98 protein-coding genes (1 of these 98 cut by a window edge) are annotated in these 115,343 nt (G+C 49.9%); 42 read left to right on the top strand and 56 right to left on the bottom strand.

Features of this window, described 5'->3' with window-relative positions:
• Positions 1-115 precede the first annotated feature (115 nt).
• Together lysS and LLG46_09950 are read left to right on the top strand one after the other, a co-directional pair.
• Positions 116-1,678 carry a lysine--tRNA ligase gene (gene lysS, locus LLG46_09955; protein MCE5323623.1) on the top strand — a complete coding sequence of 521 codons (1,563 nt, stop codon included), beginning with the start codon at positions 116-118 and terminating at the stop codon, positions 1,676-1,678.
• A gap of 29 nt (positions 1,679-1,707) precedes the next feature.
• Positions 1,708-2,490, top strand: coding sequence for a GNAT family N-acetyltransferase (locus tag LLG46_09950; GenBank protein ID MCE5323622.1), 783 nt, complete (start codon positions 1,708-1,710; stop codon positions 2,488-2,490).
• A 30-nt stretch (positions 2,491-2,520) separates the two neighbouring features.
• Here the strand turns inward: LLG46_09950 and LLG46_09945 are convergent, their stop codons facing one another.
• From LLG46_09945 to LLG46_09915, 7 genes are all read right to left on the bottom strand, one after another.
• Complete coding sequence (locus LLG46_09945) at positions 2,521-3,231, bottom strand: ABC transporter ATP-binding protein (GenBank protein MCE5323621.1); 711 nt, start codon at positions 3,229-3,231, stop codon at positions 2,521-2,523.
• Between the two features lie 51 nt (positions 3,232-3,282).
• Complete coding sequence (locus LLG46_09940) at positions 3,283-4,587, bottom strand: ABC transporter permease (GenBank protein MCE5323620.1); 1,305 nt, start codon at positions 4,585-4,587, stop codon at positions 3,283-3,285.
• 1 nt (position 4,588) lies between these two features.
• On the bottom strand, positions 4,589-5,998 hold the full coding sequence (locus LLG46_09935) for an efflux RND transporter periplasmic adaptor subunit (protein ID MCE5323619.1): 1,410 nt from the start codon (positions 5,996-5,998) through the stop codon (positions 4,589-4,591).
• On the bottom strand, positions 5,995-7,410 hold the full coding sequence (locus LLG46_09930; protein MCE5323618.1) for a TolC family protein: 1,416 nt from the start codon (positions 7,408-7,410) through the stop codon (positions 5,995-5,997). Before LLG46_09930 ends, LLG46_09935 begins: the two co-directional genes overlap by 4 nt.
• 256 nt (positions 7,411-7,666) lie before the next feature.
• On the bottom strand, positions 7,667-8,836 hold the full coding sequence (locus LLG46_09925; GenBank protein MCE5323617.1) for an MFS transporter: 1,170 nt from the start codon (positions 8,834-8,836) through the stop codon (positions 7,667-7,669).
• A 21-nt stretch (positions 8,837-8,857) separates the two neighbouring features.
• Entirely contained in the window at positions 8,858-11,986 is a 3,129-nt protein-coding gene (locus tag LLG46_09920) for a hypothetical protein (protein ID MCE5323616.1), read from the bottom strand.
• A 187-nt stretch (positions 11,987-12,173) separates the two neighbouring features.
• Positions 12,174-12,632, bottom strand: a complete 459-nt coding sequence (locus LLG46_09915) for a YbhB/YbcL family Raf kinase inhibitor-like protein (protein ID MCE5323615.1) — start codon at positions 12,630-12,632, stop codon at positions 12,174-12,176.
• A 225-nt stretch (positions 12,633-12,857) separates the two neighbouring features.
• Between LLG46_09915 and LLG46_09910 the strand changes: the two genes are divergently transcribed.
• On the top strand, positions 12,858-14,591 hold the full coding sequence (locus tag LLG46_09910; GenBank protein ID MCE5323614.1) for a lectin like domain-containing protein: 1,734 nt from the start codon (positions 12,858-12,860) through the stop codon (positions 14,589-14,591).
• A gap of 16 nt (positions 14,592-14,607) precedes the next feature.
• Here the strand turns inward: LLG46_09910 and LLG46_09905 are convergent, their stop codons facing one another.
• Genes LLG46_09905 through LLG46_09895 form a run of 3 tightly spaced genes read right to left on the bottom strand, consistent with a single transcriptional unit; the run spans position 14,608 to position 17,965 of the window.
• A complete protein-coding gene (locus tag LLG46_09905; protein ID MCE5323613.1) occupies positions 14,608-15,165 on the bottom strand; it encodes a GNAT family N-acetyltransferase in 558 nt (185 codons plus the stop codon).
• Between the two features lie 2 nt (positions 15,166-15,167).
• Positions 15,168-16,391 carry a hypothetical protein gene (locus LLG46_09900; GenBank protein ID MCE5323612.1) on the bottom strand — a complete coding sequence of 408 codons (1,224 nt, stop codon included), beginning with the start codon at positions 16,389-16,391 and terminating at the stop codon, positions 15,168-15,170.
• Positions 16,388-17,965, bottom strand: a complete 1,578-nt coding sequence (locus tag LLG46_09895; GenBank protein ID MCE5323611.1) for a hypothetical protein — start codon at positions 17,963-17,965, stop codon at positions 16,388-16,390. Before LLG46_09895 ends, LLG46_09900 begins: the two co-directional genes overlap by 4 nt.
• Before the next feature lie 143 nt (positions 17,966-18,108).
• Between LLG46_09895 and LLG46_09890 the strand changes: the two genes are divergently transcribed.
• Complete coding sequence (locus LLG46_09890) at positions 18,109-18,738, top strand: nitroreductase family protein (GenBank protein ID MCE5323610.1); 630 nt, start codon at positions 18,109-18,111, stop codon at positions 18,736-18,738.
• Between the two features lie 245 nt (positions 18,739-18,983).
• On the opposite strand, the gene LLG46_09885 is transcribed toward LLG46_09890, so the two are convergent.
• The 4 genes from LLG46_09885 to LLG46_09870 form a co-directional block, all read right to left on the bottom strand.
• Entirely contained in the window at positions 18,984-20,699 is a 1,716-nt protein-coding gene (locus tag LLG46_09885) for a hypothetical protein (GenBank protein ID MCE5323609.1), read from the bottom strand.
• Positions 20,700-20,780: 81 nt separating this feature from the next.
• Positions 20,781-21,293 carry a prepilin-type N-terminal cleavage/methylation domain-containing protein gene (locus tag LLG46_09880; protein MCE5323608.1) on the bottom strand — a complete coding sequence of 171 codons (513 nt, stop codon included), beginning with the start codon at positions 21,291-21,293 and terminating at the stop codon, positions 20,781-20,783.
• Positions 21,293-21,751, bottom strand: coding sequence for a hypothetical protein (locus LLG46_09875; protein ID MCE5323607.1), 459 nt, complete (start codon positions 21,749-21,751; stop codon positions 21,293-21,295). The genes LLG46_09880 and LLG46_09875 overlap by 1 nt, the downstream gene beginning before the upstream one ends.
• A gap of 184 nt (positions 21,752-21,935) precedes the next feature.
• Positions 21,936-22,661 carry a hypothetical protein gene (locus LLG46_09870; protein ID MCE5323606.1) on the bottom strand — a complete coding sequence of 242 codons (726 nt, stop codon included), beginning with the start codon at positions 22,659-22,661 and terminating at the stop codon, positions 21,936-21,938.
• A gap of 169 nt (positions 22,662-22,830) precedes the next feature.
• Between LLG46_09870 and guaB the strand changes: the two genes are divergently transcribed.
• The 4 genes from guaB to LLG46_09850 are packed head-to-tail and all read left to right on the top strand — an operon-like array spanning position 22,831 to position 28,225.
• Positions 22,831-24,351, top strand: coding sequence for an IMP dehydrogenase (guaB, locus tag LLG46_09865; protein MCE5323605.1), 1,521 nt, complete (start codon positions 22,831-22,833; stop codon positions 24,349-24,351).
• 18 nt (positions 24,352-24,369) lie between these two features.
• Entirely contained in the window at positions 24,370-25,356 is a 987-nt protein-coding gene (locus tag LLG46_09860; protein MCE5323604.1) for a glycoside hydrolase family 130 protein, read from the top strand.
• Between the two features lie 2 nt (positions 25,357-25,358).
• Positions 25,359-26,090, top strand: a complete 732-nt coding sequence (locus LLG46_09855; GenBank protein ID MCE5323603.1) for a 4Fe-4S binding protein — start codon at positions 25,359-25,361, stop codon at positions 26,088-26,090.
• Positions 26,087-28,225: a beta-galactosidase gene (locus LLG46_09850; protein MCE5323602.1), complete on the top strand. Its 2,139-nt coding sequence runs from the start codon at positions 26,087-26,089 to the stop codon at positions 28,223-28,225. Before LLG46_09855 ends, LLG46_09850 begins: the two co-directional genes overlap by 4 nt.
• Positions 28,226-28,233: 8 nt before the next feature.
• Here the strand turns inward: LLG46_09850 and LLG46_09845 are convergent, their stop codons facing one another.
• Positions 28,234-28,458 carry a hypothetical protein gene (locus tag LLG46_09845; protein ID MCE5323601.1) on the bottom strand — a complete coding sequence of 75 codons (225 nt, stop codon included), beginning with the start codon at positions 28,456-28,458 and terminating at the stop codon, positions 28,234-28,236.
• A gap of 30 nt (positions 28,459-28,488) precedes the next feature.
• On the bottom strand, positions 28,489-29,289 hold the full coding sequence (locus LLG46_09840; protein ID MCE5323600.1) for a M55 family metallopeptidase: 801 nt from the start codon (positions 29,287-29,289) through the stop codon (positions 28,489-28,491).
• A 130-nt stretch (positions 29,290-29,419) separates the two neighbouring features.
• Between LLG46_09840 and LLG46_09835 the strand changes: the two genes are divergently transcribed.
• The 3 genes from LLG46_09835 (at position 29,420) to hrcA (ending at position 33,564) form a co-directional block, all read left to right on the top strand.
• Positions 29,420-30,976, top strand: coding sequence for a hypothetical protein (locus tag LLG46_09835; protein MCE5323599.1), 1,557 nt, complete (start codon positions 29,420-29,422; stop codon positions 30,974-30,976).
• A gap of 124 nt (positions 30,977-31,100) precedes the next feature.
• Complete coding sequence (locus LLG46_09830; protein MCE5323598.1) at positions 31,101-32,357, top strand: sigma-70 family RNA polymerase sigma factor; 1,257 nt, start codon at positions 31,101-31,103, stop codon at positions 32,355-32,357.
• A 166-nt stretch (positions 32,358-32,523) separates the two neighbouring features.
• Positions 32,524-33,564, top strand: coding sequence for a heat-inducible transcriptional repressor HrcA (gene hrcA / locus LLG46_09825; GenBank protein MCE5323597.1), 1,041 nt, complete (start codon positions 32,524-32,526; stop codon positions 33,562-33,564).
• 3 nt (positions 33,565-33,567) lie between these two features.
• Here hrcA and LLG46_09820 read toward each other — a convergent pair whose 3' ends face one another.
• The 3 genes from LLG46_09820 to LLG46_09810 all read right to left on the bottom strand — a co-directional run bounded on the left by LLG46_09820 (position 33,568) and on the right by LLG46_09810 (position 35,683).
• Positions 33,568-34,356: a sugar phosphate isomerase/epimerase gene (locus tag LLG46_09820; protein MCE5323596.1), complete on the bottom strand. Its 789-nt coding sequence runs from the start codon at positions 34,354-34,356 to the stop codon at positions 33,568-33,570.
• Positions 34,334-35,056, bottom strand: a complete 723-nt coding sequence (locus tag LLG46_09815) for a nucleotidyltransferase family protein (GenBank protein MCE5323595.1) — start codon at positions 35,054-35,056, stop codon at positions 34,334-34,336. Before LLG46_09815 ends, LLG46_09820 begins: the two co-directional genes overlap by 23 nt.
• Before the next feature lie 261 nt (positions 35,057-35,317).
• On the bottom strand, positions 35,318-35,683 hold the full coding sequence (locus LLG46_09810; GenBank protein ID MCE5323594.1) for a septum formation initiator family protein: 366 nt from the start codon (positions 35,681-35,683) through the stop codon (positions 35,318-35,320).
• A 150-nt stretch (positions 35,684-35,833) separates the two neighbouring features.
• On the opposite strand from LLG46_09810, the gene LLG46_09805 reads away from it, so the two are divergent.
• From LLG46_09805 to LLG46_09785, 5 genes are all read left to right on the top strand, one after another.
• Complete coding sequence (locus LLG46_09805) at positions 35,834-36,202, top strand: CoA-binding protein (GenBank protein MCE5323593.1); 369 nt, start codon at positions 35,834-35,836, stop codon at positions 36,200-36,202.
• A gap of 349 nt (positions 36,203-36,551) precedes the next feature.
• Positions 36,552-37,208, top strand: coding sequence for a lamin tail domain-containing protein (locus tag LLG46_09800; protein MCE5323592.1), 657 nt, complete (start codon positions 36,552-36,554; stop codon positions 37,206-37,208).
• Between the two features lie 67 nt (positions 37,209-37,275).
• Positions 37,276-39,288 carry a hypothetical protein gene (locus LLG46_09795; GenBank protein ID MCE5323591.1) on the top strand — a complete coding sequence of 671 codons (2,013 nt, stop codon included), beginning with the start codon at positions 37,276-37,278 and terminating at the stop codon, positions 39,286-39,288.
• A gap of 27 nt (positions 39,289-39,315) precedes the next feature.
• On the top strand, positions 39,316-40,134 hold the full coding sequence (locus LLG46_09790; GenBank protein ID MCE5323590.1) for a prepilin-type N-terminal cleavage/methylation domain-containing protein: 819 nt from the start codon (positions 39,316-39,318) through the stop codon (positions 40,132-40,134).
• The gene (locus LLG46_09785) at positions 40,076-41,284 is read left to right on the top strand and encodes an esterase-like activity of phytase family protein (protein ID MCE5323589.1); all 1,209 of its coding nucleotides are present in this window, start codon (positions 40,076-40,078) and stop codon (positions 41,282-41,284) included. Before LLG46_09790 ends, LLG46_09785 begins: the two co-directional genes overlap by 59 nt.
• 60 nt (positions 41,285-41,344) lie before the next feature.
• On the opposite strand, the gene LLG46_09780 is transcribed toward LLG46_09785, so the two are convergent.
• Positions 41,345-42,283 carry a PD-(D/E)XK nuclease family protein gene (locus tag LLG46_09780; protein ID MCE5323588.1) on the bottom strand — a complete coding sequence of 313 codons (939 nt, stop codon included), beginning with the start codon at positions 42,281-42,283 and terminating at the stop codon, positions 41,345-41,347.
• 277 nt (positions 42,284-42,560) lie between these two features.
• Between LLG46_09780 and LLG46_09775 the strand changes: the two genes are divergently transcribed.
• On the top strand, positions 42,561-49,043 hold the full coding sequence (locus tag LLG46_09775; GenBank protein ID MCE5323587.1) for a dockerin type I domain-containing protein: 6,483 nt from the start codon (positions 42,561-42,563) through the stop codon (positions 49,041-49,043).
• 279 nt (positions 49,044-49,322) lie between these two features.
• Here the strand turns inward: LLG46_09775 and LLG46_09770 are convergent, their stop codons facing one another.
• Positions 49,323-49,673 (bottom strand): helix-turn-helix domain-containing protein, encoded by a 351-nt coding sequence (locus LLG46_09770; protein MCE5323586.1) that lies wholly within the window; start codon positions 49,671-49,673, stop codon positions 49,323-49,325.
• 335 nt (positions 49,674-50,008) lie between these two features.
• On the opposite strand from LLG46_09770, the gene LLG46_09765 reads away from it, so the two are divergent.
• Together LLG46_09765 and LLG46_09760 are read left to right on the top strand one after the other, a co-directional pair.
• On the top strand, positions 50,009-51,016 hold the full coding sequence (locus LLG46_09765) for a nucleoid-associated protein (GenBank protein MCE5323585.1): 1,008 nt from the start codon (positions 50,009-50,011) through the stop codon (positions 51,014-51,016).
• An 86-nt stretch (positions 51,017-51,102) separates the two neighbouring features.
• The gene (locus tag LLG46_09760; protein ID MCE5323584.1) at positions 51,103-51,657 is read left to right on the top strand and encodes a hypothetical protein; all 555 of its coding nucleotides are present in this window, start codon (positions 51,103-51,105) and stop codon (positions 51,655-51,657) included.
• Positions 51,658-51,682: 25 nt separating this feature from the next.
• On the opposite strand, the gene LLG46_09755 is transcribed toward LLG46_09760, so the two are convergent.
• Positions 51,683-52,357, bottom strand: coding sequence for a hypothetical protein (locus LLG46_09755; protein ID MCE5323583.1), 675 nt, complete (start codon positions 52,355-52,357; stop codon positions 51,683-51,685).
• Complete coding sequence (locus LLG46_09750) at positions 52,338-53,864, bottom strand: right-handed parallel beta-helix repeat-containing protein (protein ID MCE5323582.1); 1,527 nt, start codon at positions 53,862-53,864, stop codon at positions 52,338-52,340. Before LLG46_09750 ends, LLG46_09755 begins: the two co-directional genes overlap by 20 nt.
• Before the next feature lie 102 nt (positions 53,865-53,966).
• Here LLG46_09750 and LLG46_09745 point away from each other — a divergent pair, with 102 nt between their 5' ends.
• A complete protein-coding gene (locus tag LLG46_09745) occupies positions 53,967-54,275 on the top strand; it encodes a hypothetical protein (protein ID MCE5323581.1) in 309 nt (102 codons plus the stop codon).
• 139 nt (positions 54,276-54,414) lie between these two features.
• Here LLG46_09745 and LLG46_09740 read toward each other — a convergent pair whose 3' ends face one another.
• The 5 genes from LLG46_09740 to LLG46_09720 form a co-directional block, all read right to left on the bottom strand.
• The gene (locus tag LLG46_09740; protein MCE5323580.1) at positions 54,415-56,076 is read right to left on the bottom strand and encodes an HD domain-containing protein; all 1,662 of its coding nucleotides are present in this window, start codon (positions 56,074-56,076) and stop codon (positions 54,415-54,417) included.
• An 88-nt stretch (positions 56,077-56,164) separates the two neighbouring features.
• Positions 56,165-56,320, bottom strand: a complete 156-nt coding sequence (locus LLG46_09735; protein ID MCE5323579.1) for a hypothetical protein — start codon at positions 56,318-56,320, stop codon at positions 56,165-56,167.
• A 12-nt stretch (positions 56,321-56,332) separates the two neighbouring features.
• Positions 56,333-57,601 (bottom strand): HEAT repeat domain-containing protein, encoded by a 1,269-nt coding sequence (locus tag LLG46_09730; protein MCE5323578.1) that lies wholly within the window; start codon positions 57,599-57,601, stop codon positions 56,333-56,335.
• An 18-nt stretch (positions 57,602-57,619) separates the two neighbouring features.
• Positions 57,620-58,075, bottom strand: a complete 456-nt coding sequence (locus LLG46_09725) for a dTDP-4-dehydrorhamnose 3,5-epimerase family protein (GenBank protein MCE5323577.1) — start codon at positions 58,073-58,075, stop codon at positions 57,620-57,622.
• Positions 58,076-58,159: 84 nt separating this feature from the next.
• Entirely contained in the window at positions 58,160-59,224 is a 1,065-nt protein-coding gene (locus tag LLG46_09720) for a glucose-1-phosphate thymidylyltransferase (protein MCE5323576.1), read from the bottom strand.
• 337 nt (positions 59,225-59,561) lie between these two features.
• On the opposite strand from LLG46_09720, the gene dnaK reads away from it, so the two are divergent.
• The 6 genes from dnaK (at position 59,562) to LLG46_09690 (ending at position 64,098) form a co-directional block, all read left to right on the top strand.
• Positions 59,562-61,406 (top strand): molecular chaperone DnaK, encoded by a 1,845-nt coding sequence (gene dnaK / locus LLG46_09715; GenBank protein ID MCE5323575.1) that lies wholly within the window; start codon positions 59,562-59,564, stop codon positions 61,404-61,406.
• An 89-nt stretch (positions 61,407-61,495) separates the two neighbouring features.
• A complete protein-coding gene (locus LLG46_09710; protein ID MCE5323574.1) occupies positions 61,496-61,927 on the top strand; it encodes an Hsp20/alpha crystallin family protein in 432 nt (143 codons plus the stop codon).
• Between the two features lie 78 nt (positions 61,928-62,005).
• Positions 62,006-62,935 (top strand): DnaJ domain-containing protein, encoded by a 930-nt coding sequence (locus tag LLG46_09705; GenBank protein MCE5323573.1) that lies wholly within the window; start codon positions 62,006-62,008, stop codon positions 62,933-62,935.
• Positions 62,936-63,016: 81 nt separating this feature from the next.
• Positions 63,017-63,349, top strand: a complete 333-nt coding sequence (locus tag LLG46_09700) for a MerR family transcriptional regulator (protein MCE5323572.1) — start codon at positions 63,017-63,019, stop codon at positions 63,347-63,349.
• A gap of 115 nt (positions 63,350-63,464) precedes the next feature.
• A complete protein-coding gene (locus LLG46_09695) occupies positions 63,465-63,671 on the top strand; it encodes a cold shock domain-containing protein (GenBank protein MCE5323571.1) in 207 nt (68 codons plus the stop codon).
• 100 nt (positions 63,672-63,771) lie between these two features.
• The gene (locus LLG46_09690; protein MCE5323570.1) at positions 63,772-64,098 is read left to right on the top strand and encodes a DUF4405 domain-containing protein; all 327 of its coding nucleotides are present in this window, start codon (positions 63,772-63,774) and stop codon (positions 64,096-64,098) included.
• A 13-nt stretch (positions 64,099-64,111) separates the two neighbouring features.
• On the opposite strand, the gene LLG46_09685 is transcribed toward LLG46_09690, so the two are convergent.
• From LLG46_09685 to LLG46_09675, 3 genes are all read right to left on the bottom strand, one after another.
• Positions 64,112-64,738, bottom strand: coding sequence for a DUF47 family protein (locus LLG46_09685; protein MCE5323569.1), 627 nt, complete (start codon positions 64,736-64,738; stop codon positions 64,112-64,114).
• Positions 64,739-64,759: 21 nt separating this feature from the next.
• Complete coding sequence (locus LLG46_09680) at positions 64,760-65,791, bottom strand: inorganic phosphate transporter (GenBank protein MCE5323568.1); 1,032 nt, start codon at positions 65,789-65,791, stop codon at positions 64,760-64,762.
• A 111-nt stretch (positions 65,792-65,902) separates the two neighbouring features.
• The gene (locus tag LLG46_09675) at positions 65,903-66,982 is read right to left on the bottom strand and encodes a deoxyguanosinetriphosphate triphosphohydrolase (protein MCE5323567.1); all 1,080 of its coding nucleotides are present in this window, start codon (positions 66,980-66,982) and stop codon (positions 65,903-65,905) included.
• A gap of 430 nt (positions 66,983-67,412) precedes the next feature.
• Here LLG46_09675 and LLG46_09670 point away from each other — a divergent pair, with 430 nt between their 5' ends.
• Positions 67,413-68,492: a beta-lactamase family protein gene (locus LLG46_09670; GenBank protein MCE5323566.1), complete on the top strand. Its 1,080-nt coding sequence runs from the start codon at positions 67,413-67,415 to the stop codon at positions 68,490-68,492.
• Between the two features lie 122 nt (positions 68,493-68,614).
• Positions 68,615-69,358, top strand: coding sequence for a response regulator transcription factor (locus LLG46_09665; protein ID MCE5323565.1), 744 nt, complete (start codon positions 68,615-68,617; stop codon positions 69,356-69,358).
• A gap of 63 nt (positions 69,359-69,421) precedes the next feature.
• Here LLG46_09665 and LLG46_09660 read toward each other — a convergent pair whose 3' ends face one another.
• From LLG46_09660 to tgt, 6 genes are all read right to left on the bottom strand, one after another.
• A complete protein-coding gene (locus LLG46_09660; protein MCE5323564.1) occupies positions 69,422-70,102 on the bottom strand; it encodes a class II aldolase/adducin family protein in 681 nt (226 codons plus the stop codon).
• Between the two features lie 11 nt (positions 70,103-70,113).
• Positions 70,114-71,427 carry a bifunctional folylpolyglutamate synthase/dihydrofolate synthase gene (locus tag LLG46_09655; protein ID MCE5323563.1) on the bottom strand — a complete coding sequence of 438 codons (1,314 nt, stop codon included), beginning with the start codon at positions 71,425-71,427 and terminating at the stop codon, positions 70,114-70,116.
• 8 nt (positions 71,428-71,435) lie between these two features.
• Positions 71,436-72,527 (bottom strand): AAA family ATPase, encoded by a 1,092-nt coding sequence (locus tag LLG46_09650; protein ID MCE5323562.1) that lies wholly within the window; start codon positions 72,525-72,527, stop codon positions 71,436-71,438.
• Positions 72,528-72,651: 124 nt separating this feature from the next.
• A complete protein-coding gene (locus LLG46_09645) occupies positions 72,652-73,122 on the bottom strand; it encodes a GNAT family N-acetyltransferase (GenBank protein MCE5323561.1) in 471 nt (156 codons plus the stop codon).
• Between the two features lie 18 nt (positions 73,123-73,140).
• Positions 73,141-73,809, bottom strand: coding sequence for an HD domain-containing protein (locus tag LLG46_09640; protein ID MCE5323560.1), 669 nt, complete (start codon positions 73,807-73,809; stop codon positions 73,141-73,143).
• Positions 73,763-74,953: a tRNA guanosine(34) transglycosylase Tgt gene (tgt, locus tag LLG46_09635; protein ID MCE5323559.1), complete on the bottom strand. Its 1,191-nt coding sequence runs from the start codon at positions 74,951-74,953 to the stop codon at positions 73,763-73,765. Before tgt ends, LLG46_09640 begins: the two co-directional genes overlap by 47 nt.
• Positions 74,954-75,063: 110 nt before the next feature.
• On the opposite strand from tgt, the gene LLG46_09630 reads away from it, so the two are divergent.
• Positions 75,064-75,513, top strand: a complete 450-nt coding sequence (locus LLG46_09630) for a protease inhibitor I42 family protein (GenBank protein ID MCE5323558.1) — start codon at positions 75,064-75,066, stop codon at positions 75,511-75,513.
• A gap of 2 nt (positions 75,514-75,515) precedes the next feature.
• Here the strand turns inward: LLG46_09630 and LLG46_09625 are convergent, their stop codons facing one another.
• The 4 genes from LLG46_09625 to LLG46_09610 all read right to left on the bottom strand — a co-directional run bounded on the left by LLG46_09625 (position 75,516) and on the right by LLG46_09610 (position 83,455).
• A complete protein-coding gene (locus LLG46_09625) occupies positions 75,516-77,735 on the bottom strand; it encodes a family 78 glycoside hydrolase catalytic domain (GenBank protein ID MCE5323557.1) in 2,220 nt (739 codons plus the stop codon).
• Positions 77,736-77,747: 12 nt separating this feature from the next.
• Positions 77,748-80,876, bottom strand: coding sequence for a carbamoyl-phosphate synthase large subunit (gene carB / locus LLG46_09620; GenBank protein ID MCE5323556.1), 3,129 nt, complete (start codon positions 80,874-80,876; stop codon positions 77,748-77,750).
• Positions 80,877-81,020: 144 nt separating this feature from the next.
• Complete coding sequence (locus tag LLG46_09615) at positions 81,021-81,980, bottom strand: ABC transporter permease (protein ID MCE5323555.1); 960 nt, start codon at positions 81,978-81,980, stop codon at positions 81,021-81,023.
• Positions 81,977-83,455, bottom strand: coding sequence for a sugar ABC transporter ATP-binding protein (locus LLG46_09610; GenBank protein ID MCE5323554.1), 1,479 nt, complete (start codon positions 83,453-83,455; stop codon positions 81,977-81,979). The genes LLG46_09615 and LLG46_09610 overlap by 4 nt, the downstream gene beginning before the upstream one ends.
• 192 nt (positions 83,456-83,647) lie before the next feature.
• Between LLG46_09610 and LLG46_09605 the strand changes: the two genes are divergently transcribed.
• Genes LLG46_09605 through LLG46_09585 form a run of 5 tightly spaced genes read left to right on the top strand, consistent with a single transcriptional unit; the run spans position 83,648 to position 86,551 of the window.
• Positions 83,648-84,205 carry an HD domain-containing protein gene (locus LLG46_09605; protein ID MCE5323553.1) on the top strand — a complete coding sequence of 186 codons (558 nt, stop codon included), beginning with the start codon at positions 83,648-83,650 and terminating at the stop codon, positions 84,203-84,205.
• A gap of 15 nt (positions 84,206-84,220) precedes the next feature.
• Positions 84,221-84,979, top strand: a complete 759-nt coding sequence (locus LLG46_09600; GenBank protein ID MCE5323552.1) for a WecB/TagA/CpsF family glycosyltransferase — start codon at positions 84,221-84,223, stop codon at positions 84,977-84,979.
• A complete protein-coding gene (locus tag LLG46_09595; protein MCE5323551.1) occupies positions 84,976-85,281 on the top strand; it encodes a nucleotidyltransferase family protein in 306 nt (101 codons plus the stop codon). The genes LLG46_09600 and LLG46_09595 overlap by 4 nt, the downstream gene beginning before the upstream one ends.
• Positions 85,271-85,606 carry a DUF86 domain-containing protein gene (locus LLG46_09590; GenBank protein ID MCE5323550.1) on the top strand — a complete coding sequence of 112 codons (336 nt, stop codon included), beginning with the start codon at positions 85,271-85,273 and terminating at the stop codon, positions 85,604-85,606. Before LLG46_09595 ends, LLG46_09590 begins: the two co-directional genes overlap by 11 nt.
• Positions 85,607-85,624: 18 nt before the next feature.
• Entirely contained in the window at positions 85,625-86,551 is a 927-nt protein-coding gene (locus LLG46_09585; GenBank protein MCE5323549.1) for a PfkB family carbohydrate kinase, read from the top strand.
• A gap of 27 nt (positions 86,552-86,578) precedes the next feature.
• Here LLG46_09585 and LLG46_09580 read toward each other — a convergent pair whose 3' ends face one another.
• Entirely contained in the window at positions 86,579-87,616 is a 1,038-nt protein-coding gene (locus LLG46_09580) for a hypothetical protein (GenBank protein ID MCE5323548.1), read from the bottom strand.
• Between the two features lie 137 nt (positions 87,617-87,753).
• Between LLG46_09580 and LLG46_09575 the strand changes: the two genes are divergently transcribed.
• Positions 87,754-89,769, top strand: a complete 2,016-nt coding sequence (locus tag LLG46_09575) for a PDZ domain-containing protein (GenBank protein MCE5323547.1) — start codon at positions 87,754-87,756, stop codon at positions 89,767-89,769.
• Between the two features lie 27 nt (positions 89,770-89,796).
• Positions 89,797-90,753, top strand: a complete 957-nt coding sequence (locus tag LLG46_09570; GenBank protein MCE5323546.1) for a uroporphyrinogen decarboxylase family protein — start codon at positions 89,797-89,799, stop codon at positions 90,751-90,753.
• Positions 90,754-90,791: 38 nt separating this feature from the next.
• On the opposite strand, the gene LLG46_09565 is transcribed toward LLG46_09570, so the two are convergent.
• Entirely contained in the window at positions 90,792-91,721 is a 930-nt protein-coding gene (locus tag LLG46_09565) for a tetratricopeptide repeat protein (GenBank protein ID MCE5323545.1), read from the bottom strand.
• A 393-nt stretch (positions 91,722-92,114) separates the two neighbouring features.
• On the opposite strand from LLG46_09565, the gene LLG46_09560 reads away from it, so the two are divergent.
• Complete coding sequence (locus LLG46_09560; protein ID MCE5323544.1) at positions 92,115-93,785, top strand: DUF4091 domain-containing protein; 1,671 nt, start codon at positions 92,115-92,117, stop codon at positions 93,783-93,785.
• 137 nt (positions 93,786-93,922) lie between these two features.
• On the opposite strand, the gene LLG46_09555 is transcribed toward LLG46_09560, so the two are convergent.
• Complete coding sequence (locus LLG46_09555) at positions 93,923-95,110, bottom strand: hypothetical protein (GenBank protein ID MCE5323543.1); 1,188 nt, start codon at positions 95,108-95,110, stop codon at positions 93,923-93,925.
• Positions 95,111-95,641: 531 nt separating this feature from the next.
• Here LLG46_09555 and LLG46_09550 point away from each other — a divergent pair.
• A complete protein-coding gene (locus tag LLG46_09550) occupies positions 95,642-96,418 on the top strand; it encodes a DUF1638 domain-containing protein (protein ID MCE5323542.1) in 777 nt (258 codons plus the stop codon).
• 30 nt (positions 96,419-96,448) lie between these two features.
• Here the strand turns inward: LLG46_09550 and LLG46_09545 are convergent, their stop codons facing one another.
• Together LLG46_09545 and LLG46_09540 are read right to left on the bottom strand one after the other, a co-directional pair.
• Entirely contained in the window at positions 96,449-98,125 is a 1,677-nt protein-coding gene (locus LLG46_09545) for a sensor histidine kinase (protein ID MCE5323541.1), read from the bottom strand.
• Positions 98,126-98,128: 3 nt separating this feature from the next.
• Positions 98,129-98,809: a response regulator transcription factor gene (locus LLG46_09540; protein ID MCE5323540.1), complete on the bottom strand. Its 681-nt coding sequence runs from the start codon at positions 98,807-98,809 to the stop codon at positions 98,129-98,131.
• A 326-nt stretch (positions 98,810-99,135) separates the two neighbouring features.
• Here LLG46_09540 and LLG46_09535 point away from each other — a divergent pair, with 326 nt between their 5' ends.
• Positions 99,136-99,903, top strand: a complete 768-nt coding sequence (locus LLG46_09535; GenBank protein MCE5323539.1) for a prepilin-type N-terminal cleavage/methylation domain-containing protein — start codon at positions 99,136-99,138, stop codon at positions 99,901-99,903.
• On the opposite strand, the gene LLG46_09530 is transcribed toward LLG46_09535, so the two are convergent.
• Positions 99,889-100,185: a hypothetical protein gene (locus LLG46_09530; GenBank protein MCE5323538.1), complete on the bottom strand. Its 297-nt coding sequence runs from the start codon at positions 100,183-100,185 to the stop codon at positions 99,889-99,891. The two genes, LLG46_09535 and LLG46_09530, sit on opposite strands and share 15 nt — an antisense overlap.
• 154 nt (positions 100,186-100,339) lie before the next feature.
• Here LLG46_09530 and LLG46_09525 point away from each other — a divergent pair, with 154 nt between their 5' ends.
• Positions 100,340-100,702 (top strand): DUF5658 family protein, encoded by a 363-nt coding sequence (locus LLG46_09525; protein ID MCE5323537.1) that lies wholly within the window; start codon positions 100,340-100,342, stop codon positions 100,700-100,702.
• A 21-nt stretch (positions 100,703-100,723) separates the two neighbouring features.
• Here the strand turns inward: LLG46_09525 and LLG46_09520 are convergent, their stop codons facing one another.
• The 5 genes from LLG46_09520 to iorA all read right to left on the bottom strand — a co-directional run bounded on the left by LLG46_09520 (position 100,724) and on the right by iorA (position 107,530).
• Positions 100,724-101,719 carry an NAD-dependent epimerase/dehydratase family protein gene (locus tag LLG46_09520; protein MCE5323536.1) on the bottom strand — a complete coding sequence of 332 codons (996 nt, stop codon included), beginning with the start codon at positions 101,717-101,719 and terminating at the stop codon, positions 100,724-100,726.
• A 31-nt stretch (positions 101,720-101,750) separates the two neighbouring features.
• Positions 101,751-102,761, bottom strand: coding sequence for an adenosyl-hopene transferase HpnH (gene hpnH / locus LLG46_09515; protein MCE5323535.1), 1,011 nt, complete (start codon positions 102,759-102,761; stop codon positions 101,751-101,753).
• 107 nt (positions 102,762-102,868) lie between these two features.
• Positions 102,869-104,779, bottom strand: a complete 1,911-nt coding sequence (shc, locus tag LLG46_09510; GenBank protein MCE5323534.1) for a squalene--hopene cyclase — start codon at positions 104,777-104,779, stop codon at positions 102,869-102,871.
• Positions 104,780-105,161: 382 nt separating this feature from the next.
• Positions 105,162-105,749, bottom strand: a complete 588-nt coding sequence (locus LLG46_09505; GenBank protein ID MCE5323533.1) for an indolepyruvate oxidoreductase subunit beta — start codon at positions 105,747-105,749, stop codon at positions 105,162-105,164.
• Positions 105,749-107,530 (bottom strand): indolepyruvate ferredoxin oxidoreductase subunit alpha, encoded by a 1,782-nt coding sequence (gene iorA / locus LLG46_09500; protein ID MCE5323532.1) that lies wholly within the window; start codon positions 107,528-107,530, stop codon positions 105,749-105,751. Before iorA ends, LLG46_09505 begins: the two co-directional genes overlap by 1 nt.
• Positions 107,531-107,751: 221 nt before the next feature.
• Between iorA and LLG46_09495 the strand changes: the two genes are divergently transcribed.
• Complete coding sequence (locus tag LLG46_09495; protein MCE5323531.1) at positions 107,752-108,012, top strand: helix-turn-helix transcriptional regulator; 261 nt, start codon at positions 107,752-107,754, stop codon at positions 108,010-108,012.
• Between the two features lie 28 nt (positions 108,013-108,040).
• Here LLG46_09495 and LLG46_09490 read toward each other — a convergent pair whose 3' ends face one another.
• The 4 genes from LLG46_09490 to LLG46_09475 form a co-directional block, all read right to left on the bottom strand.
• A complete protein-coding gene (locus LLG46_09490; protein ID MCE5323530.1) occupies positions 108,041-111,544 on the bottom strand; it encodes an efflux RND transporter permease subunit in 3,504 nt (1,167 codons plus the stop codon).
• Positions 111,545-111,768: 224 nt separating this feature from the next.
• Positions 111,769-113,226, bottom strand: a complete 1,458-nt coding sequence (locus LLG46_09485) for an efflux RND transporter periplasmic adaptor subunit (GenBank protein ID MCE5323529.1) — start codon at positions 113,224-113,226, stop codon at positions 111,769-111,771.
• Between the two features lie 45 nt (positions 113,227-113,271).
• Entirely contained in the window at positions 113,272-114,675 is a 1,404-nt protein-coding gene (locus LLG46_09480; GenBank protein MCE5323528.1) for a TolC family protein, read from the bottom strand.
• A gap of 49 nt (positions 114,676-114,724) precedes the next feature.
• Positions 114,725-114,985: an AbrB/MazE/SpoVT family DNA-binding domain-containing protein gene (locus LLG46_09475; protein ID MCE5323527.1), complete on the bottom strand. Its 261-nt coding sequence runs from the start codon at positions 114,983-114,985 to the stop codon at positions 114,725-114,727.
• 223 nt (positions 114,986-115,208) lie between these two features.
• Here LLG46_09475 and LLG46_09470 point away from each other — a divergent pair, with 223 nt between their 5' ends.
• On the top strand, positions 115,209-115,343 hold the 5' portion of the coding sequence (locus LLG46_09470; protein ID MCE5323526.1) for an O-antigen ligase family protein. It continues 1,974 nt past the right edge of the window; only the first 135 of its 2,109 coding nucleotides appear in the window; it begins with the start codon at positions 115,209-115,211; its stop codon lies beyond the right edge, outside the window.

The raw sequence follows: 115,343 nt of genomic DNA, 5'->3' as shown, positions 1-115,343 counted from the left end.
CCGCTCTGGGCATTTTAGGAATCGTGGCATGAACACTCTCGCGACTGCTCCGCAGCGCTGTTGTGTTCGCCACGAAGGGAACGAAAATGCCCCGCATTTTCGAAGGAGACAGACATTGGAAGAACATTTGATTCCTGAAGACGAACTTATCAAGGCAAGGGTCGAAAAGCTGGAGAAGATGAAATCTCTGGGCAAGGACCCATTCGCTCAAGAAAAGTATGAACGCCGCGCGGCGATAAAATATATTGAGGGCAATGAAAAACGCTTTGAGCCTTACAGCGCTGATGTGATAGCTGTATATGAAGAGAATGAACCTAAAGAAGGTGAAGAGGCAAAGGCAAAAGTTGACGTATCTCTTGCCGGACGAGTTGTCTCTGTTCGGCTGATGGGCAAGGCTGCGTTCGTTCATATTCAGGATCGCAAAGGTAAGATACAGGTCTATCTCAAGAGGGACGATCTCGGAGATGACTACGAGATGGTAAAACTGCTTGACCTGGGAGACTTTATCGGCATAACAGGCTATATGTTCCGCACACGCACCGGTGAGATATCAGTTCACGCCGGGTCGATCACGGTGTTGGTGAAGTCTCTCAGGCCGATACCGTTCGGCAAGGAGAAGGGTGACCAGCACTGGTACGGCCTGCAGGATGTCGAGCAGAGATATCGCCAGAGACACGTCGATCTGGTAACCAACGGCGAGAGCCGAGACACATTTATCAAGCGCACTATGATCGTGCGAGCCATACGTGAGTTCTACGACAACCGCGGATACCTCGAAGTCGAGACGCCGGTGCTGCAGGCAGTGGCGGGCGGCGCGGCGGCCAGGCCGTTTCTGACCTATCACAACGCGCTTGAGCATGAGTTCCACTTGAGAATCTCTCTCGAACTCTATCTCAAGAGGCTGATTGTCGGCGGATTGGAAAAAGTATATGAGATAGGCCGGGTCTTCAGAAATGAAGGCCTTTCGACTCGTCATAACCCTGAGTTCACCCTTCTCGAAAGTTATGAGGCCTATGCGAACCTGGAAGACATGATGAGTCTTTTTGAGGAATTGTTCAACCATATCAGCAAGACACTTTACGATGGGCCTACTATTCCGTATCAGGGTAAGACAATAGATTTCACCGCTCCATGGACCAGAATGCCGATTCTTGAAGGCATAGAGAAGTACTCCGGTGTAAAACCTGATGCATTCGGCAGTCTTCCGAGTGCATTGGCCGCAATGGAGAAGCTGGGACTGCCGACCGAAGGCGAGCATGTGGTCGGCGGCATAATAGAAAAGATATTCGAGAGGTTTGTCGAGCCGAACCTGACACAGCCGACATTTGTGACCGACTTTCCTCTGGAGACCTCTCCACTGGCAAAAAAAGTGCCGGGCAACGAGAAGTTTGTACGCAGGTTTGACCTCTATATAGGCGGCAAGGAGATAGCTCAGGCAAACTCAGAGCTCAACGATCCCATAGATCAGAAAGAGCGGTTTGTGGGTCAGGCTGAAATGCATGCAGAGGGTGATGAAGAGGCGCAGCCTACGGATGATGACTTTGTCAGAGCAATGGAATACGGCATGCCTCCCAACGGCGGGCTGGGCTTTGGTATCGACCGGCTGGTAATGCTCTTTACCGATCAGGATGCTATTCGGGATGTCATTCTCTTCCCACAGATGAAGCCGGAAAAGTAGACAGGCTAGTATAGAAATGGACAAATCAAATGTGTGCAGTTCATTACTCCAATGTTTATGAAAAGTACCTATTCCGAAAAGACGACAACATTGTCACCCCGCGACAAACTATCGTTGCCCAGATGGAAACATTAGCTGCTGGAAATTTTCTTTCTGTAAGTCCACGGATAGTCATGGATTTGAAAGCATCTTGGAGAAGATGCATAATCAAGTATGATCCGCAACTTATGGGATTTATAAATAGTATCCCTAGCTTGCCATACTCTGCCCATAAATTGCTAGAACTTGGGATGCATATCTTATTGGAAGAATATTGCAGGCGAGAGTTCTCTGCTCAATCATACGAACTACTGGCAGATCAGAAATTCTACTGCACACCCCGTATCCTCAAGAAACAAGATCAAGAAGGCATATGCGAAGTAACTTCTGGTAACATCGATGAAATTTTGCATGAGCTGGTTCCTGGTATTGCCGATAAACCGGAGTATGTAACTGGCGGAGACATCTTAAGCGCAGGACCAGCGTTTGCATGGTATCAAAATGGCAAGCCAGTTGGTTTTGCGGGGACTCATTCTTCCTATATGAGTGAAAGAGTTGGTAACATAGGAATGGTCTTTGTTACAGAGCGCTATCGCGGTAACGGCGCTGCAAAACGCTTAGTTGCTGCTGTAGCTGATAGGTTGCTGAAAGCGGGACGTATGCCGGTGTATGGCTGCTCTGTTTATAACCCGGCGTCAATTAAAACAGCCTTAGGTGCTGGATTCAAGCTGGCTGGTTATACAATTCGACTTTTTATACCTCGAGGTGTGTAAATACCGATACTGTTGCCTCTGGTCTGTGACCTACTGCTTGCTCATTTCTCTTGTCTTTGCAATAAGCTGGTTTTCTACAATCTCATCCGACTCCAGCAGTCCGTCTCGAAATCGCAGTATTCTCTTGCAGTGCTGGGCTATGTCAGGCTCATGAGTCACGATGACGACGGTTTTTCCGGCATTGTTGAGGCTCTGGAATATAGCCATTATCTCCTCACCGGTAGTGGTGTCGAGGTTGCCTGTAGGCTCATCGCCGAACATCACGGGCGGGTCGTTCACCAGTGCGCGAGCAATGGCTACACGCTGCTGCTCACCACCAGAGAGCTGCATGGGAGTATGGTGAATGCGTCCGGCCAACCCTACGGAGTCGAGAGCCAGTCTGGCGTATTTTCTGTCTCTGGGCTCGGAAGAATACATCATCGGCAGCATTGTGTTCTTGAGCGCCGACATTTTTGGCAGAAGGTTAAAACTCTGGAAGACGAAACCAATCTTGCGGTTTCTGACATGCGCGCGCTGTGCGTCGCTGAGTTTGCTTGCATCTGTTCCGTCGAGCATATATGTGCCGGAGGTGGGTCTGTCCAGACATCCGATTATGTTCATGAGTGTCGATTTACCCGAACCGGACGGTCCCATGATCGCCACAAACTCTCCCGGCTCCACACCAAACGAGACGCCCCTGAGCGCAGGCACTTCCACGCTGCCTATTTTATATGTCTTTTTCAGGTTCTTAACTTCAATCAGAGGCATTTTACACCCCAAATAATAGATATCAAATCTAAAATGATAAATGAGTTAGCCGTATCTAAGGGCTTCAATCGGATCGACCATTGCAGCCCTGACTGCAGGGTATAGTCCGAAGACGACTCCGACAATGGCTGATACGCCAAATGAGACGACAATCGCTTGAGTAGAGACTATGGTGCGCCAGTCGGCATAAATTGAGATGGCGTGTGCTCCACCAATGCCAAGCGCAACACCTATCAGGCCGCCAAGACAAGTAATGACCAGCGCTTCGAGCATAAACTGCCGCACAATGTCCCATCTGGTCGCGCCTATGCATCGGCGAACCCCTATCTCACGCGTGCGCTGGCTGACAGTGGCGAGCATGATGTTCATGATGCCGATGCCGCCCACAAGCAGCGATATACCGGCGATCGCAGCCATTACAATGTTGAATATTCGCTGTGTCTGCTGACTTTGATGGAGCAGTTCGGCTGGAATGATGATCTCATAATCACGTATCCCGCAGTGCCCTCTGTTCATCACGGACCTGATAACCGATGCAGTCTGCACTGCCGCATCTTCTCCATCGAGCTGAACGATGATCTCGGAAATGGTGCTGTCGGAGAGGCTGTGTCGACTGTTCATCTTACCTATCATTGCTCTGAGAGTGGATATGTTGGCAGGCACCGCTTGTTGAGAAAACATCTGATAGTCGCTGAAAGATATAGTTATAGGAATATAGATGTCTGAGTTTAGATCGCGGAGAGCCGAAAATGCCTTGGCCGAACCGACCTCCTTTGCATCCATAAGCCCAACAACTCTAAAAATGCGGTTTTGTATTTTGACTGTTTTGCCTATGGGATCGTCAAAGCCAAAAAGCTCTCGCTTGGCTGCAGCTCCCAGAACACAGACCGGTGTGTTCTCTTTGATATCCTGATCCATTAAAAACCTTCCGCGCAGAAGTTTGGAGCGGGTCGCTTTATCATAGCCTGCAGTGGTGCCCACCACCTTCACAGGAACCGCCTCCTCACCGACCCTCACATCGGCAAATACTTCACGCAGGGGCACCACTCGCCGCGCATAATCACACACCTGCCTTATGCTGCCGACATCAGAATACTTTAGACCGAAAGGTGAGCGTTCCTCAGCTTTTTGCAGGAGTTCTCCGGCAATTGTGGCTCGCTTTACATGCACTACATCGATCCCCATCAGCTTGATCTGATCCAGTGCTTCCTGTTTGGCTCCCTCACCTATCGAGACCATAGCGATTACTGCCGCCACACCGAAAATCACGCCGAGCATGGTCAGCATCGAGCGCAGCTTGTGCGATAGAAGCTCGGTGAGACCGGTATGTATGGCATCGAAAATACCCATCTCAGTCCCCAGACCCTCCCGGAAGTGGAGCAGGTTTCTTTTTTTCTTTTTGTTTCTCTTTCTTTGCACCGGGACCTTTGGCGCCTGATTCCTGCTGGTCGAGAGGTTTGGTCGGATCACGTAGAGCAATGACCCGGCCCGCTTTCAGACCCTTAGTTATACAGATGAAGTTGTCGTTGTGCTTGCCGGTCTTGACACGTGTCATGACGTAACGTTTGCCATCTTTCACGAAGACATATGTCTTGCCGCTGCGCTCCACTACCGATTCAATGGGCACAAATATCGCTTTCTTTTGAGAGTCACAGATAAACTCTGCATCTGCGCTCATGCCAGGCTTTATCGTCTTGGGATCGTTCTCCTTGACGGTTATGACGACCTCGAAGTTCTTACGACCCGGTGTATCGCCTTCCCATACGTTGGACTCGACCGCCAGGCTGGATATTTCTTTTACCGTGCCGTGGAATACCTTATCGGGTATAGCTTCCAGCCTTATCAAGACAGGCAGACCAAGCCTGAGCTTTGGCGCATCAGATTCGCCGACTTGCAGCCTTACCTGCATACTCGACAGGTCAGGCAACTGGCAGACTATCTGCCGTGGACGCAGAGAATCGCCCTCTTTGAGCTTCCGACGACCATCGGCGGTCCAGTCTTTTGAGATTACCACCATACCCGCCGAGGGTGCAGTAATCACCGCTTTTTTAATCCGACCTTGCACTTCTTCCAGACTTGCCTTTGACATGTTTGCGGTAAACTCTTTGTTGCGCACATCCGCTTCTTTTTGCGTCTGCTTGTTTGCTACTTCTTTTCTCTTTAGTTCGAGAGTCATCTCGCCTTTCTTGACCGTCAAATCCTTGGAGCGAAGGTCCATCTCTGCCTGGTCAACCTGATCTCGGGCTATCAGCTTTTCTTCAGCCAAATGCACCTTTTTCTTTAACTGCTCATTGGCGCGTTCTCGCTCGCTCTTGTTGAAATCCAGATCAGCCTGCTGCTGCTCCACTTCCGTCTCGTTGGACTTGGCCAGTATCTCCATCTCGGACTTGACTCTCTTGACATCGGCCAGAGCGTTTTGATAATTCAACTCCTGAGTCTTGGCATCGCGCTCGATTTCGGATGTATCCAATTGAACAAGCTTGTCCCCAGGTGAGACCACTGTGCCTTCGGGGGCAAGATAGATGATCTTTCCATTCACTTCGTTGACAATCGGAACGGAATTCTCAGCTTCAAGAGTCCCAATTTCATGGAAGCTGATCGTGAAATCACCGGCTTTGACTTTTGCGGTGGGGACAAATGCCTCCGTCTTTTTCGGAACCATATACTGCCTGTAGAGCGGCACACCCCAATACTGCGCGGCAAAAATTATGGCCACCAGCATAAATGTTCTGCCTGTCCAAAGTTTTATCTGCTGTTTCATCTGCCCCCCATCCCCGTCAGGTCTTCGCCCATGGCGGCTTTCAGATTTACCGCCGCAAGGTATAGAGATACTTTCGCAGAAACAAGTGAGTTTTGGACGCCTGTGAGGTCTTCCTGAGCATTCAAGACCTCCTGGTTGTCCGTAAGACCCTCGTCTACTCGTATCTGAGCCATGCGCAGGTTGTCCTCAGCCACAGCGAGGTTCTGTCCATAAATGTCTACAGTCGTCTTTGCCTGCTGCAGGTCCCGATATGCGTCTCTGACTTGCTGGGCAATCTGTTCCATCTCAAAGACCCGCATTCTGCGAGTTGTCTGCAAGTTCGTCTCAGCCATTTTGTGTCTTTCGACCAGTGACCGCTTGTCCAAAGGCACTGAATACTCCAAACCAGCCACAAGATCACCGTTATTCCAAAGGGAGTGCGACAGCAGCCCCGTGTCATCAGATGACGAATAAAAGCTTGCAACAAGGTCCAGTCCCGGCTTCAGGTTGTCCTTAGCCATAGCCAGAGTGCGAGACAGATCGGAAAGCCTGGTGTCATACACATCAAGCTCCGCTCGATTTTTGAGCGCCTTTTCCATCGCAGTGGCCAGATCGGGCAGATCACCGAGCGAGTCCGGTTCCGGGATCGGCTCAGTAAGCTCCGGCTTTTTGCCGACACCGGAGCCTATTGCAACCATTAGCGAATCAAGAGATGCCTCGGCCTTTTGTTTTTGCACGTTAAGCTCGTTTCGAGTTTGCGCGACCCTTATCTCAGCCCGCGATGCCTCAACTTCAGCGACAAGCCCTTCGGCTGCACGCTTTGTAGCCCCATCAGCTACCGCCTTGGCAATCTCAAGCGCCTGTTCCCGCACTTTCACCTGCTCGCGCGCAAGCACTGCGCTGTAATATGCCTGCACAACAGACTGTACAGTCGACTGAGTGGTAAGGTATAATTCTTTCTCTTCTATGGAAGCGTTGCTGCGCGCTCCAAGCACCTCGTTGGATTTCGATGAGAGCAAGCCCTTGCCTTTTCCTAACGGATGCTGCAGGTAGAGCAAGACAGTACTTGTGTTGTCTCCGGAGGCCATTGGAGTCAGACTGAGAGAAGCTCGCGTACCTGACAAATTCACATAGTCGACATTGCCAAAAAGGTTGCTCGACCGGCTTTTGTAACCGGAGGAACGCTCAACAAAGGATGTGGTGCCCAAGTCGATACTTGTATTGATGTTGGCAATTTTAAGACTGGCAAGTGAGTTCGACCGCGAGTCTCTGGCACTCTGCAAACTTGCATTGCTTCGCAGAGCCATGGCAACGGCATCCGCCAATGAAAGCTTATCCGGAGTTTCGTCGCCAATAGCTGCAATGCACCCAAACAGGAAAATCAACGATAGCGCGGCAACTGCAAAACGCATATATGTGAAAAACCGAGTCATTTCGCTTCCTTTGTAGATATGAAACTACAGATTGGTAAAACCCAGCGATGCGGCACTTCCAAAATATAAGATGCTCGAAAACCGTAAATTGTTCAGCATGTCAGAATTTTTTATAGTAATACATCTCAGATTTGTGTGAGGTTGGTTATCCCATCTAGCCCTAGACGTTTTCCATGTGCCTGTAATTACCGTTTTTGTCACCTTGCCTACATGGCTCATGTGCTGTGGATGCGGTACTGGATAGTACAGTCAATCATCAGTCCAAACGTCTTCTGAGCCGGGAGAATAGAAGAGTATTGATAATCAGCGCCGCAAGACATATGCACAGCGCACAGCGCATACTGGAAGCATCGGCAACTCTGCCTACAAGCGGAGATGCTACAGCACTTCCCAGTGAGCCTGCGGCTGCCAAAATCCCTATCACACCGCCCGATTGCGCCGGATATGCCCCGCCTGCACAGCTCATGATTGTAGGCCATACCGGACCCATGCACAGCCCGAAGAGGAATATCATAGTCATCGACGAAGCAACAGTGTGCGTATTCAACAAAACAGCCTCACAAACGGATGCCAGAATAAGGCATACACCGATCAGCTTGATGTCTGAGATGCGCCTGGAAACCATTGTCGCCGAAGCTCTTCCTGCACCTATGCCAAACCAGAACACGGCAATAGAAGCCGCTGCTACCGGCGCTGCGGCGCGTATATCCGAGGTCAGATAAGCAGCCAGCCAGTTTGCGGTGCCTGCTTCGGCGCTCACATATAACAAAATTCCTATCCCCAGCCAGATTACGAGCGGGTCTTTAATCACGGCCCGCCAATCACCGCCCTCAGTCTCTGAGTTGACCGGCAAATCTCTATGAAAGGCCAGCGTCACAAGCGCTGTCATGCCGGCCAGAACGCAAATACCTGCCGCTCCCCAAAAAGCCGCTTGCCAGTCTATACCTGCTCGCAAAATGCGCGCGGTCACGGCTGGTCCGATAACTGCGCCGGCAGCAAACGCCACCTGGCCGAGGTTTGTCATGGCTCTGCGTTTCGCGCCCATATACAAATCAGCGACCAATGCAGTCCCCAGACCCTCTGTAAGCCCCGCTCCGATACCGGCAATAGATATAGCTACCAGCGCTATGTTGAAACTATCCGCACGGGCAAACATGACCATGCCGACGGCCATGCACACTCCGCCCAAAGCAATGGGAGGTATTTTACCGATTCGGTCTCCGTAATGCCCGCCTACTATGACCGCAGCCAGAAACGCCAGCATAAGCAGACGGAATATCCACCCGAGCTGGGTTACCGAGACTCCAAAAGACCGCTTGATTTCCATTATGGCCGCAGGCACGACTGTTACGATGACGGCACATGCAAATATGCTTGCGAACGCTGCCGCGGTCGCAAGCTGCTTATATCCTGTGTATTGCTTCAACTAAAACTCCCAAACTGCCTTTCAAAAGCTGATTATCTCAATCCCACCGAGCAGACCATATGGGAATAAATTTATCTGCTCCCGCAGAATTTTGTCGTCTTCAAATGCCTCCGGGCTGCACCATATATTGTCTTCACCAATCTGTTCATGTAACGGTCCCCATGCATTTTGCAGGCTGGAGACCACTTCTATATCCAGAAGATTCTTGCCCGACCGAACAAACGGTGTCAGATCGACCTCATATGGCCGCCAGAGTATTTTGTCTGCCTCCTTACCGTTCACATGGACTTTATAGAGAGTGCCCGACGGCCTGAGGAGCCGCACAAACACATGGCTGTCTCTTTCTGCAAAAAACTCTGCTTTGTAGATCATTCGACCCGTATAGAACGGGTAGCCTTGATCCGTCCAGGTTCCAACCTTGAGTTTAGACGGTTCAGCGACTATCTTACCTCGGCACGGATCGGCCATGGCGACGCCGAAGTCGCCGACAATATAAGCCGACTCGACTTCAGTCATAAAATCATAGTCGAGTGCAAAGTCCATCACATTCTCACCCTGCTTCACAAACTGGGTGATTTCGACTTTACCAAAGGCTCTGTCCCAGTGCCAGCTCTTGTTACCGATATCGACAGCCGCGCCGTTTACAGTGAGGCTGCCCTTCTCGATATCTTCTATCACCGCAAATGACTTGGACTTATCCAGATCGCTGGTGAATTTGTATCGCAGGACTATCTTGCCGCCTTTGCCGTCAAAGAGGTGCTTGCGGACGGCAACCCATGGCTGCCACTCCAGGGCAGGGGCAGTGCCAAAGTGGTTTGCAATACTCTTGCGAACCCGATACTCCAAATCCTCTGGTCCAAATGACTTGCCGCCATCGTATGAGACACTGATGCGGTCGAGCACCAGCACATTTTCTTCTGTGCGCTCAAAGTCGAACTCGCCGTCAAAGATCGTCATACTCACCGACTCGTCGTGCTCGTGCTCCTCATATTCATCATCTTCAATCTCGCACGGTTTGATATACCCTCCAAGTGTGAGCAGCAGAGAACCGCATGGCGGCAGAGATATTTCCGCCCGCAGATCATCCCCAAGCACCATCGGCTCGGCAGACTCGCATTCTCCCGTTAAGGCATCCCACTCGGCAAGGTGTTTGTCTGCAGCGTTCTTAAAGGTGATGATGTAGTTCCTGGCATCGTCACGACTGGAGTTTATGATGAAAACAATCTCTTGGTCGCCGTCAATCCGCCTGTGGATGTATGTATCGGGCACGAATCTGCCGTCCATATCCGTGATTGCAAATGAACATGGAGCTATCTCAGCTATCGTCTCCTGAATTTCGCGGACCGAGCATGGCAGCGACCATACATTGGGCATCCCGGCAAGCTCTTTCCACTGATCACTTGCTTCTTCGCAATCTAGTTCAGTCGGAAGTTTTCCAAGCATGACTATCCTGCCGCCGTTAGCACTAAACCGCTTGAGCAGATCAAATGTCTTGGGCCGCCATGTAGTTGACGGAGGCACAACCACAGTCTTATAGCTCATCTCGCCGATAACAAAATTATCGCCGGCAACGCTGCCCATATCTTCGATATAGCCCTCATCGCCCAGGTCGCAGTCCCGGCCAGTTACCAGAATCGCATCGAGGGCTTTACGCAAATGCATATCCAGATCATCTGCGACCTGCAGGTCTTCCGTCGGCAGATCAAGCGGCACCCTCTGAGTATTGGCTGAAGCGCATACGCGAGACTCCACACCAATCCTCCGTGCAGCCGTGGCACTGTCGACAGGGTGGAGCATTACGATATCGACTGCAGGTCTGCCCTGAGTTAGAGCATATGCGGTTCGCGTGAAGTAATCGTTGAGAGGATTGAGTTCATTCCAATATGTCTGCTGATAGTTCCACACAGGCGGAAAGTCGCGCTTGCGGCGTCCTTTTGCACAATACCAGGTCAGATGAGGCACAAAGAAATTGGCGCCGAGCGCAAGGTCAAAGTCACCGAGCCACTTGAAATCCTCAAATGTGTTTGTGTGTCGGCTCACACCGAATATCTCATCCAGAACACGTTTTCGCCCGAGCTGGCGCGCCGCTGAGGAGACCTGCTTGACCGTTAAAAGCATGCCCTCGCCAGTCTTAAAACCTTTGACCTGTCTGCAGAGGTGGTCTATGCCTGGCGCATGCTGATAGCGATAGTGACCCATGATCGAGCCCGCATTGTATCTTATCTGATCCTTTATAGTATCTTCGGGCACGTAATGGCCGGTGTGCTCTATGCCGTGCTCATCACACCAGTCGAATATCTGCTTTGAATAGGCCTCCAAGAACTGCCTGTTGATCGCCCGATACACAAGCAGCCTTATCTTTCTTGATTCTGCTCCGTCAAAAAACAGGAATGGCAGGTCAAGCTCGAAATTTCTACCCATCCACTTTTCGTAAAGCTCGGGAATGCCATCGTACCACGGCAGGCTGGTTGGTGAATAAGCGATCTGGGGTTCGTCTGTAAATATGCCCGGTATCGTCTTGCCGAACTCATCACCAAGCTCCCTGGCATAGACTTCATGCGTAAGGTTGATAAACTCGCGCATGGCCTCGGGGTTGAGCAGGTTTGCATACGACTCACCGCTCCACCAGCCTGTCTTGGGAGAATATGAGCGGATCATGAAGAGCCGTTCAAACTCTCTGCAACCGTCTATACGGTCGAGTGGAACGGACTCGAAGTCATTCAAAGCGAGTCCTTTTCGGCACTTTATGGCGTAGCAATACTTGATGGCCTGGTCATCATTGATGTCGGGATCATCCTCACCCGCAGCGACAAGGTAAGCCAAAAGATGGGCCGCCCGATATTCATCTTTCTTGCCGGCCACCTGCCCGCCTGCGTTGCCGCTAGGCCAGAGGTCCTCATCGTAGAGCCAAAGATAACCGCCGTTGCCCTTGGCAGCTTTAATGGCTGCGCGCATGGTCTCGAACCATTCGTCGCTCATATAGTCTGTCAGAAGACCATGTCGTGAGTGAAAAAAGCCGCCGGATAGCCCGACGCCGATCATATCCGTTATCTGTCGTGCAGCCTCTTCAGGCGAAATGGCACTGTTTATCGCCCAAAATGGCGCTGGCCTGAGTATTTTATCGGGGTTTGCAAAGCCCTGTCTGTCCAAATTGATTCCTCCGGTTATTGCATTCTCTCTGATCTTCTTATTCTTTACCGGTCATAGACCTCCTGCATTTGCCGGTTTAGCCCGCATTATTCACGAGAAACGTGAATAATGCTCTCGTAGACCCGTATTATGCGCTTCACGCACAATCCGGGTTAGGTGATGAAAAAATCGGAGGATATCGATAGACTCAATGGCTGAATCTTCCCATCAATGTACCTTCAGCCAACACATGGCCTTTCATAGCTTCCAAGAGCTGAGACTTGGTCACACTATCGCTCAGTTTGAGTTGGGTGTCGAGCGCGTAGACCTTGAAGTAGTATCTATGTGTGCCGCTTGGAGGACAGGGTCCCTGATAGCCGATTTTGCCCGAGCTGTTGACCCCTTGGGATGCTCCGCTTGAAAGATGCTTTTCATTCGGTACCGCTTCGGGCAACTCATTCATATTTGCGGGCAGATTATAGAGCACCCAATGGACCCATGTGCCCATGGGCGCATCAGGGTCATCGGCAATAAGAGCCATTGTTTTTGCTGTGCTTGGCACCTTGGTCCAGGCGAGAGGTGGAGAAATATCCGAGCCTTTGCATGTGTATTTGGAAGGGATAGGCTCTCCTTCCCTAAACGCAGTGCTGGTGACCTGGATTGTCATAACCTTGTCTCCAGTTTTACCGGCGGCAACAATATTCATTCTTTTACATGAGCACAAAGCCGCGGTGATTATAAAAATCCATATCATCCTTCGCACACTAACTTCCCCCTTTCATTTATCTATAAACAATCGGTCAGGTCTTGACAAAATAAAATACCCGGGCTAGATTACGTTTGAACGTATTCAGTGTGGAACAATTATATCAAACCCTACAAGGACAAACGCATGATAATCATAAGGTTACTGATATTGGTCATCTGGTCTTTTACGACTGTGGCTGCATTCGGTGCGCCCACTCTATCTGTTAAGGTTAATCAGCAGCCAAGGCATTCGCTTGCCCCAATGAACCCACGGTTCATCGAACATATCAACAAGCATGGTTCTGTTAGTGCACTGAATACTGCTGGTTTGGAATCCGGCGCCGACACACCCGGCCTGGGTCTTGTTCCAGAGCCATTCATATTACCCGCGCCAAGCCGCAAAGTATCAATATTGGGTGAGTTATCATCGTCTCTTCCTACGTATTATGACCTTCGCACGACGGGCAAGCTTACATCCGTAAAAAACCAAGGCTCATGCGGAAGCTGCTGGGCATTTGCAGCTCTCGGCTCAATAGAATCGTATCTTATGCCGGGTGAAATATGGGACTTCTCCGAAAATAATATGAAAAACAATCATGGTTTTGACTATACATGCTGCTATGGCGGCAACAGAGTGATGGCAGCGGCATATCTTGCAAGATGGGACGGTCCATTACTTGAAACAGAAGACCCATACACAACCGCTTGTATATCAACATCGGGGTTCTCGCCAAAAAAACATGTGCAGGATGTGATCTTCCTGCCGGACCGGACCAGTTCCACGGATAACGACGCAATAAAAAATGCAATCATAAACTACGGTGCCGTCTACACTACGTTTTACTGGAGCAGCAGCTACTATAAATCTACAACCACGTCATATTACTGCTCGGCATCCATCGAACCCAATCATGCAGTCTGCATTGTCGGGTGGAATGATTACTACCCGGCAAGTAATTTTTTGAGCACGCCGGGCGGTGACGGCGCATTTCTGATAAAGAACAGTTGGGGGACAAGCTGGGGAGATGTGGGGTATTTCTGGATATCGTATTATGATGCCAATATGGGAAAGGCGTATAGCTCAAGTGTTTCAAATGAAAACGCTGTGTTTCTTGCTGGTTCTCCCGATGAATACGATACACAATACTCTTATGATACTCTTGGTTTAGTCAGCATGGTCGGTTACGGCAGCAACACGGCATGGGCCGCTATGGTCTTTTACGCCGACTCCGACAGTGTCCTGCGCGCAGCGGCCTGGTATGCCTTAAAAGACAGCACAAGTTACGAACTCAGAATCTACGAAAGCCCGACATCAAAACCTACATCAGGAACACTCGTGACTTCCCAAACCGGGACCATATTGGCAGCCGGTTACCACACAATCGCACTCAATACGCCGGTGCTGTTGACAGCGGGAACAAAGTATTCGTGTGTTGTGAAACTGACCACGCCGGGATACAACTATCCAATAGGTTTTGAATATCCCTATGCGGGCTACTCAAGCGCGGCTACGGCTAACTCAGGTGAAACCTACATAAGCAGCACTGGAAACACATGGACCGATATGACGTCAGTGACAGCCAATGCAAGTGCATGCCTCAAGGCATTCGCATCCAATCCTGTAATTGCATCCGTCAGAAATGTCAAGGCAATTGCGGACGGTTCGTATGTGCGACTGGATGATGTGGTTGTTTCGGCGATTTATGGCGACTGCATCTATGTCCAGGACCCAACTATTCCCACAGGGATCAGAGTTGATGCCGACGGCACCAGCCTTTCATTGGGTCAATCCGTGACTGTGGTCGGAACACTCGGCACATATAAGCCTGACGGCACTCACCCGGCTGAACGCGAGATAACCTCTGCCAGCGTATATTAAGTTGAGGCTTATTCCTTCATCGGCAAACACTGTTGAAATATATGACGCTCAGTTCAACTCCGTGTATCTCGTCAAAATCATTGCACTCTTGGTGATTTCCATTTGTATATCCGTCAATGACTCTGCTCCAGAAAGCTTGCGCTGGAGTGTTTCCGACCATTTGAGCTACCCGCCATTTCCCGGCAAACGCATCGAAAATGCTGCATGCGACATATTTACCTACGCCTTTGCTGCGATACTTTCTGAGAATGAAAAAATCACCCATCTCATAGACAGCCTCAGCACCCAATTTTCTTGCGAGCGCGAACCCAGCGATTTTATCATCGACTTTTATTATAAAAGGGTAACCTTTCCAACCTGATGGCCAGGCATATTTAGGATCATCAGGCATTTTGGCCCAGTATTGCGGAAGGTCATCACATCCGCCGAATAACCCGTTTTCAGGACAGTCCCAGCCCATGACTTCAGAGAGATCATATATATAAAAGTGCACAAGATTGCGAATTACATCAATCCTGTCTTTGTCAGCTTTGATGATCTGAACATTCATTGCGTTGCCGGTTGTCTCCATCATTTCTAGCCTATCCTATGAAGCAGTGTGCCGCAGCTGGGCGTTATCTCACGCTTTATCAGTTCCTGCTCGATCATAGCTTCGATTATCTCGTCTGTCGCGGGCGCAGGATAGAACATGGCTTCGCGCAAACGGTAGAAATGCGTTCCCTCTCCAACAAAAGACAGATGCTCCGCTATTACTGTCTTCTCATCAACCATAAGCGCCGGCTCCAGAGTGGGCGCACTCTCAAGATACTCTTCAAATATTTCCCAATGACGGACCAACTTGGCGTATGCCGAAGACAGCAGGTACGGGTCTTTATAGCGATCCATCATACCGAGCACAAAGTCAGCCTGGCAAAACCGCTTTTCAAGCATAGCGTTTATTATATTAAGGTCCAAGCGCTTTGCACCCAGTGCAGCCAGTTCGGCTTTGCACTCGTCCAGCATTTCATTGATCAGGTCGACAGCCGTTATGGGCTTTCCATGCCAGCTAAAAGTCGCCTGCAGTCCATACTTCGCCGCCGCCCAACGGTTTGTAAGACACTCTCGATAGTCTTCAGCAGTCATTTTGCAGCCGTTATCGATTTTGGTCCCTTGATAGTGCACATATGCCGCTATGAATGTAGCAAACTCGGCAAGGAGTCTGCGTGATGAAGCACAGTCGGTAATTCTGACTTCCAGAGTCGGCACACCATACACTTTTGGAGCGGCATCGGTGCCCCACTCGGGTTGGGCAAATTGAGGATCGCGCAGAGTGCCGGGCCTGGTGCAGCCATGAGCAATGTGGCGCACACGATAGCTCTTAAACTCACCCCTTCGCCCCTCCGCTACGGGGGAATTTGCGGCAAGAGCCGCGAATGCCGGAGAATATCTCATCAACTGACTTTCCATGCGTATTCCGGCGGACTCATCATGTATTGTGCCCACATGTATATGTGACGAGTTGAACATCGGCGCGATCGGGTGTGCGCCTGCCGGAAACAGATCCAGATCATATTCATGAAGCATCTGCACCGCTCGGTCGGTTACCAGTTTTATCCGATTCCAGAACTGGTCGAACGATGAGTTTATACCCATGGCAAACTCGAGTGTATTCCAGTCTACTTGCACGGGCAGATCGAGTTCAGCTTTCAGTTCACCCGCAAAACCAAGCAGTATTTCAAAATTATCTATCCAGCGATCCAATCGGTCGACAACCATTATCTCCCAGTCGGTGCTGTATGTCCTTGGCTCAAATATGTTCATGACTGCCTCCTGCCTGCAATATCGGCGACTGATACATCGAAACTGTCATTCATATCCGCATCGATAAAATCGGCAGATGCGAAATATATCGTACCTATACCGGTTACGACTATCTTTTCAAGCTCAACCTCGCGTCTTTCTTTTCCTATGGTGAATGTCGCAGTATTTTTTGAGGGCGAACTCAGGCGAGCGATGACACCACAGTGCAGACCACTGCTGTTTTTGATACGACTTGCGACCCAAGCGCCCTGGCCACTGGCTCCACAGCACTCTCCGACTGTTATACCAAGTGTTTTGCCTAAGCTGCTCTCAGGCTTGATGAGGCAGGATGGCCAGTTTGGCTCCAGCGTAATTGTGTGAGATTTGAGCCATGTGAGCAGATATGGCAGTGAGTGCTCATCAAACAGATACATCGTATATTCACGTCTTGCCGGATGCTCCACAACAGCCCAACCGCTGCTCATCCGCCAACTGCGAGCGTGAAATGCTTCGCTGGTCTGCGCGCAGCGGATTACAGCAAGTCTCCCGTTATCTGCACAAAGCACGCGGCTTCCTGTGTGCTCGTTCTTCTCAGCAATCCAACCACCATGGAATGCGAGCGAAAGCGAACTCAGGTTATCCGACGGCTCCTTTGGAGCCTCCGGCTTATCCTTCTTATCATCTTTTTTCTGAGCAGGCAGCATATGGTAATCGCGCCGCCAACTGATCAAAGGCATTGCGTCATACAGGGTGCAGTTGAGAGTAGTCCTCAGTCCCATCCCATCGTCGAGCATGCCTTCAAGGACAAGGTTCGTCGCCCCGCCTTCGTGCCTTGCTCCCGAAGAGGTCATTGCGACATCATCCATTTGCTTCCACCACTCAAAGCACTTACGCAGCCTGTCGGAGTGTCCGGCAAGCTCCAACTGTGCCTGTATCAGGTCTTCGGGGGCACGGAAATGGTCGATTCCACGTCCTTTTTCACGCAGCGCCATGATTCCTGCGGCTCTGGACTTTGTTGTAATATCCACTGAAAACCAGTCGTTTTCGACACGATATACCTCACCTTGAGGCTGCAGCAGCTTCTTGCAGAAAGGCTCGCCTACAGGAAGCACACTGGAACACACTTTGATCTTGTCGCAGGTAACCTCAAAATCAACAGGCAGTTTTGGCCTAGACTCATAAAATCTACTCGTCTCTACCTCATAGCAAAAACTATCCCCATCTTTTTCCAGCTTGGCTGTTATCTGGTGACCATTCGCATGAATTGTGCAATCAGGAACCTTGTCGTCTTTCCACCAGCGAAGTTCTATTCTTATCTTCTCCGGCAGTTCACCATAGGACACATCAGGTGACAAAACTAAAGGATACAACCATCTGGATGACTCAGATGGAGTAAGGATGATGCTGTCGCCTGGGTGGCCGAGTTCGCGCCGGTCGGCAACAAACCGCTTGATCTTCAGTGTCTGATCCTTGAGCCATTCCGGAATACATGCTCGACTCGGCATGACGGATGCCGGTTTGAACGAAATTTCCAAAAGATCCGGATCGTTCTCACTTACGACAATGTCTACGATCTTGCCCAAGAGGGAATGCACGATTTTTCTCCTTTACATAAAGCAAAGTAACACCATCTCTATATAGTCTGCCGGCAGACGTTTTGTTCGCAAATTCTAATTATTTTTTCTTGGCAAATATGGGTATATGGAAAAAACTATATGGTTGCTCGAAGGAGGGCAAGATGGAACTTAGGGATGTGATAGCAAGAAGAGCCAGCGTGAGGCAGTTTGCCGGCGATGCTGTGCCCGAGAATGATCTGAAGGAAATGGTAAGGCTTGCTGGGCTTGCTCCCAGTGTGAACAACTCTCAGCCCTGGAAGTTTATTGCGATAACAAATCGCGACCTGCTGGGCAAGATGGCCGATTCGGTCCGTAAAGCGATTGAACAATGCCTCCCCATCTGTGGCGATGAGAACGAAAAGCAAGCGAGAAAACAGGTGGAATGGTTCTCGACATTTTTTGAAAATGCACCAGCAGTCATTGTTGTTGCTCAGTGTCCATACGAGGCGATTGTGGATTCAGCTCTGCAGCATTCGGGTATGTCGCACAATGATGTCAACGCTCTTCGAGGACACCCCGATATTGAGAGCATAGGAGCAGCTATTGAGAATATGCTGCTGGCGGCTGTGGATATGGGTTATGGCGGGTGCTGGCTCAGTGGTCCATTGATCGCTCGTCAATCTATTGAAAAGTGTATTGGTATTGGTGATCCATGGCAGCTTGCGGCAATGGTGGCTCTTGGAAAACCGGCACAAGATGTTGCTCAGCGTGAAAAAAAGGCTATTGATGATATATTCAAGCTAATCGCCTAAAAAATACTAAATATAAAATCCAAAATACTAAATGTAATGCCCTCGACCGGGGGGGCTGGGGTCCCGGCCGAGGGACAGTTAAGTCCGGCACGCAATTGCGCCGGACTCAAGGGGAGAGTGCTGTAGTGCGTCCATGCGGCAGCATCACCTCCCCTTGCACCCCTCCCAATCGAGAGGGGAAACCAGGTTCGGTGGCCAGATAACGCGGAACTCTTCACCCACGTTCCGCACTCAGCATCTCACGGTTATTTGATTTCTTGCCAGCTTTCTATTGAAATACTGGCAATCCAGATAGGGTCCTTTCCCGGTACCCCCGCCGGGAGATAATTTGCCAATTCAGGCACTTGATACAATCTTGGCACGTTACTCATCGAGAAGAAGCTGGTGACCATAGTCCCGGCAATCTCGTTCTGCTTGCTCGATATGATCTGATGCTGTGCATACATGGCTATTGCCATGGTAAGCTGTGCATCACCACTGCCGGTTGCCAGTTCAACTTTGTCTCCGCAGCACAGCCCAAGCACATCGCTCTTTGGAAAATTGGTCTTTGGCAGCAGATTACAGTGAATGTACGAGCTGCCCGGACTGACCAGTAGACCGCTGCCGGAATAGACAATGGTTGACTTGCTCGGTCCGAAAGTAATATCCCCGGTCACATACACAATCCCGCTGATTGTCATGTTGCCGGCTGAATCAATTGAAAGAGAACCGTTTGTGCCAGTAATAGACTTGACTGTCCCCTTGGTTATGTTTAGGTCGCCTGAATATACTGTGGCATTGGCGTACAGATATGCAAGGTAGGTTGAGTATGTTGTGCTATCGCTGGTATACGAGCCGCGGTCTATAATCGGCAGGCTCACAACTCCGTCGCCGAGGTCGTATCCGTGAGCGTAGCCATTATCAGAATACACGTTCGCAGAACCTGCATTGCCGCCAAAACCATCGCTTACGTATACACCATCAACAGTTTCTTTATTTGTATCTCCGGTTGCATTCGGCTCACCGACGGTAGCCGATCCAGATATATTGACAGTGCCATGCTTGACCCTGAGTTTTGCTTCGAGAGTATCGACCATCTCTCCGCCATATGCTTCTTGTTCCAACGTCGGAACCAGGCTTTTGAGAGTTGTCGGCATGGAAGAATAGTTGTTGCCGATATTTGCATTACCTGAAATCTCGCTCGCCATGTCTGTAACAGTCAGAGCCGGGTCCCTGATACCATTTCCATTATCATCATAAAAAGGCTCGAGTCCATCTCGATGCCCATCTCCATCAGTATCGGTGTAAGGTTCACCTAGATCGTATTGACCATTGTGATTGGAATCGGTGTAGGTCTCACCGCTGTCCCAATGACCATCACCGTCGACATCAGTGAAGTCCTCACCGTCTCCTAGCAGATGCACGGAACCATGTATGGCGACGTTGCCATTGATGCTCTTGCCGGACTGCCCAACACCACCGAATATGGCATTGTTCCAAACGTTGACATTTTCGCGGTTGAAACTGACCACTACTTTTATCTTTTTTGTGACTGAGGCTCCGGCTTGGGTCGCTGTTCCTTGTGAAATAATAACTATCTTTCCCTCGGTTATTCCGCTGCCATCATATGCGTATACCTTATAGCTGCCGCCATCTTCCAGCGTTTCTGTGTGTTGGTCTCGCCATTCGCCTCTCTCTTCTCCGTTGGGCCCGCCTTCCATCAGGAAGTCGATTGCTCGATCAATTCCGGCCTCGGCACATGAAAGAGCACGAGTTCTTATAACATCCCTCTTTGCGCTGAGCAGAGATGACGATGTGATCGACATAAACGACACTGCCAAGGCGAAAACAATACTTATGGTAAAAAGACCAATTATCATTCCGCTGCCCTTGTGTGGCCTGATTTTTGTATGCATCATCATCGTCCCTGTCTTCCTAAGTAAATCACGGTTGGTCGCTTGCATACCACTATAGTTTTTCACATCACTAAAACCACATACAATCGTGCAATTTACTAAGTCAGATTTCCGCAGGAAATGTGACTCTTTCTGACCGTAAATTGCTTAGTCGCGATAGTTGCGCAGGCTTATCTTTCCCCTGACAGATAGAGGTGTGCCTGTTTCGTCCGAGTTCTGGCTTGAAAGCGTAACGGAGACAGCGCCGCCTGTAGTAGTGCCGAAGTCGGCAACCACACCACGTCCCAATATACTTACGCTTCCTCCTACATTCCTTACCAGATTGCCGTCTGACATGTAATAGCTTCTCGTAACGGAACCCGCCGTGCTCAAATCGTAGATACTCTCGCTACCCTCAGTAATGGTATTTGGAAAAGTAACCGTTAGCACATTGTTTGATACACCGGCTGAGCGGCCGTCTCGAATCTCCATGCTCAGTTTTTGCATTGCTATAGTTACGTCGCTTACGGCGTTATCCTTACTGACTCCCGATCTCCACCCCCGAACCGAGCCTATCAACGTTGCAGTAAGCCCTGCACCTACCATCGAAAGTAGGCCAATTGTAATCATGACCTCCAGAAGAGTCATGCCTTTGTTGTTATGAAAGTGACGGGTATTCATCAGCTCACCGCCCTGGCTCTCTTGTCGGCAATTAGAGAAGTCAACTGAATACTGCATTGTCTATTTGAATTGTTCATCCAGGTTATGGTAATCCGCACCTTTTTCACGCCGGAAGGCACCTTGGTAATCTCCAAGATGCCTGTCCCAGATGTGATCTGCGAAGCAATATTATCAACCGATGTGAATGTAAACGTATTTGGTGATTCACTGCTGTTGGAATCTATTACACTGTTGATAGCAAGGAGCGGCTGTGTCAGCGATGCATATCCCATAGAGCGCAGCTGCTCCATCTTACGCTGAGCTATTGCCGTGGCCAGCTTATATTCTTTAGCCTGTCGTGAAGCCGAGATTGCTGTAGGAAACGCAGCCGAAAAAATCGCTCCAGCAGTGGCAAGAAGAAATAAAGTTATAATTAAGTCTATGAGGCCAACGCCTCTTTGGTGCCTTTTTGCAACCATGGCTCACCTCAAATATAGTTGTGGGCATGTATATTATTCCGTTTCAGGGGATTAATACGCCTGTAAGAAATACCAGGTATGGTGGAAGCCAACTAAAAATTCGACCTTTAGCTTATATCGGAGATGTGTGTCGTGAATATACGCTGTCCAGAGTGGGAAATGCAACTTGCATAGCGTAAATTGCTTAGCTTTCTTGGTCGGCCGCACGTAATATGTTCGAGCAGGCGGACCTGAATTCTTTACCTACTTCGAGCATTAGTTCTTTTGCGGCAGCACGGCGCGATACGGAGGCCATCGGGCAATTTGTCTGCACAACTGGAAACTCGCAGACTTTGGCGAAGCGGATGATGTCCTGTTCCTTTATATAGGCCAGGGGTCTGATTACGGCAAACCTGCCGCCAAAATAGTCTCGTCGCATTGCCATAGTTTCAAGGCGACCGTGCAGGAAGAGATTCATAAGCGCGGTATGAGCAAAATCTTCCAGGTTATGGCCGAGCGCGACTTTGTTGCAGTCATACTTTTCGGCCATCTCAAATAAGGTCCGGCGGCGATTGCGGCCGCACCTCTCGCAGTTCATTGGCAGTGGTTCGTCATTTGGTAGAATAATATCTTCGATGTGATATGGCGCACCCTCTGCTTCCAGCCAGTCTATGAATGAGCGGGGCACATCTATATCGCTTCCGCGCGCATCTCCACGAATATGAGCTGCTACCAGGTCATATTTGGCCGGCGAATATTTCTGCCGATATATGAGAAGGCGTAATAGTGACATAGAGTCTTTGCCGCCAGAGACGCCGACCAGGACGCGGTCGCCATCTTCGATCATATTGTGTTCTCGCACAGCCTTGTCCACGCTCTTGCTCAGGAAAAAAGCATGGCGGACGGCCTCATTTCGCCATTTCTTGCCCATATGAGTAGAATAGCAGGATACTCAGCGGCGTGCAACTCATAGTCTGTAACCGGCAGCACACAATTTTTCCCTTCTCTGAGGGAACATTTTGCGGTATAATACGCGTCAATAGGTAAAATATGAGCAGAGGTGACAAATGGCGGCAGACAAGAAAACAATGGGCGCTGAAATGGCTGAGCAGGATGGCCGCTCGGCAAGTGAACTATTTGGCTCGGGCAAGGGTCTGACCTATGATGATTTCATCGTTCTTCCGGGCTATATCGACTTTCAGGCAAGTGAGGTTGACCTGGAGACAAATGTAACCCGCAATATCAAGATAAAGAGGCCGCTGGTTAGCTCCCCGATGGACACTGTCACCGAATGGAAGATGGCTGCTTACCTGGCTCTGCTCGGCGGCATCGGGATTATACATTATAACAATACCATTGACGCTCAGGTCGAGCATGTGCGCAAGGTCAAGCGGTTTGAAAACGGTTTTATTATTGACCCGGTGGTCCTCAGTCCGCGCAACAGTGTCAAGGATGTAGACACAATCAAGGCAGAGCATGGCTTTTCGGGAATCCCGATTACCCAGGACGGCACTCTCAACTCGAAGCTCGTGGGAATCGTCACCAATCGCGACATCGACTTTGAAAAAGACCGCTCCAAGCCTCTGTCTGAGGTCATGACCACCGAACTGGTGACAGCCAGAGAAGGCGTCACTCTACACGAGGCCAACCAGATCTTGAAACAGAGCAAAAAAGGCAAGCTGCCTGTTGTAGACGATCAATACCGGTTGGTGGCGCTGCTTTCGCGCACAGACCTGCTGAAAAACAAAGACTATCCGTTTGCTTCCAAGAACGTCGGCAAGCAGCTTCTGGTCGGAGCGGCTGTGTCGACACGACCGGAAGACCGGGAAAGAGTGGAGGCACTCGCCGAAGCTGGTGTCGATATTCTGCTGATCGATTCTGCGCAGGGCTTCTCGGTCTTCCAGATAGACATGCTCAAGTTTATCAAAGACCACTTCCCACAGATAGACATTATCGCAGGCAATGTCGTCACTATGGAACAGGCATGCGCTTTGATTGAGGCCGGAGCGGACGGACTGCGCGTCGGGATGGGTCCCGGATCGATCTGCATAACTCAGACTATGATGGCCGTGGGCAGACCGCAGGCCTCGGCTGTATATCACACCGCCAGGTTCGCCAAAGAGCATGGGGTTGCAGTCATCGCGGATGGAGGAATTCAGGGGATCGGCCATATTGCCAAGGCTCTTTCGGTTGGCGCTGGAGCAGTTATGGCAGGATATCTATTGGCCGGAACAGCCGAAGCTCCAGGCGACTATTTCTATGAAAACGGCATGCGTGTGAAACGCTATAGAGGCATGGCCAGCGTTGAGGCAATGGGCGCAGGTGGCGGCAAGAGGTATTTGAGCGAAGACAACAATAAAGTCCTCGTCCCACAGGGAGTAAGCGGAACAGTGCTTGACCGAGGTTCACTGGTCGACTATGTGCCGTATCTTATGAAAGGCCTTCAGCAGAGCTTCCAGGATATGGGACATTGCAGTGTTGAATCGATGCGCGAGGCGCTGTATTCGGGCAAGCTGAGATTCGAGCATAGGACCGCAGCAGCTCAGGCAGAGGGGACAGTGCATAGTCTGCATTCATACAACCCGCCGAAATTCGGTCGGATCAGAGTAGACAGTTTTTAGTCAGAGGTAGTTTAGTAGATGAGTAATTCGACCATTATCGGCACGCCACTGCCGAATATTCCCTGGCAGGATAAGCCGAAGGGATGCAGGGATGTTGTCTGGCGATACAGCAATAACCCAGTGATCCGGCGAGACGCAATTCCCGGATCAAACAGTATCTTCAACAGCGCGGTGGTGCCTTTTAGCGGCAAGTTCGTCGGTGTGTTCAGATGTGACGACACCCATCGTGAAAGCCAACTGCATGTCGGCTGGAGCGCGGATGGCATAAACTGGGACCTGGAGCCGGAAAGGATTCACTTCCAATGTGATGATCCCGAGATTGCCCAGTGGCACGGCGGCTATGACCCGCGGGTCGTCTGGATAGATGACAGGTTCTATGTGACCTGGTGCAACCAGTATCATGGTCCCACTATAGGTGTTGCCTATACGCATGACTTCAAGACATTTACTCAGCTTGAAAATGCGTTTATTCCATATAACCGCAACGGAGTGCTATTCCCGCGCAAGATCAATGGCAATTTCGCGATCCTCAGCCGCCCGAGTGATACCGGGCATACTCCATTCGGGGACATATTTTACTCCGAAACCCCTGATATGACCTATTGGGGTCGGCACCGTCATGTAATGCGTCCGAATGTGCAGTGGCAGAGCACAAAGATAGGCGCAGGACCGATACCCATCGAGACTAACGAAGGCTGGCTGCTCATATTCCATGGTGTGCTCACGTCTTGTAATGGTATGGTCTATCAGGCGGGCGCTGCACTGCTTGATCTGGATGAACCCTGGAAAGTCATCTATAAAGGGGCACGGTTTATTATGGCTCCCAGAGAGCTATATGAATGTGTGGGCGACGTGCCCAATGTAGTCTTTCCATGCGCTGCTCTGACCGATCCCGCTACAGGCCGCATTGCAGTCTACTACGGCGCGGCTGATACAGTGACCGGACTGGCATTCTGCAATGTAGATGAGCTTATAGAGTTCATTAAGGAAGACTCGAGGGTCTAGAATTGTCAAACACAGTATTGGCTGATCTGATCAGAGAGAAGTTGACAAGCGCAGGAGCAAGCGTTGTTGGCTTTGCCGATATCAGTGTTCTGGAGCCCGACGCTCGGTACAGTCTGCCCGTAGGTATATGCATCGGGGTTGCGCTTGATCCGGGTATAGTCACCCGCATACAAAATGGTCCCACCAGAGAGTATGGAGCCGAATACGATAAAACAAATGCATTCTTGGACAAGCTCGGCAGTTTGTGTGCGCAAATATTACGCTCATATGACAGCAAATCCATTGTTATAACCTCAGAAAATGCTCGCTTTGATAAATCGACACTAAGCGCTGCACTTCCAAATAAAACCGTAGCAACCCGTGCAGGTATAGGCTGGATCGGTAAATGCGCACTGCTTGTAACTAAGGAATTCGGTTCTGCCGTAAGGCTTAAAACTGTTCTGACAGATGCTGATCTACCTGCAGGAAACCCAATCGATGAATCCCGCTGTGGCTCATGCAGGGCATGCGTGGACGTATGTCCCGGTCGAGCCCTTACCGGAAAGAACTGGAGCGCAGGCGCAGCCCGCAGCGACATCTATGATGCGTTCGCCTGTTATAAAGCAGCAAAGTCGTTGTCTGATGCACAAGGCATAACTCACTCTATATGTGGAATGTGCATAAACGCATGTCCCTGGACTAAAAAATACCTTTCACGCAGCAAGTGGAGCTCCATACACAGGAGGGTCAGATGAAGTTTGTCGGCAGTATATTCTTCGCGGTCGTGTTATCTCTCGTTATTGTGAGTTCGGCTGTGGCCGGTCTGACTGCCCAAGTAAAGCAGACAAGTGCGGGTCCGAAGCTGTATATCAACGGCAAGCCGACCGCCCCAGCCATGTTTTATGTCAATTATGATACATCCGACAACCTCAGGGACCTCCAGTATTCCGAGATCGAATCTGCCGCTAAAAATGGTGTTGTCATCGTATCGTTCCCCGTGCCGAGGTACTGGATACAGCGTGATGACAAGATAGACTTCAGCGAAACCGACAAGAAAGTCGAAGAGACTATCAAGCACAGTCCAAATGCCTATTTGCTCTTACGGCTGGGTGTATCGCGACCTCCACAGTGGTGGTGTGATGAAAACCCTGAAGAAGCGATGCTCTATAACAACGGTGAGCAGAATATGCCTAGCATCTTTTCGGAAAAGTGGAAAGTCGATGCCGCAAAAACCGTTAAGCTGATGGTCGAACATCTGGAAAGCAAGTATGGGGACCATATTATTGGCTATCATCCCGTTGGAATGAACACCGGTGAGTGGTTCTCATACGGTCTTTGGACCGGCAAGCTCGGTGGTTTTGAAAAACCTGCTGTGGCCGGATTCAGAGCCTATCTGAAACAGAAATACGGCACAGACCAGGCACTGCAAAAAGCATGGAACAACCCGACAGTCACACTGGGCACGGCCTCGGTGGCGACGTTTGACGAAAGGACTCATTTGCTCTCAGGTGCGTTCAGAAATCCTGAGACCGAACGCTGCGTTATCGACTACGCTGCCTTTGAAAACGACACATATGCGGATGTGGCTTTATATATGTGCCAGGCTGCAAAAGAAGCTGCTCCGAATAAAATCACCGCTCTTTTCTATGGCTATCATTACGAGCTTGCTGCAGTACCGCATGGCCTGGCATCCAGCGGACATTTGGGCCTTGACAGACTGCTTCGCTCCCCATATGTGGATATAATTAGCTCCCCGGTCAGCTATTTTGACAGGGACGCAGGCGGCGGCGGGTATTTTATGAGTGCGATCGATTCCATTCAGCTCGCCGGAAAGCTGTGGCTGGTCGAAGACGACACTCGGACTTACCTCGCCCCGGAAGTGCAGGACAACCTTCCTCGGCTGAAGACTGCCCAGGAAACATACGGCGTCCTGACGAGAAATTTTGCACATGTCCTCACCCATGGTTGCGCATTGTGGTGGATGGACCTGTATGGTAACGGCAGGTTCCAGGGTGACGAGATATGGCAGACTCTCGGTAAACTTTCGGCAACCTATCAGGCAGCCATTCCCAGTTTCAAGCGATATAGCCCTGAGATAGCAATAATCATCGATCAGCGCAGTCAATACTATGCTGATCCAGTTCCTCCGGTTAACCGGACGCTTCTGGCAGCTTTCAGACAGCAGTTCTACCGTATTGGTGCCCCTGTAGGATTATATCTGCTCGACGATCTCACCGCCGGGAAAGTCCCTCCAGCAAAGATGTATATATTCCTGGACACATTCCGTCTGGACGATTCCCAGCTAAAGGCCATCAAGAAGTATACGAGTACTAAGGGTTGTGTAAATCTATGGATGTACTGCCCTGGTGTGATAGATAACGACAAAATGTTGCCCGACCGAGTGCAGGATGTCGTCGGCATCAAGCTAAAAAAACTGCAGAAGTGCAGTGGCGCTATATCTTACAACTCAGGCAAGTTTACTGCATGCGATGGGTTTATCTCCGGATCATACGCAGTCATTGATCCGAGTGCAAAAACGATAGCAAAATATGCGGAAAGCGCGGATGTGGCGGTCGCATCTAAAGACATGGGCGGCTATACAAACGTATACTGCGGCGTCACTGCGCTCCCATCATATCTGCTCAGGCAATTCGCTGTGATGGCCGGTGTGCACGTTTACAGTGATCAGAGCGATGTAGTCATGGCAGGCAACGGTTTTGTCGCTCTTGCTGCGTCGAGCAATGGAGTCAAAAAGCTGAGTATGCCTTTCGAATGCAGCCTGCAAGATGTGCTCACTTCAGAAAAATATGGCCCGGCAAAACAGTTCTCATTTGAGATGGCGCTGGGAGACGCGAGAATATGGAGAGTCACATTTCCGGAATCTAAATAACGGCTGCTTCACGCTTTTTGCCAGCGCGAGAACTCGCCACTATCGACTTCGACAAATGGATTGCCCTTAGTCTTATCGACACGCTCAACGTGGGCTATTCCTTCACTGACGCCTAAGAATATAAATATCTCACCCTTGGGTGATCGCACCCTGTCATTGCGTTTGATCCCGTAGATATCCGGACCTGTGTTTGCGATTATTTCTCTTCTTATGACTGCGGTCGGTTTGTTCAATATGTATGCCTCCTAAATCAGAATAATAACTTACCCGCCAACGACCTTGTTCCATGCATCCAGAAGGTCCCTACCCGAATAGATAACTGACTGCGGATCAACCTTGCGCACCCCTTCGCGCTCGCGGATGGGTTCAACAAGATCATTTCTAAAGTAGCGGATATGGACCTCTACGGGTCCCTCGATCTTGACCGGCTGAACAGACTTGAGCTTTCCCATCGCAAGTCCGGCTTTTTCTTTAATCAAATCTCGAACTTTCGCGGGCGGCAGGAGTTTTGCGCAGTGGCGGCTGATACCTTCTTTGACGACGGCGCATTCAATCTCCGGGCTGATAGAAGCAGCTTCACGGCAGGCCTTGTCATCACCGCTCACCATCACAAACGGCACACCATACATCCCGGCTGCAGCGGCGAACAGACCAATCTCACCTGTCGGCACTCCGTTTATGCGCATCTCGACCCAGGACATAGACGACATTGTATGCTCGAGGATGGCTCCCGGTGTTCCTGCCATCGCATGAGCACCGACAAAGAAGAGACCGTCGAAACTGTCATCCATACCCTGCGGGAATTGTGTGTATGGCGCGCCCTGGATATATTGCGCACCTGGGTGGAGTTCATCATATAAAAAGTTACAAGCGCCGTTGCCGCCATGACCATCGAGCACGAGCACTTCCGTCGCTCCACCTGCTATAGCGCCTTCGACGGCGGCGTTTACGTCCATAGTCAGCCAATGCCTGGCCTGCGGATATCCGGGCTGATCTGAAAATACATGGCTGCGGTTGATAACTCCGCCTGCTCCTTCCATGTCGGTCATTATATAAACCTTCATGTGCTTCTCCCCAAAAGGAATCTGAGTATGTTCTTTTACACTCAACATTTGATAGAATGGACTATCATACTATTGTTAGACCGCGCAGTCGGCAATGCCTTCATTGCAAAAGCGATTTCTGGAGGAAGTCTTGACGAACGATATATCACCGCGCATTGTAAACCCAATTTTCTTTATTCGAGGCCTTGAGCCTCGTGAGCCTATTGACCTGGTAGAGCCCGTGGCAAAAGCTATAGAGCTTACGAGCAAGCTAAATCTACCCACCACATTCCTGGTGCAGTATGATGCACTCATAGACAGTAACTTTACGGATTTGCTCAATAATCTGGACTCGCGATATGAGGTTGGCCTCTGGCTGGAGATGGTACAGCCGTTGATTGAGAAAGCCGAGATAAAGTGGCGCGGCAGATGGGCATGGGATTGGCAGTCGCAAGTGAGTATGATGGTCGGCTACAGCCCGGCTGAGCGTGAAAAGATAATAGACGTTTTTATTGAAGACTTCAGGCAAATCTTCGGATATTACCCGAAGTCTGTTGGATCATGGGTTTTGGATTCTCATACGCTCGGTTACTTGGCGGATAAATATGATATCACAGCCGCCTGCAACTGCAAGGACCAGTGCGGGACAGACGGCTACACGCTCTGGGGAGGCTATTGGAACCAGGGCTATTATCCCAGCAGGGCCAATGCTATAGTCCCAGCCCAGGATGAATCGCATCAGATACCCGTCCCGGTCTTCAGGATGCTGGGCAGCGACCCCATCTATCAATATGACTACAGCCTCGGCGAGGAGAGGCAGGGCGTGGTGACTCTGGAGCCTGTCTATTCTGGCGGCGGTGGATGCAAAGAATGGGTCGACTGGTTCATTGACGTCAATTTTAAATCCCCATGCCTTGCATTTGGGTATGCCCAAGTGGGTCAGGAGAACTCCTTCGGCTGGCCGAGTATGCAAAAAGGAATTATCTATCAACTTGAGGAGCTTGCAAAACTGCGGGATGAAGGAGTTGTGCGGATAGAGAAACTAGTCGACTCGGGTGAGTGGTTCAAGTCCAAGTTTGATCTCACTCCGACGACGGCTGTCACAGCTTTATCTGATTGGCAGAGCGAGGGTCGTAAGAGCGTGTGGTATGACAGTCGATATTACCGCACAAACCTTTTCTGGGAAGATGGTAAGCTGAGGATTCGCGATATTCACCTCTTTGATCAGCGCTACCCGGAGAGGTATCTGAACGATACCTGCAAGAGCGAAGCATGCACATATGACGCGCTGCCTGTTATGGACGGCTACAACTGGAGCACTAAAGATCAGCTTGCAGGAATCAGGCTTGTCAAGCTGGTCAACGGCAAGTATAACCCGATTGCCGGGTCAGACCCAAGAGTCAGTGAGTCATCAGATACGGACCTGCATATTTCATGGCCGCTGGTTGATTGCGGTAACTTTGAAATCCTCTGTAAGCCTGATTGTCTGGAGATTGAGAATAAGGGATGCGATTGGGCGCTGGAGATGAGTTGGAGCGCTGACAAGTCGATTGATCTAGTCGATGTGACAGCCGATTCTCTGGCCTACAGGCATGAAGGATTTGATTATATAGTCCGGTGTTCATCAGGACACTTTGAGAGACGGCAGGGTGAATCTGTCCTTATGCTGCCGGAAGATGGGCGCATTGTCTTGAATTTCGGAGAATAATCTTCTCAGTAACCATTTCTTTTGCCACCTGAGCATACCAGGTGGCATTTTTGTTTTTAAAGATATCATCGTTTAACTGGGTCTTATAATATGGAGGGCCTTCCAAAACATAACAGGAGTGGACATGGACGAACTGAAGTCGCTGGTAGATAGGGCGAGGAATGGTGACCTGGATGCATTCGGCATAATAGTTGGACGTTTTCAAGATATGGCGCTTGCGTATGCATATTCAGTGATGGGTGATTTTCATCTTGCTGAGGATGCTGCACAGGAAGCGTTTATTCAGGCATATCGTGACCTGGATGCGCTTCGAGATCCTGATGCGTTTCCCGGTTGGTTCAGAAAGATCATCTTCAAGCACTGCGACCGCATCAAGCGCAAAAGACACTTCCAGACCGTGTCTCTGGAATCCGTGAACGAGGTTGCTTCCGGTGACCCGGACCCGGCAGCACTTGCCGAAGCTCATGAGATGCGTGAGATGGTGCTAAAAGCTATCTCGTCCCTGCCGGAGAGTGAGCGGACAGTGACCACCCTGTTCTATATCAACGGTTACAGCCAGAAAGACGTAGCCGAGTTCCTTGAAGTGCCGGTATCGACAGTCAACAACCGCCTGCACTCTTCACGGACCCGGCTCAAAGAGAGGATGGTCCAAATGGTAAACGATGAACTCAAGACCCATGCCCTGCCGAAGGATTTCCCAGAGCGTATTCGTAAGCTTCTGGAATTGCCGCGGCCACTAGAAATAGAGGGGCACCCCGTTCGCGAGTTATGGCAAGCATTTCGTTCATGCTTTACTGATTTTGAAGAAGTAGAGCTTGACGAGATATGCGAGCGCAAAACTTCAATGCTTGAACCCGACGTCGAACAAAGGGTAACTTATGTTATTGATGAACACAGAATGCTGCGGCCGGAACTGACCTCGCAGATGGTAAACCACTGGATGCACAACGGTGGAGGGCAATGCAAACTAATTACTGTGGGACGGGTTTTTCGGGCTGGTCACACAGAGTCGGAGACGATACTCGAAGTACATCACCAGGCAGAGGTTTTATGGGTTGCGAAGGGTCTTGATATGAAAGACCTCGATGAGATTATATTTCGCACGGCAACTGAGGTCATCCCCGGTGTAGATGTCAGATCGGGTTCTGAAGAGCTTTACCCGTTCGTGAAAGAGGAGCGACACTATGAGGCACTTTGGCGAGAACGCTGGACAAACATAGCAGCGGGAGGAATCGCGCAAGATGAATGGCTCATCAAAGCCGGGCTTGACCCATCACGCTTCGGCGCAATCAGTTTTGCTTTCGGCCTAGACCGCTGCGCGCTGGTCAGAATGGACTTGGATGACATCCGCAAGCTCTGGCGTCCGCCTTATGTAAACTGATCTCAATAATGCATATACTCACTAAGAAAGATGAGGTGTTTGATCAAACGATAAGAGTATGGTAACAAGTTCATAGATGATGATAGGCTGGTGGCGGTATTGACACCTTCTCGTTTGAGTGATAATATCCACTTAGGTGCGGTTGTGGCCGCAAACGGTGTTTGTTATGAGAAGTTTTCCGATTACCCCTCTCGACTTTCGTAAACAGGTCATACTCAAGGCAGTGGTCACGGATTATGTCCGCACTGTCGAGCCTGTGGGTTCGCATCAACTTGCCCAGCGTTATGAGTTCGGGGTCAAATCCGCCACCATCCGCAGTGAGCTTGCCGAATTGGCTGAGCTTGGTTACCTTCATCAACCGCACACATCCGCCGGACGCATTCCCTCAGACCTCGGCTACAGATTTTTTGTCGACCGGCTCATGGGTCAGCTGCATATGAACTCTCAAACAGCAGCCAGAGCGAAAGAAAGAATGGAGTCACGACGGACGGAGGTCGATATCATAATCGAGCAGAGCTGCCGGATTCTCTCGGACCTTGCGCACTATACGTCCGTAGCCACACATCCGGTTGTGCGCGACGCGACTATAAGCCATGTGAGTGTCGCAGATATCGGCCATGGCAAGATGCTTGCTGTGATCGTGCTCGATAATGGGAAAGTGCTTCATGAACTGATCGATTCTGACAGGTGCGACAACATTAAGGCGACCAATTTCTTATCGCAAAGGCTTGCCGGTCATGCATTGGATGATGTGACGTCCAAGGCTATGGAACCGGTGGATGAGGATGCCGGCATGACTAAGCTGCTGGGAAGAGTGCTGCAGTTTCTCAAACAGGAGATCGAGCCGTCTGAGGAAGTGGATGTACATCTGGAGGGTGCCAGTTATTTTATAGCACAGCCTGAGTTCAAGGATGCCGAGAGGCTTGAGGCAGTGCTTTCGGTTCTCGAAAAGAAGAGTGCTCTCTACAAATTGTTCTCAGCCGTTTATCTTGACCAGGAAGTCTGTGTAATCATCGGCTCGGAAAATCCGCTTGATGAGATGCGTGACTGCAGCTTTGTTGGGGCGACCTACAGCATAGGCGGGCGAACTGCGGGCACTATTGGTGTGCTCGGCCCAACCCGCATGGATTACCCGCGTGCGATAAGCGCAGTGGAGTTTATGGCTCACAACGTTGGAGAGATGCTTACTGCACTGAGTGTTGCCTAGCCCTCACTTTTCACCTGCTTGTGTATGCTCCCACAAGTATTTCAGCTTATCGCGGCTCATCACCAGGTAATCGTCATCATCACCAAAGACCTCAATGGTGATCGTGTCGTCATAGTTAGCATTCTTCAGAGCACGCACAACTCGCAGCCAGTTTATGTTTCCAACTCCAAGCGGCAGGTGCATATCGTCGTTGCCGCCACGGTTGTCGTGAACATGGACATGTGCCAGCCTCTCGCTGAAATGGGCGATAAGCTCCTCGCTGTAGTTGCGCGGAGTATCCAGATTGGCATGGCCGACATCAAGAAGCAGCTCAATTTCGGGCACGGCTTCAAATATGGGCTTGAGCTGCGATACACGGCTGAAGTGAGGCATATTCTCTACCATCAGTCGTATTCCGATCTCACTGCCGCAATTGACCAGTTCCGCCAGAACCTCAATATTCTGGGCAATCACCCAGTCCTCTTCATGAAGCGGAATCCTGGTATATGGATGCACGTTCATCTTCTCTGCGCCCAGGTCCCTAAAGACCTTCATGCACCTCTCAAGCTCTTTTATTGCCACCTTTCTGATTTCGGGAAATGGCGAAGCGACAGGCAGATACCAGGCCGTATGCCCGACAATACCCAGCCCAACTCTGGAAAGAGCCCTGGTGACTTTTTTGACATTGATTGTCGCCGAATAAGTCTCCTCGGGTTCCAGAGTAAGGTCGATGAAGTCGAAGCCGAGGTCGGCCATAAGGATAATCTCCTCGGTTATATCGACCATCGGGTTATTCATCCCGCCAAAGCGCATATTTATCCTTCCTGTAGTGTATCCACGGGTCTAGCAGGTGTTCGCGCTCGACTCCAGACGGAGGATTTGCAGTATACCGCCTGCGTCTTTCCGCGATTTCCTTCCTGATCCGCCCAGGCACGCATTTCACAGATTCCGGGTGCTGCCAGTCGAATACGTCTATCAAGCCCGCCAGCAGCAGCCAGTGCTCGTCGAGCAGCTCAAGGAGCCTGTCCCAGTCCAGATTGCCGCACTGAGCCTTGAAAACGCGCATTACATCCGGCCAGTCGCACCGATGCCGGTTTATTACAAATGTCTTGATCCATACGATCTCTTCCAACGGAATAAACCTGACATCCATCCCCAGGAACCGGCCTATCGGCGCTCTGTCAAACCAGTCTCTGGATATATAGTTTTCAAGGTTGGCAAAGCGCCATATCACATCCACGATCACCGAATCGCAGCTTGTATGATAAATCCAATTCTTATCCCCTTCCGCCTGTTCGCCTATGTCGACAAAACCCGCCTTATCCAGCACTCGTGCCGCATCCGCCACGTCGTCCTTGACCATATACACGTCTATGTCATGAGTATCGCGCCACCAGTTGGTGTAATGGTAGATCGCAAATGCGCCGCCGAGCATATAGTCTATGCCGGACTCATTCAGCGCCTGCAGCGCCTTAACATACATTTCTCGAAAGTGGTTCTCTGAGTTGTCCATATCTCAAAAAAGTTACCCCGCCGTCGGCTCAAGCCAATCTTGTTTTTAGCGAGAGGAATTCGAGCGCTCAAACAGGCAATGATTGTACGTCTGCTTGAACCGATACTGGTTGGATGAGGGTATACTTGAGTCTACTGATGTATAGGTGTGTATTCTGAGCGTCTGGTAATCCATCTCTGGCTGGTGCCGGATTTGGTTGTGCTTATCACTCCAGTGGCATAATGGGTGATAGCTATATCCGAGTGCGGTGACTGAAATCGGCTACTTGCGCTGATCCTTGCTGTTTGAGTCAGGCAGAACGAGCGTGATCTCCCCAGGTTTTACCCATCCAAGTTTGCGGGCAGCCTGTGCTGAGCCTTCGGCTGTCTTGAGATATTTGATCTGCCGTTCCAGAGCAGCGTTTTCTTTACGCAGAGCATCAAGCTGGAGTGCAATCTGTTTTGTTTCGCGGTATTCCCGGCTGTAGAGTCTGAAGGGCCTTGTAACCTTACCGACAACGAACAATACAAGTGCGACGATCACGCTTACTTTGACCAACGGCCAGACGATCTTTCTCCAAACGGAGCGCTTCGGCCTCCGCCTGCGGGGTGGAACACGTTCGGGTTTTGGTCTTGCCGAATATTGCACGCCCAACTCGCTGACCTCCTTTGTCAAACATCTGTAAGACTGATCCTTGTGTCGATCATAATACCCCTTCATAAAGCGGCTGTCAATCGAACATCCGATCCATTTTCAGAAATTTATCATCACGGTATAATAGATCGGCCAGGAGGTCAAATGATGAAATATAATGTTGCAGTCCTTGGCGCTTCAGCAAAACCCGAGCGCTATTCATATAAAGCCGTTAAGCTATTAGCCGATCACGGTTATGCTGTCTTTCCGGTTCACCCGTCAGGCAGGCCAATAGATGGATTGAGATGCTTTCCCAGGCTCGACGCAATTGAAGAAAAACTTGACACTATAACAATCTACCTCGGGCAAAACAATTCCACACCCCTCATAGAAGAGATAATTAAAGCCCATCCCCGCCGCGTGATACTAAACCCCGGAGCAGAAAACGACACACTGGCGAGCCGATGCAAAGAATCCGGTATTGAGGTCCAGCAGGCATGCACTTTAGTTTTACTCAGCACAGGTCAATTCTAGTCCAAAATCCGGTGTTTCACATGTAATGTGCGCATTTAATTGGAACACAGTAGTCAGTTAATCATATTTGACGGTTGTGTTGTCAAATAGTCCCTCAGGCTCAAAACCACTTCTCATAGCATAGCAGCAGCAAGGTTGACAAGGGCACTATATGTTCCGACCTATTCGAGTTTTCTGCACAATAGATCACACAGTCAACAGCTCACTACAATTGACTGAATGCAAATATCTTCCAAGATCAAAAATTCCAAAAAGTTATTTTGAAATTAGTATCACTGTAAGATGCCGGCAAGCTGGCGTGTGTAACATATCCTCGACGCTGTAATAAGCTACACACAGGAGGAAAAGGATGAAAAGAGCATTTGCAGTAATTATGGTTTTGCTTGGATTTGCAGCTTCAGCAAACGCCCAGGGAATTCAGATTACGGAGTGGATGTATTCTGGAAACGGCTGTGAGTTCGTCGAGTTCACCAACATGAGCACATCAGCCATCGACATGACCGACTGGTCATACAGTGATTCTGACGCAGCCCCATTCGACTTGATGTTCGGCAGCATTTTCGGAGTTGTCAATGCGGGCGAGTCAGTGATCCTCACCGACATCGATGCGAGCACATTCAGAACGCAGTGGGGGCTTGCAGCTTCTGTCAAAGTTTATGGGCCCAATTCCAACTCGAACCTCGGACGCTCCGATGCAATCAATATCTACGATGCATCGGGCAGCCTGGTCGACTCACTGACTTACGATGATCAGCCCGGTAAAGGACCCAGAACACAGTGCAAGAGCTGCACCATGCCGTCAAGCGACCTCGGCCTGACAAGTGCAAGTTTGTCATGGACTCTTGCAAGCGTGGGCGATGCCTACGGCTCCTGGGCGAGCACAGCGAGTGATCTGGGTAACCCAGGCACTTACTATGGCGCTCCAGTCCCAGAGCCCGCAAGTCTGCTTGCAATTCTGACCGGTCTAACCGGAATATGTGGATTTACTTCCAGACGCAGAAAATAATATTCCGGTGCTATTTAGCCGCACGTTTTCTCCTTTGCGTGCGGCTACTTTTTATTGGAGGATAAACATGATAAATCGCATTGTTGCTTTTGGCATTATACTGGCCTCGTTGATGATTCCAACCTTGGGGCAAGCCGATACACTGGCCCTTTGGGACTTCAACGACGGCAACACTACGGTCGACACCGGCTCCGGCACTATGTCTTTTATCGGCGGGACGCAGTATGGATTTGAAAATGATCCCGGCAAGGTCGATCCGAACGACCCGGGCTACTACTCGCTTGAAGTCAGCACATGGCCTGCACAGACTGCGGCGAATAAGACCGCTGGGATGCAGTTTAATGTATCGACCGCCGGGCAGAGCAATATTCGTGTCAAATTCGATCTCCGCCACAACATCAAGAACGGCGAAACCAGCCCAAATACCGTGCTCTTTCAATACACTACCGATGGCAGCACCTGGATTGATGGTCCCACCTGGATCGATTCCGGCGATCAATGGTATTTGAACCGCGAAGTCGATCTTTCGAGCATGCCGGGTGTATCGGATAACGCTAGTTTTAAGTTTCGTATTGTAGCTGCCTGGCAGCCCGGTGCAGGTCAATATATGCCATGTGACGGCTCCGTCTACGCTGCTTCGAGAAAATGGCGTCTCGACCTGATCAAGGTCTATAACGATCCCGTGGTTGCCGAGGATAAGACAATTGCGCTGTGGGATTTTAACGACCAGCGTGATCTGAATGCCGATTATGGCGACGGAATTTCACAGGCATATCTTATCGGTGGTGTCGTACTGGATGGTGACGGCTATTCCGATGATTTTTTCCATGACGAGGAGCCCTGGGACTTCTCCAGCAGCAGCGATCCATCTTTGAAAGGCAAGGGTCTCGACACATCAGGCTATCCCACTCAGGGAGTCGACAATCTTCAAGCAGGAATCGAGTATCGCGTTTCGACTGCAGACTGCTCTGGCATCAAGGTCAGTTTCGATGTCAAGCACAAAATGCAGTCTGCAAAGAACATACGCTTGCTCTATACGACCAATATAAACGCCAGTCCGGTGGTTTGGGTTTCTGCAGACCCTCTGTTTTCGCATGAGATCAGCGATCCAATCTCCACGGCATGGTGGTTCAACAATAATACGGTCGACCTCACTGGTGCGGTGGGAGTCGACAATAATCCAAATTTTGCTTTCAAAATTGTGACCGCTTTCGACCCTTACGGCTCGGATTATGCGGCAAGTGGAATCGGACAAACATACGATGAAGACCCTTACTACAATAAGCTCCGTTTCGACATGATAAGAGTTAAGGCTGAAAATGCGCCGACTCAGCATGACCAGACAAGCATTGTTGAGACTAAGCAGAGTGCCGAATGGCGTAAAGTTGCCATCGAAGACGGGATCGTTACAAGGATCCATCCCGATTATTTCTGGGTCCAGGGTGAGCAGGGCTTTTCCGGGATCAAGGTATACGCGCCGCAGCACGGCATCAGCGAAGGCTGGCATGTGAACATTTCAGGCGTTACCCGCACGAGCAGAGACACCGAGAAATATATATACTCGGATTCGGTCAGCCAAAGCACGTTTGATACCACATTTCTGAATCCTGTTTTTATGACTAACAAGAACGTCGGCGGGAGAGACTGGTTTTACAGTGACATCGATAACTCAGGTCAATGCGGTGTGCCCGATGGAGTCGGTCTCAACAACGTCGGCACATATGTGAAGGTGGCTGGGACGGTCACAGCCGTCATGCACGAGAAGGACGACCCCGACAATTTGGAGTTTATCTACATCGACGACGGGTCACACCTTGTTGACGGCACGCTATTGATATACAAGACAATCGGCGAACAGACCTATCCGACAAGGTATGAGGGTTTGGACGATGAAGATCCTGCTCTGGCCTCTCCTGTTACGGGATTGCGAGTAGCGCTAACCAAGAACTTCACTCAGAGCCTGGTCCAGGTAGGCGACTATGTCACAATTGAAGGCATTTCTTCGATCGACCGCATCGGCAGCTATACCGATCAGATCTGCCGTGCAATTCGCAGGCCTGTTGTCAGTGTTGTGGATTAATTGCCGCTTACCTGAGGAGGCGTAACTATGCGAAAAGGATTTACACTAATAGAACTGCTGGTCGTGATTGCGGTTATTGCAATCCTGGCAGCAATACTATTTCCTGTTTTTGTATCTACAAAACAGACTGCACAGCGGTCATCATGTGCTTCCAATATGAGGCAGATTTCCATGGCGCTGCTTATGTATGCTCAAGACAACAACGATTCCTTTTCGCACTGTGAATGCAAATGCGGGTCCTATATAGTGAGTGCTGAGGATTGGGGGAAATGGTATTGGATGTTTACGTGCCGCCCATACCTTGGCACTCAGACTCCGACAGATTATCAGAGCGGCAGCGCCTCCAAAAACATTTTCTGCTGCCCTGCCAAACCGGTCTATCAGCCTCTGACAAAGACAGGGCAGATATACTCACTCTACTATGGCCTTGCCAAGAAGTGGGGGCTCACCTACGGCAAAGTGATCGACCGTAGCGGCAGCGAAAAGAACGGCTATGCGATGTGGTGCAGCTACACAATCAACGAGCACATCCCGCATGCCTCCTGGCACATATCGGACTGGGGACGGCCATCGAAGTCATTCATGCTCTTTGAGGGCAGAGATACTGAGATGACAGGCGATCAGCTCTGGGACAAGTTCAACTATGATGCCCATAACGGTGGCTCCAACATCATGTATATAGACGGACATGTAAAGTGGGCGAAGTCCGTCTACTCGGGGAACCCAAAGAGCGCAAGCACCATTTGGAGCTACCCGCCAGGCGGACCCAGCGGTGGGCTGTGCGAGAATGCCGGCGATACTGGCAAAGACTGTGGACCATGGACCGCCACAGCCGGGGATGATTAAGATGAAGTATTTGAAAGCTGTCTCGCTCTTTATTTTGTTTGCTGTCTGCTTTTCACATCAGTATGCAAAAGCGGATATTCAATATCTTGGAAAGGTCGAGGTCTCTGCAACATCCTCCGACCTTTCCACGGATTCCACTCTCTTGGAAGACGGGACACCATCGAACAGATTAGGCGGGTTCGGCTCGGCAATCACCTGGACAGGCAAAGGCAATTCATACATAGCATTGCCCGACAGAGGTCCTGTCGATGGTGTGACTTCATATAAAACAAGGCTCCAGTTTTTCGATATTACCGTCAAGCCGAATATCAAGTTGAACCTTGTGAAGACGTTTCTGCTGACTGACAAAAACGGCAGAAACCTTATCGGCAAAACGGACGCCGACCCCAGATTCGATCCTGAAGGAATTTGTGTCTCGAAAGATGATACGGTCTTTATCTCGGACGAATATGGACCTTGTATTTACGAGTTTGATTTGCAGGGCAAATTTGTGCGCGAGGTAAGTTTACCTGAGAAGTTTAATATAAAGTATCCCGACTCAGATCCAAAGCGAGAATTGAAACTCAACAAAGTCGGCAGGCAGCCCAACAAAGGTATGGAAGGCCTAACTATCACTCCCGACTTCAGATATCTCGTAGGCATTATGCAAAGCCCTCTTGTTCAGGACGGTGGGTTGGATAAAAGTTTCAAACGCATCGGCACGAATGTCCGAATTTTGCGTATCGACTTGGATACTGGAAAGACCAACGAATATCTTTATCCACTCGATTCTCCGGCATATTGCGTAAATGAAATCACTGCGGTCGGTAATGATTGCTTTCTTGTGATCGAGCGTGACGGCAAGTCTGGAGAGCGCGCGAAGTGCAAAAAGATATATGAAGTCAGCTTGGCCAGAGCAACCGACATATCACGCATCGCCTCCATGCCCACAACAGGCATTCCTGATGGCATCTCTTCCGTCAGGAAGAAGCTCTATATTGACCTGCTCGATCCCAAATTCGGCCTTCCTGGCAAGGCATTTCCCGAGAAGATAGAAGGAATTGCAATAGGGCCCGATCTTGACGACGGAAGGCGCCTGCTTCTGATTTCCAGTGACAATGATTTCAAGCCTGATGCACCCTCAGTGATGTTCGCTTTTGCTGTGAGTTAGCCTAATGAATGCAAGCAGGACATAAAGTGGGTGATTCCCGGGTAGTAATTCTTGATCTGGTTAGCTGGCATTTTCCTGTTTCAGAGCTTTGGCCTTTGCGCATATTCCCTGGAACCTGCACCAAGCGCAGTCCGACGGCCCGCCGCTCATCGGAAACTGTTCGATATCCGCGGGACCGAATACGGGTTCCAATGCAACCATCCGGCCAAAACTCTCTTTGACCTCCTTTTTTGTGCTCTCGATCTCGTCTTCGGTAGGCGAAAACGAATCGATACAGAGTTCGGGATATAGATATACGGCCATAAGCCTGGTCTGGAGTGGTTCCCAGTCCCATTTACGCTGCGCATATAGGCTGTAGAGGATAAGCTGTTTGCGGTCTGCAGGATTCTGGCTGCCGGTCTTCCAGTCTATGATTGTGGGCGAGCCATCTGAATGAGCGAAGTCGATCGTGCAGTAGATTTGTATACCATCCATATCGAACGACGGAAAGCTCTCTTCTTCTATTTCTATCCACTGTTTCGTGTCACCGCTTGTTATTTCGCGCCAGAAATCGGACTCAATGAGGTTGGTCACACATGCCCATGCCACCTGTTGAGCCTCGCGCGCTCTTTCATTCATATTGGGAAACGAGTAATAGTGTTCGAGCAGGCTGGTTATGCTGGATGCTTTTCTGCCCGGTGGACGATTATCGATGTGCCAGAGACGCTTTGCGGATTCGGCATATTTTTCACGGATGAGCGATGTCACGGCTTCGCGCGCCATTCTCGCATCCACTCTTTGGTCGATTTGAATAGATTTCAGAATCCTTGCGATTACGCTATGGACGATCTGTCCTCTAAGCATAGTCAGAGTGGTCAGGTTGCGCATCTCGAAAAGCCGCCAGCGGGCCTTGGGGTCCTGCCCCCAGAACCTGTGGAAGAAGTAGTGGCGGCGGCAAGAATCGAAGTGAGTCTTGCGGGAAAACGACCAGGATAGAGTTGAGGGCTGCCAATTCTCCATACCTCATACTTAGTCTTTTTCATCTTCATTCCTGCAAAGTCGGTTGCGTAGTTTATGAAAGAGGTCTTGAGCCGTTTTGGATGGAAAATCAATCGTGGAATAATAGCTGGCTTCCCGTGAGGTCTTAGCACGACTTTGCGGAAGATATTTCAGTCCTGCATTACATGGTATAATCCCTTTGATAAGCTTGATATGGGAGAGAAGCATTATGTTGCCTTTTTTTAATCGGCTGTGTAGTGGATTATGTATATGCGCTGTCGCAATTCTCTTGATATTAGTGTTACCGGTAGGGGTATTTGCCGAACCGTCAGACAATGCTGACGCCAAGCTCAAACGTGTCAGGGCTGCAATTGCGCATAAGGGGGCAAAATGGATCGCCCGGCAGACAGATCCCTCGCTGCGTACATCGCACAAACTGTGCGGGTGGATACGGGACGAAGATCTGTCCACCGAGTCTCCCGCGGCACAAGACCTTTCTCTGCAATCGTATAGCAGTTCGGAGCCATTACCAACGTTCTGGGACTGGCGGAACGTGGACGGGCACGATTGGACCACACATATACAGGATCAGGGCAGCTGTGGAAGCTGCTATGTCTTCGCCACATGTGCCGTTTCCGAAGCGGCGATGAAAATCCAAAGTGGATCCACCGGTTGGCAGGCAAGTCCTGACTTTTCCGAGCAGTTTCTGGTATCGTGCGCAGGGTTTGACTGTGGCGGCGGCAGCACGACTCCGGTCTACAACTACCTCGTTGCCAACGGTGCGCCACCTGACTCCTGCTTTCCTTACACGGCCAACGACGATCAGCCGTGTTCGGATAGATGCCCCGACTGGGAGAGCAAGCTTACGAAGATTCTCGGCTGGCAGAGGGTCGCCGACACCGACACCCCCACAATCGAACAGATCAAAAGCGCCATTATGACCTACGGTCCGGTGACCACCGGTTTCGATGTTTACACAGATTTCTATTACTACTCCGGTGGCGTATACGAACACACTTGGGGAGTATTAGAAGGTGGCCATGCAGTGGCTATCGTCGGGTGGGACGATTCACAGAGGTGCTGGATTGCAAAAAACAGCTGGGGCACCAACTGGGGCGAGACCGCGGACTTTCAACCATACACATACGGCGCGGGAGACGGCGGATGGTTTAGAATAACATGGGATGACGAGTGGTTCGGCCAGTATGCAAAATACTCCATCGCCGCGCTCACCAATGTGACCAGTTATAGCCCTGCCGGTTGGACCGGCCCGGTCGTCCCGAGAAACTCATCCGGCGCCACGCTAACCTCCTGCGCGCTCACATCGACCCTTCCCGGCAACTCGACAGGCACATATCTTAACTACTCAGTGGCTTGTAACGCCGGGTTGAACCCGCCTGTTTTCGATGTTGTCGCGATGATAGACGGAGAAGAAGAAGCGCGGCAGCAGGTGTCGGACCTAGAAGCCGGATCTTTCTCCTGCGTCAACAACGTCGGGCCAGTTTTGGTTCATGGCGGGCGTCATACGTACGGTATCCTGATCGATGCCGATAACTCTGTGCCGGAAAACGACGAATCGACCACGGAGTCGCCGTTCGACAACATCGAGTGCCGTCAGTTCGTATGGAGTCCGATTGCCTTAACAAGTTCAATGCCGCGCTATGCGCCGCCGGTCAAGGATGCATGGGGAGATGCGCCTAGCCCTAGATATTACAACTGCGATGGGTTTACGTTCGGTGTAGACCAGACGGCGTGGTCTGCTGTGGCGATACTCTGCCCGGACAGCATGTGCGACTACAACATCAAGCTTTGGGGAGCAGGAGACTATCAGGGTAGTTCCACCGGTTTCGGCCCCAATGCTCTTTTAACTTCGGATGCCGGCTCCGGGTTCTGCGACATCGTCTTGGTGAATGGAAAACGCATGCCCAGCGGAACATATTCTGCCGGTGTTATAAATGAAAATGCGGGGACAGCCGACTACCGGATCGAGCACGAAAGCGCAGATACAATATCCTTACGGCCTGCGGTGGAGTGGAACGGTCCCTACACGATGAACACAAGCAACATTATCGACCTTTACCAAATATCCCTCTCGCCCGGCAACTATGGGATCAAGCTGGATCAGTTGATTGGAGACTGTGCGCTTTGCATGGCTCTGTATGACTCGCAGGGAACAGTATTCAGTAAATACGACACTATGCCGGGTGGGCTCGTGCAAAACAGTGCGCCGGGGGACAAGTATATAAATGTCACAATTCCGACCCTTGGAATCTACGGACTTGCCGTATACAAATACGGTTCCGCTGAATGGGATACAACTACATCTTACCAACTGGCAGTCTCACATAAGGACATATACGTGCTCAGCCCCAACGGCGGAGAAGTTGTGGGGCTGGGAGAGACCGCCCCGATCATGTGGGAGAGCTATGGAGATATCGGCAGTGTGGTCGATATAATGATAAGCCGGGACGGCGGGTTCACCTACACGACAATCGCGGACAATGTCCCGAACACCGGGGTCTACAATTGGATAGTCTCGGGCAAAGTATCAAACTACGCGAAGATCAGAGTCGTATCCGGCGACGGTACGTGCGCTGACACCAGTGACGACACATTCAGAATCATAAGCAGGTCGCTTGACCTTACTTATCCCAACGGCGGAGAGGACCTGATTCACGGCGATACTGAGGATATTACCTGGAGTTACTCAAATGTCGACGGTGACATTAAACTTGAGCTAAGCAGGGATCTAGGTGCGACTTGGGAGACAATCGCAGACTCCACGCCCAACGATGGCACTTACACGTGGGACGTTGTGCCGCCTGCATCGACTGCGTGTCTCATTAAGGTTTCATCGATCAACAACCCGACCTGTTACGATATCAGCGATAGCAGCTTTATCATCGAGGGACCGTCGATCCACCTCACATATCCGGTAACCGGCGAAACATGGGGTATAGGTGAGCAGGAGACCATTACATGGACATCCGAAAACCTTACGGGGCTTGTTAACATTCAACTTTCGCGCAACAACGGTTCGACCTGGACGAATATCGCCACGAACATCGCTGATACGGGAAGCTACGATTGGACTGTGACAAGCCCGGCATCATCGGCCTGCCGCCTAAAGATAGTGTCGGTCGATTTCCCGGAAGCACTCGATGTCCGCAGTGCCATTTCAATAGTGCAAAGGACGATCACCCTGACCGAGCCTGTGTCATCAAGCACACTGGAGATCGGCAGCGCGCAGACAGTTGCGTGGACGGGCACATATCTCGAGGGACCGGTCAAGATCGAGATAAGTCATGACAACAGGGCCACCTGGACGACCCTTATAGACAGCGCTCCGACCGGAGAGACTTCCGGGCAGGCGACTATCGTAGTTCCCGGCCCGCCTGCGACATCCTGCTTCATACGCGTCTCAAGTGTCGATAATCCGAGTGTGACCGACTATAACGACTCTTCGTTCAGAATAACCGGCAAATGGATATTTATGGACACGCCCAACGGTGGTGAAGTTTGGTTCGCCGGAGATACCGAACCCATATATTGGAATGCCGCTAACATAACGGGGTTGTGCGGCATCGACCTGAGCACCGACAGCGGCGCCACCTGGCAATCACTTGTCGGCAACTTCTCGATCTCGCAATGTATGTGGAACTGGCATATAGGGGATATCAACTCGACGCATTGCCGGATTCGGATCAGATCGTATGAATACCCCGAAGTTGTCGCCATGAGCGCCGCTGATTTTACCGTTGCAAAAAGAGAGATTCATGTCACATCGCCCGTCGGCGGGGAGAAGTGGTGTATCGGCACGACAAAGAGCATAAACTGGACATCGAGCAATGTGGACGGTGATGTCTCGATCCAACTTTGGGATGAAGATGACCAGAGCTCGACAACAATCGAGTCTGCTGCACCCAACGACGGCAGCTATTCGTGGACTGTCGCCGGAACTGACGAGCAGAACGTGAAAGTGAGAATCCGCTCGAACTCGTATACGAGTGTGATGGGTGAAAGCGCCGGTGCTGTCGAATTGGTGGACAGTCTAATTACCGTTCTGTCACCAAACGGGGGAGAGGTCGTACTCACAGGAGCTTCGACGAATATTTACTGGCAGTCTTGCAACGTGCCCACGGGCAACGTCATGATCGAACTGAGCAGAGACTCGGGGGCTACATGGGAGACTATTGCCGCATCCACAGCAAATGACGGTCAGGCTACGTGGATATGCACGTCGCCATTGTCCTCTCGCTGTCTTATAAGGATAACCTCCCTGGCCGACCCGACTGTGTCGGATACCAGCGATAATACATTTAAGATTTTAACCCGTTCACTGACAATCACTCAACCAAACGGCGGCGAGATTTGGGAAACCGGCACTACACAGACTATTTCATGGACCAGATTGAACTGTACCGGCAATGTGAAGATCGAGTTGACCCGCGACGGCGGCGCAAGCCTAGAGACAATCGTCGCGAGCACTTCCGCCGCCAGTTCCTATCAGTGGATGGTGACCTCGCCCGTATCGACAAACTGCAAAGTCAAGATAACGTCGCTTTCCTACCCGACCGTCTACGACTCCAGCAATGCCGTCTTCACCGTAACAGACCGGGGGATCACTGTCACTGCTCCAACCGTGGGAGCGCAGTACACCGTGGGTGAGATCATTACTATCAGCTGGACCTCGCGGAACCTGCCGACGGGTAATGTGAAGATCGAGATCAGCCGCGACTCAGGGGCAAACTGGTCAACGCTTGCAGCGAGCATATCTAACTCAGGCAGCGCAGCCTGGGTGGTAAGCGGGCCGGACTCAGAGTACTGCCTGATCCGCGTGACTTCCCTTGCCGACCCGACCATCAGTGACGTCACAGACGGCGAGTTCGCAATAGCAACACGATCGATCGATATACTGTCGCCGGTTGCTGGAGATACCTGGGGAATCGGAGAGACTCGGTCAATTACCTGGCAGACGACAAACATCGACGGCACCCTGACAATCGAGCTTACACGTGACCGCGGAGATACGACTGAGACGCTGTCCACGGATGCAGAAAATACAGGTGAGTATGTATGGACGGTTACCGGGCCGGAATCGTCGGACTGCGCCGTGAGGATATCATCCAACAGCTACACGATCACGGCTGCGAGTCAGGATACTTTTAATATACATCAGCCGGTGAGCGTTCCAATTGAAGTCACACTCGAAGACTGGATACATGTGCCGGATGGGAAGCAAGTCGACGTTGCAATACACGATCCCAACGGCGGTGTGGTGCTTGAGACACATACTGTCACACTGGACGAAGATGGGCATGCAAGGTTCGACACTCTCCTTACGGGCGTATATGACGTAACATTCGGAGTTGCGCACTGGCTAACGACCACTGTGAAGGGAGTCACGATTGAGAATAGTATGTCGGATATATTGGTCTCCCTGCCGAACGGTGACTGCAATGCAGACGACACCGTCAACCTGGCGGACTTTGAGATTGTAAAGGCCGACTGGGCGGCATCTACGCTGTCGAACCAGTATGCCGACATCAATGGCGACGGCTCGTGCGACGTCACAGACCTTGCTATCGTGCGCAAAAATATGGGTTACCTGCAAAACGGCGGCAGCAGTGGACTTGTGATGTGGCTGGGAGACGCCACAGGAGCGAGTATAAGCGCTATCAAGTGTGAGGCGGGCGAGCCGTTCGATATATATGTCTGGGCGGCCACGACAACGCCTACCTGGTTTATCGACGCGGCATTGGGATTCGACACTGCCACCACCTCCGGGCCGCTTGCCCTTCCGGTCGACCGGAAAATATTACTTGCGACCGGCAACCCTGCCGCAGATATAGTATGGTGCGACGCATTGAGCTCTTACCATAACGACATCTGCGCAAGGCTCAGCGGTTTCTACAGCTATGCTGCCGGAGCAAGGCAATACGGCGCCGATCTGGCCTGCGCGTCTATGGGAAATGTCGTGCAGTCGTTTACGTCTATGAAACTTGCGAAAATCTCTCTTATGCACAATATGCAGCCCGGCGATTCGACAACCATCGGACTGTGGGATGACGGCAGCAATACGGCCAGAGCGATGAACACGATGGCGATGGGCGCAATACCGATCTATGGCGCAACCGACACCGTGCAGATTGTCGCATACATCGCCGACACAATCGCCCAAGCCAAAGCCTCACCTGATATGGACCTTGTCGCGATTATGAATGCCGGTATATCGGCGGCGTTTGATGACTCATTCTATATCGAATCGGACGACCGCTCGATAGGCATTCAAGTATGCAAACCGAGTCACGGGCTTGTGGCTGGGTCGCGCGTAAATGTCGAAGGGACGATGTCCACCGACTCCAACGGTGAACGATACATTCAGGCCGATTCACTCATTACGGCGGGTTCCTGCGATATCAGGTCCTTTGCGATGACTTCAAAAAGCCTGGGAGGCAGTGACTGGCGCTACAACGAGTATACGGGAGCCGGACAATGCGGCGTGTTCAACGGGGCAGGCACGAATAACATCGGGCTGCTGGTAACGATTGTCGGACGTGTCAAAGGTGGGAGCACAGGTTTCTTCTACATCGACGATGGTTCCGGCTGCGACGACGGTTCAGGATATACTGGCGTCAGAGTGTCGATACCGGGCCTGACGCCTCCAAATACGGATACGTTTGTTCGAGTGACCGGTATCAGCTCGATTTATATGAATCAGAGTGTGCCGCACAGGCTTGTGAAAGTCAGTGATTCAAGCGGGATAGTGCCTATAGACTAAGCAAAGCTTGAGATCCAATACGTTTGGCCTGCAAAAAGTCTATCCGGGCGGTTGTTGACGCCAAAACTGCAGAACGGTCCGTGCTTTTAGCACTGAAAAGGAACTTGATTTCGAGGAAACCCAAAGTCGACACCAGCCTGGACTAGTAAAGTGCAGTAGGCAGGACTTAGTCTGACGGCTTTGGTTATACAATAAGGTGAACAATGGGGTCCACCTTATTGACTGTCTGCTTCCTGCTCAGATGCTTTCTGTCAATGCATCCCGAGAAACACTAGGCCATTATTTGCCTGAGCTTTTTCGTTGATTCTTTCTGGGCTTGTTTTTGTTTCGCTCCCAACAACTGACTGTCGTTGCGGTTACATCTAGCTGTTTCGCTAACTGCCGCAAGGTTAAATTGCGAGCCTTGCGATACTTGAATATTCGCTCTCCCAAACTCAACTTTGATATTTCTTCAGAAGGAACATCACCAAGAAACTCACATATTTTAGTAACAGATTGTGGTAATGGCCATGCCTCATTATTTTCCCATCGTGAAATAGTATGTAAGTCTACACCAAGCATTAATGCAACCTCCTTTATATGAAGATTAAGGTCAAGACGCTTCTTCTTTAGGCGGTCGCCAAGGGTTATGACTTCACGAGGATATGAGGATGGGAGCGGTTTGGGAAAAGTAAGAGTTACACAGCGAAAAAGGCAACGCTTTCCCCTCCAGGCATAGTCAGAGTGGTGAGATTGCGCATCTCAAACAGACGCCATCTGGCCTTGGGGTCCTATCCCCAGAACCTGTGGAAGAAATAATGGCGGCGGCAGGAGTCGAAATGCGTCTTGCGGGAAAATGACCATGATAGTGTCGATGGCTGCCAATTTTCCATATCTCCTACTTATTCACAACTTCGCTCAATCCTGCAAGGGAAATGCTCTATGCCCGTGGAAGAGGTATTGGTCAATAACTGGAGGTACATTTAATGCAATCTATCGAAGCGATTGAACTCAATCGCCTTGTCATTCACGGTATAAACAATCTCTCCGAAGAGCCGGATATCGCCGAGAAGGAGGAAACACTCTCCGAGGGCTTGCGGCACTTTTTTGAGGAGCATATACGCAACTGCGTCAAATCATCGAGCGCAAAAACGGCCAAATTCAACAGCTCAGAGACCACCGTCTCGGCATGCGCCGCTCACATTGTCGAGGCTCCAGAAACGTTCGTCGAACAGTGCAAAGTGATTGGAATGTGGTTTGGTCATCAAATGGAAAAGTCCTCCCAGGTGCAGGCTTTCCTTGCCGTTGCACTCTTTACCGATCTCGATACTGAGGATCGCTATCTGGCGCTGCTTAAAATGGACCCGGTTAAGGCATTCGTAAAACGTGGAGGAGGGGATTTCGAGCAGCTTCAGATTCTGCCGGACCCGAGTCGGCAGCTCCTTAGATACGCTATTGTTCGGCCATACGATGATGAGACCCGCTACGATATCATAATGCGCAACCAACCGGCGTCAAAAGATGAGGATCCGGAGACTGCTCAGATGTGGCTGGAAGCGTTTCTTGATGCATCTGAAGTCGCGACACCGCGTGAAATGACCCAGCTTGTGGTAAAAGAAACCGAAAAATGGATTGCCCAGAATGAAGAGGCGCTTGAGGAGCAAGAAGCGGCACAGCTTCGCAACGCAGTGCGGACTCTTGCTCAAACCGAGGAAATGGACGTGGAGGCCATTGCAGCCGAAGCAATCAAAGATGACAGGCAGCGCGAAGAGTATATCGGCAGACTCCTGGATAAGGGTCTCACCGAAACCACGTTTACGCCCGACCGGGCCTGGGCTGAACGCACGGCTCGCAAGACAACTTATGTCTGTGATGATGGTGTCCAGATAAGTGGTCCAAGCGATGCCATCGACGACGTGGTTCAGGTTCTGCCCAAGACTGCCGACCGAAGGACTAGGGTCGTGATCGAGACCAGAAGGTTTCAGCAGAAATAGAAGTAATGCGGATTCTTGCGAAAAGGCAATACCGCCTGATAATATACTACATGTAATATCATAGTTTTGTTTTCAAGAGGAAAAATATGAAAATCAAGACCGCTCTAGTCATATTAGCTGCTTTGACGGGCACATCCTGCTTTGCCCAGGGCGAGAAATTGCCTATGGACCTGCCGGTCTATCCAGGGTCGGAGACAGCTATGGAAGTCAATATGAGCAATGAGGACATTCTGCCGATGGCCAAGGCTATGCTGCCTATGCTCTCAGGTAAGCTCAGCTCGACGCTGGACAAGATCGACATGAATGACATTGCCGACATAATAAAAGACGTCAAACAGATCGAGTTCGTCCAGCTCGATATTGCGGACCAGAAAGTGACCGAAAAAGATATCATCGGGTTCTATACAAAGAACATTCCGGGCGGCGAATGGACCAGGGTCTTTTGGCAAAACGCTCCCAAGGTCGGAACAGTCGCTCTTTACACGCAGAAAGATATCCAGAATATTTACGGTTTCAGAACACGCACAATCGTGGTGGATGATAAATCGGTAAAGCGTGTCGAGGTCGCAAAAATCACCGGCAGGATCGACTATGTAAAACTCCTGCTTACGGCAAGCAAGCTGGGTCTTGGAAAGGCTTAGCGCGCATTATCCGGGTTAGGAATGTTTACCACAGCCCACCGCCCCATTCAAGATCGATAGTGTATCCGCTGCCGCTGGAGTCTGAGTTGCCGATGAGCCATGCGGCATTCAAGCTCCAGCCGGTCGGTGCACCCGCCACAAAGCCAAGAGTTGCCCAGTTTCCTGAGCCTGACATATAGTCGCTTTGGATTGTAAATTGACGACCAAAGTGCTTGTCAATACCCAGCATCAGGCGAAACGTGCCGCCTGTCACGATAGTACCGAAGTGGACCCGTGCGAAACTAAGCGTCTTGCGGGCAGTTATAAACGGCATGCTGGAGGTATCGGTTGCGACGTTTTGCATGCCGATTGCAATGGCAGGCGTGAAGCGCGATTCATCGTGAAAGCGGTATTTGCCGTTTACGAGAACTGATGCGCCGGCACCCACTACCGGGTCGAATCCAAACTCAAACTGCCCGCCTATTCCAAATTCAGTCTCAACAAGGTTTTCTGTATCGCTGCCTGATGATGGATATGTGACTGTTGTCGCGAAGCCGAGATTGGCTCCACCGGAGGGGATGGTATCGGCAATCGGGATGAGGTTGAGTGAGGTCGGCCATGCAAATAATGGATCCGTGCAAATCAACAGGACGCCAATGCAAAAGGAAATGCTGAATATCCAGCTTAGGAACAACGCTGTCTTATCGGACGATTTGGACATTGTATGCCTGAAATTGCCCATAGCCAATGTATCCACCCGTCACTACGACATAGCTGTGCGGCCGAATCTCCATCCCCGACCACAGCACATCAATACTGTTTTCTCCGTCGCTCAGTTGAAACCCATCGTTATCCGTTTTGATCATGCGCCCCCAGGTCTTCATATATGTGCCAACAGCACTGTCAAGCCATGAGATACGGGTTCCGTACGGCACCAGGTCATAACCTGCACCCTCCAATTTCTCCCATGATGATACCGATATATAGCGTTTTTCATTGTCATCGACTGATATAGTGCCGATCAGGCTTGAAATCACATCACCCGGACTGCAGTCTGAGACTCCCTGCACGCCGATGGTCGCTGAACGGTCGATCTCTTCGATCCATATATTAGTGCCGTTCGTGCAGCTTATCACCTTGCCCGATAGCTTCACTGCCGTGCCGGTTGGAAGAATTTTGACATGTCCAATTTTGCTGATCGGGTATGCCGTTTCAATCGGATATGCGCCTATTCCATCGCATGGCGAGCCGAGTGAAAGGCAGCACTCATCGTGTTCAGGCATCAGCAAAAGTGGATCAACAAACATATTGCCGGAGTAGGTTGATATCGAGCCTATCGCTCCCCCACAATCTCCATTATCATTTGCATAAAAGTCGCAGCAGGTGAATGTGGTTGTAGAACTACCGCCATCTCCGTAGACGCCACCGGTATCCGAGGCGGAGTTGAATGCGATTATATCGTGATCGAATGCGACCGGTCCGCCTCGATATGTATAGGCCGCGCCGCCGTTCATACCGGCATTGTTGAACGCAAACGTGCAGTTTTCCATTCGTGCCTCAGAGTGAAATGGGCAATATAGGCCGCCGCCGCTGATCACAGCACTATTTCGTGTTATCACGCAGCGCTTATGAACAGGGTATGAGTGATACTCCACCACAAGCCCTCCGCCGCTGGATGCATTGCATCGCGTCACTATACAATCGGTCATCTCACCATAGGAATACTTATCGTGATATACCCCTCCGCCCAGAGCAGTCGCGCTGCAGTCCTCGATGTGGCAGTTCCTGATCTTTACATTTGCATTTATGTTGCATCGAATTCCGCCGCCGTAATCCGCCAGACCATTACGGATTGTAAGGCCGTCTATTGTGACCCATGCGCCGGTTTTAATGTCTACTGCCCGCCCTTTACTCTCGGCATCGATAATTGTAGGGAATGCTCCCGCGATCCTTTGATCCGCCGACGTCTCGAACCCAAGGAATCCGCCATATATATTCTGATATGTTTTGAGAGCGATTCTTTCACGATAGACTCCCTCGCGCACCCAGAGTGTTCCGCCGGATTCAAGGGAGCTCAGAGCAGCAGTTATGCTCGTAAATGCATTCTGCCACGATGAACCGTCCTGTGTTCCCGTTGTTGCGCGTGAGTCGACAAATATTATCGCCCAGGATGCCTGCGCAAGGGCTAGTGCTGCGCTTATGGTCAGAATCAGTCTGTATAATGTCATAATCACATAATGCCCGGTTGTCACACTCGCAAAACTCTCGTTTTTGTGTACTTTGAAGCGGGTAAAGACAAACATCATGGAGACGTATTTGGAGGTCGCAATATGGCAAACGCTGCAGCTTCCGTAAAGGAAAGAGTCAGTGACACTGCACACAGAGCGAAGCTGAAGGCACACAAGGCAGCGGAGAAGATTATGGATCAGCGAAGAGTGGTTGATTCCGCTATGTCTGTGCCGGAGAGAGTCTCGCCGAGGATTTTCTTTGGACTTAGCATCGGATCGATATTGCTTTCTTTGGGGCTATTTACTGCCAGGAGAAAAGAGGATGCAATTTTTGTCGGGCACTGGGCACCCACATTTCTGGCATTGGGATTATTTTCCAGGCTGGTCAGTTCAAAGGAGAGGAAAAAATAGGCATTGGGCATAAACTTTTTTTTCGATTTATGAAAACATTATGCCACTTTACTGCGTCTAAATAAGTGTAAGTGTTCTCCTCTCCTTTCTTCTTTGTAGGCAGCCTTTGAGAGAAGGCTGCTATTTCTTTGCATTCTGTTCAAGCCGCTTTTTGCTTTTTTACCTTCATCAGCGCCATCGTTCCATCAATCATTCTGTCGTGCTCTTCATATACAGAGTCTAGGTCTCCTCGCTCTATCAGGTGCCGCAGCGCATCAACTACGGTCGGGTCGAGCGTTCTGCCTGCGCTGCGGTTGAGTTCGCCCATAAGCTCTTCTTGAGGCATTCTCTCCCTGTAGGGTCTGCGCGAGCGCATTGCGTCAAATGAGTCGGAGACAACCAGAATCCTCTGCAGCAGAGGCTGGTCCTGGGCATTGATCCCACCAGGGTAACCTTTGCCGTCGAGGCGCTCATGGTGGTGTTTGATCAAAAATAGCACATCCTGTGATAGACCCAGCGGGCGGCAGATTTCTTCGCTTACGATTGGATGGCGACGCATAGTCTCCCATTCTTCAGCCGTGAGCTTGCCGGCCTTGCGCAGAATCGCATCGGGCACGCCGATCTTGCCTATATCGTGCAGCAGTGATGCATTTCTAAGAGAATCTATTGCCTCCGCCGGAACCTGCAGCTCCTGAGCAATGAGGCAAGAAACCTGCATCACGCGTTCAGAGTGACCTTGCGTATATTCATCTCTGGCTTCCAAACCGTTTGCAAGACTCTGGAGGGTGCGTAGGAACTGTTTCTGAAGATTGGTGTACAATCGCAAATTTACAATGGCAGCGCTCGCTATTACAGAAAATATTCTCAACATGTCAACCGCATCATCGCCGAAGTCCTCACCCGGCTGACCCCAAACCATAAGTACTCCCAGAACCTTGTTGTCCTCATCCGAACCTGATGATTGCCAAAGCAGGGGTGCGGCAATGGCTGGGCGGTCGTCTCTTTCCACTTCCGACTCTTCTGAAGTTCGCCCGCCGCTTTTGACCAGAAATTCTCGACCACTGTTGGTAACCCAGTTGGCATACGAGCGAAGCAGTGCTTCTGGTGGAGCGGCATGGTTCTTTTCAGGAGAATAAAATGCTTCCGTTTCCAGATGGCCGGTCTCTTCGTTTAGCAGAAGCAGTTCGCCGCCTCCGGCATCTGTCTCGGTGACGGCAGATTCAAGAACGTAGAGCGCAAGGTCATTAACACTCCGAAACCTGGTCAAACGAGCGCCACAATCCATAATCGCATGCAGGTATGACCCTCTCTCAGATGCCAGATCGTCCTGCGACCTGGTTTTGAAAATAAATGCTGCAACCAGCGCTCCGATTAACAATACACCACAGCGCACAGCCACAGTTGTTAAAATGGATGCCATACTTGCGGCAGTGTTGATTGCAAATAGCGTGCCGATCACATTAGCTGCCATTACAATTCCGGTTGCGAATATCAGCTTGTCCAAGCGATTGCTGGCATATCCTGTGCATACAAGAACAAACCAATACAGTAAATATGCCATACCATCACTTGGACCGGCAACTGTGATTGTGATGACAGTGGTATCCAGTGCAAAGGATGCAATAGCCAGCTTTCTCCCGCACTTTGCAAAACGCTCAGGGTCCTTGACGCAGAACATCAATGCGGAATTGTACGCAGCTACAAACCCCAGCAGTAAGGCCTGCCGTGGAAGCGAAGCATTGCTGACAGCGGCAAGCCCGAGCAATATTACAGGCCACCGGAGCATAGCTATGAGATATTCAATACGTCTTCTCTTATCCATCTTCTAATATATTCATCGGCTTGAACGATGAAAAGTTTTAGCCTGCATTATTCACGAGAAACGTGAATAATGCTCTCGGAGACCCGTATTATGCGTAAAGCGCATAATCAGGGTTAGCCACACTGTAAAAAAACAAGTGCGGCTGAAAGTTGATGGCTATCATGCGTTGAATGTGATTGATGGTTCTGGCTGCCTGAATACTATTTTCTAGTTCAGGATTGCTTTGCTGTTCGCTTTCTGCCATTTGTACGTCTGATCAATAGTTGCCCACCAAAAACCATGCTATTGGATTAAATGGCTGGGCAAGGTCTTGGCGCAGGCTGCAGCTCCAGGATGCAGCGCGGCAGCGAACTGTATTGTCAGCATCATCAAGAAGCGTTTCTATCAGGTCCAGAGACCTCTGGCCGAAAATTGGCAGATTGCCCGAGCCTATTTCCCAAATTGAATCCAGAACCCAATAGCGCACATCATCATCTGGATCAGTCAGCATGTGCTCCAGAACGCTTATTGATTTCTCAGATGCGATATTGCTGAGGGCACATGCGGCCATCTCTCTTGAGTACTTAACACCGAGGTTTGCAACCCGCGATAGCTCCTCAACGGCCTCATCTCCAAATTTGCCTATTGCACTGGCAACTTCTACATCCCAATCTTCATCTGCTTCACGCGCCATCTCTAGAAGCCTGGGCAATACGCACTTATCGCCACATTTGCCTAGTGCAATCAAAGCAGCACAGTCAAGCTCAGGCACATCAAGTAACACGGTCAGTCTGTCAATTGCGGAGGCGTCGCCGATCTCACCCAAGGCATGTATAGCTTCCTTTTTTGCTTCCGGTGAACCATTGACCGTCACTTCAACCAGGCGTTCCACTGCTAACGTGCCCAAGCCAATCAACCCCCATTCAGCACTTCCCTCTGAATAGTCCTCCCGGTGATCGCACAAATAATCAATCAGGACATCAAGTGCACGGATATCACCCAGTTTGCCAAGTGCTGAAGCAACATCGAAACGAAGAGACTCATCATTGAGGTATTCCGCTAGTGGTTCAATTGCTGCCGGGTTTCCTATCTCCCCTAAAGGTTGAACGACAACCTTGCGTGCTTCAAGTGTTCCATATCGCCATACATCCAAGAGTGCAGGCAATGCCACATCACCCATCCACATAAGCTCCCAAGCAGCATGCGTTGCGACATGAGAATCATTCGATGCGTCCATTATAACTTTTGACAATGGCTCTATTGCATTTACGCCGCCTAGTTTGCCTGCCGCATCTACAGCATCAGCTCGCACTTGCATATCTTTATCATCAAGCAGCGCAAGCACAGCAGGATATCCGCGTTGGTCACCTATTTCACCCAGTGAGAAAGCAGCTCTCCAGCGTATCTGCGGGTTTGCATACTTGGTCGCCTCAATTAATCGCCCCACAGCTGCTTTGTCTGAGCGTATAAGCGCGCATTCAGCTTTTAGCTGGACGTCATTATCTGGGTCACCGAGTTTCTGTATGAGTTCGTCGATGTGGTCCAACAATATCCCTTTCAGAACCTACGTAATCTTGATATCCCAGTTGTAAGGGATGTTGGGGCTGTCATACGACTCGCGATACTCGTCGGGCTCCTTGGGATTGTAGAGATTGGTCGGGAAGTTGATTAGCAGTGACGGTTCCACCCCGACAGTCTTATACCCGTGCATCGTGCCCACGGGTATCTTGAGCAGGATAGGGTTATTGTCGCCCATGAAGAACTCATTGATCTCGCCGTACGTGGGGGAATCTTTGCGAGCGTCATAGACAACTGCTTTGACCATGCCCTTAGGCACAACCCAATAGTCATCCTGTTTTTTGTGATAGTGCCATGCGCGGATAATGCCGGGATAGTTCATGCTGATGTATGTCTGTGCGAACCTGCCGAACTCCGGCCAGTCTTCACGCAGCATTTCCATAAGATAGCCGCGCTCATCTGCATGGCGCTTAAGTTGCTTTACTATTACTCCTTCTATCATCAGTTCTCCTCGATAACTATGCATCTTGTAATAATTGTTACGTTGTACCCTCACCCCAACTCTTTCTCCCAGGAGAGGGAGCCGTCATATCACGCTAACTGTGCTGTTATCGCCCACCATCATGCGATATGCCTTCGGCTTTTTGTGATCCTTGTCGATCCTGACGTTTTTGCCTATCAGGCTGTCTTCCAGGCGGCTGCCTATGCCCAATATCTGAGAGTCTTCCAGAATTATACTGTGCTCGACCTCACTTGAGATGATCTTGCAGCGGTCATTGATCGACGTATACGGACCTATAAATGCATTTTCAATGATGCATCCCTCGCCAATAATCGCGGGACCGCGCAAACAGGAGTTGATTATCCTGCTGCCCTTGCCGATCTTTACCCGGCCTGCAACGTCTGAATTTTCATCAACTTCACCCAGCACATCCCGCTTGATACCGTCCAATATGATGCGGTTGGCTTCGAGCATGTCTTCGAGCTTGCCGGTATCTTTCCACCATCCGGTTATTATGTGGCTGTTGACCTTGTAGCTGTGATCGACCAGATATTGAATGGCATCGGTGATCTCAAGTTCACCGCGAGCAGAAGACTTTATGGCGTTTACTGCCTCGAATATAGACGCGTCAAACATGTAGACACCTACCAGAGCGAGGTCAGTAGGCGGCTGCTTTGGCTTTTCGATCAAGCGTACCACACGCCCTCCCTCAAGTTCTGCTACTCCGAATGACTGGGGATTGGGCACATGCGCCAGAAGTATCTGCGCATTTGCATCCGATTCGCAATATTCGTCTACGAACGATATGATGCCGTCTTTGATTAGATTATCGCCCAGATACATTACAAAAGCGTCGTCTTGGATGAAATCCTGCGAAATCTTTACTGCATGAGCAAGACCCAGAGGTGCATCCTGCTGTATATATGTGATCTTCACATCCCAACGCTCGCCATTGCCCACGGCTGCCTCGACCTCTTCATGCGTGTCGCCGACAACAATACCGATATCAGTAATACCGGCAGCCTTTACGGCTTCTATTGTATAGAAGAGTATTGGTTTATTTGCGACGGGCACGAGCTGTTTCGCGCCGGTATATGTGATCGGTCGGAGTCTTGTACCCTTACCTCCACTCAAGATGAGAGCTTTCATATCAGCCTCCATACGCATCATGCGATGACTGGATTATAGTAGTGATAATGAGTCATGTCAATTTTATTACGGTGAGATGATTCGAGGGGATTCCAACATCAACTAACTATCACCCAACACCCATATGATCGGTTTGCAAACAATCTATCCGCAGGCCGCCTAGAAAAACGAAGAAAATCTCAAGATAAATGTTGAAGAGCCCAAAAATATGGGTATAAGACACTTGACAGTATCGCACTCAAGTCATATAATTATGACAGCAGGCGATGATACCACAGCGGCCTTGTTTGGGCACGCATATAATAGGGGTATCCACTATCCGCGGAGGTGAACTCAATTGGCCAAAACAGTAGGTATTGATTTAGGCACCACAAACAGCGTGGTTGCAGTAATGGAAGGCGGCGAACCGGTCGTGATCCCCAATTCCGAGGGGAGCCGGACGACTCCTTCCGTTGTAGGTTTTTCAAAGACCGGCGAACGTCTGGTGGGCGTAACAGCCAAGCGTCAGGCGATCCTTAACCCTGATCGCACCATCTCATCTATCAAGCGTGAGATGGGAACCGATCACAAGGTTACGATTGACGGCAAGGGCTACACGCCTGAAGAGATTTCGGCTATGATCCTGCAGAAGCTCAAGGCGGATGCAGAGGCTTATCTGGGTGAACAGGTGACTCAGGCAGTTATCACCGTCCCGGCATATTTTAACGATATGCAGCGAACAGCCACAAAGCAGGCGGGCGAGATTGCCGGTCTCAAGGTTCTCAGGATTATAAACGAGCCAACTGCCGCATCACTCGCATACGGCCTGGAAAAGAAAGGTAATGAGACCATTCTTGTATGGGACCTCGGCGGCGGGACTTTTGATGTGTCGCTCCTGGAAGTAGGCGAGGGCGTATTCGAGGTCAAATCAACTTCGGGCGATACGCGGCTTGGCGGTGACGACTGGGACGAGCGGATCGTCAATTGGGTATGCAGCGAATTCAAGGCTCAGCAGGGAATCGATCTCAAAAATGATAAACAGGCTCTGCAGCGTGTCAAAGAAGCTGCAGAAAAGGCAAAGATCGAGCTTTCCACCGTGGTCCAGACAAATATCAACCTGCCTTATATTACGGCGGACGCATCGGGACCCAAGCATCTTGACATGAACCTGACCCGTGCGAAGTTCGAAGAACTCACCAGCGACCTGCTGGAACGCTGTGTCGGGCCTTATAAGAAGGCAATGGAAGATGCCAAGATCAGCGAGGGTCAGATAAACGAGATCGTGCTGGTTGGTGGATCGACTCGAATGCCTATGGTGCAGGAGTTGGTCAAGAAACTTGCCGGAGGCAAGGAGCCGCACAGAGGCGTTAACCCGGACGAGGTCGTGGCTGTAGGCGCTGCGATTCAGGCCGGTGTGTTGGGCGGTGAGGTCAAGGATGTAGTGTTACTGGATGTTACACCGCTCACATTGGGTGTGGAGACACTTGGCGGAATTACGGACAAGCTCATCGAGCGCAACACCACCATCCCGACCAGAAAGTCCAAGACATATACTACGGCTGCAGATGGCCAGACCGAAGTCGAGATCAACGTATTGCAGGGCGAGCGCGAGATGGCTCAGTATAACCACAGCCTCGGCAGGTTCCACCTGGCAGGTATTCCACCTGCGCCGAGGGGTGTGCCTCAGATTGAGGTCACCTTCGACATTGATGCGAACGGTATAGTGAATGTCTCGGCTCAGGATAAGGCGACAGGCAAGCAGCAGTCGATCACTATCAGCGGTTCGACCAGACTCTCCAAGGACGATATCGATAAGATGATGAGAGACGCCGAAGGTCATGCCGAGGAGGACCGCAAGCTCAGAGATGCCGCAGAAGCCAAGAACAAGGCTGAGCAACTGCTTTATTCCACCGAGAAGACCTTGAAAGACCTTGGCGACAAAGTGTCGTCTGAAGATAAACTGGCTGTCGAAAATGCGCTCAGTGAGTTGAGATCGGCTGTTGAATCGAATGATGCAGAGCGGATCAATACCGCCTCCGAAGCGCTCCAGCAGCAGGCATACAAGCTATCGCAGATGCTGTATGAGCAGGCCTCACAGGCTCAGGCGGGCGCTCCCGAAGGACAGGCTCCTGAAGGACCGGCAGCCGAAACGCCAAAGGAAGAAGACGAAGGCGTAATTGACGCCGAATTCAAAGCAGAATAACAGGTGTCAGGTGCCGGGTATCGGGTGTCGGAGTGCGTTATCCGGCACCTGGCACCCGACACCCATCACCCGAAAGGAGCGAGCAGCAGATGATAAGCAGATGGGATCCGTTTAGGGATATCAGTGTTTTGCAAGACAGAATCAATCGAATATTCAATGAGTCGGCGGGTCGTGCCGAAAGCGCATCCAGCCGAACCTGGTCGCCGGTAGTAGACATTTTAGAGACTCAAAGTGACCTTGTTGTTCGCGCTGAACTGCCGGGGATGAACCGAGATGATATAGATATTGAAGTTACGGGTGAGTCTCTGACTATTCGCGGCGAGCGCAAGTTCGATGAGGCGAGCAAGGATGAATATATCCGGGTCGAGCGCCCATATGGACCATTCCAGAGGTCGTTCAGCATAGGAGTGCCGGTGCAGCCGAATAAGGTAAAAGCCGGCTATCATGACGGTCTGCTTGAGATTATTATTCCTAAGGCCGAAGAGACCAAACCCAAGAAGATCAAAGTAAACGCTGAATAGGTTAGAGGTATCGGGTGCCGGGTGTCGGAGTACATACTCTTACCTGGCACCTGAAACCCGACATTCGACACCAATACTATGGCCACTAATTATAAAGATTATTATAAAATACTGGGCGTTGACAGGAACGCATCGGAGAAGGATATCAAATCGGCCTACCGTAAGCTGGCTCGAAAGTATCATCCCGATGTAAACCCGGGCGACAAATCTGCCGAGGAGAAGTTCAAAGAAGTCAGCGAGGCATATGAGGTGCTTGTCGATAAGGACAAACGCGCCAAATATGACCAGTTCGGCCAATATTGGGAGCAGGCCGGACAGGCAGGTCCCGGTCCTGGGGCGGGGTATCCCTGCGGTGACTTTACGTTTGACTTCGGTGGCTTCGATCAAAGGGGGCAGCGTGTAGACTTTGGTGGTGAAGGCGGCTTCGATCTCTTTGAGATGCTTTTTGGTGAAGGCAGACGCGCAGGCGGATCGACAAAAAAACGCCATGCGCCCCCGGCAAAGGGACGCGATATCGAATCTGAGATGGAGATATCTCTTGAAGATGCCTTCACCGGGACCAAAAAGCCATTTTCGCTCAATGGGCGCAAGATAGAAGTGACGATTCCAAAGGGCGTTCGCAACGGCCAAAAGATCAGACTTGCAGGCCAGGGAGAAAAAGGTCCCGCAGGCGAGGGAGACTTATTTATAAAGATTAAAATTCGTCCTCATCAAACATTTGAACGTTCGGACGATGACCTGCGCATTGAGGTTCCTGTGGATTATGTGACAGCGGCTTTGGGCGGAGAGATCACTGTTCCAACACTCTCGGGAAGAGTTACTATGAAGATCCCTCCTGGCACATCCGGCGGCAAAACGTTTCGGCTTCCCGGTCAGGGTATGCCAAAGATGAAAGACGGCGGACGCGGGAACCAATATGTGAAAGTCAGAGTTCATATCCCGGAGCATATACCAGCAAAGGAACGCGAACTATTGGAGGAAATCCATAAACTGCGCAAAGGCGGTTGATAACAGATGATGTGTATTGGATAAAGGTTCCATTACCTGGTGCCTAATACATATCAACTGATATGAAAGTGAGGGTTCACAATGCCACGTGTTGACAAAAATGAACCGTTATACTTAATAGGTGTGGCAGCAAGACTCTGTGAGTTGCATCCTCAGACTCTGCGTATGTATGAGCGTCTGGGGCTTGTGCATCCTGCCAGACTCGGCAGAAAGAACCGCATGTATTCCGAAGCCGATATTGAGCGGCTCAGACAGATCCAACGTCTGACTCAGGATATGGGTGTGAACCTGGCAGGCGTGGAAGTAATTCTTGACCTTCTGGACAAAATGTCGCGCATGCAGGAGCAAATGGAAAATGAAATGGAACGAATGCAACAGCTCATGGAGGAGAGAATCAGGCGTATGCAGAAGTAGAAAGCGTGTGCAGCTTCTAAATAGCTGCCGAGCGGGTTTACAAATGGTGTTTTCGGTGCTATAATCCGTTCACTGGCGTAAATCCGTGTGGAATTATCTGAAGGAGGGTGGTAGGTTGCAAATTGGTGTCGTAAAGTGGTTCAACGACGCTAAAGGGTATGGCTTCATCGCTACAGAAGAAGGCAAAGACATCTTCGTGCACTATTCGGCTATTAATATGGATGGCCGGAAGACCCTATTTGAAGGGCAGCAGGTGGAGTTCGAGATTGCCGACGGCCCTAAAGGCCCGCAGGCGGCTAATGTCTCCGCGGTGTCGGCGTAGAACCCAGTACAACTAAAAAGTGTGTGCCCCGAGCACTGACTTCGGGGCATAATTTTGTTATCCTCAAAATAATCGCAATCACAATAGCCGGGAGGCACAGATGAAGAGTGTGGTATCGCTGATATTAGTTGTCTCTTTCGTGGTTACTGCCGTTACAGGCCTATTGATGATGTTTGCACACATCCGTCAACTAACGCCTGTGCATGAACTGATGTCCCTCGTAATGGTAATTGCTGCTGTCTTCCACATAGTTTTGAATGCCGGATGTATCTGGTGTTATATCAAACAAAAGCCAGTGCTCGCGTGTGTGCTGCTAATAATAACAATCGCAATTACTTCGCTAATTACAATCTCCGCACCGCACGGACATAAAAGTCATGGTGACCCCGGCTTTGAGCATGGCCGACAAGCAATTGACCCGGATTAGCGCTCGATATTGTTTAAGCATTCTTTAGAGCAACGGCTTCGACAATATTTGCTGCGTCTTCGCACTTATCGATGGCAGTCTCCAGATGCTCGTATAGTTCCTTCCATTTGATTACTTCGATGGGGTCTTTCTCATTTTTGAAAAGGCCGGCGATGGCGTTGCGGCTGACTTTGTCACCTTCGTTTTCGAGCCGATTGACCTCTATCCAGCGTCTTTTCATGCCTTTGACATCCTTGAGGTTTTTCATGCTCTCTGTCAATGCAAGGGTTTCCTCGGCTGCGCGCAGCACTATATTGGCCAGCTCTATAGCCTCTGGGCTTATTGAGATCACTCCATATAGGTTCAGCCGCTGAGCGGTCGCATTTATGAAGTCCAGAATATCATCCAGCGCTGAACTGAGCGCATGGATGTCCTCGCGGTCCATTGGTGTAATAAATGTCATATTGAGCTTTTCGATGATCTTGTGAGCTATCTCGTCCCCAAAGCTTTCGGCCTTTTCTATCTTCATTCTCTTCTGATCGATATCCGTATAGTCTTCGAGCAGATCCTTTAGCAGCACAGCTCCTTCGACAACATTTGCCGCCTGCGCCTTGAACAGATCAAAAAAAGCCTCTTCTCTTGGTATAATCCTCAGGCCCATATCCGGCCTCCATTTCTTGATTTATTGACAAAGGTGAATAAGTAAATATACGCCAGACGCCATAAGTGCAGACAGCGGCATTGTCAAAATCCATGCCCACACGATCCTGCTGGCCACTCCCCATTTTACAGCAGACAGTCTGTTTGTCGCACCGACTCCGACAATGGCGCCGGTGATAGTGTGCGTTGTGCTGACGGGAATGCCTGCCATAGTCGAGCCTATGATAGTTATTGCTCCTGCGGTTTCTGCGCAGAAACCGCCTACAGGTTTGAGTTTGGTAATACCCAAACCCATGGTCTTGACAATTCTCCAACCGCCGGACATCGTTCCCAACGCAATTGCAGCCGCACATGCCAGTTTGACCTCAACTGGTACCGGTATAATGCCGTTTGCAGTCGGCTGCAAATGGCCGCTTGTGAGCAACACAATGGCAATAACACCCATTGTTTTCTGAGCGTCATTTGTGCCATGGCCTATGCTGTATGCGGCTGCGGACAATAACTGCAGATGTCTGAACAAATTGTCCACTCTTCTCGGCGAGGTTCTGCGAAACAGCCACATAACGATCACCATGACAAAAAAGCCGATTACCATGCCGATCATTGGAGCGAGCACGATAAAGGCGGCGATTGTGTCGATCTTCTCCCAGTTCAATACGTTTTTCATCGATCCGGTCAAGATGTGTGCGGCCGTAAGGCCTGCGCCCGCAAGGCCGCCGATCAGAGCATGAGAAGAACTGGTTGGAAGTCCGAAATACCAGGTTATGATATTCCAAAAAACTGCCCCGCATAGTCCCGCAAGGGCAATGATAAGCATTGTGTGGGGTGTGAAAATAGCTGCATTGACGGTTTTGCCGACTGTATCCGCAACGTGCACACCGAATACGAGCGGTGCCACGAAGTTAAAAAAAGCTGCCCACAATACTGCCTGAAATGGTGAAAGCACCTTTGTCGCGACAACTGTGGCAATCGAGTTTGCCGCGTCATGGAAACCGTTCAGGAAGTCAAAAATGAGGGCAACAGCAATGATCGTTATTACAAGATATAGTGACATACAGACCTGCAAAATATGGAATTAACGACGGCAAGGTTTAGGTTGCAGTAAAGCACCCGCAAAAACAGGTTACCACCGCCCATTTATTCTACAAGCGTCTGCACTGCCGCGTCAAGCAATTTGTAAGTCGTCTGTAATCTTCCTGTAATGCTGCTTTCCGAATTTATGCATATGGTCTTTTTGTGCATAGCGGTCGGTCATACCTGAGATGAAATCACAGACATGTCGAGCAAGCTCTCTTGTGTTTTGGGTTGATGTGGAAGACTCGCTGTATATCGAATATAGCTGATCCGGGTCGGCCATATAGAACCGGAAAAGCTCTTTAAGCATTTCACCGGCATGCTTTAGCTCGGCAATACCGGTCACATCGCGGCCATAGACATGCTGAAAGAGATAGTCTTTAAGCCGATTGGTGGCTTTTCTAAACGGTTCGCTCATCCCGATTGTTCTTTTTCCGGCGTAGTAGAAGATAATATCACTTACCATTGCGCCGATTCTGTCCGAGTGATTTTTGCCGAGTATTTCAACACAACTCACCGGCAGATCATCCTCGGTGATAATGCCCGCGCGAATCGCATCGTCAATGTCGTGGTTCACATATGCCACTCGGTCGCTTATCTTTACGATCCTGCCTTCGAGAGTGGATGGACCGCGGGAGTCGATAGCAAGGTCCGCATTACCTTTGGAGTGATGCAAAATGCCGTCCCTGACCTCGTAAGTCAGATTAAGCCCAACTCCTTTGTTTTCAAGCACATCAACCACTCTCAGGCTCTGCTGCGAATGTCTGAAGGAGCCATCGGGGACAAATTCTCGTATTACCTCGTCAAGCGCCGATTCACCGGCATGACCAAACGGAGTATGGCCGAGGTCATGGCCCAGAGCTATTGCTTCGGTAAGGTCTTCATTGAGGCGGAGAGCACGTGAGATCGTGCGGGCGATCTGAGCGACTTCAAGAGTATGGGTCAGACGTGTGCGGTAATGGTCCTCTTCCGGGTCGATGAAAACCTGAGTCTTGTGTTTGAGCCTGCGAAACGATTTGCAGTGAATGATCCTGTCACGGTCGCGCTGGAAACATGTGCGGACGCTGTCCTGCGCCTCCGGTCGCTGCCTGCCTTTGGAGTTGGATGCGCAGACTGCGTCGGCAGAGAGTATTTCTTTTTCCAGTTGTTCGTATGTTTCGCGTATATTCATATCAATTATCCGGCGGATACAATTTTCCGAAAGACCAAGGGTTGAATCCGGGTTTGCAGATCGTAAAAATGCGTCCCCAATCATCCTCCTGGAAGTACGAAAAAAGCGAAGGGCAGTATACTATAATAGTAATAGCTAAGGCAAACAATATTCCCACACTATCCATAGAGAGGTGTTTGCTGGCTATAGATTTGGCTTGCATTAGGTCTGCACTTGGTTGCTTCATATAGTTTGATATTTCGCTACCATTTATAATATCAACTAAGCAATTTACGCTAAGTAAATTGCACGTTTCGCTCTAAATATCGTATATTCAGAATACGCGCCTTGATGCAAGTTTATGACCGTGTTTTACTTAGTCCGTGCATATGGACCCAAAAATATTCTATGCCGTCGACTATTGGGTAGTCAAGCGGCTAAGAGGTATGGCATGAAAACAGAGACCGGGATTGACGACAAGAGACTGTCAGCGGCACGGCAGCTTTTTGAAGAGGGAATCAATAAGCAGCTATATCCCGGCGGTGCTGTGTTGGCATCATATAAAAATGAAGTGATTATGCAGGTCTGTGCAGGACACACAGACTTCTCACATACCGCGGAGGTAAACGAAAACACGCTTTTCGATCTTGCGTCCCTCACAAAACCTATTGCAACCGCTCCGGCTGTGCTTGCGTTATATCAAGACGGATTGGTCAGTCTCGACCAGTGCGTCACAGAATTTTTCCCCGAAAGGCATCTGCCTCATCTTGAGAAAGTGACACTGCGCCATCTGCTCACCCATACATCGGGTCTGCCGTCATGGCGCGCTCTATATTCAAATGCTCATACTCGCAAGCAGGCGATAGATGAGCTATTTGCAATTGACCTTGAACACGAGCCTGGAACTGCCTATACATATAGCTGCTTGGGATACATAATGCTCGGGCTAGTTATCGAAGCGGTGAGCGGTGAAAGCATGGACCAATTTGTAAAGAGGCGTCTTTTCCAGCCTATGGGCATGCCAAACACATTGTTCAACCCATCGCCTACAAAATATTTGTGCTGCGCAACCGATCACTCCAAGACTAGGGCGCGAATGCTCGTCGGCGAGGTCCACGATGATAATGCCTTTGTATTGGGCGGTGTTGCAGGAAACGCCGGGCTTTTTTCTAATATTTTGGACCTGGCAACATTTTGCCGGCACATCACAATTCGGGAGCAATTATGCAAAAAAATACCACTTGAGGACGCTGTTCTTAAACTGATGTTCCAAAATGCTGTACCCGAAAAAATTGGGATGCAGAGCGTGGGATGGTTTATGAAAGGCAATGAAATGTTCCCCGGCGGTGAGTTTGTGTCTAAATTTGCCATTGGTCACTCCGGTTTCACGGGTACGGCGATGGTAATCGACCCGGCCTGTGAGCTGTTTGTGATCTTGCTGACCAATAGAGTCTGTCTTGATGATAGTGGAATGGAGTTCCGAAAACAGCGCAGAAGTGTTTTTGATGCCATAGTCGGCGCTATTGTGTGATGAGAATAACTATTTTTGCTTATTTTTTGTTTTACTATTGACACGGCGGGTAGAAGCGATTATACTAAGCCAAGATGAGTTTTCGCCGGAAGGCAAATACATAAACGAGGTAAGCATAGGATATGGAAAACGTACTCAAGAAGGATGAGACCGGAGCCGGTAAGCCCCGGGTGCTGGTGATAGACGACGAAGAGAATGTTTGCGAACTTATCACCCTTTATTTCGAGAAGGCAGGCTATGAAGTTATCTGCACCGGCGACGGCAGTGAAGGTATGGACATGGTCCGCACCCAAAAACCGGATCTCGTGATTCTTGACCTCATGCTTCCTGGTATAGATGGGCTCGACGTCTGCAAGGAAATCCGAAAGACGAGCAATGTTCCCCTAATTATGCTCAGCGCAAGAGTTGATGAAGTTGACCGTGTCCTTGGTCTTGAGATAGGGGCGGACGATTATGTGACCAAGCCGTTCTCGCCGAGAGAGTTGCTGGCTCGTGTGAAGGCAGTGCTGAGAAGAGCCGCATATGTGCCGAGTCCCGATGAGCAACAGGTTCTGAATATGCCGGGACTGTCTGTAAGCAGGATTTCAAGAGAAGTTATAGTCGGAGAGCAGCGCATTGATCTGACTCCGAAAGAATTCGACCTGCTCTGGTATCTTGCCTCAAACAGAAACCGCGTGTTTACCCGTGAACAGCTTTTGGAGCAAGTCTGGGCATATCAGGAGTTTTACGGAGACGAAAGGACTGTTGATCAGCACATAAAGAGACTTCGCAGGAAGATCGAGATCAACGGAAGCCCATGCAGAATAACGACCATTTGGGGTGTGGGCTACAAGTTCGAGATCAGAGAACCGGCTGCAGCTCTTTAACAGTAATATTACAAATGTAGTGCAAAAATAACAGGGATAGTCTGCAATGGCTTTCCCTGTTTTTTATTCAGTTGGCGATAGGTTCGTTACATCTTCTATGCCATATCTGTAAAGAAGTCTGTTACGCTCTTCGATGATGCATTCTTCCGGTATAGGATGTGCTCCACCTATTGCGGCTGCGCTGATATATATAAATGCTGCCTTTTCCAGGATGCGGCATGCCGTGACAGCCTCGCCGAGTGTGCGGCCTCCTATAACAGCGCCATGGTTTGCCAGCAACACGGCAGATGAATCGTCTCCAATCACTGCACAGGCCTCTTCCGAGAGATCTTTACTTCTGCCTCCTGATGCATATCTGGTGCACCTAACTTCACCGCCGATTATCTGAGCCATGTCTTCGACTATCACGGGCAGAGACTTGTGAGCGCATGCCAGGCAGGTCGCGTAGGGGGCATGTGTGTGCACAAATGCCCCCAAATCCGGCCTGATGGCCAGCAGCCGTCTGTGCAATTCCGTCTCCGATGATGGCACTGCCTGCCCACTGACTTTTTGGCCATCCATAGAGACTACGACAAAATCTTCCGGGGTCATAGTTGTGTAATCAACAGCGGACGGAGTAATAACAAAGCCTTCCTCCACTCTCACGGAAATATTGCCCCAAGTGCCTATGAACTGGCCTATCTCGGACAGATGAAGGCATGCTTTTATGATCTCTTGTCTGAGTTGCAGGCTGTCTTTTTCCACAGTGCACCTTCCTAAATTTTGACTTCACCTACAGTATAAAACGAGCCGGTAACCAGTATCAGATCGTTCTTGTCTGCGATCTCAAGCGCACGGTTCACCGCATCCGGCACATTCATCACAATCTCCACGTTATCACAGTGTTTTCGAGCCTCGTCTGCCAGTTTTTGTACAGGCAGAGCTTTTTTCCATTTGGACTGTGTTGCTATTATGAGCGATGCCATAGGTGCGAGCCGTGCGAGCACACCTTCGCATGGATGAGTGCTCAGCATTCCAATCACCAGAATAAGTCTGTCATATTTGAAGTTCTCGCGCACAGCCTTTGCAAGACTTCGAGCAGCAGCGGGATTGTGCGCACCATCCACGATCAGCTTAGGGTTATCTTGCATCACTTCCAGCCGACCTGGAATATAAGCATAAGCTATACCTGCACGAATTGCCTGCTGGGGTATACGCACTTCATATTTTTCCAGTGCAAGCACGGCAGCTATGGCTGTGGCCGCATTGACATGCTGAAACTGACCTGTCAGCCCGGGCTTCAAGCCTATCATCTGCATTTGCGGACCGCGAATCGAAAAGTCACAGTCCTTGCTGGTGTATTTGAACTGAACATCGGCTGATGGTGAGCCGGACTTTCTGGAGTGCGAACTCATCACTCTCCAGACTTCAGCACCTTCTTCCCTTGCCCGATCCATTATTACTCGCCAGGCTTCTTCGTCATCAACTGCAGTCACTAACACACTGCCGGTTTTGATTATTCCGGCCTTCTCGAACGCGATCTTGCCCACCGTATCACCAAGACGGTCCATATGGTCGAGACTGACATTTGTAATCACGGTCACATACGGCTCAACAATATTTGTGGCATCGAATCTGCCTCCCAAGCCTACTTCCATCACTGCAAAGTCAACACGCTGTCTGGCAAAATAGAGATATGCTGCCATTGTCTTGACTTCAAACTCAGTCACGGGTCCCAGGTCTGTTTCACTGAGCTTATCGGCGACCGGCTTTATCTCGCTTATGATGTCGGCAAACTCTTCTCTGCCGATCATACGTCCATCAATCTGGATCCTCTCACGCATATCGCGCACGTAAGGTGACACATAAAGAGCTGTCCGATACCCCGCCTCACTCAAGATTGCCTGAATAAATGCGGCAGTGGAGCCTTTGCCGTTTGTGCCGCCTACATGAATGACCCTGAGCTGTTTATGGGGGCTGCCTAAGGCCTCTGACAAAGCTCTTATCCTGTCCAGCCCGAACTTTATTCCGAATACCAGGAGCCCGTTCATATATTCGAGCGCCTGGTCATATGTAAGGTTTTCGCTCATTATTGCAATTAATTACCTTTACGAAGCTTTTCTATTATGCGATCAACATCCACAAACTCGTCCACCAACGCTTCCGCAGCGGATATCTTCTCGAAATCTCCAGGTCTGATTTTGACGATCAGCTTGGCTATCTTTGAGGCAACGCTGTATGTATCATCACGGACAAGGATTACGGGAATGTATGTTTTTGCGACCAGTTCCATGATGTTGGGCTGAGGTGTTGTCCCACCGGTCAGGATCATTCCTGCCACACTCGGCGTGTGTCCTAAAATACACGAACTCATTGCTGCAAGGATTATATCATCACGTGTGCCGGGAGTTATGAGCAGAGCATCACTTCGCATATATTCGATGGCCTGGTGAGGAGGCATTGCGCCGATCACCATCTTGCCAACAACATTGCGCAGCCCTCGCTCACCACTTACCAGTTCGCCGTCAATATCTTCAAGCAGTTGCTCAACGGTGGGGTTGGATAGCATAGGTCGATACGGCATCACACCCAATACGTCGATTCCCTTTCTTTCAAGCCCTCGCGTGACGTAGGACTTCACTTTTTCGTATTTTTCTTCCTCGACTTTATTGACGATCGCTCCCAGAATTTCAACACCGGATGCATCGAACATTGCTTTGTTGAGCAGAATTTCATCTATAGGCCGTCCGATACCGCCCGAAGACACTATAACAGCCCTGCATCCGAGCAATGATGCGACATCACCATTAGACATATCGAACACCGACCCGACCCCGGCATGCCCCGTGCCTTCCACGACAACGATATCATTACCCATGGACACGCGCGTGAAGGCAGCCATTATTTTATCCACCAAGTCTGCTCGATTGGGGTTGTCTATGTAGTCTTCCGTGAAGTGACGCGGAACGGCAATCGGAGACATGTCTTCGAGGTTACCTTTGAGATCGTAAACTTTCTTGATCAGCAGGGCATCTTCGTCAATCTTATGGCTGTTTATCTCAATATATCTCTGCCCGACCGGTTTGATATATCCCACGTTCGGCAGACGTTTCTTGAGTGCGGAGATCAGACCCAAGCATGTAATTGTCTTGCCGTCATTTTGCCGTGTTGCGCCTATATATAAGTTCATCTGACTCTCCATATACGGAAATTTGTGCTGGAGGTTGGAATTATGGTTAAGACTTCCCCGAGGTGTAATCCGAATCCTTCAGAGGCAACCACCTGCAGCGGGAGAATGTGTGATCTGAAAAGGCTTATATGACCTTTGACATGATCATGCAGGGTATTTGCATACCGCCGCGGAAACGATGCATGATCTGTTGGTCTGATATAAATCCCATTTTCTTATAAAATTCCACTGCATTCAGCGAGGCTTTCACATACAATTTGGTGATATTTACACGGTGGGTTTCTTCTTGCACTCTCTCAAAAAGCATTCTGCCGATGCCTCGGCCCATATAATCGGGATGTACGTAGAGCGCGCAAATTTCACCGGTTTGATCCTTAAGGTGTGTAAATCCAACGACTCTGCCATCATCATCGGCAACAAGAAAGACATCCTTATCGATGCTTTCTGTGTACATTTCCGGTCGATGCGTATTTCCTCCAGCCCATGTGTCTACCTGCTCAAGACTATAGTGGCTCAGTCCCTGACGCCGTATGGCCTGAGTCTGGATTGACCACAAAGCCTCTTTATCTTCCTGTTTTGCCCTGCGTATGGTCATATTTCAACTCACACTGTTTTACATATCCACGCCGTTGATTATGAGCTTGAACTTGTAGCCGAAAAAGTCTGCTGCACGGCGGCACATGAGCATGCGGCTCAGGAATATCTCGAAATATTCCATCACTGAGGCGGACTGGTCATCAGTGGTCAGTTCCAGGTTAATGCTCTTGTTCTCCTGATCGACGCGCATATTGGACTTTTGCACTGAGAAGTTCACGCGGTCATGGATATCGAATGTGAGCGGGTTCTGGTTTTGCACACGGGAGTGGTGCACATCCGACTTATCCGCCAATATCAACGCGGCGCTTATGGCGCTCACCGGCGCGCCGAGTTCTTCTTCGTGGTTGCCTATAGCCGCGATGACTTCAGCCACTTCAGTCGCAGGCATTCCCATCTCGTTGAGCAGCGAAAATGCCATCAGCGCAGCAGTATCTGGATGCCCGAGACGATTGATCGCGTTGCCTATGTCGTGAAGGTAACCGGCAATCGCGGCAAGCTCGGCCGTCCTGCCGTTGTTACTGAGGCTGTCTATTATGTTACGAGCGGTTTCAGCGACAATGCCTGCATGCCTGAAGCCATGCTCTGTGTAGCCGAGTGCATTCATCTGAGTGTTCGCGGCCTCTATAAAGGTGCGGACCTTAGGGTCGTGCCGGACGCTCTCCAGAGTAACTATGTTTTGATCCATTATTATTCTCCTGACGAGAGACTTCGTCATGAACCGATGCGCGATGCATGCGATACTTTGCGAGGAACTCTTTTCTATATTCGGTCAAGCGGTTTTGTTCTATAGCCTGTCTGATATTTATCATCAGGGTTCGATAGAAGTACAGGTTGTGATATGTCGCAAGGCGCGAGGCGAGGATTTCATCACACTTATATAAATGACGCAGGTAGGCTGCCGAATAGTTCCTGCAGCACCAGCAGTCGCACTCAGGGTCGACCGGCGAAAAGTCGTCTATAAACTTATTGTTCTTGATGTTGATCCTGCCCTGAGACGTATACAGCGAGCCGTTGCGCCCAAGGCGTGTCGGGAGCACGCAGTCGAACATATCTATCCCGCGGATCACCGCGTCAAGTATATCTTCGGGTGTCCCTACACCCATCAGGTAGCGAGGCTTGGCTTCAGGCAGGTGCGGGACCGACCAGTCGACTGCATTCATCATCAGTTCTTTGCCTTCACCAACTGATACTCCACCTATAGCGATCCCATCGGTATTAAGCGACGCAATAAACTCTGCACTTTCGCTTCGCAGCTCGGGATATGTGCTGCCCTGCACAATTCCAAAGAACGCCTGACTCGAATCGTGGCTCGCAAGTGAGCGTTTTGCCCACTCATGCGTGCGGATCATAGCCTTACGGGCGTAATCCTCGGTGCAGGGGTAGGGGGCACATTCGTCAAATGCCATTACTATATCGGAACCTAATGCGCTCTGGATTTCCATTACACGTTCGGGCGTAAACTCATGGTACGAGCCGTCTACATAGCTCCTGAAGACGACACCGTCCTCGCCAATTTTGCGTATGTGCTCCAGGCTGAAAACCTGAAACCCGCCGCTGTCAGTGAGGATATTGCCTTTCCAGTTTATAAATTTGTGCAGATCGCCAAGGCTCCTAATCAGCTCATGACCGGGGCGCAGATACAGGTGATAAGTGTTGCCCAGGATGATCTCAAAACCCATTTCGATGAGTTCTTCCTGGCTGGTTGCTTTCACAGTCCCCTGGGTGCCTACGGGCATAAAGACCGGTGTCTCGACAGTGCCGTGATTGAGTGTAAGCCGACCGCGCCGTGCGAGCGTTTTGTGGTCGGTGGTCAATATGTCAAATTTGATTTTAGTTGTCTCCTTGAGATTGTGACTATCATATTCATGATACAGGAATGGACAAGAGTGGGCAAGAAATACTCTAGCGATAAGTCTTTACAATCAGGAGGTATTGAGAGATGAATGCATTTATGGCAAGTACCATTCGTTTATTTGTTTCGCTTGCATGCCTGATGCTTATTACGTTGACCGTCGTTGCGGACGAAAGTGATCAGCCGCCACAACCGAAAGAGATGATTTCCATTACCACTACTGTGCCTGCATCTTCAAAACAGGCAATACCCATTGCGGCAAATGCAGGCAGCGAGTTTGCGATCACGCTGGATTCCAATGCAACCACGGGTTATCAGTGGCGGCTGGGCAATCAGCCTGACGAGAAGATTGTGAAATCTATGGGCAGTGTCTATAATGAGCCCAAAAGCAGGCTGATGGGTGCAGGCGGCACCGAGGCGTGGACGTTTCAGGCAGCAGGTAAAGGCACGACTCAGATAGTCCTGGAATATGCTCGTCCCTGGGAAAAGGATATTGCGCCAATTAAGACCCAGACATTTACTGTGACCGTGCAGTAAACCTAAATACGCATCGACCCGTTCGGAGTAGGTACTATTCCTAATACTTTATCGAATACATTAGGGGCGGGAGCACGATCATATTTTGCGAACCCAGGTGCAGTAGGCTTGATGCCCAGGCCGTATGCATGGTAGAAATACGCCGGTATCCCGGACCAGCCATGACACAGGCTTCCCGCATCGGCAAAATCTGATGCGCCATTGATGGTCTCCCAAAAGCTGGTAGCGCCATGAAGAAGCATATAGCCCCAGTCGCGTTTTATCTGGTCGAAGACATATGCGCCGTATGAGCCGGGATCAGTCAGCAGTGCCTCGAACTTATAGAGTGTGTAGCTGAGAGTGGTCTTCACGAGACCATTGTCATCAGTGGCCAGTCTTTTGCGAAGCTCTGCGGCAGTTTCTTTCGAGCAGATCCCTGCCAGTATTGCAAGAGATTGCACTAGTTCGCAATAATGGTCTCTGGCCGCGCATTCACCTGCGTATGTCTGATATACGCCATTTTGAAAATCCCAGAACACTTCGTGGACACGGCTTCTCAAACTGTCTGCGAGAGACTGGTAGGCAGCATTCGTATCGCTGTCTCCCAGCGCTGCTGCCAAAGATGCAACAGCGTCGAGGGCGAGTATATAGAATAAATTGAACGGAGCGTCGAAACGCTTTTTATCTAGTACACGATCGCCGCCGTCGAGCCAGTATGCCCAGTCATAGAAATGCCAGTATTGCTCACCGCATGGCACAGGCACAAGCCCATCAACCATAGATTCTGCCCGTTTATCCACGATCGGTTTCGCAACAGGATAAGAACCGCGCAGGGCATCTATATCTCCACTGTGGTGATAGTGGTCTGATGCAGCCAGAACCCAGGCAAGGCTGAATACCGGTATGGTGATAGACAACTGCGCAGGCGCACACATCTCCAGAAAGCCGTCATCCCTCAGGCTCTTTCCCAAAAGCGCAATGGAAGCGGCGGGAAAATCATATTCACCGAAGCAGTAGTAACCCGTCAGAGCCTGGTTTCGCATATCCATGGCGTATAAAGCCTGTTCGCGCCAGGGTGTGTCCTCATAGTGATCGTGCATGCACAGGTGCAATGTGCGCGCGCAGGTCTCGTATATTTTGTTATGAAGACTGTCCGAGCAGGTGAAACTGCCTTTCTTCTCAATGGGGTATTCCGTCGGGACAATGCCCGCATAATAGATCGTCACATTGTCCGATATGCTGCTTATATTAAGCTGAACATATCTGCCGCCGAGCCTCTTGAAGTGGTGAATGAAACTCTGTCGGCATTCTTTACAAATATATCTGCTTGCAAAGTGCCTGCCCCCGACATATGAACGCACTCTCAGGTCATCGAGGTGTTCTCCCCATGAGATATCGACTATTGTCCCTGCTGCTGCGTCTATGTCCAGGTCAAAAATTCCCGCTTCTTCCCTGCCGAGGTCAAAGACGAGGTAATACCCGTCCGCATCTTCTTGGGCTTCGCTTCTGAGATAGAGTGCACCACTTTCTAATCTGTCTACAATGCACTTTGTGGACAGGCAGTCCGTCTGAATACTCTCTGCGAGCGAAGTTTCATCACTGGTTCTTCTGACAAAGATTCCCTGAGCGGCAATGCGAGGTTCTATTCTATCTTTGAAGATGAGCTTCTTGACAGGTCGGACGGCTTCCAAGGGACGATCCTGCACGCTGGTAGTGTCGACATCCGACAAATGACTCCAATCAGTGCCGGGTGTGTAATTTGGTTCTCGCCAATTGTCTGTGCCCCTGGCGTCATACTCGAATGTATAACCGAGCTGACATGTGATTCTATCGACCTCTCCGTTCTTATAATTCGGGTCGACCCGGCAGATAGTCTGCGTGCCGCTTGTAATCTTTATTCCACCGGCTTCGATCTGATATATGAGTCCAGGCCAGCCTTTAAAATACTGAAAGCTATCCTCACCCTGATAATAGACAAGGCATGCGAGCACATTTTTGCCCTGCTTAAGATTGCTGATCTCCAGCACATCACAAATCTTATGATTTGGAAAGTCGTGATACTGTCCGCAGTCTATGAATGCTCCGTTTATCCACAGGGCATAGTTGGTGTCGCAACTGATGATGAGCTTGGCTTTTTCTATCGACTCGACTAAATCAAACTCATGCCTGAACTGAACGTATTGATTTGGACCGCACTCATAGCTCGACGGCCACACCCATTTTGCCTTAATGTCCAGTAACACTGATATTTCCTCTTATTTATAATCTTGGATACTTCGCACAATGGAGTGATGATCACGGATGGTCCTCATTCCGAAGATAGTCGCTTTCGCTCCTGCGATTGTAGTGATAATTGGAATTCCCCGAGCAACGACTGCGCTCCTGATCGTAATCTCATGCTGCCTGGGTTTTTTGCCGCTTGGGGTGTTGATAATCAAGTCTATTTCTTCATTTTTGATGAGGTCAGTCGCGTCAGGCCGCCCTTCACCTATTTTGTAAACTGTGCGGACGGACAGCCCGGCGGATTTGAATGATTTGGCGGTGCCGCGTGTCGCCACAATCTCGAACCCGAGTTCATTGAGTTTGCGTGCTATCTCGACAGCCTCGTCCTTGTCCGCGTCGGCTACACTCATGAACACGGTGCCTTTGTCGGGCAGGAGTTGGCCCGCGGCTATCTCTGCCTTGATATAGGCGGCCCCGAAGGTTTCATTGATGCCCATTACTTCACCAGTAGACTTCATCTCAGGACCAAGCACCACGTCCACCCCAGGATACCTCGTGAATGGGAAGACAGCTTCTTTCACACAAACCCGCTTTGGTTCGATTTCGGATATGCCCTGATCCTTGAGAGACTTGCCGATTGCAATCTTTGTGGCGACCTCCGTCCAGTCGATGCCGGTCGCCTTGCATACAAACGGCACCATCCGGCAAGCCATAGGGTTGACCCCGAGGACATATATCTCACCGTCCTTGATTGCAAACTGAGCGCTCATAAGGCCTTTGATATCAAGCTCGAGCGCAATTTGTCGCGTTTGTTGTTTGATCTCTTCGATTGTCTCTTGAGTAAGGCTGTAAGGCGGCAGGGAAGAAGCGCTGTCGCCGGAATGGACGCCAGCCTGCTCTATGTGCTCCATAACGCCGCATATGACTGTATCTTTGCCGTCCGAAACTGCAATCGAGTCGACTTTGATGGCGCCCTCGATAAACTTGGCAATCACAAGCGGCTTTTCCAGCGATTTATTTCCGATTTCCTGAACAAATGCAGTAATATCGCTGTCATCATAGACTATCCGTATGGAATCAGCACACCTGGCAAGTGCAGGATAGCCGATTTTGTTGGCACAATTCAAAGCATCAACCAAAGATATTGCAGTGCCGGATTCGGTCTGTTTGATACCCAGTTTGCCGATGGCATCACCTTTACAAGCTTGCTCTATACTTTGGATAGATGTCCCCAATATATTTACCCCGGCCTTTGAAAGGCCAGCTTTCAGCCTGGAAGCTGCACGACCAGAAAAGCTGATTATCACGCCCATCGGCCTCTCGCGGTCGATTATGCTCAGCACATTTTCGCTTTCAAGGGGCTCAAAATATAACCTGCTCGATAAGTCCGGATCAGTCGAGACGGCTTCAGGGTTTGGGTTTATTATGATGCTCTCGTATCCGGCCTCAGTCAGCGCCAGAGACGCATGCACCAGGCAGTAACCGAAGTCTATTCCTTGGCCAATCCTGTCGGGACCGCCGCCGATGATAATCACTTTCTTGTCGGATGAAGTAGCAACGCTATTGTCTTTCGGCTCGTACGTGGAATAGAGCATGTTCACCGCTGAATCGTAACCGCTGCAGATACCCAGGACTTTCCTGCGAGTGCGGACCTGCTCCTCATCAGTTTCGAGGAGCACGGCTAGCTGCGCATCTGAATAACCGAGCTGCTTTGCCTGAAGCAGTGTTTCAGACGTCACTGCCACCAGTGACTTGCCAGCCAATTTCTTTTCAAACTCTAGTAACTGCTGAATCTGGCTGATAAAATACGGGTCGATCCTGGTAATCTCGCAGATTTCAGCGTCCGTCATACCTGCTGAAAGGGCACACCTTACAAAGAAAAGTCTTTCTGGATTGGGACGGGCAAGCGCTTCATTTATCTGATCGGCGCTGGGACATATGCCTCTGCCGTCTGCGCCCATCCCCTGATGGCCGGTCTCAAGTGACCTGACGGCTTTTTGCAGTGCCTCTTTGAAGTCTCTGCCGAATGCCATCGCCACGCCGACCGATTTCATGGATGTGCCTAAAGTGGTGTCAGCGTCGGGAAACTTTTCAAAGTCGAACCTGCTCATCTTGACCGCGACATAGCCGCTCGGCGGCACGAATTCGCTGCAGGGCTTACCGGCAACTGTGATCTCGTCGAGCCCAACTCCTAAAGCCAGCTTGGCCGATATTTTCGCTATTGGAACACCTGCTGCCTTGCTGACCAAGGCAGTAAACCTGGTAGCGATAGGATCGATGTCCATTACAACGATCTCTCCGCTGGACGGCTCGACTGCAAAACCTATGCTCATGGAGCCAACCAAACCGGATGTATCGGCGATCTTTTTGGAAAGCTCAGAGAGTTTTTCGATTTGTGCATCGCTCATTGTCTGGATGGGGTAGACCATAGCGCTGTCGCCGGAGTGAACACCTGTCGGGTCTATACTCTCCATGCCTGATATAGTGACGCTGCGGCCATTCGAGTCACGCAAGACTTCAAACTCGATATTCTTCCAGCCTATATACGGCTTTTCTATCAACACCTGACGCACGGGGCTGGTCTTCAAGGCGAATGCTAACATCTGGCCGAATTCTTCCAGATTATAAGTGATGGAACTGCCAGCTCCTCCGGCTACACCGGAGGGTCTGAGGATTGCAGGGAATTTGATCTGCCTTATCACCTGCATGCCCTCTTCCATTGAGCATACGGTTTTGCCTATCGGATATTTTGCACCGGCAGAAGCTGCCACAGACAGATCATCACACTTTGAGAGCACATCCGTGTTCATTCCTATCATAGTCACGGAATGTTTCGCGAGCGCTCCATTGCTTTCGAGAGCCATCGCAAGGTTTAGCGCACTGCGCCCACCGACGCTCGCCAATAGAGCGTCGGGCTTTTCTATCTCGATTATCTTTGTAATTGAATCGCAGGTGAGCGGCTCGATATATGTCTTGTCGGCAAGATTTGGGTCTGTGGTGATGGTCGAGGGATTTGAGTCTGCTATGACAATCTCATAACCCTCTTCTTTAAGGGCACGGCAGGCCTGCGCAGCTATATAATCAAAAGCGCCGCCCTCGCCGATTACGACCGGTCCGCTGCCTATGACAAGTATTTTTCTGATATCAGTTCTTTTGGGCATTATCCATCCACCATGTGCATCAAATTCAGGGTTTACTCTCGAAGTCCCATATCAATAATTGTGGTCCGGCGGCAACCTTTTCGTTATGCCCATCCGGACCATAAGTATATGTCTATATTGTTCAAAATACAGAAAGAAACCTTCTTACGCCTTGAGCCTTTTTGCCTGGCGCTGTTTGTGCATTGCATCGGCGATAACACCGCAGATGATAATCACACCAATCACCGCCCACTGCCAGTCGGATGGAATACCCATCAAATTGATTCCATTGTCCATCAGGCGGATCAGCGTGGCGCCTACTATTATGCCGATCATAGTACCTTCGCCGCCGCGCATGCTGCATCCACCAAGCACTGCCGCTGCAATCGCCCACATCTCATACATAAGGCCGCTGTTTGCAGGCTGTACGTCTCCAGTGTATGAGAATTCCACGATCCCTGCTATTCCGGCGAGCACTGCGCATATTACATAGGCAAGTGTCCTCATATTGTTGACTTTGATACCAGAGTATCGCACTGCTTCTTCGTTGCGTCCAATGGCATATAGATATCGCCCCCAGACTGTATAGTTCATTATGAACCCGACGATCAGCGCCAAGCCGACCAATATGAGAAATGGTATTGGTATGCCCAGAAGTGAATTGTTTCCGAGGATAGGGAAAGTTGGATGCTCGAGTGTGATCCCCTTGCCGCCTGAAATTCCCCTTGCAAGTCCTCTTAACAAAAGGAGTGAACTGAGCGTTACGATAAAAGGCTGCAGTTTGAAATGTCCGATCAAAAACGAGTGCCACAGACCCAGCAAAGCGCAAAATGGCAGCACCGCCACACTCACAATCCAAGGGCTCCAGCCGTAGTTGACATAGCCCATTGCGATAATCACGCCCACAAGCCCGACCACTGAGCCTACCGATAGATCAATACCACCGGAAAGGATCACAATCCCCATCCCAAGAGTATAGATGCCGAGCATGCCTATGCGCTGTGCCAGATTGGAAATGTTGACAGGGCTGAAAAACACGACACTGCCAGTTGTAGCGTATTGGTAGACACATATTATGGCTACCAGCCCGATCAGGAGCAATATCATACCGAGTATTTTTTTCAACTCGCCTTACCTCCGGTTGCCAACTGCATAATGTTTTCTTCGTTGATCCGGTCATGATCGAGTGTGCCTGTGCAGTATCCTTCATGCATTACCAGGACTCGATCCGAGAGGCCAATGATCTCTTCCATTTCAGATGAGACCATTATAACGCCCATCCCTTTGTCTGCCAGATCACGGATCAGCTTATAAATCTCGCTCTTGCTTCCCACGTCTATGCCACGGGTCGGCTCATCGAGTATCAGGACCTTCGGGTCCAGGCTGAGCCACTTTGAAAGTGCCACTTTCTGCTGATTGCCTCCTGAGAGATACTGCACTTCCTGCGAAAGCGAGGGAGTCTTTATCTCCAGTGCTTCCACATGTTCCTTGGCAACTTGCATCTCGCGCTTGCGGTCCATAAACGGCGGGTTATATGTACCGATACCGGCCAGCGATATGTTTTCGGTAACACTCATCTCCAGCAAAACACCGAGTTCCTTGCGGTCTTCAGGCACAAATCCCATTCCTGCGCGCACGGCATCAGTGGATGATTTTATTTCGACCTTGTGCCCATCCATATAGATATCGCCTGAGTGCTTCGGCTTAACACCAAAGAGAGCCTGCATAAGCTCCGTGCGGCCTGCGCCCACCAGCCCTGCGATTCCAAGTATTTCACCTGCTCTCAGCTCGAAGCTGACTTTGCCTTTGCCGCCCACGTGCTGAATGTCGCGCACCGAGAGCACGATATCACCCTTATGGCGCTCGGTGTCATTACTTGAAAAACGTGAAATGTTGCGCCCGACCATCAGTTTCACCATTTCGTCAGGCGTCAGGTGTGCCTTGTCGAGTTCTCCCACCCGACATCCGTCGCGCAGCACCACAGCCCGGTCACACATCTGTTGCACTTCACCCAGGCGGTGGGATATGTAGATCATCGCGACACCTTCACTCTTGAGCATCTTCATGACTTCAAAGAGTTTGTCGGCTTCGGCGGGGCTGAGAGAACTAGTCGGCTCATCGAGGACAAGTATGCGCACGTCATATGAGAGTGCTTTTGCAATTTCCACAAGCTGCTGCTCACCGGGAGAAAGACTTTCCACAAGATCAGTCAAGGATGCTGTTATGCCCACTCGCTTGGCAAGCTCACCTGCCTTGCAGTAGAGCTGTTTGCGGTCGACAATCTTGAGGAGGCCTTTTTGCGGCTCATGACCGAGGAAAATGTTGGAAGCAACGTCAAGATTAGGAGCCAGACACAGCTCCTGGTGGATGAGAGAGACACCCAGTGCAATCGAGTCCTGAACATCATTCATATGAACGCTGGTGCCCTCAAAGAGCACTTCGCCTTCATCGGCGGGATAGTCGCCGCCCAGAATTTTCATCAGGGTCGACTTGCCGGCGCCGTTCTCACCGATCAGGCCGAGTATTTCACCCCGATTCAGTTCGAGATCAACATTGTGCAAGGCAAGCACGCCGGGAAACCGTTTAGTAATCCCTTTCATTGTCAACAGGGGCTGACGCATGTTTTGTATTACCGTCGATTCACTTGATCTATTATAATGACAGCTTTAATTATACTGTCTTCGTTGAAACATGCAAATGACCGTTGCCTGGAGTCAGTCTCCTTGACAGCATACGGGCATTCGCGGTTTAATTTGTTGGCAGTGCGAGATAAATATGCCGGAGTTGGCGTTGTGAACAAAGAGAAAATAGTCGAATTGACATATGAATATGGCGGCGACTGGGCTGTGCAGCACGCAGAGCGTCTGATTCATCTGGTCGCTCTGATAGGCGGAGGGTTGGAATTTGATAGCGATGTAATCTGGCTGGCTGCCTATCTGCACGATTGGGGCGGGTATGAAAAATGGACAGTTCCGGGTGTTTGGCATGCCGACAGGTCGCGAGAGGTTGCCGAGGAGTTTTTGGCGGAGCAGGGCATGTCCGAGGAAATGAAAAAGGTCGTGCTTGATTGCATCCAATATCATCATGGCGGGCCAGAGGACAGGTGCATTGAGTCGGTTTTGCTTACGGATGCCGATGCACTTGATCTATTAGGAGCACTAGGCATGCTCAGAATATTTGCCATGAACCCAAGAAACCTCAAAGGCGGCTATGAAGCCGCCAAGAAGTTTCGTGATATGTCAACAGCAGCGATCACTCTCGATAAATCGCATACTATCGCCGCAGACAGGATCAAAGAGACAGACAATATTTTGGAGCTGTTCGAGAAAGAATCTTTTGGGATTTTCTAAGGTTGTATTTGCCTAATGGAAGAAAGCATTCCCTGCATTAAAATACTCGGTATAAAAGTGCACCGCATAGACATGAAGTATGCGCTTGATGCAATAAAGGACTTCATCGCCAGCGGCAAACCACACATGATCGTCACTGCTGATGCTTCGATGATTGCTCGTGCTCAAGATGATAATGATCTCAAAAATATTATAAACGAGGCTGATCTGGTCACGCCGGACGGCTCTGGTATAATTAAAGGCGCCAGGATTCTCGGCACTCCTCTGATTGAGCGAGTGAGTGGAGTCGATTTAGCGCGCGAGTTATGCCGGATGTCTGCCGAGGACGGTTTTTCAATATTTTTTCTTGGTGCCGAACCGGGCATCGCTGATGCTGCGGCCGATAACCTGGCAAAAGCATATCCGGGAATGAATGTCGCAGGCACGCATGATGGCTACTTCAAGCCCGATAGTGATTCTGAAATAGCAGGGCTGGTCAAGGAGTCCGGCGCACAGGCACTGCTCGTTGCGATGGGAATTCCCAGGCAAGAGAAGTTTATAAAACGATATATGAGTGACATGGGCATAAGTGTCGCGATGGGAGTCGGCGGCTCGTTCGATGTATTCTCCGGCAGGGTCAAGCGCGCCCCAGTATGGTTTCAAAACCATGGTCTTGAGTGGGCATATCGTCTTGCCAAAGACCCGAGCAAAATTTCAAAAGTCAGCGTGCTGCCAAAGTTTTTGATGATGGTGTATCGAGAGAGAATGTTTGCCGGCAAGAGGACACAAAAATGAATGGCTCAAAACATAATGTCGAGCTTAATACATCAGCCATAGCTGATTACTGTAGACGCCATCACATAAAGCGGCTGTCGCTTTTCGGCTCTGTGCTCCGCTCTGATTTCAAGCCTACAAGTGATGTGGATGTGCTGGTTGAGTTCGAGCCAGATCACGTGCCGGGTTTCGCATTTTTTGAGATGCAAGATGAGCTGTCTGAAATTCTCGGTCGCAAAGTGGACCTTAACACTCCAGGTTTCCTGAGTCATTATTTTCGGCAAGCCGTGATAAACGAATCGGAGCTTGTATATGCTGAGTAATGATGATCGTGTACGCCTGATGCATATGCTGGACGCTACAATCAAAGCAACTAAACTTGCCACCGGCAAAACAAAGGTCGATCTAGAAACTGACGAGGTGATGTCTCTTGCAATAGTTCGGCTTTTGGAAATCATTGGGGAAGCAGCAAAATCAGTAAGTGAAGATGTTAGGGATAGCTGGTCCTCAATTCCATGGAAACAGATTGCGGGTACCAGAGATAGGCTTATACACGGTTACTTCAACGTTGATCTCGATATTGTTTGGAGCATAGTTTCTCAAGACTTGCCTGCATTAAAGCGGGCGCTGCAAGATATTTTAGAATAGAGGAATAATTGGATCATAATGTCTGATAATAGTGTACTCATAGTAGGAAGCGTAGCGCTTGACACGGTGGAGACACCTTACGGCAAGGCAGAGCGAGCACTCGGTGGAGCAGCAGTATACAGCTCGGTGGCTGCAAGTTTCTTCACGCCGGTGCGGATAGTCGGTGTAGTCGGGGAGGATTTTCCAAAAGAGCACCTGGAGTTCCTCGCGTCGCGAAGGATCGACACCCGCGGCCTCCAGACAATCCCCGGCGGCAAGACCTTTCACTGGGCAGGCTCATATGAAGGTGACATGAACCAGGCAAACACCAAGCTTACCGAGCTCAATGTGTTTCAGAACTTCAGTCCTGTTCTGCCCGACAATTATAAGTCATCCAAATATGTGTTTCTGGCGAATATCGATCCCGAGCTTCAGCTTAAGGTGCTCGACCAGGCCCCTGGCGCCAAACTTACAGCATGTGACACCATGAACTTCTGGATATCATCAAAACGTGATGCTCTGCTGGAAGTTTTGAAGCGTGTGGACATTGTGTTTATCAACGATGCTGAACTGCGGCAGCTTACCGGAATCGTAAATATAACCCTTGCGGCAAATGAGATTCACAAATATGGTCCCAAGTATGTGGTGGTTAAAAAGGGCGAGCATGGCGCGGTGATGTATTGCGGCGAGAACATATGCTTTATGGCCGCTTCATATCCGCTTACCAAGGTTGCCGACCCGACAGGAGCGGGCGATAGTTTCGCGGGCGGGTTCATGGGCTATATTGCAAGCACGGATGAGGTCAGCGACATGAATATCCGCAATGCCGTGATATATGGAAGCACCCTAGCGTCATACAACGTGCAGGATTTCAGCTTGGACATGTTCAAACGCCTCACCCTTGCAGATATCAACATGCGCTACGATGAGTTTAGAAGAATTGTACATTTCGAGCCGATAGGCTAATGTCCCTATGGACAATTTCGCAGTTAATTACCTGTTTTTGAGCAGTCTTCTAAGCCTGTATGCATCTTTCTGACGAACTGTGATCTCCTCGCCGGTCATCAGCCTATTACGTCTTGAGTCGAATCGCGAGACCTCCAGTATTTCATCGAGCAGATGGCTTTTGGGAGTGCCGGCAAAGAACTGACTCCGGCGCTGATAGTCGCGCCAGCCCATCCTGCCCTTCACATACAGCATCGAAGCCAATATCTGTGCAAGTTCGCCGCGGCTTTTCGAGCTTAGTTCATCACGAGTGAATATGTGATCAGACAGATACTCATATTCGAGGTTGTATGGCGGCTCGTCCTTGAATGCTTCTGCCAGGAGGGTAGCGGCGCGCCAGTTCAATATAGTCTTTCGACCGTTTGCGGTGTAGAAGAGCTTGACCTCGGCGTCATATATATCCGATTCGACACCCTCGGTCGTGATGATATGATATTTGTGTAGAGTTCTATACAACCTTGACTGACCCAATCTTAAGTCAGGGTTTTCGATCCCAGCGATGTCCGACGGCTCGACCTTCAGCACTTTGGCATAGTGGTTATGAATATGTTTAACCTCTGTGCGCAGGTCTCCTCGAACACGTATGTAATCACCCACCATAACAGGCAGGTTCACTCCTTCTTCGGATGCTCGAGCAGCCATATCTTCTCTGCGGATCAGGTCGCGCAATGCCGAACCAAGAATTTTGGCGCGGTCAGGATTGGTCAGAGCTTTGGCTATCATCTCGGCCAGTGCTCCGTCCTCAGATTTGCGTTCCGCTGACTTCGAGTTGATCTTCTTCCAATATCGGCCCACGGCGGTGGCGAACTTAATCTGGTCCTCATTCACTCGGCTCATTTCCTGGTTTCGCACGTTGCGAATGCTGTAAACCCAATGAGGCATAGGCTTGGGGACCATATCGACGGCAAGCACTTCGCCGACTGTCCTTTCGGAGCCGTGGTGGCCATAGCTTTGTTTTGGGAGCTTAGGTTCGGTGTGTCTGTAGACGACGAGCCGTCCTATGCTATACTTATAATCATCGAGCATGTTCGTGGCCCTCTCAATATCTATTATACTCGCTGCTGCGCACACGTCAATTGAATTTTTCCGTTGCGGGCATGGCTGAGAGGGTTATAGCCTAGACTGATAGAACAGTAACTTATAGATGGGAGGTTCTGTCCCAAATGTTTTGCACAAAAGCAAAAAAAGCGGCATTTGCAATTGTTGTGTTTATGCTTTCAACTTTAGTGTGCAGCGCGGATGAGATCAAGCGCGAGATGACCACGGCGGTTGAGGCTGTGCGCCCGGCGCTCATCAGAATATTGATTGTCGCTGCAGATTATCGCCAGGGACGCGAGATGAAAACCGAGTCTGCAGGCAGCGGAGTCATAATCTCGCCCGACGGCTATGCGATTACCAATCACCACGTTGCAATGGACGCAAAACGCATCGTCTGTACTCTGGCTGATAAGCGGGAAGTTGATGCTGAGCTTGTCGGAACAGATGCCCTTGCGGACATCGCGGTCATCAAATTAAAATCACCCGACAAAAAGCCGTTTCCGTATGCCACTTTCGGCGATTCGTCTAGGTTGGGTGTGGGCGACCGTGTATTTGCCATGGGCTGTCCTCTTGCCCTCTCGCAGAGTGTGACTATGGGCATAATAAGCAACACGGAGATGATAATGCCCGGATTTGTCTCTGTTGATGATTTCAAACTCGACGGCGAGGACGTTGGGTCTATTGTAAGATGGATCGGCCACGACGCTCTTATACGACCCGGTAACTCAGGCGGTCCATTGGTGGATCGCAACGGCAAGATTGTGGGCGTCAATGAGATAAGTTACGGGCTTTCTGGTGCTATTCCGTCTAACCTCGCCAAGGAAGTTGCAGAACAGTTGATAGCAAACGGCAGGGTTGCCAGGAGTTGGTTGGGTCTGGAGGTCCAGCCGCTGCTCGAATCTTCAGGTCTGGAGAAGGGAATTCTGGTAAGCGGAGTGATGGATGATTCACCTGCAAAAAGCGCCGGATTTCAGTCAGGTGATGTCCTGCTCAGTCTCAATGGCAAAGAAGTCGTGGCTAAGTTCAGAGAGGAACTACCTCCTTTCAATCAGTTTGTTGCAGATTTACCAGTCGGAAAAAATATAAAGGCCATTGTGTTGCGTGACGGCAAGGAAGTGGCGCTGAACGTGACCACTGTCGAACGGCAGAGTGCTATAGGCAAAGAAGATGAGCTGAAAAACTGGGGCATGTGCGCATCAAACATCACCTATTTGATGAGTAAGGAAATGCAGCTTGCCTCACAAGCCGGAGCCGTAGTCACTGGAGTATTGCCGAGCGGTCCTGCAGGATCGGCCAAACCCTCAATACGTGGGGGAGATGTTATTGTAAAGGTGGGCGATAAAGATATTACCGGCGTTGAGGAACTACGCGAACTGACCAGGCAGATTCTTGACGGCAAGGACAACCTTGTGCCGGTCATGGTAAACATCGTCCGCGGCAAGAAGCAGTATGCGACCATCGTAAAGATAGGAAAGAATGAAAACAGCAGATCAGGCATCGAGGCAAGGAAAGCCTGGCTGCCGATAGATATGCAGGTGCTTACGAACGATCTCGCTGCTGCATTAGGTGTTTCCGGCAAGACCGGCGTCCGTATAACGCAGGTCTATCCGTCAAGTTCAGCCGAAAAGGCGGGGCTTAAGGTTGGAGATCTTATTTTGAAGCTGGATGATGAGACAATACCGGCAGACCAGCTCGGCGATGAAGAGGTTTTGCCGAGCATGATAAGGCAATACGATATCGGCTCTCAGGTAAAGCTCGGCATAATCCGCGATGGGAAGCCTCTGGATATATCGGTGGAGCTTGAGACCTCGCCAAAACCCACACGCGATTATAAAAAATATGAGGATGAAGACTTCGGTTTTACTGCCCGCGATATAGCGTTTGCGGACAGGAGCGAGGGTATGCTCCAGGCTGATGAGATGGGTGTCTATGTGGAATCCGTAACCGATGGAAGTTGGGCAGCATTGGGTAGTCTGCAGTCTGGTGATGTCATCTGTGAGATAAACAACAAAAATATTGCCGGGACTTCCGATCTCGAAGTCGCGATGAAGGAAATTGCTGGCCAAAAACCAAAAGAAGTAGTTTTTAAGGTCCGCAGAGGAATCCATTCACTTTTCGTGGAAATTGAACCAGGTTACTGACAAAAGACGAGTTAGGAAAAGATGAATATGACGCCAAGAGAGAGATTTATTGCAGCGCTTAACCGGCAGCCCCTTGCAGGGCGAGTGCCTCACTTCGAGTTGGTATTCTTCCTTACTATGGAAGCATTCGGCAAACTCCATCCATCACAGAGGTGCTTCCATCAATGGGGTCAGATGGAGGAGAAAGAGCGCCAGCTTCACCGCGTGGACATTGCCGACACGTATATTATGACGGCAGAGAAATATGAGCACAGCGCCATATTTCCCCAGAGCAGTCGTGATAATTTTGACGAGACAATGAGGCTGCTGGATATAATCCGCGAGAAGACCGGCGACAAATACTTTCTGATGCTGCATGGTGATGCCACCTATGCCATACCAAATGGTGAGGATATGCTCGAGTTCAGTTACCGTATGGCGGATGATCCCGATGGACTCAAGGCCGAAGCAGATAAGAACGTCAATGATGCGCTGGAGATGGCTGCGAAATATGCCGAGCGCGACGTTCTTGACGGTTGGGCGCTGTGTTCTGATTATTGTTTGAACACCGGTCCGTTTCTCAGCCCGACGCAGTTCAGCGAGTTCGTGACGCCGTATCTTGCAAAGCTTATACAGGGCTACCGTGATATGGGGTTCTACACTATAAAGCATACGGACGGCAACATTATGCCGATAGTCGATCAATTAGTTGATGCAAATCCGCACGCACTGCATTCAATCGATCCACAGGCAGGTGTTGATATCGCCGAAGTCAAGAGACTCTATGGAGGCAAAGTGTGTCTGATCGGCAATGTCAACTGCGGCCTATTGGACACAGGCACCGACGAAGAAGTGGTCGAGTCCGCAAGATATGCAATCAAACATGGCATGCCCGGCGGAGGTTATATTTTTTCCACCAGCAACTGCATCTACACAGGCATGCGCCTTGCGCGCTATGAACTGATGCTTGACGTCTGGCGAAAAGAGGCAAACCTTCAAATTTAATATTTTGTAGTTGATATTGAGTATTGGGGTGGAATTTATCAGTTCAGGCTGGAGGCGACCATTTTGCCTATAAAGAACCCGAAGATTCCAGTGCAGAGGGCGGAAAAAAGCATGTTCAATATTGCAAGTCCGCCCATACCGCCTATGAGGCCTGCCAAAAGGCCGTATGCACCGCCGACAACCGCACCAGCGACGGCGCCCTCATTTTCAGCTCCACAGGTCAGACCGACCCAAAGTCCGACGATCCCGCCGACGATGCCGCCCTGAATTATCGCTCCTACAAGTATCAATAGCGCACTACCTTTGCCCAGGAAAGACGAAGCCATAATCACCAAACACAGGCGAATGAGAAGTAAAAGCACAGCACCGCAGATGGCGCCATATGCCAGACCAGACTTAACGTAAGTCTTTCTCCGCTCCTGCCATTCCAGTTCTTTTTGTGCCTTTTCGGCTGAAAGGTCGGGAGGAGCTTTTGGTGCTGCGAGCGTGGTGAAATCCGGCACCATTCCAATTGCATTGCTTTGCTGTGCGGAAACAGTCGGCGGAGCCTGCCCCATAATCGTCGGCTGTGGTTCGGATGCAACCCGAGCCATTATCGGCGGCTCATTTGAATGCTGTGAATCAATCTGCCTGATGGCTTCCCTTGCCGGAGAATAGCTGGGGTCATAGTCAAGGGCTTTTTGAAATTGGTCCTTAGCCTCCGATTGCCTGCCTGCAGAATCGTATGCAATGCCGAGATTGTAGTGTGCTCGCGCAGATTTGAGCAGCAGCAGCGACTTTTCAAATGAAGCGATACATTTTTCTTTTTCACCAATCTTGCAGTAAGCCATGCCTAAATAAGAATGAATCTGAGGATCGTCCGGGAATTTCAGCGCTATGTTCTCAAACGCTGGAATCGCATCATCTAGCTGACCCGACTTAAAAAGGCTGATAGCTTCTTCTTTGGAAATATCTTCAAATAGCTCCACAGCAATTTCCCCCATTTTTGAATCCTATTACAGCTTCAGTGTCTTCGGCACAATATCTCGTATTAGACATTTTTCATATTTGCATGTTCGACTTTTACTGCGATCATCCTTCAATGCGGGCTATAATGTTTGATTGTCTGACCAACAAAAGAATTTTTAATTAAACAACATTCTTGCACCTGTTGATTGGGAATGAATGCCGTTCGGGTTATATCGAATGGACATCGACGAATTTAAGCATTGACATTGTTGCATGCTTAGGTCAAAATACTCTAAGTAAACATGGTCTTGAACCTATATCAGAGAACGTGCTCTGAACATACGGAATCCAGACCGAAATGTGCAATTTACTTAACATAAATTGCTTGGGAAGAGCTGAATGTGAGGAACCCTTTGTCTGATTATAATATTTTAGCCTGGCAGACGCTTCGCAGACCTCCATTGCAAGGTGAAGTGCCGCCGGATGTGCCGGACGTGCCGCTTAAAGCGCTCACATGCCGCAACTCCGTAACCTCGGTTACGGCTCTTGTTACGGCGAACAAGCCTGTGAAAAATGCTCGGTTGATACTCAGCGACTTATCGTGCCCTGGCGGAAACATACCTGCCCATGCCGCTCGCATATATCTTGTCGGCGCAGTGCCGACGCCTGAAGCAGGAATGGTTTGCGATCCGCTTTATCCGGTTGATTCTTTCGATATCGACAAATCCGCCGCGCTCTACATAAATATAAAAGTACCAAAGGATATACCCAAAGGGGTCTACCTTGGTCTTGCGGCGCTGGAACTCGACGGCAAGCAGCTTGCCAGCCGATCGATACAAATAGAAGTCGCCGACGTCGACCTGCCGGATGTCCATGACTGGAAATTTTACCTAAACATCTGGATGAACCCTGGAGCGATTGCACGCTTCTATGGCGACCCGATGTGGTCTGAAGAGCATTTCGAGCATATGAAGCCTTATCTGGAAGATATGGCGGCGCATGGACAGAAAACAGTTGTTGCTCCTGTGGTGGCAAAGCCATGGATCGATCAGACATATACGCCGTACCCCAGCACCGTAAAGTGGATCAGGCGCGGTGACACATACGAATTCGATTTTTCTATATTCGATAAGTATGTCGAGATTCACCGCCAATATGGGATCGAGCAGACTATTCACTGCTACTCCATAGTCCAGGGACCCGAGAAAGCCGGCCAGAGCCTGATTACTTACACCGATGCTCAAAGCGGTAATGAAGTTGAGATGATGACTCAGATCATGGACGATGAGTATGTGAAGGCATGGGGAGCGTTCTTTGATGCTTTTCGCAAGCATCTGACCGGCAAAGGGTGGATGGACAAGACCTATATTGCCTTTGACGAGAAGCCCAGTGAAGTTATGGAGAAGATGATTGACTTCCTGGGTGAATACGCTCCCGACTTCAAGACTGCGCTTGCCGCCAATACACGCAGCAACCTCTTTGGCAGTATGGACGACCTTTCACTCGCGGTGCCGTTTAATGAGCGAGGGATAGCCGAGATGGCTCCACCCGAACGCAGCGCCGTGGGAGTGGTCGAACTTGTTGATCCGGACAATGTTTGTGTTGCGGCAAAGGATAGTCCAGAGAAATCAATTACAACTTATTATGTATGCTGCGGACCTGAATTTCCAAATACATTCGTTCACTCGCCGCTTATCGAGTCACGCATGATGGGCTTTTTCGCGATGCAGGGCGGCTATGATGGATTTTTGCGCTGGGCGTATAACGACTGGTCAGAGAGTCCTTACGAACATGTACAGTGGCAGGCGCATATTACGTTTCCATCGGGGGATACGTTCTTCGTATATCCAGGAGAGAACGGACCGATATCCAGCCTGCGCTGGGAACAGCTTCGTGAAGGGATTCAGGACTACGAACTGGCCGTGATCGCTTCAGAGAACATGCGATCATCCGAGGAGATGGTGGACTATGAACAGGCCATTACCCTCGCGTGCAGAAATGTGGATGGCAGGCTGAAATCCACTGGAGATATCGAGATTGCAAGAAGACTGCTGATCCCGATTGCAGAACATCAAAACGAGTAAGTGTCGGCAGTTGTAGGTTAAGTTAAAGTGGGGCGCGAAGACTTCGCGCCCCATATTTTGTCTAGCCCGGATTATGCGCTTACCGCATAATCCGGGTCTCTGAGAGCATTATTCACGTTCCTCGCGAATAATGCGGGCTAGCGCTTAAAGATTCTCTTTGCGCGGTTTATTACATTGTCTGTCTTTTCGATCTTGTCGAGAGCCTCGTCTGCCTGATCGACAACATCAGCGGAATCATCGTTTTCTACCTCTTCTTCTTCGCCCACATCGTCTTTCTTCACTTTGGCCTCGTCCGGCTCATCGGATTCATCGTCATCTTCCATCTGCATCGCCGCGCCAAGTGTCATGGTGGCAGTGGAGCGAATAACCACATTAGCCTCTATACCGTTTCTGTCCTGAATCTTGTCGGCTCCGAATGCGATTATCGCCAACATGGGTGACTCTTTTCCACTGAAAACCCCTGCAGGAATGCAGCAGGACGTGGCATCGCCGGGGAGTAGAATTCCCTTTTTGACATAGTCGTCGAGGTCCGACTTCTTGATTGCTTTATACTGCAAGTCCATCGGAAAATCAGGGCTGGAACTGGATGTCCACGTCACTATCTCATTGCCTGACGAGGCAAACGCCATCAGCAGATATGCTTTGGCATTCGCCACGGCTTTCCATTTGATCGGGATGGCTTTTGTGACATCAGCACCCTTTTTACCGGGCTCCATAATCTCTATCGCCTCAAGAAAATCCTGAGTGCCTTTGAGCATCACCTTCGTCTGGCCACAGAAGTTGGTGGTCAGATCATAGTCACCGGGAGCGGCGGCAGCATCTTTAGCTATTCCTTTGAAATCGCCATTAGGCCAATAAGCATGCGTGTTATCTTTATCGATGATGCGACTCGTCGCAGATGTCTTTAGTTTGCCTGACTTGAATGATTGTTGTGAGATCATACCCATTGATTTGGTGTCGAGTATCTTTGGTTGGCCGTCCGGTATGGACTGCCCGCAGCCCCAATAGGTCTTCATCTTCATATCGCCGGACTTATCTGCTGTAGACTCATCTTCTGAAAACGACTCTTGAGACGTTGTTGATTTCTCAGGAATGTCGATCTTCAAGTCCACTTTTGGACCCAGTTTCAGACCCTCAGGAATAGCACACTCTGCCTTATAACTCTCCTGCGGTTTCTGATCGCTGGTCAAGTCCATGGTGATCGTTCTTGTAGGCGCACTCATGTCGGGCATATTCATACCAGGTATCTTTGCCAACCCCGACATTCCGGGCATAAACATCCGTGCGGTTGTGATGGTGATTACAAACAATACTTTTGGGTCCATAAGCATATCCTCCTCAACAGATCTATTGTCAGTTACATCCAGTGGGGGTTCTCCTCCCATGCTAAATGGCTGAACCATTTTACCATGCTTTCACGTAGGTTGCGGGAGAGTAATGATTCGGTTCTGCAGAAGAATTCCTTGCCCAAGCAGGACTGATAAAGTATACTCAAGTATTATATATGTAATGCAGGGGTGTATTAATTGAGTTTCGGCGCTCGAGTCAGTATTGCGATCATTCTTATACTTACGGCAGCGGTATGCTTTTTTGCAGCAACATTTCATTTTTTACGTAATGGTTGGATACTTCCGCTGATCGGCGTTTTATGTCTTTTTTCAGCTCTTGCTTGCTTCCATGGCAAGCATAGTTCTATTGTCAACAGGATCATAGGTACTGCAATTTTCGCAATATGTGTGATTTATATCGCAAACGAAATAATCCATCGCAATTTTATATCCTCATCACAAACAGAGCCATCGCTGCTAAATGCGATGCAGTGTTTTTTATGCTGGGGTTTGCCTGCAGCCTATGTTATGGTTTTTGGCAAAATACCATTTTCGTTCAAAAGCGCAAAACGTAAGATTAAAATCATTGCCTGTGAGGCTCTCAGCTATGAGATCAAACAGGCGGCAGCCAAGAGTCGGCATGAAACAGATATCGAGCTTCTTGCTTTCGGGCTGCACAACACTCCCGATGAACTCAGAGACACCATTCAATCTCAAATTGATGAATGTGAAGATCAGGACTATGAGCTGATTGCTCTGGGTTACGGACTGTGCAGTCGCGGAACAGCAGATATTGTCGCGCGATCCATCCCCATAATAATTCCCCGTGCTCATGACTGCATTACTCTATTTCTGGGTTCGCGTGAACGCTATAACAAGGAGTTTGCAGCTCATCCCGGCACATATTATTACAGCCCCGGTTGGATAGACTTCAAGGAAGGCGATGTGCAGCAGGGGTTTATAGACGATGTTCATGAGCGTAACTATCAGGAGAAATACAGACAATACTTAGAAAAATACGGCGAGGAAAACGCCAAATATTTGATCGAACAGGAGCAGCAGTGGTATCAACATTACACACGGGCCACTTTCATCAACATGGGGCTGGGAGACATAGAAGCATATCGCAAATTTACGCATGAAATCGCCGACAGCCATAACTGGGAATACGCTGAGATTGAAGGAAGCATGTCTCTTATCGAAAGGCTGGTCAACTTACAGTGGGATGAAGATGACTTTTTATATGTGGAACCTGGTCACAAGATAGCTGAGTCTTTCGACGAAGATATAATCAGGGAAGACTAAAAGATGAGTAATTGTTGTAATGCGGCTTGGTCAGATAGTGAGCGTGGCGGTGGCAATAGTGCCTTTTCCCGGCTCGCTTGTAATTACAAGGCTGCCGCGCGACTGCCGAGTGCGTTCTTCGACTCCCACCAGTCCTAAATGCCCTTCAGACGCTTTCTCAGCCCGGACACGTGGGACATCGAAACCTTTGCCGTCATCCTCGACTTCGATATACAACTTTTCTTCCTGCATATAAACACGGACTTCGACATGCTCAGCGCCTGAATGAGCCGCGGCATTGTTCAGCAGCTCCCGTGCGACCTGGAATGCCGCAAGAGCAACGTTTGGCGGCATTACCTCATCCGGAAGATGAATATCGAGGTGAGTTTTGAAACCGCCCTTAGCTGCTGCATCTGCAGACGCTCGTTCTATCGCCTGCCTAAAGCGACTCGGCTCCGGTCCCATCAGTCTCAACTCTGAAAGATAAACTCTAACCTCGGCCAGACCACGAGTGGCAATCTGGTGGATTTTATCGATTCCCTCAATTGCCCTGCCGGAATCTTTCTGAACAAGTATCTTGCATCTTTCCAGATGAAGTTTAATGGCGGCAAGTGTTTGCAGAAAATTATCATGCAGGTCTCGCGCGATCCTCAGGCGTTCTTCAGAGGCTGCCGCTTCGCGCAGGCGTTCCCACAATAGAGCATTTTCCACAACCGGTGCAGCCTGCGTTGCTATTAGTTCCAGTATCTGCAAGTCGGACGAGACCATGGGTTTATCCTTACGGTTGGCGGCATAGACAACACCCACCGGCACACTTCTAACCATCATAGGCGCTGCTGCGAGATGTCTTAAACCCAGCTTTGCCGATACTCCGGTGGGCAGGGAGGTGTCCTTTGAAAGGTTATTGGATAATATGGGCCGCTGCTCCCTTAGGACAGCCTCCACATTCCATTCATCTCCGCTTTCGCGGAAGGTGGAAAGCAGCACTGGGTCTGCACCCATGGAACGCAGGCCGATTGCTTCCGAACCGTCCGATCCTCTCTTCGCAGGCAAAAACCATGCCTTCTCGACGTTAAGCAGCGCCTTAACTTGTGACAGCAGGTAGCCTATGATCTCTGATGATGTCGCCATACCGGCAAGTTCTGCACGAAACTCGTTGACAACCGACAGGCTGGCTTGGTAATTGATCTGCCTTTCGGATATTTGTCCAAACATAAATCCCAGCACAAGTAAAAAACAGGTAAAACCCAGCACAGCAGGGACGATGACTGTAAATGATCCCGAAGCTATTGAAACAACCCCAACAAATGATACAATGCATGCTGCAAGAGCCAGAATGGCATACTGGCGGCCATATCGCGTGGATACACTCACAATGTAAAACAAATACCAGAGGTAGAAAGGAATGCTCGTTCCGGCAGTCATACGAATAAGAAATGCAATTAAAATAACCTCGAAAATGCTGGTTGCTAGCATCACCTCTTTAAGCAGGTCGGGACGCAACTTGAGCAATAACCAGGCGAGGATGCTGTATACAAGAAAAACTGCGGTGAGGATAATTACCCAGTCGAGTGAAATCAGACGATCTTCAGGGTTCGGTCCCTGATCGATATATATCTTGAGCAGCAACAGAGACGTTGTAACAGACAGCAAAATCCTGATGATTGATTGCTGTCGTTCAACCGACAACCTCTCCAGTTTGAGACTGTAGACTCCTCCGGCTTTCATAAACTAAGCCTGTACAACCCCGCTGCGAATTGCGAACCTTACGGCTTCGGAACGCGTTGACAGACCCAGTTTCTCCAATATCCGGCTGACATGCACCTTTGCTGTGTGTTCGCTTATGAACAACTGGTCTGCAATTTCCATATTTGTTTTGGCTTCGCCAAGAAGTTTGAGCACTTCAATCTCACGTGCAGTAAGCAGCGAAAGTTTGGCTGAATCTCCCCCATTTGATTTTTTTGCCATACCTCTAAACAGCTTTTCTGTCAAATCGGTGGGCAGCCAACACCCACCCTTTGCAACTGTGTGGATTGCGTCCACAAGCTGGTTGGAAGCTGCATCTTTCAGTAAATAGCCCTGCGCCCCACTCTTTATGCACCGTGCCAGAAGCTCGTCATCATCGGCGCCGGTGAGCACGATAACTTTTGTCGGCAGAGCCTGTGCAGCCAACGCTTCCAAAACCTCGACACCGCCCATCTCAGGCATAATCAGGTCCAACAGCATTATTTGAGGTTGCAACTCCTTGGCTTTGGCAACTGCTTCCGCACCATTGGTGGCTTCATCTACAATCACCAAGTCATCATATTCCTCCAACAGGCCGCGGAGTCCTTCTCTCAAAATGCCGTGATCATCGGCTATAAGAACTGTTACGCTTTCTTGTGTCTGCTGCCGTGCCACGGGTGTGTCCACTTTCTTGCCTCCATAGCTACTTGACTTGAGCACAAGTTGTGCTAAAATGCTGATTATGCTGTAGCAAAGTATTTACGCAATGCTAGTCATGTATTACTTAGGTATGCAGGAATCATATACCTGCTTGAGCATTTCGTCAAGGCCGCACAATATTAAATTTCTAGTTCTTTGGCATTACTTCCTCGTAATACACCGGAACTAGCAAACCTAAAACGTTCGACCAATTGCACGGTTGACAATTATAGTGTAGAATACCGACTAGTGGGCAATTATGTCCGGTCATGCCCACAGTGGATTTTGTCGCCTGCAAAATGGAGTCGCATTCAATGATGAAAATTCGCGGCTATACTTTGGTGGAGCTGCTGGTGGTAATAGCGATCATCGCTATTCTTGCCGCCATGATTGCCCCTGTACTGCTGCAGGCAAAAGAAGCCGCCAAAATGCGCACGTGTGCATCCAATCTAAAGCAGCTTGGTGCAGCGATTACCTGCTATATGGATGATAACTCGGGCTATGGCCTTCCGCAGTCACCCGAATTATATAGAAACCCTTGGGTCTTGTTTGTGAAACCTCTGATTCCTAGATATGTTCCAGCTCAACCGGAACCTGGTGAGATGCCCGATTCTCCTGGTCATGAGCAGTACCCATGTGATAGGATGCCAAAACGTCTCTGGGTATGCTATGGGGATATTCTCAAGGGGACCGGCGAAGCGGATCTGGACAAGCCCTATTGGTACAACTTCGGCTCCAGTTATATGTATCCAGGCCCTACCGCATATCTACCTGGGAGCAACTATTTGGATAAATCAGAGACACAGCCATGTCCTTATAAACCTTGTGAGTGGCTCAATCACAGGCGTGATATTCTCCTGGCCGATTACTGGTTTGATTTCCATGGTGGGAGTCGAGTTCCCAAAAAATCGTGGACTGATCTGACTCCCCAAAGCTGGGTTAACATCAGGGACACCAAGAGTATTAATATGCTATTCCTTGATTTACATGTCATTACATGCACCGCAGTGGAACGTGAAGAGTACATAAAATACACTGTTGAAACTGATAATCCTCATTTCAAGCCTTCAATGGAACATTGAGGCAGTGCTGGCTGTCCTTACTCCTGAATTGTTCTTTGTTTTGCCTATTAGTTCTGTGTGGCCGGGAAAAGATAAGTTTCTGCCTGAGACTATTCTGACATTATTCCTACTTATGCTCTGCGGCGGTGCGTTGGAGAAATTCCAGGGGCTGGTAATTGTGTTTGCATCTCTTTTTCCCGGACCTGCATATACCTGTATCAAAGCAAAAAGACATACAAGCATTACTGCCGCAGCCAATGTCAAAAAAGCAATTCCAGCTTTTCGCCCGTGTATCTTGAGCATCTCAAGTGCCCCCACTTGCAACCAGTGATTGAACAACAAAACCAGTATGTCAGTTTTTCAGCACCTCCAAACATGTTGCCTGATGACAGATAAACTCATAGTGCGAACGCATAAATAACGGGAATAACTACCATGAGTGATCTGGAGTGGGGTTATGACAATTACAAAAGAGAGCATAGTACTGATTGCCATTTGTGCGTTTGATTTGGTGGCAACGCTACTATTTATAAATACAAACAAAGCATCAGAAGGCAACCCGATAATGTCGTTCTATCTGAAATATGGCATAGGCACATTCATAATGATGAAGCTTCTGCTAATATTTCTGCCTGTGTTTCTTTTTGAATGGTCGCGTCAGTTCAAACCACAGTTTGTAAAGTTTATGCTCCGTGCGACCATCGCAATGTATGTCACAATTTATCTACTGTTATTTTTGACGATAAATGTCGGGGCAGGCAGTAAGGATGGCATTGGTCCGGGACCCATAGAGACAAGCCGGATAGCAAAGGCAAAGTAGAGATTTTTCGTTGGGAGTATGCTAAGGCTTTTCCATATAGCCATGAGTCGAAAACCACTCGACTGATGCGGCCAGTGCATCCTCAACCGGGTTTTGTGGGAGCCCGAGTTCTGCGGCGGCACGGTTTGATGAGAAAAACATCCTCTTGCGTGCCATCAGCGCTCCTTCTATGGGTATATCGGGAGCTCTGCCGAGCATCCCGCAATAAGCAGTATTGCAGACAGCGGCGGTTAGTGCGACCCAATGTGGTATGTGCATGGATGGAGGCGTGCGATCAGTGACATCGGCGAGGATATCGAAAATCTGTTTGAGGGTAAGATTTCTATTGCCCAGTATATATTTTCTTCCAGTGACGCCTTTTTCAGCAGCCAGAAGGTGACCTTCAGCGACATCATCGACGGATATAATGTTCAGGCCGGTATCCACATATGCCCTCATCTTACCCTTCATAAAGTCAAGGATCATCTTGCCGGTAGGTGTCGGTTTCACATCACCAGGGCCGACAGGAGTGCTCGGGTTTACGATCACTATGTTCAGCCCTTTGCCCGCATATTCAAGGGCAACTCGTTCAGCGTCATACTTGGACTTTTTGTAATGACCAACAAGCTCTTCGCGAGTGACCGGTGTATCTTCATCTCCTTGTGAGCCATCTTTTGGAACTCCAAGGCATCCGACCGTACTGGTGTAGACGACTCTGCCCACTCCTCTGCGTAGCGCCGCTTCCAATACATTGAGCGTGCCGCCGAGGTTGTTGTAATAAATCTCACGTGGGTCCGGCGCCCACAACCGATAGTCTGCTGCAATATGATATACTTCGTCTGCTCCGGCCGTCGCCGCATAGACTGAATCGAAGTCTGTGATGTCACCCACATACTTTTCTACGTCAAGACCCTTGAGCAGTGTCGGGTTGCCATATGGCCTGACAAGTGCGATAACGCGATTGCCGCGCTCGATCAGTTTTCTGATCACATGCGCGCCTATAAATCCTGTCCCACCTGTCACAAATACTCTTTTCATACGCTCCCAGCCAAATACTCAATCCCAAATACTAAATATTAAATCCAAGGCTCCATTTGGCCATTTTCCACAAATCTCCCGGCTGTCTGTTGATCATAAGGGCTGCGGTAGGCTCGAAACCACAGTGAACCATGCAATTCTTGCAGCGCGGGTCCCTGCCGACTCCATATGAGTCCCAGTCGGTTTTTTCGATAAGGTCCTTATAGTGCGAGAAGTGCTGATCTGCAACAAGATAACACGGTGAACGCCATCCAGCAATATTGCGGGTTGGGTTGCCCCAGGCAGTGCACTCAAGCTCGCGGTGGCCTTTCAGATATTCCAAGTAAATCGGGGAGTCAGCAAGGCGGTGGCGAGAGGCCAGATAGTCGATATCTTTGAATTTCTCATGAACGGCACTGCGGTCCATAAATTGTTCTTGAGATTCCACCGAATCATAGGAATATGCCGGAGAGAGCATAAATGTGCTGACCCCGGCGCGAGCGAGTTTGTCCATCAGCAAGTTTATCTGGCTCATATCGGTCTGCCTGCAAACTGTAGTGTTTACAGTGACCTGAAAACCCCTGTGTGACGCTTCTAATATTCCCTTAAATGCCTCTTCAAATGCGCCTTCTTTCTCGACGATATGGTCATGCACATCGGGTGGACCATCAATGTGCACATTTATCTGCAGCCGCCGTGATGGACGCAGGCTGCCGATTACCGAAGCCAGCCGCACTCCATTTGTGCACAGGTAGATATATTTGCCCATATCCATCAATGACCCTACAAGATCGACTATTCGCGGATATATAAGCGGTTCACCGCCGCATATGGATACTATTGGCGCCGGGCATTCGTCTGCCGACCCCAGACATTCATCCAGGCTCATCATCTCTGATGCAAGCCCCTTATACTCACGGATTCGCCCACAAGTCGAGCATGTCAGATTGCATGCAAACAGCGGTTCAAGCATCAAAACGAGGGGTATGAACTTTTCGCGCATCAGGCGCTTGCGAATAATATATGCTGCCAGTGAAGTCGACAGCCCGATTGGAAATCTCATAAGCTTCAATCTCCAAGAACAAGGTATTAACCACGAAAGCACGAGATCCGAAAAGAGAATCATCTAAATCTCGTGTTTTTACTCTTTCGTAATTTAGTGAGAAAAAATCATTTCGCAGACTTGTACATACCCAAAGCCATCAGCGGGAATGAGTGCCGATAGAGGTGATATCGCAAATAGAACACCTTTGGAAACCCCGCACCGGTGAAAGGCTTTTCGTCCCAGGTGCCCTGCTCGTTCTGTGTTCGGATCAGATAGTCAACACCTCTTTGCACTGCTTCCTTGTCGGTTCTGCCGGCGCATATCAGACCCATCAAAGCCCACGCGGTCTGTGAAGCCGTGCTTTCTCCCTGATTCTTGAATGATGGGTCATAGTATGAGAAACATGTCTCGCCCCAGCCGCCGTCTTCATGCTGGACGCTTTCGAGCCAGTCGGCTGCCCGGCTGATCATATAGTCGTGAGGATCTATACCTGTTCTGGTAAGCCCTCTTATTGCCTGCCAGGTGCCGTAAATATAATTTACGCCCCAGCGGCCGTACCATGAGCCGTCCGACTCCTGCTCATGGCGAAGAAAGTCGATGGCTCTGCTTACTATTGGGCTGTCTTTATCAAAGCCGTAAAAGGAAAGCATCTCAATGATACGAGCAGTGATATCGCTGGTGGATGGGTCAAGCATGGCGTTGTGGTCAGCAAAAGGAATGCTGTTGAAGACTCTCTTGTTATTGTCCACATCAAAAGAAGCCCATCCGCCGTCTTTGCCTTGCATGCCCAGCAGCCAAGATAGACCACGACGGATTGCGCCATCCATACCGTCGATGTCACCAAGTTTTTTCAATGCTATAAGCACCATGGCTGTGTCGTCTATATCGGGATAATACTCATTGGCAAACTCAAAATACCATCCGCCCGGTACCAGATCAGGACGCTTGACCTGCCAGTCTCCCTTCAGCTTCACCTCTTTTGATAATATCCATTCGGCTGCTCTCTTGATTGCCGGATGATCCGGTTCAACTCCTGCGTCGACAAGCGCATTGATAGCTATGGCGCTGTCCCATACAGGTGACGAGCATGGCTGCAGCCGCAGTGTATTGTCTTCCTCGATCTCAAGCCTGCGCAGTTCTTCCATTGCGCGCTCGACCTGGGGGTGCGAGTCTTCATATCCCAACGCCCGCAAAGATATGAGCGAATAGACAATAGGGGGATATATGGCTCCAAGCCCAGCGCTGTGGTCCAGATGATCGAGCATCCATTGCTCTGCCAGTCTTACGCCTTTTTCTCGCCATGGCAGAAAGCCTATCTTTTCTGCAATTTTTATAGCGCTGTCAACGGTGTAGAAGAAGCGTCTCCATGTGAAGAGACCGCCCTTCTGCAGTTTGCGTTTTTTGTGCTCAGGCTTTATCAGTTCATGCATTCCGCGCGAGTGGTCGATGTGGGCAGTGAGTTTGCGTGCCCAGATTATGGTCAGCGGCACCACGAATGTTCTCGACCAGGATGAGATTTCATATATGTTGAAGTAGAACCGGTTCGGCAAAAGCATCAGCTCTGCAGGGACGGCAGGGACGTCATTCCAGGGTATCTGGCCCATCATTGCAAGATAGAAACGAGTGTAGCTGTTGGTTGCATACACGCCGCCTGCATTCTCAATTGCTTCACGAGCCTTGAGCATATATTCTTCTTCACCTGTGGCGCCGGTCAGTTTGAGTGCAAAGTATGCTTTGACCGAAGAAGATATGTCCACTGGTCCGCCGGGAAAAAGAGACCACCCGCCGCACTCCATCTGTTTTTCGCAAATATATGCTGCCGCCTTTTTGAGCTTGACTTCGTCACCGCGCCCGAGAAATCGCATAAGTATTATGTATTCGGACTCCAGGATAGTGTCGCCTTCAAGTTCGCCTACCCAGCATCCATCCTTGTGCTGGGTGCCAATCAGGTAGTCGATCGCCTTACCAACAGCGGAGTTAAGTGCTGTGGAGGAAGTAGAATGGTAGTCTAGTAATCGCTCAACCCTTGTATCCATAAGCCTCACCGATTTTATCTTCCCAGGTAAAATCCCGGATGTTTTTGTTAATCAGCGTTGTTTTACCCTGGTTTTGTCATGACTAACAATCTTTCAAACAATTGAGAAACTGACTCACCTGCTGCAAACTTTTTGCCGATTTCTTTTCATTCTTGAGGCGTCATATAGACGAATGCGGGGAATAAAGCGGTTGGCTGCTGTAAGGCCGTCTGATTGAATTGGCCCGACGTTTCAGGCGTGCTGGAGAGCATCCGGGGCTACCGAGGACATGCATCCCAAGATCCCACCCGACTTGTCAGGTCGGCCCACTTCTGGGATGAAATCAAACAGCCGTCGAGCGTTATAGTCGACGGCTGAAATTTCCCTTGACACTGACAGGTATCTATTTGCAAGAGATTGCACTTCGACCTGCGTCATATGCATTCAGGTTCAAATCCAGGAATTTCGGCTTCACGAGCTGCCTGATAGACTCTCGCCAGATATCATCCGAGATATCGGTGTGATTGGCCAAAGCCCCGATCATTACGACGTTTACAGCGCGGATATTACCCAGACTGCGCGCAATATCCAGAGCCGGAATTAGCTCCAACTTTGAAAAAGTGGATTTGAGCTTGCCGTCCAGGTCATCCGGCCATTGAGACTGTCCGCTTGAGACGGTCACCGGTCGTATCTCCTGATCGTTGACCAGCGCTATGCCGTCAGGCGAAAGATAGTGAGCAAAGCGCAGCGCTTCCACTTTTTCAAATGAGAGCAGAATATCGGTCTCGCCGACAGCGATCATTGGTGAGTGAACACTTGTGCCTACTCTCACCTGGCTGACGACGCTCCCACCTCGCTGTGCCATGCCATGAACCTCATTTTTCTTGACATCTTTGCCGGTAAGCAGCGCGACCTGGCAAAGAATATTGCTCGCCAGCAGTGTTCCCTGTCCGCCTACGCCGACAAGGGATATGTTCAGGATGTCTCCCATTAGAGTGTGACCTCCTTTATTGCATCAAACTTACAAACCTGCGCACATAATCCGCAGCCTACACACAATACCGGATTTATTCGAGCCTTGCGTTTCGATTCAATATTTTCAGGATCGGCAAGTTCTATTGCCGGACATCCCAATTTCAAGCAGGCCCCGCACGCTTTGCATGCCTGCGGGTCAACACTAAACTGCCTGACTGTCTTTATCTTTGCGCCGAGAATACATGGACGCTTGCTGATAATGACAGATGATTCATCTGCGTCGAGTTCCTCTTTGAGCACATTATAGGTTTCTTCAAGATCGTATGGGTCGATTGTTTTTACACGCTTGACCCCGATACCCCTTGCGACAGCCTCAATGCTGGTCTCGGTCGTTTCATCGCCCATAAGAGTGCGTCCGGTGCCTGGATTGTCCTGGTGACCGGTCATAGCCGTAGTGCGGTTGTCGAGCACCACAACCGTGCTGGTGCCGCGATTATAGACCACATTGAGCAGGCCGGTGATGCCGGAATGGAAGAATGTGCTGTCTCCAAGCACTGCAGCGATTCTACCTTGCTGGCGGGCTTTTTGCAGTCCATGAGCATTGCCCACGCTCGCGCCCATGCACACGGTTGTGTCCATCGCCGAAAGCGGAGCAAAAGCGCCGAGGCTGTAGCAGCCTATATCACCCGTCACGAGTGCTTTTAGTTTATTTAGAGCATAGAACACGCCTCTGTGAGAACATCCGGGGCAGAGCACCGGCGGACGCGCAGGAAGATCACCGATGGCTTCGGCAGGTTTTATCGGCTGTTTTCCATATGCTTCCGCAGCAAGAGCCTTAAGCCTGTCGGGGTTCAGTTCACCGATCCTGAGGCTGACCTTCGGCTGCTCGACCTTGATTCCCATCGCAAGGATTTGTTCCTCCAGATATGGGTCGCCCTCTTCCACGACATATAGTTTCTCAACCGATGCGGCAAAATCGCCAATGAGCGGCTTTGGGATCGGGAATGTCATACCGAGCTTCAGAATTGATGCATCAGGAAACGCATCACGTACATACTGATATCCTATCCCGGAGGTAATGATGCCTATCTTATTATCGCCGCGTTCGAGTCTCTGGAATTTACTCTTCTCGGAATACTCGGCAAGAGCATTGAGCTTCTCTTCAAGCGCAACTCTCATCTTTCGCGCAAAGAGAGGCACCGGCATAGTCCGCGAGATGTCCTTTTCATACTTAAGACCGCCATGCGGCTTTCTATCGAAAGCGCCGAGGTCTACCACACCGGACGAGTGAGAAACACGGGTTGTCGAGCGTATCAAAACGGGTGTCTTGAACTGCTCCGATATGTCAAGGGCAGCCTGGACCATATCATAGCAGTCCTGGCTGTCTGACGGCTCCAACATTGGTATCTTCGCGAACTTTGCGATGTTGCGATTATCCTGCTCGTTTTGCGAAGAGTGCATACCCGGGTCATCGGCAGTGACTACAACCATGCCGCCGTTGGCCCCGAGGTAGGCAAATGTCATAAGCGGGTCCATCGCCACATTTAGACCTACATGTTTCATTGCAGTCAGTGACCTGGCACCGGCAAAGGATGCGCCTATCACAACTTCCATCCCGACTTTTTCGTTGACTGCCCATTCACAGTAAATTTCTTCGAACTTGCTCACGTTCTCAAGAATTTCAGTGCTGGGAGTGCCGGGATAGGCCGATGCAACTCCGACTCCGCCCGCATATGCTCCGTGAGCTATTGCTTCATTTCCAGAAAGAATTTTCTTATTTGTTGCGACATTTTGCATATTAACCACCTTGGCAAGGCGCAAAAAAGCGCGCCGGGTTTACCCAAGCGCTCGATTTGAACAGCTTATACTACCTATTTTATATCACGATGTGCAGTATTAGTGCAACCTCGCCTCCAGACAAAAAAACTTCAAACGTATGTGTAACGGACTCAACTATGGGTATAATCTCATCAAGACATACGGTCGGTGCAATATGATGAGACAGGAGTGAGGTAGTTATGCCATATCTAACAAAGCGCGAATCAGAGATTTTGTATCTGGCCGGCGAAGGTATGTCTGCCCGACAGATTGCCGACATGCTCTTTTGCAGCAGAAGGACTGTAGAATTTCATATGGCAAACCTGTATACCAAGCTGCATGTCTCGAACCGTGTACAGGCGCTCAAACGAGCCGGATCGCTTGGTCTGCTAGACAGCCTGGAATACAGCAGTCCTGGAGTTGCTGAAATCTCAAAACCCTTATTACACTTTGAGAAATGAGACTCCAGCAACCATGGACCATACTAATTTACTGCTCGTCGCTGCCGACCCCGACAGGCTCAAGATCGAGTTCGCCGGTATCTGCTGCATGTTCTTTCTTATGAGACTTTGGAGCGATTATCTTAAGCAGCCCCTGCCATGAGTCATCAACCACTGTGTAGACAACTGGTATGACGATCAGTGTAAGTAGTGTGGAGACGATTAATCCTCCAATAACCGCAATTGCCATTGGAGAACGTGTCTCCGAACCTTGACTCAAAGCCAGAGCCGTCGGTGTCATACCGCCGATCATGGCAAGGGTGGTCATCAGGATAGGTCTGAGCCTGGTCGGACCTGCTTCCAGAAGTGCTTCGTGTCTGTTTTTTCCGCGGCTGCGTACAGTGTTTGTATAGTCAACGAGCAGAATAGCGTTTTTGGTGACCAAGCCCATCAACATTATGATACCGATCATTGATACGATGCTCATAGATTTACCAGTGAGCAGCAGAGCCAGAAGCGCTCCGATCATAGCCTGCGGGAGACTGAACATAATTACAAACGGCGTCAAGAATGACTCAAAGAGCGCTCCCATCAACATATATACCAGCACTATAGCCAGCAAGAGTGCTGAGATCATATATCCAAAGCTCTCAGTCATCATCTTAGTGGAACCACCGGTGCCTATTGATGTGCCGGGAACCAGTGGCGCCTTTTTTAGAGCCATATCGATAGCCTGGTTGACATTGCCCATTTCGGAGCCCTGTGCAATGTTTGCGGTTACGTATATTACCCTCTGTCTGTTTTTGCGTGTGATCTTTGTCGGCGCGTGGTCATATTTGACGTCGGCGACATCACGCAAATAGATGGGTGCTCCATCTTTTGTGGCAACAATCAGGTTGTCTACATCGGATGTCTTGTTTCTTTCCGATTGAACGTAGTGTACGCGGATAGGGTATTCAGTGCCTGAATCTCGCAGTTTGACATCATCGTTGCCATCTATGGCTGTTCTCGCTGCAGTAGCTATTTCTGACACGCTCAACCCCAGTTTTGATGCCTTGAGTTTGTCGACAATGATCCGGCGCTCAGGCATAATGGGTTTATATGACACATCGACGTCAACCGCGCCGGGCACTTTTTCCATAACTGCCGCCACACGGTTGGCCTCTTTGAATATGTCGTCCATATACTGACCCTGAACTTCTTTCTGGATGTTGTTTGTCGGACCGGATACGCCTGTTGAAATAGAAGCACTTATAAGCTCGGCGCCGGGTATGTCCGCTGCTTTTTTATTGATATATTCGACTATAGCCCCTATGGAGCGACTGCGATGGTTCTTGTCTACCACCTTGCCCATAACAAATCCATATTGAGGACCGGTGTCGCTGCTTCCCGTTGCGCCGGAGCCACTGGTTCCCGATGCAGCAAAGTAGAAACCCTTCTGAGTCTCTGTGTGGTGGCTAAACCATGTAGTCGGCTTATACCAGCGAGCATCCGACACCTTATAATGAACAGTTTTCATCTCCGGCATATCGGCCAGTATTTTTTCCACTTGCCGAATCACTCTATCTGTAGCCACAAGCGAAGTGCCTGGGGCGGTCCTTACGGTGACGCTGAACTGACCTTGGTCGACGTTCGGGAAGAAACCGAAGCCAAACGGCAGGTATATCGTCAGAGCAATAACTGCCATAACTATACCAAAACCGAGTGCAATACCCTTGCTTTTGCGGTCTATACCCGCTGCGAATGCTGCCAGTCCCAGGGCAATCAGGGCAATGATAACCCTTGGCGCCATTGTCTTCATGGCTGCAGTTCCTGCCCAGGCTTTGGGCAGCGGCATAACCATCGAAAATACCACCAAAAGAGACACAAAACCTATAACAATGGTCAAAAACCTGTTGTGTAAAGCCCATTCAAGAATGCCCAGATATTTGCGGTCCAAACCCTTCAGAAATCCTTCAAGGATGTTAAAGAGCTTACCGGCCATAACATCGAGCTTGTCCTTGAAAGATGCACTGCCAAGCTCCACACGACGGAGTATATCCTCTTCATCGCGTTCCTTGTCCATCTCGCTCTTCATCCATCTTGAAGCAAGCATAGGTGTTAGAGTAAAGGACATAAACAGCGAGAATGCCGTTGCAACCGCGACCGTGACACCAAACTGTCTGAAGAACTGACCTACGATGCCGCCCATAAATGCAATTGGCAGGAAGACGACTATATCGACCATTGTAATGGCGACGGCCGCTCCGCCAATCTCAGCACGGCCGTTGAGTGCCGCATCTTTGGGTTTCTCTCGCATGCGCAGGTGACGTTCTATGTTTTCCAAAATAACGATGGAGTCGTCGACCAAAATACCTACCACCAGCGAGAGTGCCAGCATGACCATCTGGTTCTGAGTGAACCCGAACGCGCTGACAGGAATATATGTCGCAAAGATGGAAGTCGGGATTGCAATAGCCACAATGAATGTCGCCCTTGCCGTGTGCAAGAACAGGAAGACTATTACAACAACCAGCAAAATGCCTTCCATAAGGCTCTTATTTACATCGTGAAGAGCGTCTTTAACGAATGTTGACTGGTCTATAGCTATGACCGGATGAACCCCCGAAGGCAATTGCGGCTGAAGCTCTGCAAGTTCTTTCTTTATGCCGTCGGCAACATCGACCGTGTTCGCATCAGACTGTTTCTGGATTGCAAAGATGACTGTAGGCTTGCCGTTAAGTCTAATCACTCTCTCTGCTTCGGCGACAGTATCTTTAACTTCTGCGATATCTCCCACTCGGATAGTCATCGCCGGGTTTGAGCCTGAAGCCGCCACATAGATTCGCGTATTCTCAATCTCCTTGGCGCTCTTGTATTCACCGACCGTTCTGACTGAGTAGTCTCTTGGTCCTTCCTTGATTGACCCGGCAGGTACGTTGAGGTTGGAGGCCTTGAGTGCTTCGACAATTTTACCTATGCCGATGCCGTATGCGTCCAGACGGTCTTTATTTACTGCCACTGAGATTTCGCGTTCATCGCCACCAAAAACGTTGACAGACGCTACGCCGCCCACCTTGGCCAGCTTGTCTGCAATGACATCATCGGCTAAAATACGCATCTCTTTTGATGGGAGATTGCCTTCAAGTCCAATAATCATGACAGGGCTTGAAGAGATGTCCAGTTTGACGACTTTTGGATCATCGGCGTCGTCCGGCAGGTTGCTTCTGATCGCTGAGACTTTGTCTCTTACATCTGCTGCTGCAGCCTCGAGGTCCGTACCCATCTCGAATTCCATTATGACGGTTGAGACACCGTCCTGAGACGTCGAAGTGACATTCTTAAGGTTACCGGTTGATGTAACTGCTTTTTCCACAGGCTCGGTGACGAGAGTTTCGATCTCATTTGGACCTGCGCCAGTGTAGATTGTAGTTATTGTAATATACGGAATGTCGACCTTCGGGTTATATTCTTGCGGCATGCGCGACCGAGACTGAATTCCCAGCACGATCAATGCCAACACGAACATAGTTATAAATATAGGCCGCCGTATGGATACATTGGTAAGCCACATAATTTAATATTTCTCCATACACTCTATACACATTGCGTCGAGCATCGCCCAAACGCTAAATACTCATCATATAGCTAAGCAATTTACGCAATGTAAATTGCACGTCTCGGTCTGAATTTCGTATTCAGAACACATATCTCTAGCCCGCAATAATGCTCACAGAGACCCGGATTATGCGGTAAGCGAATAATTCGGGCTAATACAAGTTCAAGGCCGTAATTTACTTAGTCACGATCTTCGATCCTGACCTTTGAGCCATCCTGCAGGTTTTGGCGACCTGAAGTAACCACTATATCTCCGGCCTTAATATCGGTCGGCGTCTGAATTTGCGCCATGGTCGAGTCCTCGTGAATGACATTGACAATATGCCGCTTAACCTTTCTGTCCGACTCAACAGTAAATACCGACCGTGTGCCTTTTCTTTCATCGACTGCATCCTTTGGGATCAGGAGCACATTCCGCGACATTCCAGTTATGATCTGGCCGCGCGCAAACATTCCCGGGCGCGCATTTTTCCCCTCGTCTATACGAATGCGCACAGGGAAGTTCCTGCTGAGCGTAGAACCCGACGGATAGACATCGATTAATGTTCCTGCAATGACTTTCCCGGCAAGTGCGTCAATCGACACATCAACCTTCTGACCCTTACGCACACTGTCGAATTGTTTCTCAGAGATATCTCCCTTAAAGTAGAGGGACGAAAGGTCGACTACGCTTGCCAAAGCTTGTCCGGCGCTTACTACCTGACCCGGCTCAGTGGTTCGGGAGGCAAGCTGACCTGCAATGGGTGACTTGACATACGTATATGACAACTGCTGCTTTGCCAGAGCCACAGATGCCTTAGCCTGTTGCACTGCTGCCTGAGCGGATTTAATATCCTCCTGTCTCAGAAGGTTTTGAGAGGCATTTGCCTTTGCCGAGCGAAGCTGTTCTCGAGCGACGTTTACATTGGACTGAGCCGCCTGAACATCCTCTGTGCGGCCTCCCTCCTTGATCAGAGAGAGTTGCTCGACAGCAGATTTATAGTTTGCCTGAGCGACTTTATAGGATGTCTCAGCCACATCATACTCTGCCTGAGATATTGCGCCTTTATCGAGAAGCTGCTTGTAGCGGCCAAAGTCGGCTTTTTTGTTGTCAAGGTTTGCCTTAGCGGAGGCCACCTGGTTTTCCGCGACCATCCTCTCCTGAGAGCGCTGCGGGGTCTTGGCGACTGCCAATCTGGCTTTTGCCGCGTCGAGTGAAGCCTGCGCCTGCTCAATAGCTGCGTCGGTCTGAATTTTTGTCACCCGCGCATTGGTTTTTGCCTGAGATAGACGTGAGATAGCCGATTCCAGTGAAGCCTGAGCAGCCTGCAAATTGCTTATCGCGTCATCCTGGTCCAGTTTAGCAATTATCATGCCTGGAGTCACAGGGTCGCCCTCTCTGGCATATACGGATGCCACTCTGCCCGAAATCTTTGCAGAGAGCACAACCTGATTAAGAGCGTTTATATCTCCGGTGACCTCCACGCTCTGCTGCATATTGCCTATGCGAGTTTGGTCGGTACTTACCGGAACGCCTTCTTTGTTCCATATCTCCTGAGTTGTGGGTGGTGGAGTCTTAGGCGCGCGCATCTTCATTGCCAGACCCAATCCTCCAAATATCAACAAAACAACTATTATTACGATTACTATCTTTTTCACTACCAGACCCCCTGGACTAGATATTAGAGTTTCAAGATAAGAGACTTATGGTTTGGTTTTAACAGGATTAAGCAGAGCAAGATTAGCCAGTTCAGGTATGCAAGAAGTGGCTCTTTGCAGCTGCGCTTGCGCAGTGGCATAATCATACATAGCATTGACATTATTAAAGTTTGCCTGAGTAAGCTGACTTTCTGCATTGGTTACTTCGACCAGAAGCGCAATACCTGCGTTATAACGCACATTGGCCAACCTCAAAGCCTCATCGGCGAGATCGACATTTTGTTGAGTGGTTGCAACCCGCTTTGCGGCCTCTTCCAAGCTGAGAGCAGCAGTGCGCACATCGAGCGATACGCCGAGTTGAATCTGATTCAGAGTATCTTTTGAATTTTCGACATCAGCCTGAGCCTGCTCAACCCGCGCCCTGGTTATACCTCCGTTCCAAATAGGGATATTCAATGTAAGTGTTCCCTGATAATTGGAATTGGCTGTATTCAGGCCGGTGGTGGCAAATGTGTATCCATATAGTGCTGCAAGAGTGAGCGTTGGATAATAGGATGAGCGCTGCAACTTGACGCCTTTTTCGTTGAGCTTAACCACTTTCTCCTGTGCTTGCACTTCAGGTCGTTTTTGATAAGCTGTTTGGATGGCTGCCGGCACATCGACCGGCACTCCTTGAATTGTCGGAGTTTGCTTGACAATTTGCGTTGGAATATTCACATCCACACCCATAACACGGTTCAATGCTGCCTGCGCAACCAGCACCCTGTTTTTTGCCTGTATGAGCTGCTGGTTGAGGTTTGCGAGATCGGTTTGGGCTGTTGTGACATCAAACTTGGCCACAGTGCCTGCTTCAAACATCGCCTGGGTATTGTTCAATCGTGTCTGAGCCACATCCACTGCAGCCTGTGCTACATCTTGCTGACCACATGCGCGCAGTAGGTCATAATATGCCGTTTTGACGCTTAGAATAAGGTCTTCGGATGTCGTAAGTAAGCTCAGATACTGGATATCGAACTGATATTTTGCGATGTCTCTGGTGTAGCCCAGCTTCTTATTGATATCAAGCGGAAGAACTGCGTTAAGAGTTCCGTCCAGAGTATCCGCCCTCTGCAGCAGGAATGACTGGCCGCCAAAATTCGATTCTATCTCATTTTGCCTCGCATACACACCCTGGGCGCTGAACTGTGGATTAAACGAAGCTCTCGCCTCGTCCACTGTGCCCTGGGATTTTTGCATCTGGTCCACGGCAATTTTAATGCTCGGGTTATATCGAAAAGCCAGTTCCAGCGCCTTGTTCATCGTTATCGGGCAAGACAGCTCTGATGGGCTGGGCGCTTCCAGTATTCCACCGGGTTTTTGAGAGGGAGCCTGTGTTTTGGCCTGCCCCTGGGCAAATACACCCGATGCACAGAGTGCCAGAACGGCTATTGCCGCAATGATTTTCTTCAAATCCCTTTCCTCCTGATGTTATATATCACATCACAGACGTTCGAGTCATTCAAAGTGTTTCATGTTCAGAGGCTGCTTTTGACTCAAGCTGCTTTACATCCTCCAGCATCGACTCGATTACCTTGCTCATCGCGCCAATCTTGCATATGCCTAGTGCATAGGCCGCCAGATGTCTTACAACCAACAATTTGTCGCCGGGGTTGATATCAAGTTCCTTTCGTGCTTCTGATGGAATTACAATCTGGCCGCGATCTCCGACAGTTGCGGTGCCATAAAAGATATCTTCAACTGAATGGACTTCTTTTAACACAAAATCACTCCTTTATGTAATGTGTGTAGAATCATACAAATCACACATGTATATTATAGCCATAGCATGCGCTTGTCAATAGGTTTTCTGTTGAAGTTGCTGCAACATAGGAAAATTCGCTGAGTTCAGCCATTCATCACGATTGCCTTATACGTATTCTTGACATAAAATGTATTGAGCCTTATTCTAGTAAAGTAGCTACAATATGCAAAGGACGGCACATATGTTAAGCGCTGCATTGCTATTGGCCGCACTGATTCTTGCTCCTGTCATCGGCGGCGGATTTGGTGAATTCGATTATGCGATTGTCGAGATTTTGGTCTTTAGTGCGATTATCGCATATATCCTGACATCCATG

It is taken from the genome of bacterium, from assembly GCA_021371935.1.
Classification (GTDB): Bacteria; Armatimonadota; UBA5829; order UBA5829; family UBA5829; genus UBA5829.
Note: the sequence above shows the minus strand (reverse complement) of the source record. Positions and strands in the feature narration are given on the sequence as shown.

Coding starts and splice junctions, on each gene's coding strand:
- LLG46_09525 (MCE5323537.1), top strand. CDS start 100,340: ATGACAATTACAAAAGAGAGCATAGTACTGATTGCCATTTGTGCGTTT.
- LLG46_09550 (MCE5323542.1), top strand. CDS start 95,642: ATGGTTTTTGGCAAAATACCATTTTCGTTCAAAAGCGCAAAACGTAAG.
- LLG46_09570 (MCE5323546.1), top strand. CDS start 89,797: ATGACGCCAAGAGAGAGATTTATTGCAGCGCTTAACCGGCAGCCCCTT.
- LLG46_09545 (MCE5323541.1), bottom strand. CDS start 98,125: ATGAAAGCCGGAGGAGTCTACAGTCTCAAACTGGAGAGGTTGTCGGTT.
- LLG46_09765 (MCE5323585.1), top strand. CDS start 50,009: ATGCAATCTATCGAAGCGATTGAACTCAATCGCCTTGTCATTCACGGT.
- LLG46_09495 (MCE5323531.1), top strand. CDS start 107,752: ATGCCATATCTAACAAAGCGCGAATCAGAGATTTTGTATCTGGCCGGC.
- LLG46_09905 (MCE5323613.1), bottom strand. CDS start 15,165: ATGATGGAGACAACCGGCAACGCAATGAATGTTCAGATCATCAAAGCT.
- LLG46_09860 (MCE5323604.1), top strand. CDS start 24,370: ATGAGTAATTCGACCATTATCGGCACGCCACTGCCGAATATTCCCTGG.
- LLG46_09910 (MCE5323614.1), top strand. CDS start 12,858: ATGATAATCATAAGGTTACTGATATTGGTCATCTGGTCTTTTACGACT.
- LLG46_09805 (MCE5323593.1), top strand. CDS start 35,834: ATGATGAAATATAATGTTGCAGTCCTTGGCGCTTCAGCAAAACCCGAG.
- LLG46_09555 (MCE5323543.1), bottom strand. CDS start 95,110: ATGGACCCAAAAGTATTGTTTGTAATCACCATCACAACCGCACGGATG.
- LLG46_09585 (MCE5323549.1), top strand. CDS start 85,625: ATGTCTGATAATAGTGTACTCATAGTAGGAAGCGTAGCGCTTGACACG.
- LLG46_09930 (MCE5323618.1), bottom strand. CDS start 7,410: ATGACTCGGTTTTTCACATATATGCGTTTTGCAGTTGCCGCGCTATCG.
- LLG46_09745 (MCE5323581.1), top strand. CDS start 53,967: ATGGCAAACGCTGCAGCTTCCGTAAAGGAAAGAGTCAGTGACACTGCA.
- LLG46_09675 (MCE5323567.1), bottom strand. CDS start 66,982: ATGAATATACGCGAAACATACGAACAACTGGAAAAAGAAATACTCTCT.
- LLG46_09590 (MCE5323550.1), top strand. CDS start 85,271: ATGCTGAGTAATGATGATCGTGTACGCCTGATGCATATGCTGGACGCT.
- LLG46_09630 (MCE5323558.1), top strand. CDS start 75,064: ATGAATGCATTTATGGCAAGTACCATTCGTTTATTTGTTTCGCTTGCA.
- LLG46_09875 (MCE5323607.1), bottom strand. CDS start 21,751: ATGGTTGCAAAAAGGCACCAAAGAGGCGTTGGCCTCATAGACTTAATT.
- LLG46_09720 (MCE5323576.1), bottom strand. CDS start 59,224: ATGAAAGCTCTCATCTTGAGTGGAGGTAAGGGTACAAGACTCCGACCG.
- LLG46_09670 (MCE5323566.1), top strand. CDS start 67,413: ATGAAAACAGAGACCGGGATTGACGACAAGAGACTGTCAGCGGCACGG.
- guaB (MCE5323605.1), top strand. CDS start 22,831: ATGGCTGAGCAGGATGGCCGCTCGGCAAGTGAACTATTTGGCTCGGGC.
- LLG46_09850 (MCE5323602.1), top strand. CDS start 26,087: ATGAAGTTTGTCGGCAGTATATTCTTCGCGGTCGTGTTATCTCTCGTT.
- LLG46_09785 (MCE5323589.1), top strand. CDS start 40,076: ATGCCGGCGATACTGGCAAAGACTGTGGACCATGGACCGCCACAGCCG.
- carB (MCE5323556.1), bottom strand. CDS start 80,876: ATGCCCAAAAGAACTGATATCAGAAAAATACTTGTCATAGGCAGCGGA.
- LLG46_09935 (MCE5323619.1), bottom strand. CDS start 5,998: ATGAAACAGCAGATAAAACTTTGGACAGGCAGAACATTTATGCTGGTG.
- LLG46_09680 (MCE5323568.1), bottom strand. CDS start 65,791: ATGTCACTATATCTTGTAATAACGATCATTGCTGTTGCCCTCATTTTT.
- LLG46_09830 (MCE5323598.1), top strand. CDS start 31,101: ATGGACGAACTGAAGTCGCTGGTAGATAGGGCGAGGAATGGTGACCTG.
- LLG46_09535 (MCE5323539.1), top strand. CDS start 99,136: ATGATGAAAATTCGCGGCTATACTTTGGTGGAGCTGCTGGTGGTAATA.
- LLG46_09645 (MCE5323561.1), bottom strand. CDS start 73,122: ATGACCATACGCAGGGCAAAACAGGAAGATAAAGAGGCTTTGTGGTCA.
- LLG46_09700 (MCE5323572.1), top strand. CDS start 63,017: ATGCCACGTGTTGACAAAAATGAACCGTTATACTTAATAGGTGTGGCA.
- LLG46_09595 (MCE5323551.1), top strand. CDS start 84,976: ATGAATGGCTCAAAACATAATGTCGAGCTTAATACATCAGCCATAGCT.
- LLG46_09950 (MCE5323622.1), top strand. CDS start 1,708: ATGTGTGCAGTTCATTACTCCAATGTTTATGAAAAGTACCTATTCCGA.
- LLG46_09790 (MCE5323590.1), top strand. CDS start 39,316: ATGCGAAAAGGATTTACACTAATAGAACTGCTGGTCGTGATTGCGGTT.
- LLG46_09640 (MCE5323560.1), bottom strand. CDS start 73,809: ATGGATCAAAACATAGTTACTCTGGAGAGCGTCCGGCACGACCCTAAG.
- LLG46_09505 (MCE5323533.1), bottom strand. CDS start 105,749: ATGGGAGACATCCTGAACATATCCCTTGTCGGCGTAGGCGGACAGGGA.
- LLG46_09940 (MCE5323620.1), bottom strand. CDS start 4,587: ATGGGTATTTTCGATGCCATACATACCGGTCTCACCGAGCTTCTATCG.
- LLG46_09735 (MCE5323579.1), bottom strand. CDS start 56,320: ATGGCAGAAAGCGAACAGCAAAGCAATCCTGAACTAGAAAATAGTATT.
- LLG46_09725 (MCE5323577.1), bottom strand. CDS start 58,075: ATGATAGAAGGAGTAATAGTAAAGCAACTTAAGCGCCATGCAGATGAG.
- LLG46_09490 (MCE5323530.1), bottom strand. CDS start 111,544: ATGTGGCTTACCAATGTATCCATACGGCGGCCTATATTTATAACTATG.
- iorA (MCE5323532.1), bottom strand. CDS start 107,530: ATGCAAAATGTCGCAACAAATAAGAAAATTCTTTCTGGAAATGAAGCA.
- hpnH (MCE5323535.1), bottom strand. CDS start 102,761: ATGAGATTTCCAATCGGGCTGTCGACTTCACTGGCAGCATATATTATT.
- LLG46_09800 (MCE5323592.1), top strand. CDS start 36,552: ATGAAAAGAGCATTTGCAGTAATTATGGTTTTGCTTGGATTTGCAGCT.
- LLG46_09705 (MCE5323573.1), top strand. CDS start 62,006: ATGGCCACTAATTATAAAGATTATTATAAAATACTGGGCGTTGACAGG.
- LLG46_09795 (MCE5323591.1), top strand. CDS start 37,276: ATGATAAATCGCATTGTTGCTTTTGGCATTATACTGGCCTCGTTGATG.
- LLG46_09880 (MCE5323608.1), bottom strand. CDS start 21,293: ATGAATACCCGTCACTTTCATAACAACAAAGGCATGACTCTTCTGGAG.
- LLG46_09760 (MCE5323584.1), top strand. CDS start 51,103: ATGAAAATCAAGACCGCTCTAGTCATATTAGCTGCTTTGACGGGCACA.
- LLG46_09815 (MCE5323595.1), bottom strand. CDS start 35,056: ATGGACAACTCAGAGAACCACTTTCGAGAAATGTATGTTAAGGCGCTG.
- LLG46_09755 (MCE5323583.1), bottom strand. CDS start 52,357: ATGTCCAAATCGTCCGATAAGACAGCGTTGTTCCTAAGCTGGATATTC.
- LLG46_09600 (MCE5323552.1), top strand. CDS start 84,221: ATGGAAGAAAGCATTCCCTGCATTAAAATACTCGGTATAAAAGTGCAC.
- LLG46_09530 (MCE5323538.1), bottom strand. CDS start 100,185: ATGCTCAAGATACACGGGCGAAAAGCTGGAATTGCTTTTTTGACATTG.
- LLG46_09520 (MCE5323536.1), bottom strand. CDS start 101,719: ATGAAAAGAGTATTTGTGACAGGTGGGACAGGATTTATAGGCGCGCAT.
- LLG46_09840 (MCE5323600.1), bottom strand. CDS start 29,289: ATGAAGGTTTATATAATGACCGACATGGAAGGAGCAGGCGGAGTTATC.
- LLG46_09740 (MCE5323580.1), bottom strand. CDS start 56,076: ATGGATAAGAGAAGACGTATTGAATATCTCATAGCTATGCTCCGGTGG.
- LLG46_09900 (MCE5323612.1), bottom strand. CDS start 16,391: ATGAACATATTTGAGCCAAGGACATACAGCACCGACTGGGAGATAATG.
- LLG46_09890 (MCE5323610.1), top strand. CDS start 18,109: ATGGAACTTAGGGATGTGATAGCAAGAAGAGCCAGCGTGAGGCAGTTT.
- LLG46_09580 (MCE5323548.1), bottom strand. CDS start 87,616: ATGCTCGATGATTATAAGTATAGCATAGGACGGCTCGTCGTCTACAGA.
- LLG46_09575 (MCE5323547.1), top strand. CDS start 87,754: ATGTTTTGCACAAAAGCAAAAAAAGCGGCATTTGCAATTGTTGTGTTT.
- LLG46_09915 (MCE5323615.1), bottom strand. CDS start 12,632: ATGACAATCCAGGTCACCAGCACTGCGTTTAGGGAAGGAGAGCCTATC.
- hrcA (MCE5323597.1), top strand. CDS start 32,524: ATGAGAAGTTTTCCGATTACCCCTCTCGACTTTCGTAAACAGGTCATA.
- LLG46_09655 (MCE5323563.1), bottom strand. CDS start 71,427: ATGAGCGAAAACCTTACATATGACCAGGCGCTCGAATATATGAACGGG.
- LLG46_09665 (MCE5323565.1), top strand. CDS start 68,615: ATGGAAAACGTACTCAAGAAGGATGAGACCGGAGCCGGTAAGCCCCGG.
- LLG46_09750 (MCE5323582.1), bottom strand. CDS start 53,864: ATGACATTATACAGACTGATTCTGACCATAAGCGCAGCACTAGCCCTT.
- LLG46_09820 (MCE5323596.1), bottom strand. CDS start 34,356: ATGCGCTTTGGCGGGATGAATAACCCGATGGTCGATATAACCGAGGAG.
- LLG46_09685 (MCE5323569.1), bottom strand. CDS start 64,738: ATGGGCCTGAGGATTATACCAAGAGAAGAGGCTTTTTTTGATCTGTTC.
- LLG46_09650 (MCE5323562.1), bottom strand. CDS start 72,527: ATGAACTTATATATAGGCGCAACACGGCAAAATGACGGCAAGACAATT.
- LLG46_09870 (MCE5323606.1), bottom strand. CDS start 22,661: ATGGGCAAGAAATGGCGAAATGAGGCCGTCCGCCATGCTTTTTTCCTG.
- LLG46_09690 (MCE5323570.1), top strand. CDS start 63,772: ATGAAGAGTGTGGTATCGCTGATATTAGTTGTCTCTTTCGTGGTTACT.
- LLG46_09610 (MCE5323554.1), bottom strand. CDS start 83,455: ATGAAAGGGATTACTAAACGGTTTCCCGGCGTGCTTGCCTTGCACAAT.
- shc (MCE5323534.1), bottom strand. CDS start 104,779: ATGGATACAAGGGTTGAGCGATTACTAGACTACCATTCTACTTCCTCC.
- LLG46_09710 (MCE5323574.1), top strand. CDS start 61,496: ATGATAAGCAGATGGGATCCGTTTAGGGATATCAGTGTTTTGCAAGAC.
- LLG46_09780 (MCE5323588.1), bottom strand. CDS start 42,283: ATGGAGAATTGGCAGCCCTCAACTCTATCCTGGTCGTTTTCCCGCAAG.